Raw genomic sequence first — 115,343 nt, 5'->3', positions numbered from 1 at the left:
TGATTTGGCTAAACAAACCATTCATCAATCCAAAAAAGTTTATCTTTTTGAAGGCTTTATGGATGTGATTGCGGCCTATTCGGCGGATGTCGTCAACGGTGTCGCGTCAATGGGGACGAGTTTGACCACCGAGCAGTTGAACCTATTGGCACAACAAGCGCAGGAATTAGTGGTGTGTTATGATGGGGATCAACCCGGGATTGAAGCGATGAAACGGGCGATTAACCTATTGCAACAGCATACGACACTTGAATTGAGCGTCGTCGTCTTACCAGGCGGCGTCGATCCGGATGAGTACGTCCGTCAATATGGTGGTCCGCAATTTAAGGAAACCTTGCAAAATGGAACGGAAACGCCCATTGCGTTTGAATTGCGTTACTTGAAACAAGGGTTAAACCTCGATAACGAGAAGGACCAGCTTGATTACGTACAACAAGCATTAGAAGTTGTGGCGCGTGTTGAGTCGCCTTTAGCAATCGAAGTTTACTTGAAACAGGTCGAAGCCGATAGCGGGATTACGCTGGATACATTGAAGCGGCAGTTACAAACGGTGCGGGTTAAACATGCCACGCAAGTCCCCATCAATCAGGTGGGACAACCGGAAGCACCGCCATACTTTAATGATTTTCAGGCGCCACCGCTACCGCCAGAAGAAATGGCTGGGGCTTTTGGCGATCCACGGACGATTGCGCCCAAGCGACAACCTAAACGGTTAACGCGGATTGAGCATGCTGAGCAAGAAATTTTGCACATGCTGATTCATAACGAAGATGTGCGTTTACAACTCGAAAATAATGCAGACTTTAGCTTTGTGCACACCCCGTATCAACTCTTATATGAGTTATGGCGGTCCTTCATCGCAGAAGGGCAACCGGCTGATATAGCGGGTTTCACGAGTTATATTCCAGATGACTTGCAGGAACTAGTCGTTCAGATTGATCTTCTTGATTTACCTGAAGAGGCTAATCAAGAAGCGTTGAACGATTGTTTGGCGGTCATCGGGCAAAATTCGATTCAGGAACGTTTAAAAGAAGCAAAAATCGCCTTAAAAGAGGCAACTAAATTAGGCAATCATAGTGAGGAACTACGGTTAACTAATGAAGTGATACAACTTGTTTCGCAAATGAAATGAGATATTAACTAGGAGGTTTCTGAATGGCTGACAATAAAAAAGCTGATACGAAGAAATTAGACACTGCGGTTAAGGCCTTAATTAAGGAATACAAACCCAAAAAAGAAATCACCAATGATGAATTAGTGGCAAAAATCGTTAAACCATTTGCACTTGAAGCAGATGAAATCAACGAATTAATGCAACAAGTGGAAGATCACGGGATTGGGATCGTCGATGAAGACGGGAATCCAAGTGCTGCCACATTAAAAAAAGAAAAAGTTTCTGCTAAAGAATTAAAAGATATGTCTGCACCAACTGGGATCAAAATCAATGATCCTGTTCAGATGTATCTTAAGGAAATCGGACGTGTTTCTCTTTTAAATGCGCAACAAGAAGTTGACTTGGCCTTGAGAATCGAACAAGGTGATCAAGAAGCTAAACAACGTCTTGCCGAAGCTAACTTACGTTTGGTGGTCTCAATCGCTAAACGGTACGTCGGCCGTGGCATGCAATTCTTGGATTTAATCCAAGAAGGGAACATGGGCTTAATGAAGGCTGTTGAAAAATTTGATCATCGTAAAGGGTTCAAGTTCTCAACTTACGCCACATGGTGGATTCGTCAAGCGATTACGCGTGCGATTGCCGATCAAGCTCGGACAATTCGGATTCCAGTTCACATGGTTGAAACGGTTAACAAGTTAATCCGGATTCAACGTCAATTACTCCAAGATTTAGGGCGCGAACCAACGCCTGAAGAAATTGGGGCTGAAATGGATATGAACACGGATAAAGTTCGTGAAATCTTGAAGATTGCTCAAGAACCAGTTTCCCTTGAAACCCCAATCGGTGAAGAGGACGACTCACACTTAGGCGATTTTATCGAAGATCAAGATGCAACTAGTCCTGAAGAACATGCTTCTTATGAATTGTTGAAAGAACAATTAGAAAGTGTCCTAGACACCTTAACAGATCGTGAAGAAAACGTCTTACGTTTACGTTTCGGTCTTGATGATGGTCGGACACGGACGTTAGAAGAAGTGGGTAAAGTATTCGGTGTAACCCGCGAACGGATTCGTCAAATCGAAGCCAAAGCATTGCGGAAACTACGCCACCCATCGCGTTCAAAACAATTAAAAGATTTCTTAGAATAAATTCAAAAAACGGTCATCTAAAAAGATGGCCGTTTTTAATTTGGACAATACTTCAAATAATAAATCTTATGTCAACTAGATGTATCTTTCAACACTAAAGACACTGATAGAGCGTTTGCTAAAGATTGAAAATGCCCCATAACCCAAAGCCAATCATCATGAGTGCCATTAAGCCCCCTGAGTACAGGGCAATTGGCATGAAGTACGAAACGTTGCGATTGGCCTCTGTTTTTAAATACTTGAAAGTATTTAAAGTTGCGTAAACCTGATAGAGACCGAGCATTAAAAGGACAACACTTAAGAAGATAGACATAGGACAACCTCCAAATCATTATTTAAAACGCTTTCTTTTATTTAACTAGAGTATAGAACGGCGAGGATGATTATGCAACCTTTAACGACAATCAATATTCATAATGAGACGATTGTTTGATGCGAGCTTAGTCTGCTTTGACGCTCAAAATTTGGTATACTAACTGTAACAATCAAAGTTTCTAGAATGGAGTTTTATTTTTGTCACCAATTAATTTATCGAAACGTTTAGCTGCAGTTGCGCAGTTCGTCCCACAAGATAGCATCGTTGCTGATATCGGCTCAGATCATGCTTATTTACCAATCTGGCTCACAGAGCAAAAACGATTAAAGGGGGCCATCGCGGGTGAAGTGGTTGCTGGACCTTTTGAATCAACCCAAACACATGTGATCCAATGGCACTTAGAGGACCAAATTCAAGTCCGGTTAGGTGATGGTGTCGAAGTGCTTAACCCCGAAGAAGACCAAGTCACCTGTATTGTGATTGCGGGGATGGGTGGTCTATTGATTACTGAAATATTGGAACGTGGCTTAGCACATCTAAACGGGCACGAACGATTAGTCCTACAACCTAATATTATGGAACCCACCGTCCGGGAATGGTTAATGAAGCACCACTACGCCATTGTAGAAGAAGCAATCGTTGCTGAAGACGGTCATATTTACGAAGTCATCGTTGGTGAACCAAGAACTGAGACTGTTGAACTCGACGAAGCTGACTTAGTATTCGGCCCAGTTTTACGACGCTGTCAACCGGCAGATTTCCAATTGAAATGGTCAACTTTATTAAATAAGAAACGTCATTTATTGGTGCAACTTCAAGGTGCTCAGGTCACGCCAACTGAAAAAATTGCTACAGTGCAACATGAAATTCAATTAATTGAGGAGGTTCAAACATGGGACAATTAATCGCGAGTGACTTGATTGCGGCGATTGAAGAGTATGCGCCATTAGCGCTTAGAGAGGGTAATGATCCAACAGGTTTTCAAATTGGTCGCCGTGATAAGGTGGTTAAGAAAGTACTCGTCACATTAGATGTTCGGCCGGAAGTGGTCCAAGAAGCGATTGATAACGAGATCGATTTTATTTTTGCCCACCACCCAGTGATGTTCCGACCTGCACGCAATCTTGATCTAAGTGATCCGCAAAATAAGATGTACGCTGATATACTGACGCATGATATGACGGTCTATGCAGCCCATACCAATCTCGATAAGGCGCAAGGTGGGATGAATGATTGGTTGGCAGCAGCGTTAGCACTTAAAAATGTGCAACCGTTCAACGTGACTGATTATGAAGCATTAATGAAATTGGCTGTTTTCGTACCTGAAACACATGCGGATGTGGTACGCCAAGCGTTAGGGCAAGCTGGTGCCGGTGAATTAGGAAACTATCAAAACTGCAGTTTTAGCGCTGAAGGCACCGGTCGTTTTGAACCGCAAGCTGCGGCTGATCCGTTTATTGGACAAGCGGGTCAGGCAGAAGCGGTTGCTGAAGTTAAAATAGAGGTTATTTTACCAGCAGCTAAAAAGAACCGCGTGTTAAAAGCGATGCTTGCTGTACATCCTTACGAAGAACCAGCGTATGATTTAATCCCATTGGCTAATCAACAACAACCTATCGGGATCGGGCGCATTGGTCAAGTTGATCAACCAATGACAGTCCGGGACTACGCCCAATTTGTTTGCGAAACGTTTGATTTAACCGGTCTCCGCTTGATTTCAAATGAACCTGATAAATTAGTTGAAACAGTTGCAGTAGTTGGCGGTGATGGTGGTAAGTTCTTCCCCGCTGCTCTGCAAGCCAAGGCTGATTTGTATATTACTGGTGACGTTTATTATCATACGGGTCATGACATGTTAGCGGCCGGATTATCCGTTATCGATCCTGGTCATCATATTGAAAGCATTGTGAAGACTAAGATGACTGCGTTATTTGAAGAATGGCGTCAAATAAACGATTGGCAAGTTACTTTTATTAAATCTCAGCAAAAAACTGATCCGTTTACATTTATTTTTAATGCGAAGTAGGTTAGAATAGAATTAGTATTAAATAATATCTAGGAGGCTTCACCATGGCTAAATATGAAAAATTAATTCCGCGTTTTCTAGAATATATCACAACAGAAACTCGTTCAGACGAAAATGCGACGACGATTCCATCAACACAAACACAAGTGGTTTTCTTACACAAATTGATGGATGACTTGAAAGAAATCGGCTTAAGCGACGTTAAGTATAACGAAAAAAACGGCTATGTTACAGCGTTATTACCAAGTAATATCGATAAAAAAGTGCCAACAATGGGCTTTTTATCTCACGTTGATACAGCAGATTTCAATGCCAAGGGTGTTAATCCCCAAACAATTGAAAATTATGATGGCGAATCAATTATCAAATTAGACGAAGCTGGTCAATTTGTTTTAGATCCTAAAGAATTCCCTAACATGAAAAACTATAAGGGCCAAACATTAATTACAACAGACGGCTCAACATTATTAGGTTCAGATGATAAATCTGGGGTTGCTGAAATTATCACAGCGATGGATTACTTCATCCAACATCCTGAAATCAAACATGGCGACATCAAGATTGGTTTAGGACCAGATGAAGAAATCGGCACAGGTGCTGATCGCTTCGACGCTGAAGATTTTGCAACAGACTTCGCTTATACAATGGATGGCGGCCCAATTGGTCAACTTGAATATGAAACATTTAATGCAGCTGCAATGAAAGTTGATATTCAAGGTAAAAACGTGCATCCTAGTGAAGCTAAAGACATCATGATTAACGCTTTACAAGTTGCTGTTGATTTCCAAGATGCTTTCCCACGCGATGAAGTACCTGAAAAAACAGATGGCCGTCAAGGTTTCTATCACTTATTGAGCTTAGACGGTACTGTTGATGAAGCACACATGGCCTATATCATCCGTGATTTTGATCGCGATGGTTTAGAAACACGTAAAGCATTTGCTGCTAAAGTGGCTGAAGACATGAATGCTAAATACGGTGAAGGTCGCGTTAAAGCAACCATTAAAGATCAATATTACAACATGGCAGAAGTCTTAAAAGATCATATGGATGTTGTTGATTTGGCTAAGGACGCTATGGAAGCAATCGATATCAAACCATTAATCGAACCCGTTCGTGGTGGGACAGATGGTTCTAAGATTTCATTCATGGGAATTCCAACACCAAATATCTTTGCCGGTGCTGAAAATATGCATGGTCGCTACGAATTCGTTTCAGTTCAAACGATGGAAAAAGCGGTCGATACAATGATTAAGATGAACGAATTAAACGTTGAAAGAAACTAAAGATATAAAAAAGAGTCCAACAATTCAATTTGTTGGGCTCTTTTTATGCTTAATTTAAGCTTGATTAGTTGTCAGTAAACCTTTTAGTTGCTCAATTGGTAGTTGGCCGGGCGCGCTAGGTGTTTCGAGATAGCCAAAACTGATAACTGAGCCAAATTGACCGCCAAAGATTCGCGAGGCGACACCAAATTCAGACATTGCCATTGTCGTCAATGGTTTATCGAATTGATGCGTAAAACTTTGAGTGGCTGCTAACAAGCGGGTTGTATCTGCTGGTGATTGGGCCGTCGTCGCTAATTTCAAGAGGTCCGCATCAGGGTCGGCTTGCATGGCTAATAATTGCGTGCGCAAGGTATCATTATCCGGTGTTTGAACGGTATCATGATGACTCAAAAGCACTTGGTAATGCTGTTGATGGGCTAATTCAACCAATTGATGACGTTGCTCGGCTGCTAGTGACCACTCTAAATCGATTGCTTGACCAATATGGGCTTTGATCAAGGGAGCGTAGTAGGTGAGGTAGTCTTGAGCTGATGCTAAGCCACCATCGTTAGTGGTTCTAACCGTTAAAATTAAGGGCAAATCAAGCGCGGCTATTTTTTCAGCAGCGGTCAATAGTTGTGCAGGAGCTTGCCAATAATCAAGGCGCCATTCGAGAATATCGATGGCGTCTTTTTTTTGATTGATGAGGATTAGTTCGTGCAAACAGTCGTCCAAATGGCGTGGCATTAGGGAAACTGCCGTTTGGGTTTGACCGGTAGTAAACTCGAGGTGCATTTCAAAAACTCACTTTCTTAAAGAGATTGATCGATATGGTTGACGAGATATTGTCCGTCAACCTGTTTGAATTCCCAGATTTCGCTGAAACGTTCGATATAAGTTGCTTCACGGCGTTTTTCATTATCTTCGTCTGATGAGCGGTCATTAGTGAAATAATCGCGCATTTGGGCCGTTACAAGGACTTTACGGACGTTTGGATTGTCCGATAGGATCAGTTCCTCTGAGATGATGGTCAGACTTTCCAGCTGATTATGTTTATGTTGGCGTTGATAACGATTTAAAATACGTTGTTGCTGCCGTTGGAAATGAGGGGTCATGAGCGGTGCGACCAAACTAAGATCATTGGTGGTCCAAGCAGCTTCGATTTGGTAAAAGCATTCTTCAAAACGTTCGCGGGTTGCATCGTCAATCGTGACGGTTCGTGATAGAGCCCGTTCGTGACGCCGCGCTAGCCAGTCGCGTTTCTTGCGGATAATCATTAAGAAGGCTGATATGATAAAAAAGATTGCAAAAACGAGGTTGTTGAGAAAACTACGGGGCCCGTAGTAACCCCGGCGACCGTAATAATTGTTCGTTGTTCTGTCGGTGGTCGTACTTGTGCTGCCTCCAAACGAACCACTAGAGGTTGAACCACCGCCACCACCTGAAGCCCCACCGGCTCTTGCATAGGTAGCAGTTGGCGCTAGACAAATGAGACTTAATAATAAAATGAAACCAATGATTAATTTTTTCATATTCGACCTCGCTATTAAATAACATTAGTCACTATTTTAGAGGAATTAATGGGATTAGGCAATTTAAAGATTAGTAACGTTTAATCTTAACATTAAAAAAAGAGCCGGGATTTTATCCCAACTCCTTTTTGTGATCGTTTAAACTTTTAACGATGAGCAATATCGATTTCTGCCAACCAAGTTAGCGCAAGCGGGAGCCACTGGGCAACCGGTTCATTAACGTCTTGTGGTTTACCGGGACGCTGGGTTACTTTATTGGCCAATGCCAAACCGTGAACACCATCACTGAATAAGTGATACTCAGTTGTGATGTTTAACCGATTTAGTTCAGTGACGTACAGTAATGAATTGATGGCTGGTACGAGTTCATCAGTTGCCGTTTGCCATACGAAACACGGTTTGGCCCATTTTGTTAATGTGTCCTGTGCGTGCCAGAGACGTTGATCAGTTGTAATCCGCTCTTTTTCACTTTCTTCTTTAGGAAAACCAGCGTCTAAATCAATGACAGGATAGCTCAAAATAACTGCGGCATGGTGGCCACGATAACTGTCGAGTTAATATTGTGTGTTCAGTTCAGGGTTAGTAGCGATACCGTTAAAAGTAGCCACTAGATGCCCACCAGCTGAGAAACCAACGAGTACGATTCGTTCGGGATCAACCTTTTGCACTTCTGATTGATCTGTAATCCACTCGATCGTTTTAGCGAGCTGTTGGAGTGCTGTAGGATAAACCATTTGGTTTGGTTCGATGAGTTGATAAGGTAAGACAACTGCATGGCAGCCTTCAGCTAATGCCTTTAAGACAATTGGTTCTGTTTCACGCTGTGAATGGTAGCGAAAACCACCTCCTGGGCAGATAATCACGACCGGTTGATAGCGAGTGTTGTTAAAATCTTGATTGGAATCTAGCCAGTAGGCTGTAACTTGAAAGTCCTGGTGATTCGTTGTGAGCGTTTGATTCATAATTTGCATAGATAGACAGCCTTTCCGTCTGAATAAGCGAAGCGCTTTCAGTTGATGTTTTTATTTTACTTTAAATAAATAACACCTGTCAATACAATCGGGGAAATATATTTCAGGCTATGAACAATACGAGTGCTTTTAAAAACGACTTTAAAAAGCCGATTATTTAAAGTATGATAGTTGCTAGAGGAAAAATGCAATGATATCAGGTTATACAGCACTTTATGGCTTGATTGCGCACCCAGCGCAACATAGCTTATCACCCTTTATTCACAATACTGGTTTTCACCAAATTCAAATGGATGCGCGCTATGCCGTCTTCGATAGTCAGGCAACACCGGCAGCAATCGCCAGCGCAATTAAGGCGCTAGGTATTCGGGGCGTTAATCTATCGATGCCTTATAAGCAATCACTTGTCCCGCTAGTGGACGACTTAACGCCAACGGCTAAATTAGTGGGGGCCATTAATACCATTAAAAATGAGGCTGGCCATTTAACAGCAACCAATACGGATGGTGATGGTTTTTGGCGTGCCTTACAAAAAGCACATCCCCAACGCAGATATCGTTCTGTCGTTATTCTAGGTGCTGGTGGGGCGGCACTAGCGGTAATTGAGGCTGCCGTGCGGTATGGTGTGCAGCAGATGACCGTTTTTAAACGTGCTAATGCGACTTATGATTCAGTCATTCAACGATTGGCTCAAATTAGCGTTGCTAGTGGTCTACAGATTACTGTTGAACCGTACGATGACCAGTTAGCATTGGCAACTGCCTTGCAAAATGCTGATTGTTTAATTAATGCAACCAATATTGGCATGGCCGCAACGCCGGGTAATCCCTTACCAATTAACTTACTGCAATATTTGCCCGAAGATAGCCTTGTCGCAGATCTAATTTACGCACCGCGAGAGACTGCGTTTTTAAAAGCAGCTCAAAAAGCGCATTTAAAAACGCAAAATGGCCTGGGCATGCTGATTGAACAAGCGGCCTTGAGTTTTGAATTCTGGACCAACGAATCAATGGCGACAACGCCAATTTACCAACATCTAAATGGAGGCAATGATGCATCATGATTATTCAATTTAAAGCAACAACGAGCAAATCACTCATCCAAGATTTTTGTGAACGACAACGCCAAGCTGGTGTCGTGGTTTACCAATCAGCACAACACGTCGCATTAATTGGACTTAAGGAAGTGACATTAACTGCTGCAGAACAAGCAGGCGTCGATTCAATGACAACTGATGAACCAAGTTATGTTTTAAGTAGTCGATTATTCCAACCTGAAAATACAATCATTCAATTACCACACAGTACAATTGGTGGCGAGCAGTTTACGATGATGGCCGGGCCATGTTCGGTAGAATCAGCTGAGCATATTTTAGCGATGGCTAAAGTGGCCAAGGAAGGGGGCGCAACTTTACTGCGTGGTGGCGCCTATAAGCCACGGACTTCACCTTACTCATTCCAAGGAATGGGTGAAGCTGGGCTCAAAGCACTCCGCCAAGCAGCCGATGCAACAGGCATGGATGTCATTACGGAGGTCATGGATGAAACGCATGTGGCCCTAATTGCACAATACACAGATGTCTTCCAAATTGGGGCTCGGAATATGCAAAACTTTTCATTGTTAAAGGCCGTTGGGCAGACGAACATTCCGGTTGCTTTAAAACGTGGTCTAGCCGCTACAGTTGATGATCTATTAAATGCTGCTGAGTATATTGCAGCCAACGGTAATCGCCAAATCATGCTCTTAGAACGCGGAATTCGGACTTTTGATAATCAATATACCCGCAATACGTTTGATTTAAACGCGGTTCCTGTCCTTCAAAAATTATCACACTACCCAGTGATCGTTGATCCAAGTCATGCGACGGGGGAATGGGACTTGGTGACACCGATGGCTAGAGCCGGCGTAGCAACTGGTGCCAGCGGGATGATGGTGGAGATTCATGACCATCCTGAAGTCGCCTTTTCCGATGGGCCACAAGCGTTGAAACCCGCGACTTATTTAGAAATGTGTCGTCAGATCTGGGCGATTGATCAATTGATGCGGTCGTGGTAAAAATGCCAACTATTTCGGTTAATTTAACGACGCAAGAATATCAAATTAAAATTGAAAATGGCTTAGCGACTTCAATCGGGCGCGAAGTTCAACAGGTGTGGTCTGCACGTAAAATTGCATTGGTCACAGATACGATTGTCGGCCCTTTGTATCAAGCACAAGTTGCTGCGCAATTAACGCAAGCTGGTTTTCAGGTCACTGTCCTTACCGTCCCGGCAGGCGAATCCGCTAAGTCTCTCGAACAAGCGATGAGCCTCTATGAGGCATTGGTGACGGCCAACTTTAATCGCAGTGATGGTCTGATTGCTCTCGGTGGCGGCGTTGTTGGGGATTTAACGGGTTTTGTTGCCTCAACTTATATGCGGGGTTTACCGTTTATTCAAATTCCCACTTCCTTATTAGCGCAAGTGGATAGCAGCGTTGGCGGTAAAACGGCTGTTGATTTACCAGCGGGAAAAAATTTAGTCGGGACTTTTTATCAACCTGAGCTCGTTTTAATTGATCCGCAAATGCTCGAGACGCTACCACAACGGCAATTAGTCACTGGTTACGCTGAAGTGATCAAAGTAGCGGCCTTAGTCGGTGCCGATTTTTGGAACCTCGTTCAACAAATCGAATCGCCGACTGCAATTTTGGATAAAGCCCCAGAGCTGATTGCGCGCAGCATTGCCTATAAGGCGCAGATTGTGATGGCGGATGTTCAAGAAAGTGGGCAACGGCGGTTGTTGAATTTCGGTCATACAATTGGCCATGCTGTTGAGTCTTTGGCAGACGGTGAGTTAACGCATGGCGAAGCGGTTAGTATCGGGTTAATGGCGATTAGTCGCCTTTTCGAACAACCGACTCAAATTACGGCACAACTGCAAACTGTTCTTGAACGGGTTGGCTTACCGGTCACGCACCCGTTATTACAATCACCCGCATTATTTGAGAAAATTGCGCATGACAAGAAGAATCAAGGCGCTCTGATTAACATTGTTTATTTAAAAGCGATCGGACAGCCAACTATTTTACAACTACCATTAACGCAATTTAGTACCCAATTAAAAATGAAACGGCGCTCGTTTTAGAAAATACTGGTAACCTGCAGGCAGATACTTTACAATTAGACTAGATTGAAACTGATTTACAGGGGTTGATTCACTAGATGCAGTTAATTTTAATTGGGTTTATGGGTTCTGGTAAAACAACCATTGCACGTAAAGTCGCACATCATTTCAAGAGCGAATGGATTGATTTGGACAAATACATCATGCGGGAACAGCAGATGACGATTAACGAAATTTTTGCCATTAAAGGCCAATCTGCGTTTCGGCAGATGGAATTTGAAGCACTTGCAAAATTGGTTCAAGAAGATGTCGTCATTGCGACCGGTGGTGGTGTGGTTGATGACGCACAGACGCGCTATCTACTGGAACAAAGTGGCATCCCCATCTTTTACTTAAATGGGAGTTATGAGGCGCACTGGCGCCGCGTTTCGCGTAATGATCGCCGACCACTGGTCAATCAACTTGGTCATGATGGTTTACGGGAGTTATATCACGAACGACGCCCTAAATATTATCGTTTGGCAGACTACACGATTTTCTTTCAACATAAAACACCAAACATGATGTTGACGGAAATTGAAGGACAACTGCCGCGCATTCAAAAAAACTGGCTAAGCGACATGCTTAGTCAGTTTTTTTAATATTAAAAAAAGCATATCATTGGCTTTTTGAGACCGGTTACTTGTATGATAGAGTTAGAAAGAGGAGGGATGCCCATGACTTTTAAATTACCAGCATTACCGTATGAGTATGTTGCTTTAGATCCCTATATCGACTCCGAAACAATGCATCTTCATCATGATAAGCATCATAAGACTTATGTGACGAAGTTAAACGCAGCCTTGGCAAAACACCCCGACTTAGCTAGCAAATCCTTACACGACTTGCTAACACACATTAATGATCTTCCTGAGTCATTACAGACACCGATTCGCAATAACGCAGGGGGTCACGCTAATCATAGCTTTTTCTGGCGAATTTTGACTGAAAATGCCCCACTGATGCCAACAGGTGAATTATTAGAAAAAATTGAAGCACGTTTTGGCACCTTTAAAGATTTTCAAGCTGAATTCAATAATGCCGCACTAGGTGTTTTTGGTTCCGGTTGGGCATGGTTAGTCGTTGATCACGACGGTGAATTGCAAATCATGACCACCCCTAACCAAGATTCACCAATCATGAGTGGTAATCGCCCATTGATCGGTCTCGATGTTTGGGAACATGCATATTACTTGAAATACCAGAATAATCGCATTGACTATATCGAGAATTTCTGGAAAATAATTAATTGGCCGCTTGTGGCGGAATTAATCTAAGCAGCGGCCAATAGATGACAACAACCGGAGTGGTTTCGTGCGTTTCCGCTGGGCTGTTGTCATTTTTTGTGTCACGATTTAAATTGTTTAAAGAGGCGCTACTATGCTTATCAAGATAGTAGCGCCTTTTACATAATGACTATTATGCTTTACAAACTAGTTGATTTGAATTACACTACTAATATGTTAAACAAACTAGTTAGGAGGTTAATATGGTACAAACAATATCAAGTCAAATGCTGAAAGGAATTTTACAAGGAATCATGCTAATGATTCTTGATAAAGGACCAGAATATGGCTACGGTTTAAGCAAAAAAATGAATCATTATGGCCTTGAAAACGTACCTAAAGGGACTATTTATCCATTACTTACGACCATCGAAAAACGGGGGTTGCTAGTCAGCAAAATTAAAAAGTCGGATGAAGGGCCAGATAGAAAATACTATTTTATTACGGCAGAAGGGCAGATTGCTAAAAAGGAATTTATTAATGAGTGGGGCCAGTTACAAACTACGGTTCTTAAATTAATCGAAGAGGAGTCGCAAATATGACAAAGATTAAGGCGTTAATTCAAAAGAATAACCAACTAAGGTTAGCGTTAAATACTGAAAATAGACAGTTTTATAATGATTTATTACTATACATGCGATGTCAATCAATTACACGAAACGAAGAAATAGTTGAAAAACAATTATTAGTAATTCTTGAAGATATTTTGGACGCGCAACAAGATCACATTAGTGCTGAAACTTATTTTGGAAAAAATGTCAAAACGATTGCTGACGAATTGATGGTGGAGATACCACGTAATTTTTTGGGGATGATGCGTTTTTTATTATTGGGAATGGGAGCATACATAATTGCATTTTCATTACCTAGTTTGCTAAGTCATGATGCCTATTTTGATATCGGGACAATCTTATTAGCTGCAAGTTATTTTGTTGTACTAATCGGGTTACTTTTTAGAAATATAGGCAATACTATTTACACAGCTAAAATAAACTATACAAAGCGGATTATGCGCTGGTCGATTTGGACAGTAGGTTTTGCTGGTGGTATTCTAATTTCGATATTAGTTAAAACACCGCTGCAAATAAAATTTTCTGGATGGTTAGTGCTTAGCGCGCTAACGATTTTAGTGATAGCATATCTATTACTAAAAAATAGACAGCAAAATCATCATTAATCTGATTATCGGCCAATAAAAAAATTCGTCCAGTTGGACGAATTTTTTCGTTAGAGATTACTATCCGTTGTAAAGTTCAATGGTGAGAGGTTTGCACTGTCCGTAATGAGCTTAACAGTGAGGCGTTCCATTTCGTGTTGCGCAAGTTGGGCTGCTTTAGCAGAACCTTTGGTCATCAACATCGTTCGTTGGTGCGCATCGGTTTCAGCTGCAACAAGCTTGTCAGTAGCAACGATATTTTGCACCATCAAACTGTTGATGTGTTTTTGTGTTTGTTCTAAGTCTTTAGCGAATTTAGCGTAGTGGGCATCGACTAGAATACCAGCTAATTTATAGGTCCAATAGATGGAATCCTTTGAATAATCTTTTGTACCTTTTTGGTAGTTAACTGGGACATCATCAGCACCGGCGTAAAATGGCACGTAGACGCTCTGTGCAGTCACACCCATCGCTAACCAGTGGATACCGCTGACATCAACAGGGCGGTTAGGACGCATTTGAAGAATGTGTGACTCTTGTGTTTTCGCTAAACTAATTGGGCGGAAAGCATGTTTTTCTTGTGGTGTGCCGTGACCAATTGGATCGTAGACGGTCCCTTCATAGTGCGAGCCTAAAATCTGAGCGACATCTTCGACTTGAATAGGTGCATCAGGTTGGCGTAAGAAGGGCAGGTTAAAGTCTTGTGGTTGTTGTTCAACAGACGGTGTTAAAAGCTTTTGACCGTACCAAACACGTGGTGTGTTGTAAACGAGGTCGCTTTGATCTTGTGTCCCAAAGATGTTGCGGAAATTAAACGGTGTGCCAGCTTGCCAGAGGTGGTTATCACGGGCAAAGTTTTGAAGCCCCTCAGAAGTCATAAAGGCCTCTGGTTGATCAAAATCAACTTCTTGAATGGCCAGTTGGTTGGCCACGACAGCGTAACTGTCATCAGGAATTCGTTGCGCGACCCAGTGATGACCACTACCAATTTCTAGGTACCAAACTTCATCAACGTCTGAAAAAAGAATACCGTTACTTTCGGTTGTGCCGTATTCACTGACAATCGCGCCTAAACGAGCAACCCCTTCGCGGGCAGTTTTCACGTATGGTAAAACAACAGTGATCATTGCTTCTTCAGCAATGCCGTTATCGATGTAGGGATCGAAGCCGAGTACGCGACTATTGCTATACGCACTTTCGGTCCCACTCATAGCCACGCCGTATTCATTGATACCATCTTCTTCGAATAAGCCGTATTCATCGGTCCATTCTGGGGTTGCGGTATATTTAGCGGCTTCTAGTGGTAGATCAAGCGTAAAGCCGGTGTCTTTTGAAACAAAGTGAGGTGCTTTCGTTAATTGTTGGTGGGGATGAATCACCATGTGTTTAGGCCAAGCAGCTTGGCTATCTTCGTTTCGTGCGATTAAGGTCGAGCCATCTGCGCTCGCTTTTTTACCGACCAGAACACTGGTACAGGCGGTTAATTGACGATAAAGGGGTTCACTCATAATAATGCCTCCAAATAAATTCGATATTAATGCTCATTATACAATCTTTTAGGGGAAAACACAGCAATTACCGTTGCCCAATTGCGCTAAAACAGGCATAATAATAGTATTCGAAAAAAGGAGGCTATTATTATGCCATTAGTACACATCGATCTTATTGCTGGTCGTAGTCAAGCACAATTAAAACAACTTTGTGCTGACGTGACAGAAGCAATCTCAAAAAATACAGGGGCACCTGCAGAACACGTGCATGTTGTCTTAAATGAAATGCAACCAGACCGTTACTCAGTAGGCGGCGTTTTAAAAAGCGACGAAAAATAGAGTGTAACTCGAGCTGGTTAGGCTTTGAGGATTAACAGTAAAATTGGGAATTATGGTGGGTTCGCCATGATTCCCAATTTTGCAGTTGACCGGAAAAGGCTGCTCGAGGAGCACGTTTCATCCATTTAAAAAGCGATTCGACAATTCAGTCGGATCGCTTTTTGATTAGTCCATCTTAAAATATTGACGTAAATAATTCGCTACACCGTCTTGTGCGTTGGTTAGTGGGGTAATATCATCCGCGATTGCCTTAACTGGTGCAATTGCATTTTGCATCGCGACCCCGGTACCGGCATAGGCCAACATGTCTAAGTCATTACTTTCATCACCAAAGGCGATAATGTCGGCTTGGTCAATTTGGTAATGATTTGCTAAGCGTTCAAGACCAGTTGCCTTTTGAATACCGTGGTGCACGATTTCTAAGACGCTTGCTGGGCCACCCCACGTATTAACGGAAACTTGGGGGAATTGGCGTAAAATTTCAGCTCGCAAAGCAGCTTGGTCCTCGCGTTCGACGAAGACTGTTACAGCTGCTGGATCTTGTTGAAGTGATTTACGCGTTAGAATTTCATCTGATTTGAGCGTTGCGGGGAAAAACGAAAAAGTATTGCTGTAAGCTTGATCAGCTAAAAACATTGTTTTCCCTTCAGCGGCAATCATCTGAATTTTAAAACGTTCTTTTAATTGGAAGAGACTAAAAACGACGTCCTTATTAATGGTGTATTGATATTCGTCGGACCAATTTTGCCCAGGAATATGCATGAGGGCGCCGTTAAAATTGACCATCGGTGACGTGAGCCCTAATTGATGGTAGAAAGGTTCACTCAAGCGATTAGGCCGACCAGTCACAATACTGACAATATGGCCAGCTGATTGTAGTTGGGTGAGTGTTTCTTGTGTTTTAAGTGAAATTTTGGCTTCTGGATTTAAAGTCGTGCCATCCAGGTCTAAGGCGATTAATTTTTGGTTCATCATAGGGCCTCCTTTAAAGGGTACTTAAGCTATCATTCTAGGGATAAACGATTCAATTGTCAATTAACCTGTATTGTATCTAAAGCGGTTAAACAGTATAATAAAGCTATTGAAATAGCGTAGGAGGCAGTCAGATGGCAGATGAAGAAATGAACACGCAACAAGACGATTCAGCAATCGAAGATTTAAAGGAACGGATTTTAGCAGCGCTAGAAACCGTGATTGATCCTGAATTGGGGATTGATATTGTTAATCTAGGACTTGTCTACGGCCTTAACCTAGATGAAAAGGGCCTATGTACAATCGATATGACGTTGACGACGATGGGCTGTCCTTTAACAGATGTCTTAACGGATTCAATTCATCAAGCACTTGCAAAAGTCCCAGAGGTTAAAGATGTGAACGTTAATCTTGTTTGGTATCCAGCCTGGGACACCAGTAAGATGTCACGGTATGCACGAATTGCCTTAGGGATTCGTTAATCCTATTCGTATGAACCGCCTCCTTTCACCTGAGTGAGGAGGCTTTTTATGTTATTTAGTCTAAGAAATGAGTGGAATAATGACCCAAGAAACCTATTTGGCACAGTTAAAGCAAAGTGCAGTCTTTTTCAAAAACGTACCGCAACTAACAGCGCAATTTCAAGCGATCAAAGCAAGTTTAGCACGTCTACAACAAAAACAGTTACCACAGCACAATCTCCCAGTACTCGGGATTGACGAATCACTCTATCTAACGTTATTATTGGCAGCAGAGCAGGGTCAATTCAAGGCGGTCTCTTCACAGCGATTACAAGCGCAAATTAAAAAGACGGATCATTTACTCCGCAATTATCGGCAATATTTGCAAAATCAATTCGGCATGTGGGCTTATATTAGTCAGGATTTGACGGATAGTATCGTCCAACAGTTTCCCGATTGGCGCTTTTTGGAAATTATGGCTGGTAATGGCTACCTGAGTGCCGGTTTAAGGGCGGCAGGTGCCGAATCGGTCATTTGTACGGATAGTTTGGCCTGGACGAGCGAAAACCAGACAGGGCGGCAATTATTGACGCAGGTGGCACCTCTCGATGCACAGGCGGCGCTCAAACAATATGGTGATCAAGTGGATGCCGTATTGATGTCGTGGTCGCCCAACGGTGTGCCGATTGATTTAGCCGTTTTAAACCAATTACGGCAATTAGAAAACGGGCCCGTCCTTTTATGCTTGGGTGAGCGCTACGGTGCCACAAATAGTACTGAATTCTGGGATGCCGCTCATTTCCATAATGATCAACGTTTATCGCGGGTTAATCGCTATTTACGCCCGTTTGATTTAATGCGTGATCGGTTTTACTGGATTCAATAACGTATCAAGGAGGAATCAGCGTTTGCGTTTAAAAAAATTAGTGCTTGATGTTCTATTTGTCGGGGTGGTCGTCTTAGGCCTCCTCGTCATCAGTCAGCGAGCTAAATCGATGTACAGTGAACGACTTAATCATAATAGTTTATCGCAAAAGGCGGTTATCTTTAAGACGAAGAGTCACCAATCGATTCAATCAACGATCCAAGCGATTGACAAGACCAAACTCAATAATTTCCAAGTGCAATTCAATGTCAATAATCATTTATCCTATGTTTATGCTAAAGGTAAGCAAGCTAATGTGCCGCTCAAGGACGGTCGTTTCTTCTCAAATTATGATTTTAAATCACGAATTCCGGTGGTGGTCGTCGGACAATCCCGGGTCAACGAACTCTATCAACCAGCTAGCCAGGCTTATTATCAGACTAAGAATCGTTACTTGTCAGTAATTGGGGTTGTGGGTACCAATCAGACAACTTCGCTTGACCAACACGTCTTTATTTCGGCTTCACCAGAGTTCGTCTTGAACAACCGCTCGCTAAACCAGGTAACGGTGTTAGTCGATGATCAACAAATCGGGGCGCATCTTAAAGAATATCAAAAGATCTTTAAGACCAAATCAATCTCCAATTTAACGCCTAAGAACACGCCGATTATTGGGGTCAACTGGTTGCGAGAAAATGGGACGGCAGCGATCATCCTGGTCTTGCTAATCATAGTTGCTGGGGTGCTTAGTCATTTATTTGCGCAATTGGTCAATGGCTATCACGCTCAAAAGAATTTGACCGCTAGCCTTTACCGTAAATATAGTATGGGACAAACGCAGATTTTTGCAGCACATCTCTTAAGCATGACACTGATCGGTTTTATTATCGGTAGTTGGTTCTTCTACTTAACACACTTGGGTATTATTTTCGGTGGGTTAGTGGTAGTTGATCTGGTTTTAATTGCTTATTTCTACTTTAGAATGACGCGCATTAAATCAGCGCACTAAAAAAGCAAGTTAGTTGCTAGACAACTGACTTGCTTTTTTTTGTATTTAAAGTGATAAATGTCGTTCGTTTAAATAATGTCGTAAATTAGGGCTTAAGATCATGGGTGCTGATTGAAGTGCTGTTAGGTTTCTTGCACCCAACATCGCCATGATTGACTGGATTTGAGCTTGCCAAGCCAATAATTGTTCAGCAGTTTCAGTAGGCCCCGTTTTGATCAGCATGTGTAAAATCTGACCTGAAATCCCAACAGCAGAAGCGCCAAGACGTAATGCTTTGACGATATCAAGCGGGTTACGAATCCCACCAGACGCCAAAATTGTTAATTCATTTTGGAAGGCTTGTGATTCGAAGAGTGATTCAACCGTTGATTGCCCCCAATCACTGAGGTAGTCGTAGGCTTTATCTCGGCGGCGTTCATTTTCAATTGTGACGAAGTTGGTGCCACCTTTACCGGAAACATCAATATTGGTAACGCCGACACTTTGCAATTTAGCAATTGTTTCGGCGCTCATCCCAAAACCAACTTCCTTAACGATCACAGGGACGTCTAAGTTGGCGACGATTTCGCCAATCTGATCGAGCCAGTAGAATTCACGATCACCTTCTGGCATCACGACTTCTTGCGCTGTATTGACGTGGATTTCAAGGGCATTGGCTTGGGTCATCGCTACCGCTTTTTGCGCAACCGATAGGTCATTACCAGCACCGATATTAGCGAGGATGAAGCCAGCCGGGTTAAATTCGCGAATCACACTAAACGTATCAACGAGTGTCGGATCTTTAATCGCCACGGACTGTGAACCGGTGGCCATTGGTAAGCCAGCAATCTGTGCCACTTGTGCTAATTGGGCATTTAACTTTTTAGTTTGTTGGCTCCCGCCAGTCATCCCATTAATGTAGAAGGGACTTTGCCAAGTGGTCCCAGCAAATTGCGTACTAATATCGACATCGGCAATTGCTAGTTCGGGTAAACTTTGATGGATAAAACGAAGCCCGTCAAAATCGTTTTGACGATCATCTTGATGAAATTTTTCTGCTAAAAAGACATGTTCATCTTTACGATGCGATTGGATAGATTGTTTTGGTCTCACCATGTTAGTCAACTCCTAATCTACAAGGTGAACGGCAAGGTTTAACCGTTCGATTTGATTATCACGCCATTTTTCAAAGAGTGACGTTGTATCAATTGCACGATCAATAATCACAATCCCGCAATCACCACCGCCAGCACCAGATGTTTTAGCAGCGCCACCGGCTTCTTCGGCGAGGGCGCCCATTTTCTGGAGTACAGGGGTTTCAATTGCGACGTGACTAAAATCGGCTAGTTCTTGTAATAATGCGCGATTGTGGCGCAATTCAGCTTGGATTTGTTGTAAATTGTTAGTTCGGAATCCTGCAACCATGTCTTCTAGGCAGGCTTTGCTAGCCTTTAAGAAGTTTTGATAGTCAGCTTGGCGTTCTGTTTTTGCCAGTGCGATTTTATCAACCAAATGAGAAGTTGAAGCGGGGGAACCCGTCCAACCAATCAAGAGTGATAATTCAGCAGGTGGTGTCAATAACTCGATTGATAATGACGGCCAAGGAATCGCCAATAATTCGTTCAACGTCATCGTTGGTCTAGTCTCTGCCAACCATTGCTTGTCAAAAGAGCGATAGGCAATCCAACCACCATAAACGCTGGCTGCAATATCCCCTAAAGAACCGTTACCTTGCACATCAAGATGGGCAATCGCGGCGAGTTTATAGAGTTGGTCGTTAGTTAGTTCGAGTTCATAAAAAGCACAGAGCGCTTTGACTGTCGCTACAGTGACAGCTGCCGAACTACCAAGACCATATTTCTTACCATCGGCCGAGTCTAAGTCACTGTTAACCCGTAGATGATAGATACTTAATTTCTTACCCGCTTGGCGGGCATATTGTTCCGTTAATTTAATGGCGGATAAAATATAATGAAAGGGATTATCACGGTTATCAAAAACCATTTCATCACCTTGTCGTTGCCAATATAAAGAATTTTCTTGGTATTGTTTTGAAACAATACTGCCATATTCTTGACTCTCTTCAATTGATACCGTTACAAATTGATTCAAAGCCACAATAATAGCCGGAAAACCAGTTTCTACTACTGCGTATTCGCCAGCAATATACAGCTTCCCGGGTGCTTTAGCCGTTATCAAACCATCAGAACCTTTCACATTTAACTTATTCATTATGCTCACAGATAGGTCACGCCCGGTCCTGGTTTTGCAACCAATAATTGCTCAGCTGTAAAGTAGGGCGCAAGAGCTGCCAAGATCTGTGGCGTTTCGCGACTCGTACAAATCACTTTCACGTTTGGACCTGCATCCATAGTATAATAGCAAGAAACCCCTTGTTGGCGCAAGCGCTCAACGACTTCTATTGCTTGGAGGGTTTCAGGTTCGAAATAGGTGAAAGGTGGGACGGCACTAAGCGTGGTTGCATGCATCTGCATCGCACTCTTTTCAGCGAGTTGTCCCACTAAATTTATATCTTTCTTAACGATTGCGTCCTTCATCTTAGGTAAGTCCGCTTGGGCCGTTTCGACCCAACTGGGATAATAAGGTGAGGTTGCTACAACGCTTGCCATACCGGCTCGACTGGCAACCCGTTTTTGACGATCGTTTAAAACAATCGCAATCATTTGAATATCCCAATCGATTTCTTCTTGAACGGGAATCGCGTATGAATCTTGATCATTCGTGCCCCGTTGCCATTCGACAAACCCGCCATAAATTGAACGCGTCGCAGAGCCTGAACCCCGACGTGCAAGTCTAGATAAGTCACGTCGGTTTAAATCCAAACCAGCCGCACGACTACCAGCTGCCGCTAAAGCAGCATAGCCAGAAGCTGAAGAAGCTAATCCAGCGGCATTTGGCACGTGATTAGTGGTTTCAACACTAGCAAAAGCTGACCGACCTGCTTGTTGGCGAATCAGGTCTAAAAACTGACTCATTTTAGTTTGTGTTTGTTCGTCGGCTTCTTGACCATTAAAAATAATCTGATCACGCGTCAATGTTTCTGAAAACGTGACAGTCGTATCTGTATAAAAATGATCTAACGTCAATGATAAACTGCTATTTTGCGGAATAATCAAGTTGGCGTCTTTTTTTCCCCAATATTTAATGAGCGCAATATTAGTGTGCGCTCTCGCTGTGGCTGATTGTCCCATAGTGATAACTCCCAATTGTTGTTTAATTAGTGTGTAGTGCGTGTAACGGTTGAATCCAAGTCTTAATTGCGCCGGCTTGGCGTAATTGTTGTGCAAGCTGTTCAGCATTCGTTTGTGTTTTAGCCAGTGCAATAATGCAACCGCCACGTCCGCCACCGGTCAATTTAGTCCCCAAGCTACCGGCTTGATTGGCAGTTTCGATTAAAGCATCGATACGTGAATTGCTGACCCCTAAGGCTCGTAAATCATCTTGCGCTAAGCTAAGATTCTGGCCCAGTGCTGTCAACTGATTTTGCGCGATATTGGTTGCGACGGCTTGACTCAATTCACCAATGTGGGTAATAAGTGGTTGCGTACGCTCAGGATTGGACATCATTTGATTTTGAACGCTTTTAACGGCGGGACCAGTTTGCCCCTTTTGACCACTATCAGCAATCACCAAGTAACCTTGGAGGTCGATGGGTAATGGCTGTAGTGGTTGGCTCTTAACAAACCAAAGTGGGGTCGTTGCACCCGTCGTGGCTGCATCAATGCCACTTGGATTACCGTGAATCATATTTTCTGAAAGTGCTGCTAGCTTAAGTAAGTCACGTTGGTTTAATTCTTGATGATAAAAAGTAAAGAGGGCGCGAATAATCGCAATGGCAGTCGCTGCAGAAGAGCCCATCCCACGTTCGGCTGGCAATTCACTTTCAATTGTCAGTTTAAATGCGGTTTGTTGATCGTCTAATTGTTGCCAGAGCTGTTCGATTAGTCGGCGAATGCCTTGCATCTGACCAATGGCTTGGCTTAAAGGGCCACTGTAATAGGGGCTATTAATCAAGGGTTCGTTTAGTGTCGGTTGTGCCGTCACGCGAACAGTTGTCTGCACTGCAAAAATAGGGAGCGCAATCGCGGGTTGCCCGTACACGACAGCGTGCTCTCCAATCAAAATAATCTTAGCGTGACTGTTTCCCACACTCGTTTGCATCGTATCACCCTTAATCATCAATTTCTGAACTTAATCATACTGTTACTACTATACTGCAATTTAAAAGTGACTGCCACAAACAGTCTATAAATAGTGAAAACTATTTGAATAGTAGTCAGTAATGATTGACCTCGAAGCTATCATTTTACCAGAACGATGCTTTAAATAGCCATCTTAATTGTTAACTTTAAAGATTTTTATAGGTTGTTGTCACAATAAATCACAGCATAAAATAGGGTTGTTTTATGGTAAAATTAGCCCAAAGGAGTGGTAATAATGAGCTTAAAATTTATTCTAGGAACCGCAAGTTATGATCACCACCAAGCGCTCGTCACTAACTTGAAGGCTACTTTTCAAGAAAAACCGCAAGAACGCTATTTCTATTTAGTGCCGAACCATATTAAATTCGAATCAGAAGTTTCTATTTTAGAAGCACTTAAGTCAGATGAAAATGATTACGTCGCCGCTTCTCAAATTCAAGTTTTTTCATTGACGCGATTAGCGTGGTATTTTATGAAAAATACGCCGTATTACCAAATTCCGCGTATCTCGACGGCCGGTTTAAATATGTTGGTTTTTCGGTTATTGCAGGAACATCAAGAACAACTGCAATTATTCCGTGGTGAGGTCAGACATACCGGCTTTGTGGCCCAATTAACAAAACAATTACTTGAACTTAAGATTGGTTGTATCACACCGGCAGATTTAACTGCGATGGCTGAAAATCTCGGTGATCAACAAGTCGAACTCGCAAAAAAACTACATGACCTAACCATTATTGCGACCGCTTTTGAAGCAGCCATGCAAAAACGATTTATTGAAAACACAGCCCTAATCGATGCTTTGACCCTCTTTTTGCAGCAACAAACGCTAACAGATTGTCATTTCTATGTGGAAGACTTTGCACAATTTACAGCGCAAGAACAAGCATTATTAACCACTTTGATGCAACAATCAGAGGTACAAATCGGACTTATCTTAGACAGAGCTTACCCTAATCAACAACCCGATGGTTTGAATTTTTTCTTTCAAGCCGGTCGGACCTACTATAATTTATATCAACAAGCACGCCTGAATCACGTACCAGTCATGATGGACCAGATGGCAGACAGTCAGCGCTTAACACCAGCTTTGGCAGCACTTGATCAATTCTGGGTTAGTTCTGAAAGCCCAGGTAATCGAAAACTAAGCCCAGTGCCGGTTACTGATCATTTACATGTTGTAGCGGCTGAAAATCGTTATGCTGAACTACGCTATGTCGCCCGTGAAATCCGGCGCCTAGTGCAAACTGGCCATTATCGCTACCGGGATTTCTTAATCTTGACGCGTCACTTAGCACCATATCAAACAATGATTGCGCCGATTTTAACGGAATACGAGATTCCGTATTTCTGTGATTTACCACAAACAATGGCGGCTCATCCCTTAGTATCACTATTGGAGAAGTTATTGGACGTTAATCTCCATTTTTACCGTTACGAAGACGTCATGGCATTATTAAAAACCGAATTGTTGATTCCTAAGGGCATGTCGATTGCCGATTTTAGAGCCGATTTAGATCTCTGCGAAAACTTGATTCTGAAAAATGGCTACGAAGGCAAGGATTGGTTAAATGATTTGGATTGGCAATTCTATCGTTTCGGTTCTTACCAAGAAGGCACGCGGACGACCCAGGATGAAGCCTTAACGGAACGCATCAACGGGATTCGGCGCTACGTACAAGCGACTTTACCGCCATTTTATCGTGCACTGAAAGCAGCCAAAACTGGTCGGCAAGTGGCCCAAGTGCTCTATCAATTTTTAATTGAGCATGGTGTTGATCGGCAATTATTGAATTGGCGGGATCAAGCATTAGCTGCTAATCAAGTGGCTCAAGCTGGTCAACCAGAACAAACATGGTCGACCTTTATGCAAATGCTCGATGAATACGTCACCTTGTTAGGGGATGTGTCATTTGAAGAAGATAATACTGAGCAACTAAACGAATTCAAACAGCTTCTTTCAGCCGGTTTTGCGGCAGCCCAATATGCGCAAATTCCCTCAACCCTTGATCAAGTTGTCCTCTCTGAATCGGGGATGGTTCAGACGAAGAAACGCCAGATTACCTTTATGACTGGTTCGACCGATCAAGTCATGCCAGATCAGATTGAGAATACGGCGTTATTAACCGATCAAGATCGCCAACGCTTATTGGATAATGAGGGCCAAGCTACGCCGTTATTAAACGAGTCTAGCGTCGGCAAAATGAATGCTGAACCGTACTTGAACTACCTCGCTTTTTTAAGTAGTCAAACAACGGTTTATTTTACGTACCCACTAGGAAATGGCGAGGGAACAGCCTTCAAAATTTCTCCCTACGTTGAACGTATTAGAAATCATTTTGATTTAACAATCCAAAAAATTGCGGCCGAACAATCATTACAAAGCACAGAGACACCTCAAGGTTCATGGCGCAGCTTGTTAAGTGATCTCATTCAAGTGAGTCGACAAGCCCAAGAAAATCAGACGTTAATTCCAGAACAGTGGTTAACGACGTATCGACTCTTGCAACAAGCACCGCAAAGTCAGTTCTTAACAACGCAATTATTCCAAAGTCTCAATTACCGCAATGAACCAGAGCGCCTGACACCTGAAATCGTGACTGGTTTATACGGCAATGAAATTCATACGTCGATTTCAAAACTAGAAGAGTTCTATCAAAATCAGTACGCTTATTTCTTGAAATACGGTTTAAAATTACAAGAACGTCCTGTTTTTGAATTAACACCGGCTAACACGGGGAACTTTTACCACGAAGTGATGGATCGCTTTATTAAACTGATTCAAGGCCAACAAATTGCCCTGCCAGAATTGGATGATCAGCAAATTGATAAGCTTGTCAGTGAAGTCTTGGCTAAAACCTATGAACAACCCGAGTTTAAGATTTTGAACAAGACGGCGCGCATGGGCTATATTCGCCAACAATTGACGCAAACTGTCAAACGCGTCAGCTTAGCACTTCGTAATCAGAGCCTCTCAACCAACTTACGGCCGTTAGCGACCGAAGTCTTATTTGGTCAAGTTGGCGCAGAAAAAGGACTTCAAGGGTTAAACTTCATGTTAGATGATCACCGCGAAGTAAAGGTCCGGGGAAAGATTGACCGGATCGACCAATTGACCATCAATAACCAACCCTACTTAGGAATTGTTGATTATAAATCTAGTCAGCACAGTTTTAATTTCCGGGATGCTTACTATGGTTTGGCCTTACAGATGTTGACCTATCTCGAAACGGTCTTGCAAGATCAACAGGCCATTTTACCAGCAAATAGTGCGGTGAAACCTGCCGGTGCCTTTTACTTACATCTGAAGAACCCGACATTGACGCTCAAACAATTAACCAAGAAAAAAATGGGTCAACTCCAAAAAGGCGAGTTCGATCAAATGTTATTAGATCAATTTAAATACAACGGGCTCATCGTCAATGATGAGGAATTACTCGAAAATCTCGATACAACGCTTGTCAACGGCCAATCGCCACTCTTTGCCTTCAGTAAGTTAAAGAGCGGTAAGTTTAGCTCTAAACAACTCGTCACACTTGATCAACTTGATTTATTGATGGCACATAACGAAGACTTAATCAAAGAAGCGGGCCAGGCGATTTTCGCTGGGGACACAGCATTGAATCCGATTATGCGTCCGGATCGAACGAATGCCCTAACGTTGTCACCATTTAAGTCGATTTTCCAATTCGATGCGATGTTACCTGAAAATAATTATCGTCAACTAGAAGCATTAGACGAAAAAGCAGTCCTCGAACGCTTAATGAGTAAAAAAGGAGATGGCAATCTTGAGTAACCCCCAATTTACACCTTCACAGCAAGCCGCTGTCGATCATGATGGCCACGATATTTTAGTATCCGCATCAGCTGGTTCAGGGAAGACATCCGTTCTTGTTGCGCGGGTCATCCAAAAAATCCTAAACGGGACCGATGTCGATACCTTACTTGTTGTGACGTTTACGGAAGCCGCTGCTACTGAAATGCGCCAACGGATTCAAGTAGCACTCCGCGACGCCAGTGAGAAAGCAACAGAACCAGCCGTTAAGCAACGCTTACGGCAACAATTAAGTCTCGTGCCTACCGCACAAATTAGTACACTGCATGCCTTTTGTTTAAAAGTCATTAAACAATTTTATTATGTCATTGATCGTGATCCCGTATTCCGCTTATTGAGTGATACCGCAGAACGACTCCTATTAGCGGATCAAGTATGGCAACGGGTGAGAGAGGCCTTCTATAATCACGAATATGTCAAAGAAAATGAGCAAGATACATTATTCTACGAATTAGCCCAAAATTTCTCGAATGATCGTAACGATGACGGCCTGACCGACATTGTTTTTGAGTTGCTCGATTTTGCAAACGCCAATCCAAACCCGGTTAAATGGTTAAATAACCTTCCCAAAAGTTATGCCGTTGACGAAGCTGGTTTGACGGCCAGTGATTATTTCCAAAAAAAATATTACCGATTTTACAGCAAACCATCACCGAATGTTTGGAAGCCTTACAAGAAGCTGAACAGCTCAGTCAAACGAGCGAAAATCTAATGATCTATGCCCCTCAAATTGCAACTACGCAAGCAGCCTTAACACAAATTAACGCAGATGCAAAAACGTTGAATTGGCAAGCATGGCGCCAACAACTAACAGATGCACAGCTGGGGCCTGCTAAACGGACTAAGAAATTAGAACCCGACGAACAAATTAATAAGGACCGGTTGAAAGCCGATTTAGATGACGTCAAAAAGAAAATTCAGACGTTACTGGACACCTATTTTGTGTTTGATGAAGCAACCACCGCTAATATTCAACGTCAAGCTGGCCAATTGGTTCAAAAATTGGTGAGCGTCACGTTAACTTTTAGAGCAGCCTTTCAAGCCGAAAAAGAACGACGTCATTTATTGGACTTTAGTGATTTAGAACAACTTTGTCTGACAATTTTATCGGCAGAGGATTCGCCGGCAAGGGCCTTTTACCAACAAAAATTTAGCGAAGTGCTAGTTGATGAATATCAAGATACCAATCCGCTCCAAGAAACGATTATCCAAAAGGTCACTTCTGATCATCCACGCAATCTCTTCATGGTCGGGGATGTTAAGCAGTCAATTTATGCTTTCCGATTGGCCGATCCAAGCTTATTTAAGAATAAGTATAACGAATTTGGTGTCACGGAAGCTGAACGTGATAGTGAACGAATCATCTTAGCTGAAAACTTCCGTTCGCGCCGCAATATCGATGACTTTACCAATCTGATTTTTAAACAATTGATGGACGAAAATCTCGGCGAGTTAGACTACGACGAAAATGCGGCCTTACAATATGGTGCTCGTTATTATCCTGACCAGCACCCAACCGCGCCAACCGAACTCTTGCTTTATGAAACTAAGCCGGAAGAGGCAGTTGCCAACCCGCAATTAGATAAGAGTGAGGGCCAAGTCGTGGCGGTCGCTAAACGGATTCAAGCCATGATGACTAATGGGGAACAGATTTGGGATAAGAAACTCGAAAAAATGCGGCCGATTGAATATCGGGACATCGTTTTACTAGCCCCAACCCGTGGTAATAATTTGTTTATCCTGGATTATTTCAAACGCTTCGGTTTACCGGTTGTGATTAAGGATGCGCAAAACTATTTCCAAACGACCGAAGTCCAAATTATGTTAGCTCTACTTCAGGTGATTGATAATCCTAACCAAGATATTCCATTGGTCAGTGTTTTACGCTCACCAATTGTCGGGTTAAACGAAAATGAATTGGCATTAATTCGGATTAACGATAAGACGGATGATTATTATCAAGCGGTCTTTAACTTTATTGACCAATATAACGAGCAGAAAGTCGGGCATTTAGGCCAACAGGTCATGCAGAAGCTGACGCACTTCATGGCTTTATTGACGTCGTTTAGAACAATTGCTCGCCAACAACCGATTGTGGACTTAATTTGGACGATCTACCAAGAAACTGGCTTTTTAGACTATGTCGGTGGGATGCCAGCTGGACGTCAACGTCAAGCTAATTTACACGCGCTTTATGAACGTGCCACGGCGTATGAAGAAAATGGCTTTAAAGGACTCTTCCAATTTATTCAATTTATTGAACGTCTCCAGAAACAAGATAAGGATTTAGCACAACCAACGAGCTTAGAAAATCAGGACGCCATCTCTGTTATGACCATTCACGGGAGTAAGGGGCTTGAATTTCCAGTCGTCTTTTTAATCGATACGAGTCGTCGCTTTAACCAACAGGATTTACAACGCTCATATGTTTTGGATAATCATGGTGGTTTAGGGGTCGTTTATTTAGATAGCCAAAAGCGGTTGAAGGTGCCAACACTGCCAGAGTTAGCGATTACCGCCCAGAAACGAAAAAAATTACGAGCAGAAGAAATGCGAAAACTATACGTTGCTTTGACACGTGCGGAACAACGGTTAATCATCGTTGGCCATTGTGATAACCAGGCCCAATTGATGAAGCAATGGCAAAAAGGGCAAAATAGTACCCAACAAATATTAGATGATGGGGTTCGCAACGATGCCGCAAGTTTACTGGACTGGATAGGTCTTAGCTTAATTCGCCATCCACAAGCTAAAGATTGGACCACTGATTATGAGCCACTACTGGCTTTAAGTGGTGATCAAACCGAATTTAAGTTGATTATGACTAATGAAACCTTACTTGGTGAAATACCAGGTAGTCTGCATAACGATCAGGACTGGGGACAACAACAGCAAAAGGCACTTCAAACAATTGATTTAAACAGTGGGATAGCAACTGCGATTGCTGAGCAATTAACCTTTAAGTATCCCGCTAATGTTGCCACCCAAACGACGGCTTATCAATCTGTTTCGGAAGTCAAACGCCTTTTTGAAGACCCTGATAATACCGGGTTGGGACAATTAGACCTAGCGGCTGAACAACCGCGCCAAGCAAATCGCTACGTAACGGATAGCTTAGCGCAACCACAGTTCTTACAAACCGTTCAACAACCAACGGCAGCAGAAGTAGGGACCGCAACGCATTTGGTCTTGCAAGAAATTGATTTAACGCAACCAGTAACGCTAGCGAGTTTGCAAGCCCTTGTCGATCGACTTGTTTTACAGAATAGTTTAAGCGCCAATGTTGCGGCTAAGATTAATCTTAATCACCTATTAACCTTCTTTGAAAGTGACTTGGGACAGCAATTATTAGCCCATCCAGAAGCGGTTAAGCGGGAAGTGCCATTTTCGTTGTTATTACCAGCAGAAACGATTTTTGAAGGCATTCGTCCCACAGATGACGATCACGTCCTAATCCATGGGATTATGGATGGTTATTTATTGACTGACGACGGTTGTTATTTATTTGATTACAAAACCGACTTTATTGACCCCAGTGATCAAGAAGCGGCGATTGAACGGGTTAAAACCCGCTATGCTGGCCAGATTAACCTCTATAGTGCTGCTTTAAACCAGATTGCCCAAAAGCCAGTGACCCATAAATATCTCTATTTATTGTCAATTGGCGAGTTGGTTGAGATTAACTAGACTGGTTTATCAGCGCCATTCATAGTATGATTAACATTAATTATGAGTAAAGTATTGGTGACAGCATGAACCGAGAGACTATTTATGCCGTTGTTGATTTGGAGACAACGGGAACGAACATTAAAGATGGGGACCGCATCATTCAATTTGGTTGTGCCCTTGTTCAAAACGGCAAAATTATTCAGACCATTTCACAAGATGTGAATCCACTACGCGACGTACCAACTAAAATTCAACATTTGACGCATATTACGGCTGATCAGTTAGAGTTAGCCCCAATCTTTGAAGATTTAGCGCCCACATTAGTTGAAATTTTATCTGGCACTGTTTTTGTGGCCCATAATATTAATTTTGATTTACCTTTCTTAAATGGCGAGTTAACGCGTGTCGGCTTACAACCATTAGATTTAGCAGGAATCGATACGGTTGAATTGGCCCAAATCATCTTGCCCGAGGCGCCTAGCTATCGACTACAGGATTTAACCCAACTATTAGAGATTGAACACGATAATCCCCATCAAGCCGACAGTGACGCGCTTGTAACGGCTAAACTTTTCTTGAAGTTAAGCGCCCGCTTACAGGCTTTGCCATCGGTCACCCTTAACCGCCTGAGCGAACTTGGTGAAGGATTGTTACGGCAAACCGGTGATTTCTTTACCGATACTGCCCAACAGATGCGCGAAAAATCGCAGCCACTCCCCAACGAATTGTTAATTCAAGAGGAGATTGCACTTCGTAAGCCCGCACCAGTTGATTTTGAAATTTATCCAGGTTCAAGTTATGCGGCCCAGTACCCCGTAACTGAAGCAGAAAAAAAGCGTCTTTTAAAACCACATTTGAAATGGCGTAAGGCTCAGGCAACGATGATGGATTTAATCCACGATAATTTCGAGTCTGAAAAGCCGGAACCATTGTTAATTGAAGCAGCAACCGGGTTAGGGAAGACGATTGGCTACTTACTTCCATATAGTTATCGGATGTCACGTGATCATAAGTTAGTGGTTGCGACCTCAACGACGCTATTACAAGAACAAATCCTAACTCAGGCCAAGCCACTACTAGAGCGCTTGGTTGGTCGGCAAATCAATGCGGCGGTTGTCAAAAGTGCGAGTCACTATATTGATTTGCATCGCTTTGAATTATCATTGCGGTTACCGCATAAAAATCGAATGATTCGCTTGTTGCAGATGAAAATTTTAGTTTGGTTAACGCAAACAACGACAGGTGATTTAGATGAGCTCAATTTAACCAGTTACAAAACCCCATTTTTTGTCAGCATTCAACATAGAGGTCTGGCTAGTTTGAACCCCCAAGCACCGTTTTATCATGAAGACTTCCTAAGACGATTGACACACCGGCAGCAACAAGCCGAATTATTGGTGACCAATCATGCTTATTTAGCAAGTCACGCGGATGAACAACAAATTTGGGGACCAAAACCTTACTTGGTCTTAGATGAAGCTCAAAACATGGTGTTTAACGTGCAGACCATTTCACAAGAGACTTGGTCGTTGTCCAGTTGGCAATTTTGGGCCCAAAAAGGACTCCAATATACGACAGGGGCCCAAACCAATAATTTGGTGCGACTATTTCCAGCGGAAACACCGCAGAATCGTTCATTGAAGTTATTGCATAAGACATTGGGTAAGTTGACCCGCACTTTAACACATTTAGAAACTTATCTAACGGAGCAGTTTGAGCCAGATGAACCAACAGATGGACAAACTTTTAGTGAACGGTATTTAAATCCAGACGAAGTCATTCAATTCGTTAATGCTAGTCAGCGTGAGTTTGGCCAGTTAAATCGAGAATTGTTAACGATTCAAGATCATTTCTTGGCGTTACGCTATGCCCTAGAAGATCAGTTGGCACGTTATACCGAATCTGATCTAGCAATTTGGCAATCTTTTGAAAATGAACTCAATCTCTTATTAGCAGATGTTGACCATTATCAACGCTTTGAACAACTATTCATTGCGACGAAACCGCAGGAACGCCATGCGTTAGCGATTCAAATTACACGGCCTAGTCAACCGAGTCAATTACCGCAATTTAAATTACACTGGCAATTGTTATCGGCTGGGCCCCAAATGCAACAAGTATTAAGCCACTTTGAACCTGTTACGTTAACGGGCGCGACGCTAGCGGTTAATGGTCATTTCGACTATCTCAAACGTGAATTTGGTTTTACTGAAGAGCAAGCCTTACAAACTAAGAAGTTAAGAAGTCCATTCCGCTTTAAACAACAAGCCCGTTTTTATATCGCAGAGGATGGCCCAGTTCAAAAAGAACTAACGCCAAGCGATTACCATCAACAGGTAGCAGCGCAAGTGATGACTTTAATTGCCAATAATCCGCATCAAACGCTCATTTTGTTTAATGCCAATCAAACATTAGAACAAGTTTATTACGCATTAGGTCGTGCTGGGTTATCACTCGATCGTGAAGTGTTGGCTCAAGGCATTACCGGCAGTGCCGAAAAAATTACTAAACGGTTCATGTTAGGACACGATTCGGTCTTACTAGCAACTAGTAGTTTTGTCTCAGGGGTTGATTTTCCTGAGGCCGCCCTTGAAATGGTTATTTTGGTTCAATTACCATTTGATGCGCCCAATACATTGCAGACACGTGTCCGTTATGCACAATTATCAGCCCAAGGGATTAATCCGTTTAAGGCTGAAGCACTGCCTAAGGCAACGATCCGGTTGCGGCAGTCATTTGGCCGCTTAATTCGAACGCCAAATGACCGGGGCTTATTCATTTGCTTGGATCCACGGTTGTTGACGACGCAATATGGCCAACAAATGCGCCGTGCTTTACCGTCGAGTCTGCCTCAAAAGGCGGCACCTGTGCAGACAATTAGAGAGCTCAGTGATTTATTTTGGTTAAATTCTGACTAAGTTCTGGGATTTAACCGTAGCAAAACTTGTTTTTTGCTATAATAAAGCTATTCAATGTAGCAAGGAGAGAATGCGCCGTGCGTAAATATAAGAGATGGATATGGGTATTTTTATTAGTAGTCTTGATGGGCACGATGTTTTTCGTCTACCACCAAGCGCGCTCACCCGAAGTCACCGCAGAAGCGAAGGCGACCAAGATTGCTAAGAAATACGCTAAGCTAGAAAATCCAGATGGTTTTTACACGTACCATCGCAATGGCACGTATTACACAGTCAGTGGTCAAGATAAAAATAAAAATGGCATCTATGTATTAATTAACGAAAAAGGCAATCATGTGACCGTTTATCGTCAATCAAAAGGGATGACTAAAAACGAAGCCCTTAAAAAGACGTGGTCCACTAAGAATCCTCAAAAGGTCCTCAATATTAACTTTGGTTTTTATAAGAATAAACCTGTTTGGGAAGTCGTTTATCGCAGCGACAAGGGCCGCCTTTGTTATTTAACGCTTGATTTCAAGACCGGTAATACGACCCAATTAATTGAAAATATCTAGGAGTTTTGCTAATTAGGGCTGTTGTCGTCAGTGTTTTGTTATATAATAATAATTATCAGTTATTTTGAACTGTTTAAGTTAAATTAAGTCAGCATAAGGAGACAGAGTATATGGTTAAAAAAATCAGTATTATTGACGCTAAAGACCATGTCGATGAAGAAGTCAAAATCGGCGTTTGGTTAACCGATAAGCGTTCTAGCGGTAAGATTTCATTCTTACAATTGCGCGATGGTTCAGCCTTTTTCCAAGGGGTTGTTGTTAAGAGCCAAGTAAGTGAAGAAGTCTTCCAATTGGCTAAAGACGTTAAACAAGAATCAAGCATGTGGATTACAGGTGTGATTCATGAAGATACACGTTCACATTTCGGTTACGAAATTGAAGTCTCAAATATTGAATTAATTGGTGACAGTAGTGAATACCCAATTACACCTAAGGAACATGGGATCGAATTCTTATTAGATCACCGTCACTTATGGTTACGTTCAAAACGCCCATTTGCAATCATGAAGATCAGAAATGAAATCATTCGTGCTACTTATGAATTCTTCAACCAAGAAGGCTTCATGAAGATGGACCCACCAATCCTAACGGGTAGTGCACCTGAAGGCACAACTGAATTATTCCACATCGAATATTTCGACAACGATGCTTATTTGACACAAAGTGGTCAATTATACGCAGAAGCTGGGGCAATGGCCTTTGGTAAAGTCTTTACCTTCGGACCTGTTTTCCGTGCTGAAAAATCAAAAACACGTCGTCATTTGACTGAATTCTGGATGATTGAACCAGAAATGGCCTTCATGGAACAAGATGAAAGTCTTGAAGTCCAAGAAAAATACGTGGCTTACCTTGTTCAAAACGTTATCGATCACTGTGCCTATGAATTAAAATTATTAGACCGTGATATTGACCAATTGAAGAAGTACACACAAACACCATACCCACGTATTTCATATGACAAGGCTGTTGAAATGTTACAAGCAGCTGACTTTGATATTAAATGGGGCGATGATTTCGGTGCACCGGATGAAACTTACTTATCTGATCAATTCGAACAACCTGTCTTCATTTTAAACTACCCTAAAGCCATCAAACCTTTCTACATGAAGCCACATCCAACACGTGATGATGTCTACTTATGTGCTGATTTATTAGCACCAGAAGGTTACGGTGAAATTATCGGTGGTAGTGAACGTGAAACTGACTTCGATAAATTAGAAGCTGAAATCAAATCAATGGGCTTAGATATTGAAGAATATCAATGGTACTTAGATTTACGTCGTTACGGTTCAGTGCCACATTCTGGTTTCGGTTTAGGCCTCGAACGCGCAATCACATGGATTTGTGGTATCGATCATTTACGTGAAGCTATTCCATTCCCACGAATGATTAACAGAATTAAACCATAAATTAAATTTTGAAAAAGTATATTTTAAAAGCATGTCGTCAATTATTGACTGACATGCTTTTTTATTTTCTCAAAACCCGTTACAATAGAAGTAATCATTTTTCAAAAAGAAGGCTAGTATATGAACGAATTAACGGCATTTATAGAGGGCGGTCAGCTTAGCGTGTCGCGCTTATTATTACAACACTACCAAACGCTCAGAATGTCTTCTGACGAACTGGTTGTTTATTTACAACTGAGTGATTTTGCCAGTCAAGGGGATACTTTTCCAGACTTAGCGGTGATTGGTGAACGGATGGGATTGGCGCCAACGCAAATTTATGAGTTGATCCACCAATTGCTTAAGAAGAAAATTATCGCGTTAAACTCAACCGTTAATGAACAAGGACAGCCAGTTGATCATTATGATCTAACACCAGCATTATCCAAGCTCAGTGTCCTAGCTGTCCAACAAAATCAGGCAGCATTAAATTCGCAAGAAACGAATCAACGTCTGTCCGTCTTCAACCAAATTGAACAAACCTTTGGGCGACCATTATCACCACTCGAATCCGAAATTATCTCAAATTGGTTGGATTTAGATCATTATTCAGCCGAACTGATTCAGCTCGCAGTCCGCGAAGCAGTCTTAAACCAAGTTTATTCACTTAAATATGTCGATAAAATTTTATTAAATTGGCAAAAACAAAATATCCAAACTAAAGAAGACTTACAAGCCTATCAAAAAGCACATCCACGACGTTAATCTGATAAGGGAGGTAGTTGAACATGTTATCAAAAGCAAAAACCAGATGGGCCATGACGCAACTGTACGACCTTATTCCGGATGCTAAAGGGGCCTTAATTGCGGACAGTCCATTCCAATTACTGATCGCGGTGATGTTAAGTGCGCAGGCGACCGATGTATCAGTCAATAAAGTAACACCACAACTATTTGAACATTTCCCAACACCAGCCAGTTTTGCGGCCGCAGACCTAACCGCAATCGAAGCTGATATCCGTTCAATTGGTTTATATCATAATAAAGCTAAACATATCCGCACTTGTTGTCAGCAGTTAATCACGGATTTTGGTGGTGAAGTCCCGCAAACCCATGCTGAACTCGAGCAATTAGCCGGTGTCGGCCGAAAGACCGCCAATGTTGTCTTAGGCGACGCGTTTAATGTGCCGTCATTTGCCGTTGATACGCATGTTAGTCGGATTGCCAAGCGATTAACAATTAGTGCTGAAAACGCCTCTGTGCGCCAAATTGAAACTGACTTTCAAACAAAGCTTCCCAAAAAAGAATGGGTCCAAGCCCACCACACGTTAATTTTATTTGGTCGCCAAGTCTGTACAGCGCGGAACCCCAAGTGTAATCAGTGTCCGTTATTAAGTATCTGTCCCGCAGGGCAACGAATACTTCAAGAACGCGGTTAACAATATTAGAAATCTTTGGAAAAAAATAGCCTGATTGTCCGAACTCTTAATAGAGTGACAATCAGGCTATTTTTAATTAGTGTGTCGATGTTTGTGTTGATATTGATGGTTGGCTCGTCGACTGACTAGTTGTCGGTGCACTTGACGAACTAGCTGGTGCTTCAGAAGAAGAACTTACTGTTGAAGAAGATTCACTTGGTGTTGATGACACGCTTGAACTTGATTCAACAGAGCTACTACTTTCTGATACACTGCTTTCAGAGGCGGCAACACTTTGACTTGAACTTTGAACTGAAATCGAAGGTGTTTGAGACTCAATCACACTGTGTGTTGAGGAGTAAGAAGAGCTTGTCGAATCCTCCGCAACCGTAGCTGTTGTTCCTTTAACGAAGAGCTCTCTAACACCGGCAATCGTTTTAGCTTGAACTGAACTAGGCATTGTCCAATCCGTATTTGAAACATTTTGTGAAAGGTAAACCATCATTGCGCGGTAAATATAGGCCGCAATGTTTCGTTCCTCCATCGTTAAACCATTTTCGAGTGGCTTGTCGTAACCCGTCCAAACAGTAATGGAGTAGTGCTTCGTGTAACCGGCAAACCAACTATCTTTCGCAAGGTCTGAACTGAGTCCTGATTTGGCTAATTCTTCACTCGAATAATCGGTTGTCCCGGTCTTACCAGCTTGATGTAATCCTGAGATCTGTGCTAACGTCCCAGAACCATTCTTGATGACGTCTTTCATCATATCAGTCATCATATAGGCAGTTGAGTCTTTCATTGCGTCAGAGCCTTCAGAATTGTAATTATGGGTAACACCATCTGCCGTTTCAACTTTATTGATGTAGGTTGGTTTGTAGTAAGTTCCACCATTAGCAAAAGCGCTATAGGCAGCTGATTCTTCTAAGGTAGAAACATTACCACCAATCCCATAGGCAAGGCCGGTATCTTCAGGAATCGTAATCCCTAAGCCTTTAACAAACTTACGTGCACGCGTCATACCGACATCTTCTAATAAGCGAATTGCGGGTACGTTTCGAGAATTAGCTAGCGCATTACGGGCTGTAATTGTACCTAGGTAGCGGTTATCGAAATCGTGCAGTTGAATGTTGGTACCTGGATAAATATAGGCTGTATCTTGTAGTTTTTGAGCCGTTGAATAATTAAGATATTCAATCGCTGGTGCAAAGTCCATCATTGGTTTCATAGAAGACCCATTACTACGTCCGGAAGAGACTGCCCGGTTATAGCCCAATTGGACATCACCAGTTTTGCGACCACCAATCATCGCAACAATCTTACCGTTGTTAGGGTTAGTAATAGTGACGGCTGTTTGCATTTTGTCATCAGGGAATTGAACGGTTGTATCGTCATTAACGGTATTATATAACTTCTTTTGCGCATCCATGTCGATATTCGTATAAACTTTCAAGCCGTCTTTATAAGGATCATAGCCTTTTTTCTTGAGGTCTGTAATAACTTCCTTAACATAGGCATCAGTTGCTTTAGCGTTCGTTGATTCATTGGTTTCAGATTTCTGTGCGACTAAACCAGTGTTAATCGGAACAGCTTTAGCTTCAGTCGCCTCTGCTTCAGAAATCTTATTGTTCCGTTGTAAGGCATCGATTACTAAATCACGACGTGTCTTGGCTTGATCCGGATGTGCATAAGGATCGTAATTAGCAGGGGACTGTGGCATACCAGCAATCAATGCTAATTGTGGGAGACTCAATTGTTTTAACGTCTTATCATAATAGTACTTAGCAGCTGTTTGCATACCATAAACACCATTATTCAAGTAAACCTTATTCATATAATATTCCAAAATTTGATCCTTAGAATATTGTCGTTCAACTTGAACGGCCAACCAAGCTTCTTGTGCTTTACGTTTGAAGGTTTGATCGCTGTTTTTTGTTGAAAAGACCGATAACTTGATTAATTGTTGCGTTAAAGTACTCCCACCCTGTAGGCCTAACGAAGAGTGCCCAGTAATGTTAGCAAAGGCCGCCGATGCGATTCGGACTGGATCAATCCCAAATTTCTCCTTATAAAAGCGTCGATCTTCGATTGAAACCACGGCATCTTTTAACGTTTGTGGGATTTGATCGCTGCTAGCATAAGTCTGATTAGCAGCCCCTAATTGTTTAAAAGCTTTGTTATTGCTGTCATAGAGCACACTTGCATTACCGTTTTGTAATTTCGCTTGTGTAATCTCCGGGGCATCTTTTGCATAATACGCAAATAAGCCAATACCCGCGATGATTAGCGCTAAGAGGGCTAATAACCCCCATTTGATAATACGGCCAAATAGCGACTTAGTACGCTTTTTGGTCGGTTTCTGGTGTCTTGTGACACGTGTGTTACCTGTTTGATTGGCAGACATGTTAATTTAAACTCCTTTGTGGTGGCGTGCGATTAATTGATCGACGGCCTCTAAATAGGGAATACTTGGGTTTAATTGATACTGAATTTCAAACCCATCGGCAACGATCGCCGCTAGTGGAATTGACTTCCGACCACCAGTTGCTTGATTGTCCCATTGTGTAATCAATAAGCTTGCCGGATACACAAATAAACGTTGCAGTGGGACGAACTTCATAATCACAAAACAAACCCCACCTTGTTGTAAGCAAGCTCTAAAATGATCAATTTGATGTTGGTGAAAGTTTTGGAACGGAAATGACGTTTTATTCTTAGTTTCCTTCGCTTCAAAATCCACATAGTGCCCCTGATAGATGCCATTATAATCGGTGGTGGAAGCTTGCTTAAAGTAGGCTTCCTTAATAACAGCTTGACTACGTGCTGGATAATCAACCTTAACGATCTGAATAGGGGTGGGTTTCTTATAGATAACCGCAGCATCACGTAGTCGATAATATTGATTACTATCGTTGATCTCTTCTTCTAATGACATACCGCGTTTACCGTATAAGGTGGTTGGACTAGTATGTCGCCCTTGCTTTTTAGGCTGTTTTGTTTCATGATTTGAGTAGGGCTGTCCGTTTGGATAATGAAAGGCCATCAAGAATCACACTCCTGTGAAACTATTATAGCAATATTCACTCAAATTTAAAATCATTAGGTGGAGGACTGACAATTGAAGCGATTATGGTTAACCGGTTATCGAAGCTATGAACTCGGCGTTTTTGGCGATTCCGATGAGAAACTTAAAGTTATTAAATATTCTTTAAAAAAGCAACTTAATAATTACCTCGATGATGGCTTAGAATGGCTTATCACCGGGGGTCAGATGGGTATTGAGCAGTGGGGGATTCAAGTTGCACAGGAACTTAAAATAGATTATCCTGAATTGAAGGTTGCGATGATGCTACCGTTTAGCGATTTTGGTCAACAGTGGAATGAACAAAATCAGGGCACGTTGATGACGTTAAAAGCCCAGGTCGACTTTTGCGAACCCGTCATTAAAGCCCCGTATTCTGGGCCCCAACAGTTGCGCCAATATCAGCAGTTTATGCTGACGCATACAGATGGTGCATTATTGTACTATGATCGTGAAGCACCTGGTAAACCAGAATACGACGCTAAAGCAATTGAGACCTATCAAGAACAACATGAGTATCCCAATAATCAGGTCGATTTTTTTGAACTGCAAGATTTAGCAAACGAGTTGGCGGAGTTAGAGAATCAAGCTTTTTAGGGCTTTTAATTCTTTAATAACTTTAATAACTTTGCTATAATGGGATTTATGGTATATTTATTATAAATGAGGTGTCAAAATGGATAATCAATTAGAAATCGAATTAAACCCAACTGAAATTTTGAAAAAAGAATTTAAGTCAAAGATGCGCGGCTATGATCCTGAAGAAGTCGACGGTTATTTAGATTTAGTGATTAAAGATTACCAAACTTATCAAGAAAATATCGATCGTTTAACGGCCGATAATACCCGCTTATTTAACAAGGTTGAAGAACTTAATCGTCAACTAAGTGCTTCTGACAGTGTTAAAGAAGTCAAGCCACAACAGGCTTCAGCAGCAACTAACTATGATATTTTGAAACGTTTATCAAATCTTGAACGTCACGTATTTGGTGCTAAGTTAAGTGACCAAAATGGTGCCACTCAAACAAGAGTTCAAAATCATTCACAATTTGATTAGACAAATCGCTTAAGATGTACTATAATAATATACATTGATTAACATTTGTAAATCTTGAGTAATCGCGGTCTACATCAGTAGGCTGAGGAAGGTCCATGCCCGCACAGGCTGAGATGCTTGTAGTGTTCGTGCCTGGCCCAATAAGCCAGGGTACCTTAACGGTAACGGCGGAAAAAGCGCTAAAACTTCGGTCATGCGTTAATATCCTTAAATAGTGCCACAGTGACGGAGCGTTTGGGGAAACCCAAACGATGGAACGAGGTAAACCCCGCGAGCGAGTAACCCAAACTTTGGTAGGGGCGTCTCATTTATGGAAATGAACTAAAAATGAGAGTTCGAAAGAACAGATAGATGATTACTGAAGGAGCTTTCTTCCTGGGGAAGTTCTGGAACAAAACATGGCCTATAGAGGTTTACAAACAGGTGGCTTGGGCTTTTGCCCAAGCTCTTTTTATTTAAAAAATAATTTCCTAAGGGGATCTTTAAAAAATGACTTACCAACTATACGCTACAATGGCAAGTGGTATCGAATCCATTACGGCTAAAGAACTACAGAATTTAGGCTACGAAACGCGTTCAGATAACGGTCGGGTTTATTTCGAAGGTGACTTGGCAGATATCGCCAAGACTAACCTTTGGTTACGCAGTGCCGATCGTGTGAAGATTGCCATCGGTCAATTCGAAGCAAAAACGTTCGATGATCTTTTTGAACAAGTGAAAGCTTTGCCATGGGATCAATATTTACCACTAGACGCTGCCTTTCCAGTAGCTGGTCGTTCTGTGCGTTCAACACTCCATAGTGAACCAGATGTCCAAGCCATCACTAAAAAAGCGATTGTTGATAAGTTAAGTACCGTTTATCACCGTCGGACGCGTTTAGCTGAAACCGGTTCTGTCTATCCGCTAGAGGTCAGCATCTTAAAAGACATGGTGACAATTAGTTTAGATACAACCGGTCCTAGTTTGTTCAAACGTGGTTACCGTCTTGAAAAAGGGGAAGCGCCATTGAAGGAAAACTTCGCGGCCTCATTAATTCTCCTTAGTCGTTGGCAACCAGATATGCCGTTTGTTGATCCAACGACCGGTTCAGGAACAATTGCGATTGAAGCGGCCTTAATTGGTCGTAATATCGCCCCTGGTATGCACCGTAAGTTTGCTTTTGAAGACTTTGACTGGATTGACGCTACTGTTTTAGCTGATGCGAAGGCTGATGCTAAAGCACAAGAAAAACCAGATCAAAAACTTGAAATCTTCGGTTATGATATTGACCAAAATATGGTTGATATCGCTAAGTTGAACGCTAATGAAGCGGGTGTCTTACATGATATTCAGTTTAAACAATTAGCTGTTAAAGATTTTAAAACAGATTTAACGAACGGGGTCATCATTGCTAACCCACCATACGGTAAACGTTTGAGTGATCAAACTCAAGCGCGGGTATTGTATAAAGAAATGGGCGATACTTATCGTTCATTAAAAACTTGGAGTAAATACATTTTAACAAGTGATTTACAATTCCAAGAATCTTTCGGCCAACGCGCAACAAAACGTCGTAAACTTTATAATGGTCGGATTCAGACTGATTTATTCCAATATTGGGGTCGTCCAGTATGGCCACGTGCTGAAAAAGCCGAAAAATAAGAAATTTAAAGCATTTTCCCATTATATCGGGGTAAATGCTTTTTTATTTGCTCAAAATCCATTATAATTAAGATTACTTCAATAATAAGGTGAGGGATCGACTTGACAGTCATATTAGCAGCAGAACCAATTCCTGAACAACACGTAGAAGATTTACGACAACAAGGGTTAACCATTATCAATTTGGATGACGTACAACCCGAACAATTGGCAACCATCGATATTATGTTTGGTTGGAATAAAGTGGTGGGGCCTAAAATTTTAGCAACACCAAATCATCGCTTGAAATGGATTCAAGCAGCTAGCTCTGGTGTTGACTATTTACCATTAGCAACATTGAGTGAACAAGGCATTATCGTTTCAAATGCCAAGGGTATGCACGCTGTTCCGATTGCACAAACTGTGATGAGTTATATTTTATATTTCACTCGCGGTATTCGTCAAAGTTTGAGTTCTCAAGCTAACAAGGAATGGCGCCATCATGAGATTGGGCGCGCAACCGAAACACTTGAGCGCCGAACAATTATGGTCTTTGGTACCGGACAAATCGGTCATCAGATTGCCGTTTACGCTAAAGCGTTGGGGTTAAAAACCATCGGGATTAATCGTCACGGTGAAAAACGCGATGCGTTTGACGAAATTTTAACGGATCAGGATTATCAAACGAAATTAGCTGATGCGGATTTCGTTGTGAACGTGATGCCGTTAACACCGGAAACGGAAAACTTTTTCGATACGGCATTCTTTAACGCAATGGGTGAAGGGCACTACTTTTTCAACCTAGGTCGTGGTGCTTCAATTGATGAGACGGCGCTCATGGCACAATTGAATAATGGCCATCTCGCAGGGGCCGCAATTGATGTTGCGCAAACTGAACCATTGCCAGAAACATCACCACTTTGGACGACAACCAATTTAGTGATCACCCCACATATCTCGGGTTACATTCCAGATATTCACGAACGGCTCTTTAGAATCTTCGAACAGAATTTACCAGTCTTCTTAACGGACGGGCAACTTGCTGTTAACCAAGTTGATTTATCGGCTGGTTACTAAAAAAATAAGACTTAACACTGATATAGTGTTAAGTCTTATTTTTTTGGTTAAATTTTTATAGACCGGGAATTGGTTCCGCTAATAAACAGTTATCCGCTCGATCGTAATAACTGACAACTTTTTGGGTTAAATCACTTCGCCAATAAATAATGCCAGCAGCTGCAGCTAGCTCACAAAATGTTTCAAAAGTAATTTGGCCAGTTTGTGCTTTTTGGACCGCAGCTTTAATTTGAGTGGTATTACTTTTAGGGGTAACTTTTTGTGGCACACCATTCATTTTCAAATCAAGATAACCATCATTATCGTAATAGCGATATTTTCCGGATTCAACAAGGTAATCATATTTAAGGACACCCAGTTTTTTAAAGGCCTGCATTAATTTTGGAAAGTCACCAGCATTCTGTTCAGCGTCGACCGCTTTTTGAATTGCGTTATAATTTAACATCACTAATCTCATTTCTATTTTTTCTTTTTAGCGTACAACAATTACGAATTTTGGACAAGTAAAACCGGCTTTTTTAAATCCGTAATTTGAGACGTTTTAACGACCACTTGTCCGTTAGTTAATCTGAAATGCGCTTAAAATGCGCCTCTCGTAATTAATGTATTTTAAACGTGATTAGACCGGTCTTTGGGACACTTTTAGTATTTATCGGTATGAGCGCACGCTTTTGGTAGAAAGAATGCGCTCGGAATCCCTTTAAATCAACGATAGTTAGGGGTGCAAAATACGACCGCATGGTTTATAATGATATAAGTAAAAAGAATGCGGTCAAAAGGACGGAATTTTAATGCGAAAATCACGAACTAAAAAAGGCAAAAAATTAAACGTACAGCCTTTAAGGACCAAAGACGAGATTGAGGACATGAAAGTTATCTTACGACACTCCCAAATGGGTAGTCGGAATTATTTACTTTTTTTATTAGGCATCAATACCGGTTTACGTTGTTCTGATATTGTCCAATTAAAAGTGAAAGACGTAATCGAAGACAACCCCGTCATCGTCGAACAAAAAACAGGTAAGTGGCGCCAAATTAGTTTAACCAGTTTGCGACCCTACATTAGTTTATATATTCAAAATAATGAACTGACTGGTAACGACTGGTTATTCGGGAGTCGCATCGGTGATAGTCACATTACAGTCAATGGTGTTTATCGTATGTTGACCGAGGCGGGCAAGAAACTCGGCCGCAATGATATTGGCACACATACAATGCGCAAAACTTACGGGTATTGGTTCTATAAACAATTTGGTGATGTGCGATCATTAATGATTGATTTTGGCCATTCAACACAGGAAACGACTTTACATTATATTGGGATTACCCAAGATGAAGTTTTAAGTAAGAAACAACAATTGGCAATCGGCCTTTAAAAAAGGCTTGCCTTAAAGTGAGCTTCAAGGTGTATAGTAGAGATATCAATTATATAAGTTGTAATTGTGTTTAGAAATTTCGCTATATAATAGGAAGAAACACGTTCAAAAAAATTTGGGGAGATGTTTTTATGAAAGCAGCAACTTTTATTGAACCAGGAAAAATGGTGATTACTGAGGCACCTAAACCAACAATCGAAAAGAAGACAGATGCCGTTATTCGGATTATTCGGGCTTGCGTCTGTGGCTCTGATTTATGGTGGTATCGTGGCCTTTCAAAACGCGAATCGGGATCACTAGTCGGACATGAAGCAATCGGTGTTGTTGAATCCGTTGGTGAAGCAGTGACTGATATTAAAGCTGGAGATTTTGTAATTGTCCCATTTACGCATGGTTGCGGACACTGTGCTGCTTGTTTAGCTGGCTTCGATGGTGATTGTACAAACCAAGAAGGCGGTGGCAATGGTGGTTATCAAGGTGAATTCCTCCGTTATACCAATGCTAATTGGGGCTTGGTTAAAATCCCTGGCCAACCAGCTGATTATTCGGACGAGATGTTAAATAACCTCTTAACACTTTCAGACGTTATGGCAACTGGGTATCACGCCGCTGTTTCAGCTGAAGTTAAACCTGGTGATACAGTGGTCGTCATGGGAGATGGTGCAGTTGGTTTATGTGGTGTAATCGGTGCTAAATTATTAGGCGCAAAACGGATTATCGCCATGAGTCGTCATGAAGATCGGCAAAAACTAGCACTAGAATTCGGTGCAACTGATATTGTTGCTGAACGTGGGGACGAAGCTGTTGCAAAAGTGATGGCGCTAACTGACAACGCTGGGGCTAACGCCGTCTTAGAATGTGTAGGGACTGAACAATCCGTTGCAACAGCGGTAGCTGTTGCTGGTGCGGGCGCTGTTATTGGGCGCGTTGGAATTCCGCAAAAGGCAGAAATGAATACCAACGTCTTATTCCGTAAGAACATCGGCCTCCGTGGTGGGATTGCGGCAGTCACAACCCATGATAAAGCACGGTTACTCGACTCTGTTTTAAAGGGCGAAATCAATCCTGGTAAGGTCTTCACGCAACGCTTTACATTGGATCAAATCCAAGCTGCTTATGAAGCAATGGATCAACGCCAAGCTATTAAATCGTTATTAGTGATTAGCGATTAATCAATGGAAGGAATGGTTGCATGATTTTCCGGTTAATTAGTTTAATTTTTGTCATTTTATTACTGCTTAGCTTCTGGATTAAAATTCCATTTTTCAATGATTACCGACCAGTTATGATTCTTATATATGGTCTTACTTACTATTTCGTTGATCGACATCAGCGACTAACACGCTAATATAGCTCAAAAAAGCCGTTCGGATAATTTATCCGGACGGCTTTTTATGTATTTTTAAATGAGTTTAAGTAAATAACCACCTAAGCAACCAAAGATAAGACTTAATAAACTACCAATTAAGTAGTATTCTGCAAAATGATGTTCATTGGCTTCAATGGCGCGAAACCGTGTGAGGGCTTTGATTGCGACGACGACCGCGATACTCGCAACGTTATTGGTATAGCATAATAACAGAATCGCCAAACGTTCTAAGCGACCGATGTGCCGACCCAGTTGTGCTCGGTCTGGTAGTCGTTCCACATTTAAATCTAAGCTTTTTAAAAATAAGCTGATGAAATAATCGGCAAAATATAATGTCGCAATTATCACACTTGCGGCTAATAACCACCGACTAATCGTAGTTGACTGCCAATTAGTCCCTGATAATTCACTAACAATGACAATCACAACTAAATGCAAAACCTGATCTAAAACGTAACTGATTAGAGGGACTTGATTGGGTTTTAAGCGTAATGCACGTTTCAAAATGGGTTGGCAATTCTGCTTAGTGACATCGATTAGCCAATGCGTTAGCACAACGATTATTAAACTAATGCCGAACGTTTCAAGAAAAGGCCAGTTTGCAACACGCAGTAGCGTTCCGATTAACCAGATGCCAACTACCATTGGCACTTGCGTCAACGCGTGCCCCAATAAGGGATACCATTTAACCGCCAATTTCGTTGAGCGTTTGCATCGGGCCATCTGATCGGATTGGATTAAAAAATCCGTCCAGAAATGGGCCAATAGCAAAATCGCAAATAACGTCATGCGTTCACCTCCGTCAAACTCATTAGTTGCGCTCGAACCGTTGTTAACGTCTGCTCAATGAGCGGATAATCCATCTGATTGAGCAACCGACTGATCTTACTAGAAGCGACAGCACGCTCTTTTTGCTGCGTATAATCCACCTGATAAGTCAGATTACCATATGCTTCCCATAAAATTTGAGCCAGCTCATAACGTTTCAAGTTCGGTTGCGCATAAAGTAGAGCAAACGTCTCTTTTCGCAGCTTCGTGTTTAATAGCCGTTCATAAATTAAATAAAAAAGGGCACTAATGCCATTAGCGGTTTCTGCAGCCTGATCAGTGACTAATTGCCACTTAAAAAGAGAGGTTGAAAATGGATAACCGAGGGGTAAAGTTGCGCCTTGCATTAGGCGTTTTGCCTGATCAACCGCAGTTAAGGCATTAACAATTGCCGAACCATTTACGCGATTAACATCCTGATAATCTGCCTTTTCAACTGTAACTAGTTTTCCTAAACCAACGCCAAAATAGAATTCAGGAAGGTCTACTGACCCAAAAAGCGGTTCCCAAAATTGTCTAAAAGCCACACTGCGCAAATAGGCATTACAGAAAATAAATAAATCTGCCAATTGCGCTTGGTCTGCCGCTTGAAAACCACCTAATAACCCATCACCATCTTTTACCATGAAAGGGGTGAGTAAATCCGGGAAACGATCATTCAGTTTTTTCTGCAGGTGCTGTAATAACGTTAAAACTTGCGTTTGATCGGCAAAATTCGTTCGACTACCAACTAAATCGATAAAACAATAAGCAGCTTGCATAATGAACCTCCTTTGGAAAACATTTGATTATAAGTACATAATAGCTAAATATATCCTTAAAATCAAATGTTTAACTGTAAGACTTGCACTTTAACGCGTTAGTGTTATAGTTAACTACATAAGTAACTAACCAATCAACGAAACGAAGGTGTTCCGGATGCTTTTTGAATTTAATAACGATTCACCACTCTATCGGCAGATCGCCGAACAGATTGAAGAGGGCATTTTTACAGGGGTCTTTCCCCCCGGTAGTCAAGTACCATCGACAACTGAAATTTCCAGACAATTCAACATCAATCCAGCCACGGTACTCAAAGGCATGAATCAACTGGTTGCCAGCGGCTTAATCGAAAAGAAAAGAGGACTCGGCATGTTTGTCACACCAAGCGCACCCGCACAAATTACTGAAAAACGGCAATCAGAATTTTTTGAACACTATGTTGCCCAATTCATCACTGAAGCACAACAACTGAACTTATCTAAAAATGATCTGATTGCACTGATCGAAAGGGGCTACGACCATGCCTAACTTACAAACCACACAATTGATTAAACAATTCGGAAACCAAGTCGTCCTCGATGACATCAACTTAACGCTTAAGCCCAATACGATTTACGGATTACTCGGCCGCAACGGGGTGGGTAAGAGTACTTTATTAAGTATTCTGGCCAACCATCAAACCGCATCCCTGGGTGAGATCAAATGGGGCGATACGGTCTTAACCGGTCGCGATCATCCGTTACAAACGATTTACTTGATGTCGGAAATCAATCTCTTCAATAAAGATGATAAATTAAAGACAATTATTAAGAATACCGCCTTACTTCAAGGGTCATTTGATCATGAATTAGCCGAAGAAATGCTGACTGCGTTTGACTTGAGTCCGAAAAAGAAGCTCAATCAACTTTCAACCGGCTACCGGACGATTTTTAAAACAATTGTCGCGCTTTGTGTCCCAGCGGAATATGTTTTTCTAGATGAACCAGTGCTTGGACTGGATGCTAACTACCGTAGTCTCTTATACCGGTACATTTTGCAAGCCTATGAGAGTCGACCACGAACATTTGTCGTTGCGACTCATATCATCGAAGAAATCGCGACCTTAGTCGAACACGTCTTGGTCTTAAATGACACCCAATTAATCGTCGATGATGATTTGGAAAACGTCCTCGCTAAGAGTTACCGTGTCAGCGGTCCCGAAGAACTCGTCCGAAAATACTGTACCGACTTAAATATCTTAGATAGCCAACAAATGGGGACGTTATATACGGTTTATCTTTATGATACGTTACCGACAGAACGGATTATTCCGGATCGTCTAACAATTGAACATATCGATTTACAAGAAACCTTCATTAAATTAACGAACAAAGGAAGTGAAGCACATGTTTAATGCAATGATGCGGTACCGCCTGACCGCCATTTGGAAAACACTGGCGATGGTTGCCGTAGGATTTTTCGGTGGAATGGTTGTCGTTGCCCTTATCTTCATAAAGAAGGGCATTGACTTTGGCAACTTTGGTCTCACAATTGTGACTGGTTTCTTATTCCTGAGCCAAATCACATTGATCGTTCAGTCATTTACAACCACTCGAAAAGCTTTTAATTTTGCCATTTTAAATGGGATTCCGAGAAAAATTAGCTTCCTAACACAATTAGTTAGTCTCTTTAGTAGTCAACTGGTGACGTTTGCAATCTTATATCCAATCGCGATTCATAATCAAATATTTGCCGGTATTAAAATTAACCTGTTAGATCCACACATTACCGTGGCATTTATTCTTGTCGTATGGACTTTCATTGCCCAAGGTCTTGCAATCAGTAGCTTCATTACCTTATTTGAACGCAAAGCCTGGGTTTTCCTATTTGCAGCATGGTTAATTATCGCCACGGTTTATGAACGTTATATCACACCAATCATTACGCGCATGCTTCCAGATTGGACCGATTATTTCTTCGTTAATTTCGAACAAGCGAATGTCGTATCGGCGATTAAAATTACCTTCGATCAGCCAAATTTTTGGATTAGCACCTTGACCAGTATTGTTGCACCACTCATCATCGCTGGCATTTGCCAACACTTCATGCAAACTAGACGGATTACGTTTAGATTAAAAAAATTCGCTCGATAGAAAGAAGTGGCTCACATGCGGCGTTTATTAAAGGTCAGTAGTGAGGTTGTGATTGCTTTAGCAGTCATTCTAGTAACTCAATTAATTGCCGGGTTTAGTTTACCTAGCTGGGCCAGTCATCCCACCTTTAGAATCATTCAAACGGTGTATTCACCAGTGCTATATTTATTAGTCTTTTACGGCTTAATCAACTGGTTAAACCGACACTACTTTCATGAAACAGTTGCTTTATTCACTTGGCGACCAAACCTCAAACCACAATTTTTCATCTGGCCAGTAATTTGGGTTCTGTTGATTGATTTAACATTCTTCTTGGTTGTCCCTGGACGAATTGTTTGGCCAACAATCAATCATCTGAATGTCACATTGAATCTGTTAGCCACTTTACTCTTAGCTGGAATTGCCGCGCCAATTGTCGAAGAATATATTTTCCGCGGCTTGATTAGTCAACGTCTAACTAAGGCATATGGCGCACGGATCGGTTTAATCGGCTCGTCACTACTATTTGGTCTAACCCATCTGCTCAACGGCGTCCTTGATTTCTGGAGTGCCGTTCAACTAATCATCGCTGGTACGCTGGCAGGAGCATTATTCTGGTTGACTTCAAGATGGTATCAAACATTATGGGCCGGTATTGTTTTACATGCTGGCTATAATGTCTTAACATCAGTCATTCCAATCCGTGTTCACACTAGCAATGACTGGCCGATTCAGTACTTACTCAACCAACCCAACCGTTTAATGACAGGTGGGGAATATGGTGCGGATTGCAGCCTAATCACAATGATTACCTTGATAATCATCCTTGGCTACATCTATTTTGCAACACGCAATTCTAGGCGCGCCATGTTTTAAATTTTATTGAATTGCCCTTAGTAATCATTAATCAATTTTGATGTGTATTACTAGGGGCTTTTTTTGTCTAAAATTAGGAGGAAACTGATGCTTAAAATAACCGATATCAATGTTTGGATTAAACACCGCCAAATTATTAACGCTGTTTCACTCGAAGTGCAACCCGGTGCCATCGTCGGCTTAATCGGTCCCAATGGTGCTGGTAAAACAACCATTATGAAAACAATTCTGGGACTGATGCCATTTTCCGGGACAGTCACAATTGATAATCAATCCGTGACCGAAACCAATCATACGGGTTTAAAGTCTGTTGGAGCGTTGATCGAACATCCCGCACTTTATCCGTTTCTAATGGGCTATCAAAATCTCGCGTTATATGCCCAAGATGAAGCGGACCTGCAAGCGATTGTCACCCAACTCGAAATGACACCTTATATCAACCGTAAAGCTAAAGGCTATTCACTCGGGATGAAACAAAAGCTCGGAATTGCACTTGCTTTATTAAATCACCCCCAATTAGTCATCTTGGATGAGCCAATGAATGGCTTAGATATCGACGCAACCATTTTGGTTCGGCAAATCATTCAACAATATGCGCAACAGGGAACGGCCTTTTTAATTGCGAGTCACATTCTCAGTGAACTCGAAAAAGTCGTTACCGATGTGATTATCATTAATAACGGGCAAGTGCGCCTGAACCAACCAATCGCAACGTTTAATCAAGTAACCGCACAACGTTATCGCCTTCAAACCACTGATATGGCGCAAACTCTGACTTTATTAACTGACCATCAAATTCCGTTTGAGCAGGATGCTGGCTATCTAAACATTTCTCAAACGGTGCTCTACACGGCGCAAACCTTGTGCTTCGACCAGCAGATTCAATTCAAAGCATTGATTCCTGAACAAATTAGCTTCGAACAACGAATTGTCCAATTACTCCACGAAAAGGGTGGCGATGAACATGCAAACTAGCTTAAGCCAAGAATGGTATAAATTTCGCCACCAAAAAGGGCCACTAATGGGAATTCTAGCGCTCCTAAGCTTAATGTTCATCATGGCCATTTCAGTTCCCGTTACTCGCACCGCGATCATTACGGGATTCAAGACACCACAGTGGTTGTTGATGATCATCGTTATTATCGGTGCTAATTTTATGATTATGGAAGACCAACACACTACAATCCGAACGCTTTTGTATCGTCACACTTATCGGTGGTCAATTTATCTCGCTAAGTTGTTGATTCTCACTCTCTACACTGGTGTGCTTACCACACTTAGTTTGTTATTCACAGTTCTGCTAAAAACGACTCTTGCCTCACAACTGAGTTGGCAAAGTGAGCGGCTATTCAGTCACTTGGTTGTCGGGATGGCAGGCACATGCTTAGTCGGAATCTTGCTGTTGACAATTATTTTACTACTATCGTGTCTTTTCCCAGTGAATACGGTAGTCATTTGCCTTGGTCTGATTCTAATTTTTACCGGGCAAGGAATTGCCAGTCTCACAATCGGCTCTAGTAGTCCGATATTAGTCAATATCCTGAAGTGGCAACCGTTAAATATGCTCAACTTGATGGCGCAACTACCAGATCCAAGCTATCAAAAAGACACTTATTTAAGTAATTCGCAACTACTCGCGGGGATTATCGGCTATAGTGGCTTTTTCCTAGCAATTGGTTATTGGCGCTTCAAACACAAACGAGTTTAGAAAGGGGCGATTCATATGCAAGCGGCACTATCTCAAGAATATTACAAACTGTTGCACAAAAAATTAACGTGGTTCGCACCTGCGATTATCGTGGGTTTAATGCTCCTGATGCCTATAACCTTCGACGATTCTTATTGGTTGGTGATGGCCAATTTTGGGTCGAGTCAGTGGATTTTACTCGTGTTGATTATCGTTGGTGCGACGCTTTTCTCAATGGAATTTCAGCATCATACCATCTTAACGCTACTTTACAAAACACCAAATCGGCGGACCATTTATTTAGCTAAATTCGTTGTTCTCTTTGGCTACAATATTGCATTGCATCTATTCGCATTAGGGCTCACAATCTTGTTCAACACACTGGCGATTGGGGGGCACGCAAATTGGTTAACACATTATCTGTATCACCAAAGTTTACTCATGAACACCATCATGACCGCCACAATTGATCTCGGGATGTCGCTCATGCTGATTGGATTCTTATTCTTACTGTCCTGTTTGCTGACGAATAACGCCGTGGTCATCACGACGAGTATCACAATCGTATTCATGGGACAGTCACTCTCAAGCATATTACTTCATGAGCACCCACAATTCGGTAGTTGGCTCAAATGGAATCCACTCAATATGTTAAATCTGACGTTCCAATACGCAAATTATCCCGTTTACCACAAGTTGACACAACTAACGACAGGTCAATTATTACTTGGAACCCTTAGTTATGTACTATTCTTTCTATGGCTTGGTAATTGGTGCTTTAAACAACGTCATTTCTAAACACATGGATATATTTATTTTTTGACACAGATTTGCTATACTTATAGCTAATCTACTAATCAGGGAGGTTGTCTTATGTTTTTAGCCCCACTTTTTGAATGTGATGTCCCAACAGTCCACTAATTCCGTGCATTTAACACAAATTGGAGGATTTACACATGACAATCACTAAACAAGCAAACTTAGAGCAAGCACAATTGGTAACCGCAACATTTGGATTTACTAATTCTAAAAAAGATACTGCATTTTGGGACACGACTTTATCACCATTACTCAATGAGATCGAAGCCGATTTAACACTCGAACAAATTCGCGAGTTGCCTAACATCATCGCGACGAAAAAAGCGTACAAAGCAGTCGGTCTTGATGCAGCACGTCATCGGCCATCTTCGGATAGTTTATTACGCCGCGTCGTTAAAGGGCAGGGGCTTTATCAAATTAATGCGTTAGTTGACGTGAATAATTATCTCTCTTTGAAACTACAACTACCGATTGGCAGTTACGATTTGGCCAAAATTGACGGCCCAATCAGTTATCAAGTCGCCGAAGAAGGGGCCGAGTACGCTGGAATTGGTAAGGGCGCGATTAATATCAGTCACTTTCCAACACTAGTCGATCAACATGGTGCGTTTGGCAGTCCAATTTCGGATTCCACACGCGCCATGATTGCCCCTGAAACGACAGAAGCGATGCTTGTTGTTTATGCTTTCGGACAATCATCAGCCCAATTAGCGGCAATTGAACAAGCCGTTAAAACCGTCCTTCAGGCAGCCTTTAACCCAGAAGAAATCACAACTGAAATCATCGCGTAAAAGAAAAAGGGGCTAAGACAAAAGTAAATTTTGTCTCAGCCTCTTTTATTTATCTGAACTTTTATAGTCTAAACGTGTTCTGTCAGCCAACACTTTCCGGTTAACCGAGTTACGGCATACTTTTTTTATTGCGCTAATAATTCTACTAATTCCGTTTTAGGAATGCCTGTAAAGTAAGGTGTTGTGTCAATTGGTTCGAGGGCTGCTGCTAAGTGTTCACGGTCATAAATCGTTCCGGCTAATTTTTCTGCTAAATCATTAGCATCACCTGAACCAAAGAAATCGCCGTAGAATTTAACGTTGGCAATCTTACCATTTTCGATCAATAAGCGAGCATCAATCGTCCCAAAATCAAAGTGTTTCCGCTTTTGAATTGTTGATTTAGGTGACTTGCCATAAACCCAGTCCCAGTTACTATAGAGGTCATTGAAAATCTTGTCGATGGCTTGTTCATCTGCCGCCGTTAATTGATATTCACGATCAGCAATTTCTGGTAAGCTCTTGGCATTAAAAAGGTTCAAGAGTAAGACATCTCTAAATTCTTCAGTCGACATATTTTGATATTCAGGGTTCACGTGGTCTTTTAAATTAGTTACCCGTTGGCGAATGGACTTGATGCCTTTAGAAGCAATCTTATCAGCAGGGACGTTCAACGCTTGTGTGAGGACATCTAGATCGACGTTCCATGAAAGGGTCCCGTGAGAGAACGTTTTGCCATTTTTGGTATACATTGCATTGCCAGAGAATTTCTTACCAGCGACTAACATATCGTTACGGCCAGAGACTTCAGCTGATGTGGCGCCCATTTCGTGAAGTGCATCGACGATTGGTTGCGTAAAGGATTTGAAATCCCCAAATTGTTCTGAATCAGCATCGACAACGAAGCTAAAACAGAGGTTACCGAGATCTTGATAAATGCCACCACCACCAGATAAGCGGCGGGTCACCGTAATGTGATTATCTTCAACGTATTTTTGATTAATTTCTTCATACGTATTTTGATTCCGACCCACAATAATACATGGTTTTTCAATATAGAAAAGCAATAATGGTTCATCAAAGTTCTTTTGATTCATTAAATATTGTTCGGTGGCCAGGTTACGGCGAATATCATTTGACTTCATAACAACGTAATACATCAGCATAAAACCCCTTTCATTTTCACTACTTTCTCATTATACTACAGATTCAAAAAAAGGGACTAACAAAAAGGAAGTTACTAAAAACCCCGGATAATGGTCATTTATCCGGGGTTTCTTAATCATCTACATATTCTAATAGGTCGCCTGGCTGACAGTCAAGCGCTTGGCAAAGACGTTCTAATGTCGAAAAGCGAATCGCTTTTGCCTTTTCCGTCTTTAAGTTTGAAAGGTTGGCAATGGTAATCTCAACTTTTTGTGAAAGTTCAGTGACACTCATCTTTCGTTGGGCCAGAATGACGTCTAAATTAACCCGAATTGGCATTTTAAATCCTCCTTAGACTGTGAGGTCGTTTTCCGTCTGCAATGCAATGGCGCTCTTAAATAGGTCTTCAACAATCTGCATCAGAATGGCCAAAGCAAACGGAATAAAGATGAACGCAATCCCAAGTAATAACAAGCCCGGCGCATCTTCTAGTTGCGTAATCCGATAGAAAAAGGGAAGTGACAATAAACTAGCAAAACTTGCGATTAAGACCGCATTTCTAATCGATGATACATAACGCAATGTTTGTGGCGCAAACACTTGGTGTTGTTCAATCGTATTGAGAATGCGATGCAGCGCATATAAAGCAACCCACACACAAATCGTCACACTATAAGCGGCCAGGGCCAACGTGATAATTTCAAAAGGATAGTCTAATTTAGACGCCGTCACAATCTGGACGGTGACTAAAAAGCTAAAAAGGAAGAAGACTGCGCCGATTCCTAAAAGTGCTAAACGTAAAAGCCATTTTTTTAACATATCAAACACCTCATTGAATGAATTAATAGCTTGATTATAACATTTTAATATCGATAAGCAATTAATTTTTATCGTTTTTCGATAAATTTCAAAATTTGCAACTGTTTAAAAATGTGTTGACTGTTATAATCAGAGGGGTAAACTAATCTATGAAGGATTGACTCATATGAAAATGAGACCATTATTGTTGCCAATCACGTTAGTAATCGTATTGTTAATGCTAACGGCTTGTCAGCAAACTCCAGCAAAAACAACAAGCTCGCGGCACAATTCACAATCAGAAAGTATCAGCCGGCAAAACCAACAGACCTACACCAAAAAAACGGTCCAAACCTATTGGTTGTATTATCGACATAAGACGTTCTTCGTGATTGTGCATCAACCGAATGAGCAGCTGAACACGAAAGATAAGCTCAAAACGTTTTTGAGTCAAACCACTACGCAAACACTAGCACATTCTGCTTATCAGAAGCTAGACGAAGACGGCTTCATTTTCATTGGCGATAATCACTTTAAACCACACAAGCATTTTGGTTATGGGGCAGTCACAGTGGGAATCCCACGCGACTACACACTGTATGACATCGTTGCCACGGCCAATTTAAACGAGCCGTCCTATAATCGCTACAAAATTTATCAAATTCGATGATTGAGGTAAAGTCCATGAAAAATAGCAAATTAGATCTGATATTTCCTATCAGTTTCGTTATTGGTGGTGTCTTAATGCAAATTCAAGACCTCTATTTTAATCCGAACACGATTTGGATCCGCACAATCATAACCGGTATTGGATTAAGTATCATCACCTATCTGATACTAATGGTTAAACGTCAAAAATAAAATCTAATGATCCTTGGAGACCGCTCTTTGAAAAAAACAATATTCCCTCTCATTTTATGCCTATCAATCGTAATAATTTTTATTGTTGGTTGCAATCGTTCAATTGAAACACACACATCACCCAAAATACGGACTAAAAAAGTGACTAGTTTGCCTAAGCATGGAACCATGAAATTAACAACTGCGACTCATTCGGATCAAAAGAAAATCTCCGGTTATATCTATCGTGTCGGCAACGATTATTTAGTCTTAAATTCTGCAAAAGGGTTTATCAAAGATGCCACTGCTATGAAACATTATCTTAAATTCGGTAAAGAGCAGGTTACAAATGCGTATTTTGGCCAGCCAAATGTGTTTGCAATCGCCAAAAAACAGGTGGGCAAGCATGCCCAATTATTTAAACTCGCATATGGGACTGTAATTTACGAAACACTTCCTGAAAATGATCGCGCTGATATCTCTTTTAGTATTATTACGGATAAGAACATTGATGAATTACCCAAAATCAAGATTGATCAAATCGACTACCAAATAATTTAAACAAAAATAGCGCGTCCCACTATCTTATAAGTGCGGCGCGCTATTTTTATTTTAGCAATATTAGTCACGACGTTGGTACGCGATAACTGTCAGTGGCATAAATAGCATAATGATCAGCGCACCACTGATGAGGACCATTGTCGCTGTATTGTTCCAACTGCCAGTATTTAAGAGCGTCCGAATAGCGGTAATTGTTGTGCTGACCGGATTAATCCTAACGACTGGCTGTAAAAAGTGGGGCAGCGTTTTGATGGGGATAAAGGCGTTCGATAAGAACGTTAACACGAGGATAATAATCATCGATAAGCTGCTGATCAGCTCTGCATTTTTGACCATTAACCCCACTAAGGCAAAAATCCAAGAAGTTGACCAGCCGATAAAGACCGCCAGTAGTAATGCCCAAATCAGTGCCCCCAGATTGACGGTGGGGCGCCAACCCATTACCAACGCTGTAAGAATCGCCATTCCGCCAGAAAGCACTAATCGCAAAATATCACCTACTAATTGCCCTGCCAGTGGTGCTATTGGTGAAATCGGTAATGTTTTAAAACGGTCGAAGATACCATTATTAATATCTTCCCGTAATTGTTGGCCAGAACCAGAAGCTGCATTTAAAATACTTTGAACTAAAATACCAGAAACCAGCATCGGTAAGTAGGCGTGGACGCTACCGGCGATGACGCCGCCGAATAGATAGCCAAACAATAGGGTAAAGATAATCGGTTGGATGAGCACATCACTGACGTTATCGGGATTGTGGCGCATTTTTAATAAGTTACGGTGGGTTAAAGTGAGAATATCACGTATAGTATGACGTTTTATTATATTTGTATTCATTATCTGAGCTCCTTAGTTTTTACCAACCGTCATTTTTAGGAAAACATCATCTAACGAAGGTGTCTCAAGTTTTAAATGACTAACTGTAATTTTAGCAATTTGTAATTGATTTAATATTACGATTATCGCTGGAAGAGCGTCGCCACCAAGTGGGCTGACTAATGTCTGTTCACTAACGCTGATTGGTTGTTTTAAAACGTCCTGAACAATCGCGCGTGCTTGAGGTAATTGAGCCAACTCTGTGACGGCTAAAGACAGTTGTAAGCCACCTAATTTTTGCTTTAATTCACTAGGTGTACCATTAGCGATAAGACGCCCGTGATCAATGAGCGCAATGTGATCGGCAAATTGGTCTGCTTCCTCTAAATATTGGGTGGTTAAAAAGACAGTTGATCCTTGGGCCACCAATGCTTGAATTACTTGCCACATTTGAATTCTTGTTCTAGGATCTAAACCGGTAGTCGGTTCATCCAAAAATAAAATCTTCGGACGACCCACTAAACTGACTGCTAAGTCTAAACGGCGTCGCATGCCACCGGAAAAAGTGGCCAACGCTTGATTAGCCGATTGCGTTAAATCAAAAGCCGTCAGTAACTCGTCTGCACGAATCTGGCTGGCTTGACTGCTAAGTCCGTTTAACCGTCCAAATAAACGGAGATTATCACGTGCACTTAAGTCTTGATCAATCGCTGCCGTTTGATTCGTCACGCTAAATTGTTGGCGTGCTTGGCGACTTTGGCTTAGTGTATTAAAGCCATTCAGCGTAATCTGCCCCTCATCAGGGCGTAATAAAGTCGTCATCATTTTTAAAAGGGTCGTTTTGCCAGCGCCATTTGGGCCTAAGAGGCCAAATATTTCGCCTTTTTTTACATTGAAAGAAATATCTTGAACGACTTTCTTTTGACCAAATTTTTTTTGAACATTTCTGACTTCAATGACATTATCCTCACGCATATTAGCGCCTCCTCATATTTAATCAGGTCACCTGATTAAATAACATAGTAAGGCCCCCTTACTAAAATGTCAAGGATTGCTATTTTCAAATTTTAGAATGGTGTATACTGGATGAAAGACAAAGGAGAAGATGACACATGACAAACAGCGTCAAAGCAGAATTAGTTGCTGGTAAATTAGCCGAATATGAACAACTCAGTAAAATCTATGATGATATCGTCAAACAAGCGCGGCCCCATCTGATTGTCGAAGGTCAGGGGAAAATCTTATTGGCACTAGCTGATGAAGATCACTTATCTCAACGAGAACTCGCCACGCGTTTAGGCATGTCACCACAATCTACCAGTGAATTTGTTGCGAAACTTGTTAAACGTGAATTGGTCACTTTGACCAAGTTACCGAGTGATCGGCGGGTTAATTTAGTAAATCTGACCGCTGCTGGTCGCCAGGAAATCGAATCCGCTAGTCGAGAAGTGCCACCATTTGTGAACGCACTTTCTGAAGCAGAACTAGATCAACTCGTACCGTTACTGACAAAAATCACAACAGCGATGTACGCTGATATCGACGCGTCTAATCCCACATTGGGCGTTAAATTCCATAAGTTATTGGCTAGTCGGTACTTAAATCAATTCAAAAAATAAATGGCAATCAAAAAAGCGAGACTCACTAATTTCTTAGTGAAGCTCGCTTTTTTAGTTGGATATACTATTAATCGAAGTCATAATCACTGTCGTTCATTGCTTCAACGTTACCCAGACGGTAACCATTCCCAACTTGTGAGAAGAAATCATGGTTCGCTGTTGATGTTGACATCCCGTTTAAGACAACTGGGTTCACATCTTCGGCTGTATCTGGGAAGAGGGCGCCTTGTCCTAAGTTCATTAGGGCCTTATTGGCGTTATAACGGAGGTAAGTTAAGACTTCTTCCGTCCAGCCAGTGCCATCGTAAACTTCATGAGTGTATTTTTCTTCATTGGCATAAAGATCGTAAAGTAAATCGTACATCCAGTTTTGAAGTTCTTCTTGTTCAGCTTTTGCTAATTCGTTAAAGCCGAGTTGGAATTTATAACCGATGTAAGTGCCATGAACAGATTCATCACGGATAATTAATTTAATGATTTCAGCAACGTTAGCCAATTTGTTGTTCCCTAAGTAATAGAGTGGCGTGTAGAAACCAGAATAGAAGAGGAATGTTTCTAAGAAAACACTGGCAATCTTTTGTTGGAGCGGTGAGCCATTCTGATAGATACTGTTAATCTTATTGGCTTTGTATTGCAGGTATTCGTTAGTATTTGTCCAGTCAAAAATTTCATCAATTTCATTAGGCGTATTTAACGTTGAAAAGATTGATGAATAACTCTTAGCATGCACTGATTCCATAAATTGGATGTTATTCAAAACAGCTTCTTCATGCGGTGTTCTGATATTGGCTTTTAAGCTCGCCATACCATCTTGTGATTGCAACGTATCAAGTAACGTTAAGCCGCCAAAAACATGACCCACAATCCATTTTTCATTGTCTGGTAAACTCCGCCAGTCATCTAAATCATTTGAAAGGGGGATGCGTGTATCTAACCAAAATTGTTCGGTTAGCTTTTCCCAAGTCGCTTTATCGATTTGATCTTCAACTTGATTCCAATTAATTGCATGATAATTTTCTGTCATCGTCTATGAACTCCTTTGAGGTATGTAGACCAGCTGAGGAACGGCTGGGGTTTAATTGGTAGCTTCTTCCGGTTAGCTACGTCTGTCAAATGACCAACAAGTTGGTCATTCACCAGACTAGGCTATACTCAGAAGTTAAGCGCTACAAACGCACTCTAGATTACGCAGCTTTCACATGCGTTTGCGCCGACTTCGTTTTCGTCGTCCGTATATGTGCGGATGTAGTAGATTGATTTAATGCCTTTATGATGCGCGTAGTTTCTGAGAATGTTAAGATCACGGGTCGTCATCTTATCTGTGCGACCGTCTTTCCAGTCATATAAGCCAGCCGGAATTGTTGAACGCATGAAGAGCGTCATACTCATCCCTTGATCAACGTGTTTTTGTGCAGCAGCGTAGATGTCGATTACTTTACGCATATCGATGTCATAGGCTGATTCATAAAAAGGCATCGTTTCATTTGATAGGCCTGGTGCTGGATAGTAAATTGTCCCAATTTTCTTTTCTTGGCGATCTTCAACGCGATTAACGATTGGTTGGAGACTAGCTGAAGTATCGTTAATATATGAAATTGAGCCATTAGGCGCAACAGCGAGTCTGTTTTGGTGATATAACCCATCTTGCATAATCGCTTCTTTCAAAGCGGCCCAGTCTGCTTGAGTCGGGATAAAGACACCGTCGAATAGTCCTTTGACTTTAGCCGTCTTAGGCGCCCATTCAGTATTCAGGTATTGATCAAAGTAACTACCATCAGCATACTTACTGTTTTCAAAGTTGTCAAAAGTAATCCCACGTTCTTTAGCAATCTTGTTTGAGGCAACTAATGTCCAGTAATTCAATAACATAAAGTAATTGCTTGTAAAGTCGATTGATTCTTCTGAACCGTACATCATTTGGTTCTTAGCGAAGTAGGTATGCAAGCCCATGCCGCCTAAGCCGATTGTGTGGGCTAATTGGTTACCATGTGCTACAGAAGGGACAACATCGATATCAGAATGATCAGTCACATAAGTTAATGAACGGACCATCGTTTCAATTGAATGGCCAAAATCAGGAGAGGTCATCATGTTCGGAATATTAGTTGAACCTAAGTTACAGCTAATATCAGTTCCTAAAACGTCATATTCTTGACGATTGTTAATTTGAGAAGGGGTTTGCACCTGCAAGACTTCAGAACAAAGGTTACTCATGATAATTTTACCGTCAATTGGGTTGGCTTTATTAGCCGTATCGATATTCACAATATAAGGGTAACCTGATTCTTGTTGGAGCTTGCTAATTTCATTTTCTAAATCACGGGCTTTAATTTTCGTCTTCTTAATCGCGTCGTTAGCCACTAAGTTGTCATATTCGGCCGTAATATCGATGTATGAGAAAGGTTGTCCGTATTCACGTTCAACACTATATGGGCTGAAGAGATACATATCAGCGTCTTCTTTGACTAATTCATAGTACTTATCTGGCACTGTTAAGCCGAGTGAGAGGGTCTTTAACCGATATTTTTCGTCAGCATTTTCTTTTTTAGCGCCCAAGAAAGCCACGACGTCTGGATGGAAAACGTTCAGATAAACAACACCAGCGCCTTGACGTTGCCCTAATTGGTTGGAATAAGAGAATGAATCCTCTAATAATTTCATAACAGGTAAGACACCACTTGCAGCACCGTCGATGCCTTTGATTGGATCACCAGCACCACGCAAGTTAGACAAGCTAATCCCGACGCCACCACCAATTCGTGATAATTGAAGGGCAGAGTTGATGGTCCGGCCAATTGAATTCATATCGTCGGTTGTTTGTAATAAGAAACATGACACTAATTCACCACGACGAGAACGCCCCGCATTTAAGAAGGTAGGCGTAGCTGGTTGGTAACGTTGATGGATCATTTCATCAGCAACACTCATTGCAAGGGCTTCGTCACCATCCGCAAAATAGAGCGCGTTGGTGAAGACCCGGTCTTTAAAGTCTTCTAAGTAAAAGCCGTTATCATTTGTTTTAAGAGCGTATTGCGCATAAAACTTATAAGCTGCCATGAAAGATTTAAAATGAAAGTCTTGATCGATTAAATATTGATTTAAGCGTTCCATAAAATCGATTGAGTAGGCCTTTAGAAAATCCGCTTCGTAATAGTTTTCAGCCACCATGTAATCTAAGCGATCTTGTAGTGATTTAAAAGTCACCATGTTGGGTTGCACATTTTGTTCTAAAAAGGCTTCTAGTGCTTCTTGATCCTTTTGAAGGGGGATTTGACCGTTAACCGGAATATTGATTTTGTTATTCAATTCATAATAAGTTACGTTTTCAGTTTTAATCTCTTTTAAAGACATTAGCGCACCACTTTCTTAAAAAATTAATAAAATGCCCGATTTTGGGTGTAAAAAAAGTGAAGACCAACTCTTCAAGGAGTTGGTCCCACTCGTAGATGCCTATTTTAAGGACAGCACTTAAACTTAAAAGGCCAATTTTTGTAATTCGGCTGGTCTAAAACCGGAGAAACTTTCAACACCGTCAGCTTCAAGCACAGGAACAGCTTGGAACCCTTTTTCTTTTAAGTAATCAATATATTGGGGTTCATCGTTAATATTATGTTCGCTAAAAGTGATGTTGTGTGTTTCTAAAAAATGCTTTGTCATACGGCATTGGGGACAGCCGTTCTTCGTATATAGTGTAATGTTAGCCATTGTGATTAACTCCTTGTGGAACTTAATTAGTAATTTTAGTATACCGTTTAAAAAAGAATCATGCAATGTTTAAATACCAGATATGGTAGTCAAAAGTAAAACAGCCACTAATTATAGTGGCTGTTCGCGAATGATTCTAAATTCGACTTGTGTAGTGTTCCTATTTTAAAGTTACCATTATCCAGGATAATGTCAATCCCCAATTCGATTGTAAACAATTTGAAACCGACACCGTTTCAGCCGTAGCAACGTTCCTAAAAAATATTAAAATTTCTGACCCACCCTTGAAAAATCGGAGGACATTTTTTTACCGAACGATTTATAAAATTGGCGATAGGAGTCGTGAAAATTTTTGTTTGAAGCGTAACCACGCAGATTGTTGAGCAATCATCTCATCTGTTAATAATACCGCGTTTTTGATATCTTCTAAATAAATCTGCTCGAGTTGCCGTGCTAATTTCGGATCATAAATAAAAGCATTGGCTTCAAAATTCAATTTGAAACTACGAATATCCATATTAGCCGAACCAATCGTACTAATATGACCGTCCATAACCACTGTTTTGGCGTGTAAGAAGCCATCTTGATAAGCGTAAATCTTAACACCGGCTTCATGCAATAACTGACTATAATACTGTGTGGCCCGATAAATGAAAGGATGATCCGGCATGCTAGGGGTCATGATCCGCACATCGACACCAGACATTGCTGCTGTCGTGAGCGCATCGATAATACTATCGTCGGGTACCAAATAAGGGGTTTGAATCCATAATTTTTTCTTAGCTGAACTGATCATCTTCAAATAACCCAACTTGATTTGTTCGTCTAATTTATCAGGCCCGCTCGAAACAATTTGCATCGCTGCCGTGCCGCGGTTGGCTTCCGCTGCAATCGGGAAGTGGCTTTCAGAATAAGTTAAACGAATTGCTTCTTCAACACTGGCATTCCAATCCATCAAAAAGCGTACTTGAAGCGCCAAAACCGCATTCCCGGTAATGCGCATGTGTGTATCACGCCAATTACCGAACTTAGCACTACGGCCGAGATATTGATCACCAACGTTAAAACCGCCGATATACCCAATTGTGCCATCTAAAACGACGATTTTACGGTGATCTCTAAAATTCAAACGAAAATCCGTGATTGAATGTTTCGAACTAAAGAAGGTCCGGGCATGTCCGCCGGCTTCTTCAAGTGGCCGCCACCATTTTTGGGTGGCCCCTTGAGAACCCCAAGCATCGTATAAGACGTTTACTGCGACACCTTCCTGGGCTTTTTGAACCAATAGTGCTTGTAGTTCATTACCGATTTGATCATTGTAAATGGTGTAGTACTCAATATGAATACTCTTAGTCGCTTTTTTAATATCGGCGAACAAGGCAGCGAATTTTTCGGTCCCGTCAGTATATAACGTTACGTGATTATCCTTTAAAACCGGTGCGTTATTAATGTTTAAGAAAAGATTGACCATTTCAGTCGCTTCACTGGACAACACCTTTTTAGGTAATAATTCATTACGCCGATTTTCTTGACGTTGAATATCAACTAAGGCCAAAACCCCATCGTTGATTTGTGACTGACTTTGGAAAATCTTTTTCCGGGATAACCCACGCCCTGTGAAAAGGTACAAAATAAAGCCGACGACAGGCAGTAAGATTAAAACTAGTAGCCACGCCCAAGTCGCCGCAATATCGCGCGGTTGTCGTAAGACCGTGATGACCGCAAAGAGGCCGTTAATTAAAATAATTGCGGAAATAATCTCCGTTAGTAGTATCATATGCAACCAATCCTTCCAGAAACTAATTAAGTGTGTTTATAAACAGTCTACTAAAACGCATTCCGAAACACCATGTTTTTAATAACTATTTTTTTAAGTCTTGTTGTGCGAGGTGGTGTGCCCCTTTATTTTGCCGATCAGGCAACCACTGATGTAGCACGAGGGAATAGGGCTGTTCTAAGGCGATAATCTGATCAACATATTGCTGGTAATGTTTCGCATATTGTTTTTCGAGGCTTTGACAGACAATTTTACTATCAACATTAATTTGAAGCATCGACTCGGTCAAACCAAGCGTAGTAATTTTTTCTAAGCCCAATTGAACCGCCATAAACTCGGCAACATGATTATCCACCGGCGGTAAGGGAATGCTAAATTGATATTGCTGCTTAGCGGTCACAATCAGTATCCCAGCAGCACTGGGGCCAGGATTGCCAAGCGTGGCTGCATCTGTATAAAGTTTAATCATTCGTAAAGTTTCCACCTTTCCACTGACAGAGACCCCTGGTTAATGGTAATATGGACTGCATAAGGAGTGTTTCTATTGCAAACTAACAAACGCCTATTTTACCAGCCAAACTACGCCTATTGCGTTACAATTTGGTCTTGGATTGGATTTATTTATACGCTAGCTTTAATTCTGCAACTTGAACTCATTAATCTTAATTGGCAATCGATTACGGTGGGGATCATCGCGGTTATTTTAACCATTATTAATCTATTCGGTCATCGTCTCGACATCACTGCACAGACGCTAACGCTTAAACGACCATTATTTAAATATAACCGAACAATTCAATTGGCACAAACGACAGCCGTGATTGTTCAAAAATACGGCTTATTAATTAAGACAACTGAGCTTGACTATCAACCAGAGCAATTATTATTATCGGCGAAAGTTAAAGAACAACTAATTACCACATTAGAAGCAAATAATTGGCCAGTTCAAAATGAACAGTAAAAAAATAGAGGACTCGCGCAAAACGCAAAATCGTTTTGGCACGGGTCCTCTTTTTAAATGTCGTTAAGCTTCAATTTTTTGGACGTTGGCCGCTTGTAAGCCGCGGGCGCCTTCTTTGACCTCGAATAAGACTTGATCATCTTTGTCTAGTGTCTTATAGCCGTCAATTTGGATTGCGGTAAAGTGGACGAAAATTTCCTCATCATCTCGGTAATTGATGAAGCCATAACCTTTAGCATTGCTAAACCATTTCACGATTCCTCGTTCCATCACAATCCCTCCTCTAAAGAGTGGTGCGTCAACACACCATTGTCATTATGCCAATTAAGTTGTAGCCCTTAACTGGTCACATTTATATCTTACCACTTTAGTAGGAACGTGTCGAAGATAAAATTTATCAGATTACTATCTGCCAATTCCGTACGAAATCGGCTATACTAGGTACTATCATAAACAAAAGGAGCTGGTCGTTATGTCAGATATTCAAATCGCACAAGCAAATGAAGCTACGGAAATGAAGCCCATCACGGCAATTGCCGAACAAATCGGGTTACAGGTCACCGATATTGAACAATATGGCCCTTACAAAGCAAAACTTAACTTTCAAGCCATCAATCGGTTAAAAGAAAAAGAAGATGGCAAACTCATTTTAGTCACTTCGATTAATCCGACACCAGCCGGAGAAGGTAAGTCAACCGTTACTGTTGGCCTAGGGGATGCTTTACGCCAACTTGACCAATCAGCAGTCATTGCCTTACGTGAACCTTCATTAGGCCCTGTCATGGGGATGAAAGGGGGCGCGACTGGTGGTGGTTACGCCCAAGTTGTGCCAATGGCTGACATTAATTTACATTTTACAGGCGATATGCACGCCTTAACTGCCGCTGTAAATACCCTAGCAGCCTTAATTGATAATCATCTACAACAAGGGAACGTTTTAAATATCGATCCTAGACGGATTATCTGGAAACGCGCACTTGATATTAACGATCGTGCCTTGCGCCAAGTTGTGATTGGTTTAGGTGGACCAGTACAAGGGATGCCAAGACAAGATGGCTTTGATATTACCGTTGCCAGTGAATTAATGGCGATTCTTTGTTTAGCAACCGACATTACCGATCTCAAAAACCGGATTAGTAAAATCGTGATTGGCTATAACTATGATCGCGAACCTGTGACTGTTGGCGACTTAGAAGTCACCGGGGCCATCGCCATGTTATTAAAAGACGCACTCAAACCGAATATGGTCCAAACCTTAGAACACACACCAGCACTCGTGCATGGTGGCCCATTTGCCAATATTGCCCACGGCTGTAATAGTATCCTAGCGACTCAAACAGCCTTGAAATTAGGCGATATCGCCATTACCGAAGCTGGTTTTGGTGCTGATTTAGGCGCTGAAAAATTCCTCGATATCAAGGTACCACAATTAGGTAAAACACCAGATACCATCGTGATTGTAGCGACCATCCGTGCCTTGAAGTATAACGGTGGGGTAGCCTTGGCCGATTTAACCACTGAAAACTTAGATGCCTTGAAAGCTGGTTTCAGTAATCTAGCCAAACATATTGCGAATATGCAACGCTACGGCGTCCCCGTTGTCGTGTCAGTTAATGAATTTACAAGCGATACGGCTGCCGAAGTCCAATTGCTACAAGATCTTTGTCAAGCAATGAATGTCACTGCGGTCCCAACTAGTGTCTGGGCCAATGGTGGTCAAGGCGGGATTGAACTAGCCAAAGCAGTCTTAGAAGCCTTACAACAACCTAAGGCCTTCAAACCATTATATGATCCACAAGCTGACATCAAATCTAAGTTAACAACCGTTGTAACCGAAATTTACGGTGGCCGCGACGTCGTGTTCGAAGGCAAAGCGATCAATCAACTAAAACAAATTGAAAAAAATGGTTGGGCTCACTTACCGGTCTGCATCGCCAAAACACAATATTCATTATCAGATGATCCTAAAGCACTCGGTGCGCCAAGCGACTTTACAATCCACGTCCGTGAATTGATTCCAAAGCTCGGGGCCGGTTTTATCGTCGCAATGACTGGCGCCGTCTTAACGATGCCCGGATTACCTAAGAAACCAGCCGCACTCAATATGGATGTTACTGCAGACGGCCAAATTAGTGGCTTATTCTAACGAGACTGCGCCTAAATTGTACAATCCTGCACCCCACCACGAAAACTGATTGACAAGCGTGCTCTTTTTAAGGACAATGTTAATCAGTATGAATAGGAGGCAACCATGCTACTTTATATTATTTTAGGCCTATTAATCTTGGTGGGTGATCAACTCTTAAAAGGGTGGATTGTCGCCAATGTTAGCTATGGCGCGTTGCACACTGTGATTCCCAACATTCTCGGCCTTACTTACGTCCAAAATGACGGCGCTGCTTGGAGTATGTTGGCTGGTCAGCAATGGTTCTTCTATATTGTTACCATCATCGCAGTAGGTGTTATTGGCTATTTATTTTATACCTCTGAACGATCTGAAAAACTATATCGCATCGGCTTGACGTTAATGTTAGCCGGCGCGTTAGGGAATTTCATAGATCGTTTACATTTAAAATACGTGGTCGATATGTTCCAATTAGAATTTATTAATTTTCCCATCTTTAATGTTGCAGATACCGCCCTCACTTGTGGTGTCATCTGCGTCTTTATTGCCATCTTGTTGAAAGAGAAAGTGACTCATGACTGAAAAAAAAGAATTTACAATTACAACCGAAACCGGCCGGATTGATAAGGTATTAAGCCAATTATTACCTGATTATTCGCGTTCCCAAATCCAACAATGGTTAAAAAAGGACCTCGTTGAAATCAACGGGCAAACTTCTAAAGGTAACCATAAAGTGGTCGCTGACGAAAAGATTAGCGTCACGATTCCGAATCCCGTCTCACTCGATTTAGTACCAGAAGATATTCCTTTAGACATTGTCTATGAAGATGACCAAGTCCTTGTGGTCAATAAGCCACAAGGGATGGTTGTGCATCCTTCACCAGGCCATCCTAATGGGACTTTGGTGAATGCTTTATTAGCACATACACCACTTTCTGAAATCAACGGTGTTTTCCGCCCAGGAATCGTGCATCGAATTGATAAGGATACTTCCGGTTTATTGATGGTCGCTAAGACTAACGAAGCCCACGAATCATTATCAGAACAATTAAAGGCTAAGTCTAATCTCCGTGAATACCTCGCATTAGTGCATGGTAATATCGAAGAAGACGAAGGCACAATCGATGCACCAATTGGTCGTTCAAAACTGGATCGGATGAAACAAGCAATTGTCCCAGACGGTCGCCCAGCGGTCACTCATTTTGAAGTTGTTGAACGCTTTACGGATTATACTTTAATTCGTTGTCGCTTAGAAACGGGCCGGACACATCAAATCCGTGTGCATCTTGCTTATATTAACCGACCAGTAGCCGGCGACCCAACTTATGGTCCTCGGAAGACATTGCCTGGTAAAGGGCAATTCTTACATGCTGCTGTTTTAGGCTTTAAGCACCCAACAACCGGTGAAAACATGCGTTTTGAAGCGCCATTACCAGCCATTTTTGAAAAAACGTTGCAGGAATTACGCGAAAACAATTGACAAACCGTGATTTATCAACTATGATTATCACAACTTAATAGAAACCTTTAATTTCAGTCCCGTGAGGCTGAGAAGGCACGGTGAATTAATCCATTAGATTAGGACTCTAGGACTAGTCTCAAACTGTAACCTCTCAACCAATATCGGTTGAGAGGTTTTTTGTTGGAAGGAGTGTCATGAACATGGTGAAAGAAGTCGTAGATAGCACAACAATGAAACGTGTTTTTACACGGATTACTTACGAGATTATCGAACAAAACAAGGGGATTTCAGACCTTGTCTTTGTCGGCATCAAAACACGGGGCGTTTTTATCGCTGAACGCATCGCTAAACGTTTAGAACAACTCGAAGGCGTTACGGTACCAGTGGGGACACTTGATATTACACTCTACCGTGATGATCAACATGATTTAAATAGTCATAATGAACCCCAACTAAATGGTAATGACATCCCTGTCGATATTACGGACAAACACGTTATCCTCATCGATGATGTCTTATATACTGGCCGGACAATTCGGGCCGCGCTTGATGCCTTAATGGATCTTGGTCGCCCTAAAAAAATCTCACTCGCTGTTTTAGTCGATCGTGGTCACCGCGAACTACCAATTCGACCTGATTTCGTTGGTAAAAACATTCCAACTGCTCTTAACGAACAAATTAAAGTCGCTATGCAAGAAATTGACGAACATGATGGCATTACCATTGAAAAATTGAATTAAAGCTAGAACCGTTTAATTGTCTCCAGAGAGAGCAAAAGGGTTTGCCCGCATAATTGGCGAAGACTGACTAGCATCAGTTCGCCCACTATGCGTCCAAAGGACATACCCGCAGAGTAGGGATGTCCTTTTTTTATCGCCATTATCGCTTAATGATTAATTATCGGAGGTCTTCATATGACAAAATCAACTTACCGCAATCCCGATGCGGTGTTAGACGTAAACGAGCGTCCAACAACCGGGAAATGGATTGGCTTATCCATCCAGCACATGTTCGCCATGTTTGGGTCAACCGTCTTAGTGCCCATCTTGGTCGGCTTAAACCCCGGTATCGCACTCTTTAGTTCCGGGGTCGGCACCCTGATGTACTTATTAATTACTAAAGGAAAGATTCCAGCTTACATGGGCTCGAGTTTCTCATTCATCGTCCCAATGCTCGCTTTAATGAAAACAACTGGTTATCCCGGGATTGCGCAAGGGACAATGGCCGTCGGTGCGGTTTACCTCATCGTTTCTGTCTTAGTAAGTTTAATTGGTTCCGGCTGGATCGACAAAGCCTTGCCACCGATTGTTGTCGGCCCGATTGTCATGGTCATCGGCCTCTCATTAGCCGGTACAGCCGCTAAACAAGCGACAATCAATGCCGCTGGTAACTATGACTTGAAATTCTTCGCAGTCGCTATCTTAACCTTACTAATCACAATCGCCTTTAACATGTATCTCAAAGGCTTCATGAGTTTGATTCCGGTCTTACTCGGGATTGTCTCAGGTTACATCATCGCCGTCTTGTTCGGCATCGTTGATTTCCAACCGGTCTTAAACGCTCCTTGGTTCAAGGTCCCGGATTTCCAAGTGCCATTTGTCACCTATAAACCCGGTCTTTACTGGGGCGCAATCCTCAGTATGGCACCGATTGCGTTTGTTACAATGACGGAACACATGGGCCACATCATGGTCTTAAATAAATTAACGAAACGCAACTTCTTCAAAAATCCTGGTCTTCACCGGACTTTAGCAGGGGACGGAACAGCTTCAATCATCGCCGCTTTTGTTGGGGGCCCTCCTGTCACCAGTTATGGTGAAAACATCGGCGTCTTGGCCATTACTAAAGTTCACAGTGTTTGGGTATTAGGCGGCGCCGCATTTTTTGCCATCATCTTCGGTTTCATCGGTAAACTAAGCGCACTCATCCAAAGCATCCCGGCACCTGTTATCGGCGGGATTAGCTTCTTACTCTTCGGCGTTATCGCCTCAAGTGGGCTCCGGGTCTTAATCGACAACCAAGTCGATTTCGATAAAAAACGGAACTTAATGATTGGCTCATCAATCTTAGTGATTGGGATTGGGAATGCCTACTTACAACTTGGTCAATATCAATTCTCAGGCTTAGCGATTGCAACGGTCTTAGGCATCGCAATGAACCTGATCTTACCACAAAAATCAAAGAGTGAAATCGAATTGGAGGCACAACAAAATGACTAATCAAACGGCGATTGTATCTGTTGAACAACTAACAAATTCATCTGTTTTAAATTTAATTGAACGGGCAGAAGCCTTTAAACAAGGTGCGACTTGCGAATTAACGCGTCCCGTATACGCGATGAACCTCTTTTTTGAAAATAGCACTCGAACCAAAACGAGTTTTGAAATGGCTGAACGCAAACTGGGATTATCAGTAATGTCTTTTGAAGCCGAAACCAGTTCAGTTTCAAAAGGAGAGACACTCAGCGATACCCTTAAGACGGTCCAAGCAATCGGCGTCGATTTTGTCGCTGTTCGTCATCCACAAAACAACTACTACGACGATTTACTCGCCGATCCAGCCTTTCACTTAGCCTTGGCTAACGGTGGGGATGGCAGTGGTCAACATCCATCACAATGTCTACTCGATATGATGACCATTCATGAAGAGTTCGGGCACTTCGACGGTTTGAAAGTCGTTATCTGCGGTGATTTACGCCACTCACGAGTTGCTAAATCTAACATGCAACTTTTAAAACGACTGGGTGCACAACTCTACTTCGCCGGTCCTGAAGAATGGTTTACGGCTGAATTCAACGATTACGGTCAACACGTCGCCCTCGATAGTATCTTAGATCAAGTCGATGTGGTCATGTTACTCAGAATTCAACACGAACGCTTTGATTCAGCCGAAACAATGACCGACGAAGCCTTCCACGTTAAATACGGCCTAACAGCACAAAGGGCCGCCCAATTAAAAGCAAGTACTATCTGGTTACACCCAGCACCAGTTAACCGCGACGTTGAAATCGCCGATGAATTAGTCGAAGCACCCCAATCACGAATTTTTAAGCAGATGCATAACGGGGTCTTCATGCGCATGGCAATGATTGAATACTTATTAAAACAAAAAAATCTCATTAAAGATTAGGGGTCTGCAGTATGTATCGACTTATCCAAAATGGTCAACTATTAATTGACGATCAACTCGTCAAAAGAGACATCGCGATTGATGAAAAAGGACGGATCACTGCGATTGAAGCACAAATTACACCAACTGACGAGCCAGCCGAAACCATTTTTGATGCACAAGGCGCACTTGTAAGTGCCGGATTAATTGATGGACATGTTCATTTCAGAGATCCAGGTTTCACCGATAAAGAAACCCTCCAAACAGGCAGTCGGGCTGCGGCCCACGGGGGTTATACGAGTGTCATTGCAATGCCGAACCTCAACCCAGTGCCTGACAATCTACCCGATTTCAAAACATTAGTTGCTCGTAACCAAACGGAAACAAGCGTCCATACGTATCAATTTGCACCAATCACCGGCGATTTAGTCAATAACGACCTAGTTGATATGCCGGCTTTCAAAGCAGCAGGCGCCGCCGGTTTTACCAATGACGGTCACGGTGTGCAAGATGCTCAAACAATGTACCTCGCCATGCAACAAGCAGCAGCAATTGATGCGCCAATCGTCGCGCACGTTGAAGACATCTCATTAGTCAACGGCGGTGTCATTCACGACGGTGCCGCGGCTAAACGGTTAAACGTTCCTGGCATTCCTAGCGTGAGCGAATCCGCCCAAGTCGCACGTGATATCGAACTTGCTCGTGCAACCGGCGTTCACTATCATATCTGCCACATTTCAACTAAAGAAACAGTGGCGCTTGTCCGCCGCGCTAAAGCAGATGGTGTCAATATCACCTGTGAAGTCACACCACATCATCTTTTACTCGACGATCGTTCAATCATTAGTGACGACGCCATGTTAAAAATGAATCCCCCCCTCAGAACGTTAGCAGATCGTCAAAGCCTCTGGGCAGGTCTGATGGACGGTACAATCGACGTGATTGCGACTGATCACGCACCACATACCGCGGCTGAGAAAAGTCAGTCGTTATTACAAGCACCATTTGGTATAGTAGGGAGTGAAACAGCCTTCAGTTTACTCTATACACACCTGGTCGTTAATGGGCCCTTTAGCTTAGCCCAATTATTAGCTAAAATGACGACCGTTCCGGCACAGGTTTTCAATCTACCAGCAGCCGGTCAACTACGCGTTGGCGACCAAGCCGATATCGCTGTTTTTAACCTGACACAACCCACTACTATTCAAGCAACCGACTTTCAATCTAAGGGTCACAACACGCCATTCATCGGTGAAACGGTACTTGGCGGTACAGAATTGACCCTAGTTGCCGGTCAAGTTGCTTATCAAAGGAGTAAATAGCTTATGAAACGTTATCTCATCTTAGAAGACGGCACCGTCTTTAGCGGTTTTGGCTTCGGTGCACCTACAATCTCAACCGGTGAAATTGTCTTTAATACCGGTATGAGTGGTTATCAAGAAACCATTACGGATCAATCCTACAACGGCCAAATTATTGCTTTTACATACCCATTAATCGGCAATTACGGTGTTAACCGCGATGATTTTGAATCAATCAAACCTACTTGTAAAGGGGTGGTCGTTCATGAAGTCCCACGCTTAGCTAATAACTGGCGGATGAACATGAGCCTTGACGACTTCTTAAAACAAAAGAAAATTCCCGGTATTTGGGGCATTGATACCCGCGCCTTAACGCGTCGCTTACGGGATAAAGGTACTATGAAGGCCAGCATCGTGGATGCCGCTGACGATCATGCCTTTGATCAATTAAAAGCCTTGGTATTACCTAAAAATCAAGTTCAACAAGTATCAACGGCTAAACCATATCCTAGTCCTGCGACCGGTCGCAATATCGTGGTTATCGACTTTGGATTGAAGCACAGTATTTTACGCGAATTATCAAAACGCAACTGTAATTTAACTGTCCTACCTTATAATGCCACCGCTGAAGAGATTCTCAGCCTCGATCCAGACGGCGTCATGTTAACCAATGGCCCTGGGGATCCAGAAGATGTTCCAGAAGCAATCGAAATGATTCGGGGCATTCAAGGGAAGCTACCAATCTTCGGGATTTGTCTTGGCCACCAATTATTCGCACTCGCTAACGGCGCTAAAACATACAAAATGAAGTTTGGTCACCGCGGCTTTAACCATCCCGTTCGCGAAATTGCCACTAACCGGATTGATTTCACGTCACAAAATCACGGTTTCGCCGTTGACGCAGACTCAATCGACCCACAACAACTATTAGTGACTCACGTTGAAATTAACGACCACACTGTCGAAGGACTCCGTCATCGTCAGTACCCAGCATTTTCCGTTCAGTTCCATCCAGACGCAGCACCTGGTCCACACGATGCTGTCCACCTATTTGATGAATTCATCGACATGATTGATGATTTTAATCGCCGCCAAAAATAGAAAAAGGGGATTTAGTGATGCCAAAAAGAACCGATATTCGTAAAATTTTAGTCATTGGCTCCGGTCCAATCGTGATTGGTCAAGCTGCCGAATTTGATTACTCAGGAACCCAAGCCTGTCTTGCACTTAAAGAAGAAGGGTACCAAGTGGTGCTCATCAACTCAAACCCTGCGACGATTATGACTGATAAAACAGTTGCTGACACGGTTTATATCGAACCAATCACACTTGATTTTGTGACACAAATTTTAAGAAAAGAACTACCAGATGCGATCTTACCAACACTTGGGGGTCAAACAGGCTTAAACATGGCCTTAGAACTCGCTAATTGTGGGATTCTTGCTGAACTCGATATCGAATTACTCGGGACAAAATTAAGTGCCATCGATCAAGCTGAAGATCGGGAGTTATTCAAGAACTTGATGAACCAACTCAATGAACCCATCCCTGAATCAGCCATTGCGCACTCATTAGATGATGCACAAGAATTTGTAAAGCAAAACGGCTTCCCCGTAATTATTCGCCCTGCCTTCACACTTGGTGGGACAGGCGGTGGGATTGCCGAAAATGCAGGCCAACTCAAAACAATCGTCAAAAACGGGATTGCATTATCCCCAGTTGGTCAAGTCCTTGTTGAACAAAGTATTGCGGGTTACAAAGAAATCGAATTTGAAGTGATGCGTGATCGCAACGACAACGCCTTAGTCGTCTGCAATATGGAAAACTTCGATCCAGTCGGCATCCATACCGGTGATTCAATCGTCTTTGCCCCAGTTCAAACATTAAGTGACCGCGAAGTGCAAATGCTTCGGGACGCTTCATTAAAAATTATCCGGGCCTTGAAGATTGAAGGGGGCTGTAACGTTCAATTAGCCCTTGATCCTAACAGCGAGCGCTACTTCATTATCGAAGTTAATCCTCGGGTGAGTCGCTCATCAGCCTTAGCCTCAAAAGCAACAGGTTATCCGATTGCTAAGATGGCCGCTAAAATTGCGGTTGGTCTAACACTCGACGAAATCTATAACCCAATTACCGGGACTACTTACGCGCAATTCGAACCGATGTTGGATTACGTTGTTGCCAAGATTCCCCGCTGGCCTTTTGATAAGTTCAATAAGGGTGACCGCCAATTAGGCACTCAAATGAAAGCGACTGGCGAAGTTATGGCGATTGGCCGGAACATCGAAGAATCACTCCTAAAAGCCGTTCGCTCACTTGAAATCGGCACAGCCCACCTTGAATTAGACGGTTTAACCAGCGTCAGCGACAACGATCTGGTCCAACGGATTATTCATCCGCAAGATGACCGCCTTTTCTACCTCGCAGAAGCATTACGTCGCGGGTATCTCATTCAGGAATTAGCTGAATTAACGAAGATCGATTTATTCTTCTTAGATAAAATCAGTCACATCGTTGAACTAGAAGAACAACTCCGTAGTCAAAAAGGCGACGTCGAATTACTCGAAATTGTTAAGAAAAACGGCTTTTCAGACGAAAAGATTGCCAAAACATGGCAAATCACGCCAATCCAAGTGCGCCAAATGCGCCAAGAAAGTGGTATTCAACCCGTCTATAAGATGGTCGATACTTGTGCCGCCGAGTTTGAATCACAAACCCCTTATTACTACGCAACCTACGAACAAGAAAATGAAAGTTTAGTTTCAGCTAAACCATCAATCTTAGTTATCGGTTCCGGCCCCATTCGAATCGGTCAAGGGGTTGAATTCGATTACGCAACCGTCCACTGTGTACAAGCCATTCAAAAGGCCGGTTACGAAGCAATCATCATGAATAGTAATCCAGAGACGGTTTCAACTGATTTTTCAATCTCCAACAAGCTTTACTTTGAACCATTAACACTCGAAGATGTTTTAAACGTCGTCGAACTAGAAAAACCAGAAGGCGTTATCGTTCAATTCGGGGGGCAAACAGCGATTAACTTGGCCGCACCACTTGAAGAAAACGGCGTTAAAATCTTAGGGACGAGCGTTGCCAACTTAGACCGCGCTGAAGACCGTGATTTATTCGACCAATTGATTCAAGAATTGAATATTCCCCAACCAGTCGGTAAAACAGCAACCAACGCACCTGATGCGTTAACGATCGCAACAGAGATTGGTTATCCCGTCTTAATTCGGCCTAGTTTCGTCTTAGGTGGCCGGGCAATGGAAATTGTGCATACGCCAGAAGACTTAACTCACTATATGCAAGAAGCCGTTAAGGTCTCAGACGAACACCCAGTCTTAATCGATCGTTACTTAATGGGTAAAGAATGTGAAGTCGATGCTATCTGTGACGGTCAAGAGGTCTTAATTCCAGGTATCATGGAACATATCGAACGGGCCGGTGTCCATTCAGGCGATTCAATGGCCGTTTATCCACCACAAAACCTCACAGAAGATCAAAAAGCAGCAATTATCGACTACACCACTAAACTTTGTCTTGCACTCGATTGTCATGGTTTGTTGAACATCCAATTCATCATTCAAAATGACGAAGTTTACGTCATCGAAGTCAATCCGCGTGCTAGCCGGACAGTGCCATTCTTAAGTAAAGTTACTCAAATTCCAATGGCACAACTCGCAACCCAATTAATTTTAGGCAGCACCTTAGCTGAATTGAAGAGTCCAACAGGGTTGTTACCAGCAGGCCCACTCATCCACGTGAAAGCACCAGTCTTCTCATTCTCAAAACTAACCCGTGTTGATAGTCTCTTAGGGCCTGAAATGAAATCAACCGGTGAAGTGATGGGGACAGATGTCACGATGCAAAAAGCACTTTATAAAGCCTTTGAAGCTAGTGGCATGCATCTGCCAAGTCACGGCAACGTCTTAATGACAGTCACGAACCAAGATAAGGCCCAAGCACTTGCTTTGGCGAAACGCTTTAGAGAAGTTGGTTACCAAATCATCGCGACCCCGGGAACAACACAACAATTTAAAGCGGCGGGCATTCCAGTTCAACAAGTTGACAAGATCAACGCCACTTCAGGCGACTTACTCGACAAGATTAAAGCCGGCCATATCCAACTGGTCATCAATACAACTGGTTTAAACGAAGCCCCCCAAGTGGCTAAAGATAGTATTGTCATTCGCCAAACCGCTATTGAACACGGCATTCCATTATTAACATCTCTCGATACAACGGATGCCATCTTAACGGTCCTAGAATCACAATCACTCCTCACAAAACCACTCTAAAAGAAGTGCGTTCAAACTGATTATATTCTGAGCATTATTAAAGCGCCAAGGACCGCCTTGGTCTCTTGGCGCTTTTATTACATAAAATTCAAAGGAGTCACGCTTATGTTGCCACTAGAATGGCTGTTAACGATTCAAGACCAAACTGAAATTGCGCCTGGTATTTTCGAACTCCGTTTATCAGGTGACTTAGCCCAAGAAAAGGTGCAACCCGGACAATTCGTCGATGTTAAAATTCCTAGCGATGCGCTCCTGTTGAGACGCCCATTTGGGATTGCCAATGTCGATGCCGCACATAACACCATTACCTTACTTTATCGGACGGTTGGCGAAGGGACCCAAATTCTCAGTGAGTGTTCACAGGGAACTGAATTATCCGTCTTAGGCCCATTAGGCGGACACGGCTATCCAATTGATCAACTTAAGCCTCAGCAAAAAGCTTTAATCATCGGTGGGGGAACCGGCATTCCACCGTTACACGAATTATCCAGACAATTAGTCGCTAAAGGCGTTCAAGTCCAACACGTTTTTGGCTTTGCTAATCAAGAGGCCATCTTTTATCAAGCGGAGTTTGAAAAACTAGGGCCAACCGCCTATGCAACTAATGATGGCTCTTACGGTTACAAAGGTCACGTCGGCTTATTACTCGACGCGCAATTTGCAGATGCCGCCACAACCTACGACGCAATCTATGCCTGTGGGCCTAAAGGCTTGTTAATGGCTGTCGATAATCGCTTCAGTGCACATCCAAACGCTTATATCTCATTAGAAGAACGGATGGCCTGCGGAATTGGTGCTTGTTACGCCTGCGTCACGAAACTAAAAGTCGACCCAACAATCCAGCTAAAAATCTGCGATGACGGACCAGTCTTTAAAACAAACGAGGTGTTAATCTAATGACTAGCGATTTACACGTGTCTTTACCCGGCTTAGAACTGAAGAACCCCATTATGCCAGCATCAGGCTGTTTTGGCTTTGGCCAAGAGTACGGCCGGTATTACGATCTTAATTTACTCGGCGCAATTATCATTAAAGCCGCGACAAAAGAACCCCGCTTAGGGAATGCCACGCCAAGAGTTGCCGAGACACCCAGTGGGATGTTAAACGCAATCGGTTTGCAAAACCCAGGGATTGAAGCCATTATGACTGAAAAGCTACCTTGGTTGGCAGAACGTTACCCAGACCTACCAATTATCGCCAACGTTGCGGGAAATACCGAAGCAGACTATGTCGCTGTCTGTGAACGAATTAGCCAAGCACCGAACGTTCATGCGATTGAATTAAACATCTCTTGCCCCAATGTCGCACACGGCGGCTTAGAGTTCGGAACTTCACCAGAGGCCGCCGCGACTTTAACGAAAGCCTGTGTTGCAGTTAGCCAGGTCCCCGTCTACGTCAAACTCTCACCAAACGTCACCGACATTCGACCGATAGCTAAGGCAGTCGAAGCAGCGGGGGCAGCTGGCTTCTCACTAATCAATACCTTAGTTGGGATGCGTATTGATCCAAAGACCCGGCAACCAATCCTCGCTAATCAAACTGGAGGCCTCTCAGGCCCAGCCATCAAGCCAGTCGCAATCCGCCTAGTTCATCAAGTGCGTTCGATTTCCAACCTCCCGATTATTGGGATGGGCGGAATCGCAACAGCGGGGGATGCACTCGAACTGATGGCAGCTGGTGCTAACGCGATTGCTGTTGGCACGGCTAATTTCAGTGAACCATTTGCTTGTCCCAATATCATCAAGGCGCTCCCTGATGAACTTGCTAAGTACGATTTACATGACTTTAAAACATTCGCCGTTAACCAGGAGGTTCTATAATTAATGACAAATCCCGTAATTATCGCGCTAGACTTTCCCAATTGGCAAAAAACAGACCAATTTCTACAACAATTTCCCAAAGACGAAGCACTATTCGTAAAAATCGGCATGGAACTTTTTTATCAAGAAGGGCCGCAGCTCATTAAAACGCTCAAAGCACGCGGCTATCGGATCTTCCTCGATTTAAAGCTTTACGATATTCCAAATACAGTTCAAAGTGCAATGACGGTTATCGGTCAATTAGGCGTCGATTACACGACGATACACGCAGCTGGTGGGCAAACAATGCTGCAAGCCGGTGCCGCTGGCTTAAAAGCGGGCGCTAAACAAGCCAACGTCAAACCCGCCAAGTTATTAGCCATCACGCAATTAACGTCAACCAATGAGGCTCAAATGCAACAGGAACAACTCGTTTCTGTCAGCCTGCCTGAATCGGTGGCACATTACGCACAACTCGCGCAACAATCCGACTGTGACGGGGTAATCTGTTCTGCACAAGAGATTACCACCATCAAAAGTAAGACCGCTACAGATTTTCTCTGCGTTACACCAGGTATTCGTCCCGCAACGAGCCAAAATAACGACCAAAAACGGGCAGTCACACCACTTGCGGCCGCTCAGATGCATAGTAACGGCATCGTTGTTGGGCGCCCAATTACGCAAGCCAGTGATCCTTATCAAGCTTACCAAGCTATCAAATCAGAATGGGAGTCTTTCAAATGACAACAATTGCCGAACAAGTCGCACAAGCCTTAATCGATATCAAAGCAGTGAGCCTCAGTCCAAATCAACCCTTTACTTGGGCAAGTGGCCTCAAAAGTCCCATTTACTGTGACAACCGCCTCACAATTGGCTACCCTAAGGTCCGCAAGTTAATTGCCAGTCAATTAGCCGCTGCCATCAAAGCCCAATTCCCAGAAGTTGAAGTCATTGGTGGCACTGCAACCGCTGGGATTCCACATGCTGCTTGGATTGCAGCTGAACTTGATCTACCGATGGTTTATATTCGCTCTAAACCAAAGGACCACGGTCAAGGGCGTCAAATCGAAGGACCCTTTACAGCCGGTCAAAAAATGGTCTTAATTGATGATTTAATTTCAACTGGCGGTAGCGTACTGCAAGCTGCTCAAGCTGCACAAAAAGAAGGGGCTGAAATCCTAGGCGTCTTTGGGATTTTCTCATACGAATTGGCTGCTGGTCGCAAGAACTTCGAACAAGCCGGGTTCCCACTGATGACCCTTTCTAACTTTTCAGCATTATTAGCCGTTGAACAAGCTGCCGATAATCTGACACCAGAACAAGCAACATCCTTAAATGAATGGCGCCAAGATCCACAAGCCTGGTCAGACGCACATTAAAAAAAGAGCGTGCCACCAGTCGGATATGCTCTGAGGATTAACCCTGAATAGGATGACTAATAGAACACGTTTAGAAAGTGGCGGAAGTCATATGCCTAAACCAACAAAAAAGCGTTCCGTCAAAATTTAATTTGGCGGAACGCTTTTTAATTAGGCTTGCACTGGTTTATTACGTAACTTTTGAACGAGTGCTTCGTCCGGTGTCGTATAGAGGGTTTGTTGTCCTTCGTAAATGACAAAACCTGGTCTGGCACCGTTTGGTTTCTTAATTTTCTTAACTTGAATGTAATCAACTGGCACAGCAGCTGATAAGCGGGCCTTCGAGAAGTAGGCCGCTAAGTTACCGGCTTCTTGAATCGTTTGTTCAGACGGTGTCGGACTATCAATAATCACATGGGAACCCGGAATATTCTTAACATGCAACCAGATATCGGTTTTATGTGCTTTTTTCAAGGTCAACTGATCATTTTGATAGTTATTCTTCCCGACAAAGATTCGCGTGCCATCTGTCGCATAGAAAACTTCTGGTTCACTAATCTTATAGCGTTTTTGTTTCTTAGCGCCTGTTTTCTTAATCTTAAGATAGCCTTCAGCCTGTAATTCGGCCTTGATATCTTCCAAATCCTTAGGTTCAGCGATCTCAATTTGGGCCATAATTGTGTAGAAATATTGTAATTCAGCTTCTGTCTTAGCCATTTGGTCATTCACATAGGCAATCGAGTTTCTTAGTTTTTGATATTTCGAGAAGTACTTCTGTGCATTTTTGGAAGGACTAATTTGATTGGATAACGTGATTTTAATAGGTTCATTGTTATCGTAAAAATTAGGGAGCGTCACTTCGGTCATGCCCCGTTCAACCTGGCGTAAGTAGGTGGTTAAAATTTCACCTTTGATCCGATAATCATCGGCACTATCGGCTGCTTTAAGCGTTTTTTGTAGTTTTTTAAGTTTCTTTTCATCCTTTTGAATCTCATTACGAATGAAGTGAATGAGGGCCCCACCTTGTTGCTGCACACGGTCGCGCTGAGCCTTATGAAGATAGTATTGGTCTAACAGTTCACTCAGCGTTTCAAAATGGCTCTGCGTCCCTGTTAGGCTCTGATAAGGGAAGGCGGTAAACCATGATTTCTTTTCACCAATTGTTAACGTTGGTTGTGCTTGGTCAAATTGCTTGAAGAAATCAGTCACGACTGCTAAATAGTTATCGTGGTCCATTAAACGGGTTTGCAATTCAAGGGCGCTTTCGCGGCTCATGCCTTGGAATTGTTGTTGTAACCAATGAATTTGTTCATCGGCATCTTCATTATAGTAACTTAACCAATCAAGAGTTCCTAGATCGGTCGTAAAGGCATTTAGACCAGTTGGTGCTGGTGGATTAACGTAGTCGGCCCCCGGCATTAAAAAGCGGAACCGGTTTTGTGAAACCCCAACATGGCGAATTAAATCCAGGATTTTTTGAGTTTCAAGGTTAATCAAGATGACATTACTATGCCGACCCATTAATTCGATAATCAAACATAGCTTTTGCATGTCGCCCAATTCGTTACGGGATTTAAAGGTTAGACGCAAAATTCGGTCACTTTCAACTTGTTCAATCTGTTCTAAAATAGCACCGTCTAAATATTTACGAAGCGTCATCGCAAAATTTGGTGGCGTTGCAGGGTTCGCATAAGGCACCCGCGTTACTTGCACTCGTGCATAAGAAGGGTGTGCAGATAACAAAAGGGGGTATGTTTTACGATTAGCCCGGATGGTTAAGATTACCTCATTGGCATAAGGCTGTTGGATTTTAGTAATTTTACCGTCGGCAAGCGTTGTATTGAGCTCGTTGACAACGGCGTGAGTCATTAAACCGTCAAAGGTCATTATTGGTCACACTTTCTATAATAGAATTATCTTACTTATTGTAACTGTTTTGGCACAGAACCTCAAAGAAATTAACGCATCTGCTAACTAACTGCAGGTGTTTAAAATTTACATAATTAGCTAAACCGTTATCATCGCCGTTATAACGATAAACTAAAGGGAGAGGGCCTATACAACTTTTTGAAAAAAGCGATTAATAGGGGAATTAGCCCGTCATTTATGATATAGTTATTACCGAATAATAAAAAAGTAGGTGTCAACATGAAAATTGCTGTAGTCACTGATAGTACTGCTTATCTCACAGAACAGCAAGTGAAAGACCATCATCTCTACGTTGTTCCGATCCCAGTAATTCTCGATGGACAAGTGTACGATGAAGGCGTCGACATTACATCTGAAGAGTTCTATCAAAAATTAAAAACAGCCGAAACATTTCCAAGCACCTCACAGCCTCCACTAGGCGAGATGTTAAAATTATACGAAGATCTAGGCAACGAAGGCTACGATGCCGTCATCAGTATCCACCTTGCCAGCACGATCTCCGGATTTGTGACAACTTTGAAAAATGCGGCCAGCACCATCGATAATATCCAAGTCGTGCCTTACGATTCTGGGATTACCGTGATGTTAATGGGCTATCTAGCAATGGAAGCAGCCAGAATGGCGCGCGATCCAGAAGTCACTGTTGAACAAATTACGGCCCGTCTTGATGACTTAAGAAGCACAATTGATGAATGCTTCATCGTCAACGACTTACAAAACTTAGTCCGTGGTGGCCGTCTATCAAATGCCTCTGCCTTTATCGGTAGCATGTTAAAGATTAAGCCATTATTAACATTTGATGACGAAACCAACAAGATTACAGCTTTTGAAAAGGTGCGTTCATTGAAGAAGGCCTACGCCCGCGCTGAACAAATCTTCGAAGAAACACAAGAACGTGTTGACTACCCATTACGGGCATTGATTATCCATGCCAACGATGAAGCGGCAGCACTATCATGGCGTGATAAACTCCGTGAAAAACATCCTGATTTACCGATTGATATCAGCTATTTTGGCCCAGTTATCGGTGCCCACTTAGGTGAAAAGGCAATTGCCCTAGCTTGGATTAAGGATTTCACGAAAGAATAATATTAAATAATGCTTTTAAAAAAAAATGGTTTACTAGCAATTAAGTTTAGTCTGTAAACCATTTTTTAGTTATATAATCATGTAAGCGGTTAGCCAATTTCGACTAATTTTGTACCAATGAGTTTATAAATAACAGATTTAACAGCTACTTTTTGCACAATAGCCAACGACGATTCGCTGAGGTCAAATTCATTGACGCTGGCAGGCGCATTAATATTGGCCATTTCATCGTTAAAAAGGGCCACAAATTGGTCATAAGCTTCACCGGCACTAGTATTATCTAGGGCTTGTTGAATGCCTTTTTTGCAGACGTCTAGCGGGAAAACAAGCTTCATAATGCTGACAATAATCAATTCAGCTAGATGATCGCGGTTATAGCGTTTCTTAATTGGCCGTTCAATAATGGCCATCTTAACGTAACTGTTAATCATCGTTTTCGTAATCTTAACGTGCAAGAGTGGCTCTAGTTGCTTATTGACTTCATTAATCACTTGATCCATATATAACTCTAGATCCGGAAAATCTCCCCATTGCGGCAGGCGCAGGGCTTGAAAGTCACTAAGCCACTGCTTAAATTCTTGAGATTGCATTTCGATACTCCTTAACGACCGACTTGTTTGTTCTTTTATTATGCCATAGCGTTAATCATTTGTCACGTACGTAGAATGTAATTCTATTTTTAGTTGACTTATATTCTATATCAATCTATAATACTCGACAAATAGAGAAAAAAGAGGCGATCATTTGCATATGATGACTAATAAACGACAACAAATTATCTACGAAGTTTGGAATGCCATTACACACGGTGTGGGCTTCTTCGGTAGCCTAGCATTGGTAATCCTCCTGATTGTTAAGAGTGTTCAAAAATCGCTATCCCCAGTTGCGATTGCTAGTTTAATCGTTTACGGTGCCACATTACTAGCGCTGTATCTCGCATCAACGTTATTCCACTGTTTAGCCTTTACGAAGGCCAAACGAGTTTTTCAAATATTCGATCATAGTAATATTTTCTTGTTAATCGCTGGCACCTATACACCATACTGTTTGATTTTTATCGGGCATACGGCGGGCATTAGTCTATTGATTGCGATTTGGACACTTGCAATTGCGGGCATTTTAACACATATTTTTAGCCACGGTCGCTACCAACGTCTAGAAACCAGCATTTACGTTATTATGGGCTGGTTATGCTTATTGGCAGGCAAGACGTTATACACTAACTTATCACCCTCAGGTTTTTGGTTGCTCGTCAGTGGTGGCGTCGTCTTCACAGTTGGCGCCTTAATCTACAGTTTTCCTAAAATTCCTGGATTACATTTGATTTGGCACTTTTTCGTAATGCTTGGAACGACATTAATGTTCTTTTCAATTTATCTGAACATCTAAATTATTGACTCAAAGGAGTATCACTCACATGACAATTAAAATAGTAACCGATTCATCAATTCAATTAACTACAGCAGAACAAGAACGGTATGATATCCATATTGTGCCTTTAACGATTCAACAAGGTGCTGAATCCTTCGTTGACGGTCAAACAATTACCCGTGCCGAATTTTTAAGCCGCTTGCAAAGTGCAACGACTGAGTTTCCAACAACGAGCCAACCAACAGTCGGCAGTTTCGTTGAACTATACGACCAATTGGGGGCTGATGGCAGTACAATCTTATCAATCCACTGCACAGGGTTACTCAGCGGGACTATCGAAGGGGCGCATACAGCGGCCCAACAATCAACAAGTGACGTCCACGTCATTGATAGTAAAGAAATTGACCGTGGCCTGGCTTATCAAGTTGTCGCAGCCGCTCAAGATGTTGAAGCGGGGAAGACACTCACTGAAATCATTGCCCATCTTAATGAGGTTCGTAGCAAGACAGAAACCTACGTCTTTTTAGACTCACTAGATGCACTCCAACGCGGCGGACGTATTAGCCGGATGGCGGGGCTCTTAACAAAACTGATTAAACTCAAGGTGATTGTCCGCTTAACAGATACGGAATTAGAAGTGATTGCTAAGGGACGGGGGCTAAAGACCTTCACCAAAGAAATCAATAATATTCGCGAACACTTGGCCACTCAAGATGTTGCTGAAATTGGCATTTCACACGTCGGCATCACTGACGAACTATCCGCCAAAATCCAAGCAACGCTAGAACAAACCCAACCCCACGTCCCTTATACAGTCGCTTTAACGAGTCCCGTTATTATGAGTCACGTTGGTCTGGGGGCCTTCGGGGTTTTTTACCTTACGAAATAGTATCACCAAAGAACGTCTTCATGAGACGTTCTTTTTTTGCGTTTAAAATTGCGTAAAATCTAGTTGCGTTATTCAGAGTCATCATCTATAATAGAATGAACGTTCTAATAAGAGGAGATTATCAGATGCGCACGAAAGAATTTGAAACAACAGCCGTCTTAGACAAAGCAATGCTCGTTTTTTGGCGCCAGGGATATGAACAAACGTCGATGCAAAACCTAGTCGACGAAATGGGCATCCATCGTCGTAGTATTTATGATACGTTTGGTGATAAGCACCAGCTATTTATCGCAGTCTTAGCGCATTATCACGATCAAATCACCGCGACATTTAATCAAATCATCAATGATTATAGCGACCTTAGTAGTCGTTTGACAGCCATTTTTGAGGCGTTCATTAACCACCCGGCACAACAACCAGACGGCTGTTTAGTCGTTAATACGGCAACCGCGTTATCAACGTTAGAAGAAGATATCCAACAACTTATTAAACGCTATTTACAGCAGGAACAAGCAATGCTGCAGCGATTACTGATTGAAGGGCAAGCTGAGTTGCAGCCTCCTATTAAGAGCGAGCTATTAGCCGCAACACTTCAAAATGCATTGGTTGGCATTCGTGTCATGGCTAAAGTAAATCCAGATTCAGAGGCGCTAATCGTAACAGCACACCAAACACTTCAAATACTCCCATGGAAAGAGGCACTTTAAAATGAAAGCAGCTCAAATTACAAAATATAGTAAAGATCTCAATGTGACCGTGAAAGAAATTGCCACCCCTAAGCCCCAAGCTAACGAAGTACTCATCAAAGTTAGCTATGCCGCAGTCAATCCGTTAGATTTAATGAATATTCACGGCAGTGTTAAGTTGATTCAAGACTATTCGATGCCATTAACCCTTGGCAATGAAGTCGTTGGTGAAATTACCGCTATCGGTTCTAACGTAACGCCTTTTAAACCGGGTGACCTAGTTTACACACGTCTACCACTTGCTAAGATTGGTGGTTTTGCAGAATACGTTGCGGTCGATGCCAATGCTATCTGGTATACACCTACCAATTTATCAGCTAAAGAGGCCGTTGCTGTCCCCTTGACCGGTTTAACCGCTTATCAAGGCCTCACGGAAGAATTAGCTGTTGAAGCAGGGAAGACGATTTTCATTCCTGGTGGTTCTGGCAGTTTTGGTCAATTAGCCGTGCCAGTCGCTAAATCTTTAGGCTTAACAGTCATTGTCTCAGGGAACGCTGCAGCACGTGAGCATATTCTAGAATTAGGTGCTGACCAATACCTTGATTACCGGACAACCGATTATTGGCAGGTATTAAACGATGTCGATTACGTTATCGATACTCGTGGGGCTCAAGATATCGAACGTGAACTTTCAATTATGAAACCCGGTGGCCGTTTATTAAGTTTGGTGGCAGGTCCTAATAAGCATTTTGCTATCACGCACCAATTACCTGCCTGGAAACGACTTTTATTTGGTTTAGTCGGTAAGAAGTGGGATAAACTCGCTAGTAAAGCTCAAGTTAACTACCGCTTCATCTTTGTGCGTTCGGATGGCCAACAACTTAAAAAAGTCACTGAATTAGTTGAAAAACATCACATTACACCAGCTATCGATCCACACGATTTTGATCTTGATCACGTTCAAGATGCACTGGAATTAGTTGCTAATGGTAAATTAGCCGGTAAAGTTGTAATTCGACTAACTGACTAAAGTAAATCTAAAAAGCCCAGATATTGGTATTTAACCAGTATCTGGGCTTTTTTTAAATGGCCTGTGCTAAATTCTAAAGTACTGTTTGGTGCCATTTTTAGCTAGTTCAAATAACCAAGCAGTTCAATTAAATTTAATCTAGTTTTCAACATAAAAATAATCGATTACGGTGATTAAAGACGGTGTGGGGGACCTATTAAATAAAAAAATATTCTAGTTTACATAATATATATTATAGGAAGTATGTATTTATTTTAAAAGAGTGGCTGATTTTGACTTATTAATCTGTATTTAAGTCCTTAATTTAGCAAATTCTTTTAGCAACGTTTTAAAATGCTTTAACTAAAACATCAACCGTTTAAAAAACTCAACTACGATTAACAAATCTCAATGCTAAATTACTGATCTGATCGCAAATTAAAACCACTGCCTAATCATTAATAATCAATAACCACATGAAATTCGTTAAATAACTTAGGATTGATTTATGCAGCTGTAAAATCCATAATTTTGAGGCTCAAATTGATAATCATTAACCATAATCCGAGTTTAATAAAACGCTAATTTGATGCTCAAATCGGCCTAATCATGCTATAAACACTGTTATATCAACGTTTCATTAAGATGAAAGACCGTTAAACAGGCATTTTATTCGTTTTTAAATGGCTGCTGCAGATGGTCTGAAAACAGATTTCTAGGGTTAGTGGTCAAAATTTGCCAAACAAGTGTTGTTAAAATTATGGTTTTAACAACACTTGTAGTATTCTCGCCGCTTTTTTGTTAAAATAACTATAATTCTCTATTAAGGTGGTTTCAATCATGGACCAACAACGTTATCTCGAACTATGTGAACAACGCTTGGCGGATCTTCCCGATTACGTCCGTAAATTTTATATTAATCGGCAAGCCAATGCATACTCCTCTGCAACGCTCTATCAATATCTCCAAGAATACGTCCGCTTCTTCTCCTGGTTAATTGACGAACAAATCGTTACTGTTCAAACGACTAAGGATATCCCTCTTGTTGCGCTTGATAAGATGAAATTAGAAGATATCGAACTCTATAAGATCTTTTTAATGAATAAACGAAAAGCAAATAATCACAAGCTCTCCTTTCAGGCTGTTAATCGCTCTATCAACGCTTTGAATGCGCTCTGGTACTTCCTGACGATTGAAGCCGAACAAGCCGATGGTGAGCCTTATTTCTACCGCAACGTCATGAAAAAAGTCAAACTGCTCAAATCATCCGAGACAATGGCCACTCGTTCCCGCCATATCGGTCAAAAGTTGCTCACCGGTGATAAAAAACACGACTTCATTGCCTTTATGCAAGTCGACTATCCCAGTGCGCTATCTAATCGCCAACTCGCTTCTTATACGCAGAATTGTGAACGGGATATTGCGATTTGCGTATTGGCACTCACTACCGGCATTCGTCTTTCCGAACTCGCCCAAGCTAACGTTTCTGATTTAAACCTTGAACAACTAACAATTACGGTTATTCGCAAAGGCGGTCAACAAGATACCGTGCCGATCGCACCTTGGGGTTTACCTTATCTGCAAGATTACGTTCAAATCCGGCAACAACGCTATTTAGCCGCTAACGAACGGGCCTTATTTGTCACAAAGTATCGCGGTCAAGCGAAGCGAATCAGTAACTATGCCATTGAAAAACTGGTAGCTAAGTACTCTGAAGCTTTTGGCGTTCGACTAACGCCGCATAAATTCCGTCATACACTCGCAACCGATCTGATGTCAGCGACCCACAGCGAAACGATCGTAGCGACCCAATTGGGCCAAACCACCACGCAGGCCACCCATTTGTATACGCACGTGGTTGATGACGAACAGCGCTCGGCAATGGATAAGCTCGAATGAAGCTTGATTGCTTGACATCTTTGTTGTATCCGGTATACTGAAAACGTTCTTAAAATTTAAATATTAACCATCGCAAAGGGGAGCCATTGGCTGAGAGTGATTAGATGATCAGACCCTTCGAACCTGTTTGTTAAGACAAGCGTAGGAATTGTGATGGAGTTGAGACTTTAACTCCTTTTTTGTGTTGGTTAACCAAGAAAAGGGGTTATTTTTATGCAACATCAACGGTTATTGATTCAAATTGAAGGGGCCATTATCGCGGCATTTGCGATGGCTCTGGAATATATTCCGCATACTGTAGGGCCATCAGCGATTGAGGTTTCCTTTGGGATTATCCCCATTATTATCTATAGTCTCCGTCGCGGCGCCGCGGCTGGGATGGTTTCGGGTTTAATCTGGGGCCTTTTAGACCTCGTCTTACGAGGCCTCGGCAACGGGAGCGTTCTCAATGTTTGGCAAGGATTACTTGAATTTACGATTGCCTTCATGGTCGTTGGCCTAGCTGGCGTTTTACAAAAACCAGTTCAAGCAAGTATCCAACAAAATACCAAAGTAAAAACGATTGCGCTCCTTTGGTCCGCAGCTTTCATTGGTACTTTCGCCAAATACTTCTGCCACTTCTTAGCTGGGGCCATCTACTGGGGCTCATACGCGCCTAAAGGAATGAATGCTTGGCTCTATTCATTAACTGTGAATGGCGGTAGTTTCGTTGCCGGCTTCATCTTAAATGGTATCGTCTTTGGGATTTTATTAGCGATGATTCCGAAACTATACCTCCCAAAAGATATGTTTTTAAAAGTGCAATCTGAAGAATAGTTAACAATACAAAAAAGAGGCCCTCAGCGGCCTCTTTTTTTAATGGTCATTTCTAGCACGTAATGCGTATAAAATCGAAACTGTGTCGACAACTTCTTGGAATAAGGCCCCAATTAAAGCTGGCACGACACCGGTACTGGCAATCAACATCAATCCGATACAGATGAAGATCCCAATCAAAACGGACTGGCGCGCCACCCGCATTGTATCCCGTGCAATCGTGATGGCGCCACTAACCCGACTCAAATCATCCTTTAAAATGACGACATCTGCGGATTCGCTCGCTGCTGTGGCACCGTGAGCACCCATCGCAATTCCGACATCGGCACTCGCTAAGGATGGTGCGTCGTTAACACCATCGCCAACCATGATTATCGGCCGCTGCTCCGGCGTGACATTATTGATGAGTCGAATCTTATCGGCAGGCAAACACCCAGCGTGAACTTCATCAATGCCAACTTGAGCCGCAATCTCTTTAGCGGTTGTCGCCTGATCCCCTGTGAGCATCATTAAGCGCTGTAAACCGAGCTGATGGAGCGTTGACATCGTTTGAGGCGCTTCCTGGCGAAGATGGTCGATAAATGTGATATAGCCCGCATAACGCCCGTCAATGCCAATGTAGACAGTTGTCTGTGTCTGGGATTGTTTAGCTTGGTCAGGCGCCACAAATTCAAATTTACCGACTTGAACCGTCTGTCCAGATGCTAATTGGGCAGTCACACCAGCACCTGTCATTTCTTTTAAACTAATAATTTCTAATAATTGCGCTGCTGGGACGACTTGTAGTAAGGAACGAGCCAGAATATGGGCCGAAGCCTGTTCAGCACTGGCTGCTAAACGACATAACTCCGATGGTTCAATATCAATCATCGGTACAACTTGATCCACGGTTAATTGGCCATTCGTAATCGTGCCTGTTTTATCAAAAGCAGCTGATTTGGCCAACGCCAATTTTTCAATTGTCGTCCCCGTTTTGACGATAATCCCATTCCGGCTGGCACGACTCATACCTGAGATAAGCGCAATCGGTGCCGCGAGAATCAACGGGCATGGCGACGCGACCACCAAGACCTCGGCAAAGCGCACAGGGTCTTTTGAGAGCCACCATGCCACCCCTGCAATCAAATACGCCACTAATGTAAATGGTACGGCATAGCGATCCGCTAAACGAACAAAATGGGCAGGTTGTGCTGCTGAGCTTTCAACCAGTTTAACAATTGCTTGATACTGACTGTTAATAGCTAATTGATCGACCACCATCGTGATTGATGTCTCACCATTTACTGACCCTGACATAATTGGCTCATTGATTGTTCTTTCAACTGGGCGTGATTCACCGGTTAGAGACGATTCATCAAACAGCGATGACCCCTCAATGATATGACCGTCAACCGGAACCAGTTCTCCTGGCTTCACAACAACTTGATCATTGACTTGGAGTTCGTCGACAGCAACATCGACAAGTCCGTCACCACGCATTAAATGCGCGACCTGGGGCGAGTTGTCCAATAATGATTTTAATTCCCGCCCTGCTTTATGCGCGGCGTAATCTTCCAGGGAATCGCCGCCTGTTAACATTACGAGGACCATCAAGGCAGCCCAATATTCACCAACAGCGAGTGTTGCAATGATCGCCGTAATGGCTAGTAAATCAACACCATATCGACCTGATTTTAAAGTGCGAATCATCTCAATCAGCATCGATAACGCGACTAACCCCCCAGCTAGACTAACTAATACTTGGGCCCACAGTGGTTGTTGACATAAAAAGGCTAATATTAATGCGGTAATCCCAACCACAATTGTGAGCACTAATTTCAACGTATGTTTCATCATTATCGGCCTCCTTGTGAATTCCATTACATTATAACATGTTCATTGTCATATTAGAATTATTATCATCTGTAAAAAAGACACAAAAAAACCCATCATATTATTGATGGGTCTCATTTACAGAAAGTTGTGCCATAATAGCTGTCCGAATGGATGTCATTGCTACTATTAATGTTGTCATCCGCTTAATTACAGGCGATGTCTTTTTTTGGTTAGCCAACGCTTTTTCGGTTTTATGGATGATTGACTCAATCGGTGCCTGTGCCCTGACCAATGCTTCAGCAGTTATATCTGTGCGCCCATTCAATAAATCACGACCAACTTCCAATGCGTGAATTCTATTTTTTAATAAAGTAAATTGGGCGGACCCTTCTCCAAATTTTAGCTGGCTCTTTTGACAATTTCGAATTGTCGCTTCAATCACTTGAATTGCCTTTGTTACTTCCTCAGTCATCTGTTGCTCCTAACAAAAAAATAAAGCCCCGCAGGACTTTATCTTCTTAATTGCTATTAAAATGCTGCTGTTAATTGTGGGACAACTTGTTTCTTACGTGACACAACACCGGCTAATTGCGCACGATGGTTGTTTAAGGTCACATCAAAAGCCTTTTCGAAGGCTTCAGCTGGTTCGCCGATAACAAGCGCTTCTGAGTTACTGTTTAAGATGTCAGTAACCAAAAGTACGAATAAGTCGTAACCGTTAGCTTTGTTGTCTGCTTCGATAGCAGCTTCAAAAGCAGCTTGGCGTTTGAAGACCGCTTCGATATCAACTGTGTTAACTTGATCGATACGAACTTTTTTACCAGCCATATCGAATGTTTTAGCATCAGCTTCAATTAATTCAGCTTCGCTCTTATCATCTAAGTTAGTACCAGCTTTTAACATTTCAAGACCATATGATTCAAAATCAACATCTGCAATTTCTGCTAATGTCTTGATAGCAATCCGATCTTTTTCAGTTGTTGTTGGTGATTTCATCAACAATGTATCTGAAATGATGGCACTCATCATTAAACCAGCTAATTGTGCAGGGATTTCAATTTTATTTTCGTTGAACATTGATAAAAGAATTGTGCTGGTACAGCCAACTGGTTCAGCACGGTAGAATAATGGGCTTACTGTTTCAAAGTTAGCGATCCGATGATGATCAACAACATCAGTTACTGTTAAATCTTTGATATCAGCAACACTTTGTTGTGCTTCGTTGTGGTCAACTAGCATAACACTTTGCACTTCACTACCGGCTTCTTTAATCACACGTGGTGTGCTTGCAGCAAAGTGACGTAATGCATAACTTGTTTCTTCATTTGGTTCGCCTAAAGCAACAGCTTCGACATCCTTGCCAAGTTGTTGTTGTAGATAAGCAAACGCCATTGCCGCAACAATTGCGTCTGTATCTGGGTTTTGGTGACCGAAAACTAATTCTTTACTCATATTTATACAGACCCTTCTTTTCAAAATTACATTATCGATTATACCAGAGAAATTAGATAATTTTACGATTTTGTTCCTTAATTCGCGTTAAATAGTCTTTTTCTTCTAGATAAAGGTTAAATTCTCGGAAGAAACTGTCAATCCGAGGAATATCTTCCTTTTCTTTACGGAATACAAAGGCCAATTCAAATTGAATTGCTGGATCAAATTGCACCGCGTTCGATTCAATACCAACATTATGGGCATCGTAAAAACTCTTAGGCAATGCAGTGCTTAACCCAGTTGCTTCAGCAAACCGTAAAATTTCAAATGGTGATGTAAATTGGGCTGCACTGACTGGCCGATCTACCATTTGATTCTTATAAGCTTCACTGATGAATTGGTTGAGATAGTATTCATCGGGGTATGTTACCCATTTTTCAGTTAATGTATCCTCAAAATGAATCTTCTTGCGTTTCTTCAATAATGGATTATTACTCAAGAAAACAAGGCTTTCATCCGCAATCTTCTTGGAACGGTAAGGCTTCCAATTTTTGATACTGTCATCTGGCAAATACATGATTGCAAGATCAATTTTATTATTTTCGAGACGGTCCCAAATTTCCTTACGTGTCAATAAATGAACACTGACTTCGATATTGGGGAATTGTTGGTAATACTTGATTAAGAAACTTTGAATAACACTGAGTTCCATCGATGCTAGAATCCCAATATTAATTTTACCACGGCTAGCGCTAGTTGCACTTTGGATTTCATCCGTTGCCGTATTTAATAAATCGTAAATTTGATGAGTGGCATCTAACATTGTCCGACCGGCATCAGAAATGTGTAATTTCTTACCGACAGAATAAAAAAGTGGTGCCCCAACTGTGCGTTCCAATTTCTTAATTTGTTGCGTTAATGCAGGTTGTGTAATCCCTAATAGCTGAGCGGCCTGCGTATAGTTCATCGTTTCCGCTAATTGCAAAAAATAAGTTAACGTTTTAGAAGAAAATATATTCTCTTGTCTCGTCTTCATGCTCAATCCTCATTTCTTTGGGTTATCCCTTATCATTATAATAATAAAAAAATAAAAAAAGAGCAACCTTTTTCGGCGCTCTTTCTTATTATTCACTTAAAAATTTCTAATGCTACCGCTTTATACAATTTATTTTGAATAATCAGCTGTATGCAAAAGCCGTTCTGCATTAACAACCCGATCATGAGTTGGTGGCTCGATGCCTTCAAGTGGGTACTTAATCCCCATTTTCTCATATTTGACAATCCCCATTGTATGATATGGCAACACCTCAACCCGGTCAACATTATTCAATGTCTTAATGTAATCGCCAAGTCGTTCTAAGTAACAATCATAATCAGTCCGTTCAGGAATTAAGACGTGACGAATCCACATATGATGACCATGATTAGACATATATTCGATCATTTCTAAAATATGTTTATTTGAAAAACCAGTTAACTTCTTATGACCTTCTGGATCGATATGTTTAATATCAACCATCGATAGATCCGTATATTTCATCAATTCTTTAAACTTACTGAAAAATGGCTCCTTATACGTGAAAGGTTGCCCACACGTATCAAGACACGTATTAATGCCCTGTGCTTTGCATTTTTTAAATAAATCAATTAAGAAATCAATTTGAATCAGTGATTCACCACCGCTACAAGTGATGCCACCTTCCTTACCCCAGAAAGCTTTGTACGGTAATGCTTTTGCAATTAATTCGTCAGCAGTATACGGTTCACCACTACCAATATTCCAAGTATCGGGATTATGACAGAATTCGCACCGCATGCGACACCCTTGTAAAAAGGCCACAAAACGAATACCAGGGCCATCTACGGATCCAAAAGATTCGATTGAATGGACATAGCCAATTGGTGCTTCTGTGGTTTCTTCTGGTACGACTGTTTCTGCGGTTTCCGTTGATAAACGGGTTGTAAATTTAATTGCCATTTCTTCCACCTCTTATAAAAGACACTCTTCCTAGCAAAACTGCTAAATCAAAATTAGCAGCTTTACAAGAAAGCGGATAGGGTCAGCTATCCGCTGCCTCGTTTATTCTTATGAATGACTACATTTCATCGAAGAATGTTCTTGAAATAACATCATCTTGTTGTTCCTTAGTTAAATCTGCGAAGTAGACACAGTAACCAGAAACACGAACTGTTAATGTTGGGTATTCTTCAGGATGTTGTTGTGCATCCATTAATGTTTGTTTGTTGAAGACGTTGATGTTCAAATGCATACCGTGGTTAACCATGTAACCGTCGACCATGTTAACTAAGGCATCTTTACGTGCATTGTCATCATGACCTAAAGTATTAGGTGTGACACCAAATGTATTTGAAATCCCGTCAGTTGCATAACGATAAGGAATCTTAGCTGTTGAAAGTAATGATGCTAAAGCACCGTTCTTTTCAGCACCGTATGCTGGGTTAGCACCAGGTGAGAATGGTTCGCCGGCTTGACGGCCATTAGGTGTTGTCCCTGTATTCTTACCATAAACAACGTTTGATGTGATTGTTAAAACAGATGTTGATAGTTTTGAGCCACGATATAAGTGATGTGTGTTCATCTTGTTGTAGAAAGTCTTAACTAACCATTTAGCGATATCATCAGCACGATCATCATTATTACCATAACGTGGGTAGTCAGGATTTTGTGCTTCAAAATCGACTGCCATACCGTCTTCGTCACGAATAATTTTAACTTGACCATATTTAATAGCTGAAATTGAATCAACCGCATGTGATAAACCAGAGATACCAGTAGCAAATGTCCGGTCTAAGCGACTATTCTTCAATGCTAATTGTGCTGATTCATAGTAATACTTGTCATGCATGTAGTGGATTGTGTTTAAAGCATTAACGTAAACGTCTGCTAACCAATCTAACATCTTATCGTATTTACCCATGAATTCTTTGTAATCGATGATTTCACTTGTGATTGGTTGGTAAGCTGGCCCAACTTGTGCTTTACCTAATTCATCAATCCCACCGTTAATTGCGTAAAGGATTGTCTTAGCCAAGTTAGCGCGAGCACCAAAGTATTGAACGCCATCTGCGATTGGTTGTGCAGAAACACAACAAGCAATCCCATAATAGTCGCTACCCCATTCGTTGCGCATCAAGTCATCATTTTCATATTGAATTGTTGAACTCTTGATTGACACTTCAGTTGCATAACGCTTGAAACCTTCTGGTAAGCGATCTGACCAAAGTAACGTGATATTAGGTTCTGGTGCAGCACCCATGTTTTCCAATGTCTTCAAGACACGGAAGGCAGTCTTAGTAACATGGTGACGACCATCCATACCAATCCCACACATTGATAATGTTGCCCAGATTGGATCACCTGAGAACAATGAGTTGTAGTCTTCTGTCCGAATGAAACGCACCATCCGTAATTTCATGACAAAATGATCAACCATTTCTTGTGCTTCAGCTTCTGTGATCAAGCCGCGATCTAAATCACGTTGGATAAAGATATCCATTGTTGTATCAATCCGGCCAACTGACATCGCAGCCCCGTTTTGAGTCTTGATAGCTGCTAAGTAACCGAAGTAGATCCATTGAACGGCTTCTTGTGCGTTCTTAGCGGGTCTTGAAATATCAAAACCATAGCTAGCAGCCATTTTCTTCATGTCTTGTAAGGCACGATATTGTTCATTAATTTCTTCGCGAAGTTGAATAACTGAATCTGTCATTTCACCGTCGCCAACACCGTTAAAGTCACGTACTTTTTCTTCTGCTAAGCGGTCAATCCCATAGACAGCAATCCGAGGTAAATCAGGGATAATCCGGCCACGTGCATAAGCATCAGGAAGACCTGTAATAATCTTGTAGTGACGTGCTTTACGCATATCTGGTGTATAAGCATCGAAAACCCCTTGGTTATGAGTTTTACGATATTCGCTAAAGATTTTGTGTTGTTCTGGATCTGTCTTAAAGCCATAAGCTTCTAAGGCATCTTCAGCCATCCGAATCCCACCAAATGGCATGAATGCCCGTTTGAGTGGTGCGTCAGTTTGTAAACCAACGATTTTTTCAAGATCCTTATTTAAATAACCAGGGCCGTGTGATGTGACAGTTGCAGGATTGTCGTTATCAGCATCTAAAACACCGCCTGCTTCACGTTCTTTTTTCTTAAGTGCCATTAATTGGTCGTTTAAAGTGGTTGTCGCTTCAGTAGGACCAGCTAAGAAACTTTCATCACCATCATAGGCTGTGAAGTTTTGTTGGATGAAATCGCGAATATCAATTTCATCTTGCCAATCACCCTTATTAAAACCGTCCCAATAATCGGCTAAATTGATTTTTTCAGTTTTTACCATGTGGATTGCCTCCATTTATTTAAAATTCAGTCATACAGTTTTTACACATTTAGTATAACACGTCACAAGGTTTTTGCAAACCCTTTCTTTTTAAAAACATTTACCAACTGTCACACGCCTTAAAACACTGCTATGTAAGTGTCAGCACTTCATTTTATAACAAGTTGTCCGTTCAATTTAGATTGTGCAAAACCTTTTAAGTGTTATGGTACAGATGCCGAATTTTCGCTTCTTTTATATAACAGAAAAGGACACTAATTAGGTTAATTAGTGTCCTTTTGATTAATCTTTATGGTTTGAAATTGGTTCGCTGGATTGTGCTAAAACAAATACCGGTTGACCAACTTCTTCAACATCCATGACGAAGCTCCCGTTTGAATAACGGTCACCTGTTGCATGCGCTTGTGGTTCAATTGTTAATAATGCCTGTTCGGTTTTCACTAATAATGTGATCTTAGGTGCGACTCTAATCATAGCTGCCACCCGATGCGGATCACGTTTTAGTTCACGTAGGATTAAGACCCCACGCCGAGCACGGCTTGTTAAGCCAATTTCGCTTAAGAACATGCGTTTAAAGGCCCCACGTTGCGTGATAATTGCCACAGCAGCGTGTTTTTCGGTTGGATCAAAGAGCGTAAAGTTAGCGACGTGATCGCCATCTTTAAGGTCCATCAGTTTCACACCCCCGGCTTTGGCACCAGAGACTGATACTTCGTTCAAGGCAAAACTGAGCCCGTAACCGTTATAACTAGCGCTAAAGACGGCCTGTTGTTGGGCATCTGTTTCAGAGACCCAATAAACATTCGTCACGTTCGCACCAGCATGCAGTTTGATAAAGTCTTGGGCTTTTGAACGATAAGTTCGACTTGGCAATAAGTCTTGGAAAGCTGTTTGCTTAATATAACCATCTGTCGTCCCAATGACAAAATAACCATTTTGCTCGTTTGGTGTAAAGCTAAAGGCCGCAATAATCGCTTCATCAGCTGCTAAGCCAATTGATTGCGAAATATGTTCGCCCATTTCTTTCCACTTCAAATCGGCAATTTCATGCACTGGTCGTTGAATCAGATGACCAGAGTTGGTAAATAACATCAATTGATCGAGTGTCTGCATTGGCTTTTGTAAGATGGCAAAATCGCCTTCTTTCAGACCACCGTCAGCTCCTTCTGAGGCTTGATAAGAACGGAGGCTACTCCGTTTAAGGTAGCCATCATGACTAACCGCAACCATGACAGTTTCATCAATCACAGTCACACTCGTATCAATCTCAAGGGTTTCAATTTCGGCTTCAATTTCTGTCTTCCGATCGTTCCGGTAAGCTTTAACCACCGATTTTAATTCAGACTTAATGACCCGTGCAAGTTCTTTAGGATTTCCCAAAATAGCTTGGTAGCCTTCAACAGCTGTTTTTAATTCAGCAGCTTCGGCTTCCAAGGCAGTCACATCGGTATTCGTTAAACGATACAATTGCAAGGAAACAATTGCTTCGGCTTGTGCTTCAGTAAAATCATACTGTGCCACCAAATTCGTCTTAGCGTCTTTTTTATTCTTACTTGCCCGAATCGTACTGATTACTTGGTCAAGAATCGATAAGGCTTTAACAAGACCAGCAACAATATGCAAACGATCTTGTGCTTTTTGTAAGCTGTATTGTGTCCGCCGCGTAACGACTTCTTCTTGATGTTTCAAGTACGCGTGCAAAATTTCAAGTAAGCCAACTTGTTTAGGTTGCATATCAGAGATAGCAACCATATTGAAATTATACGTAATTTGTAAATCAGTATTCTTGAAGAGGTAGTTTAAAATCCCTTGGCTATCAGCTTGTTTTTTCAATTCGATGACCACTGACAAGCCCATCCGATCACTTTCATCACGGACTTCAGAAATACCGTCAACCTTCTTCAAGACCCGTAATTCATCAATCTTTTTGACCATTTGGGCCTTATTGACTTCATATGGAATCTCGCTGACGACGATTTGTTCCCGATTACCGCGTAATTGTTGAATGCTAGTTTTAGCCCGCACAACAACGCGACCACGGCCCGTTTCGTAAGCCTTCTTAATCCCGTCAAGGCCTTGTAGAATCCCCCCAGTCGGGAAATCCGGGCCTTTAACAAAGGTCATCATTTTTTCTAGCGTTGCGTCTGGATGATCGATTAAATAAACTAACCCATCTGTGACTTCACCTAAGTTATGGGGTGGAATCTCGGTTGCATAACCAGCCGAAATACCAGTTGCCCCGTTGACCAAGAGGTTCGGGAAGCGGGCTGGTAAAACAGTTGGTTCTTCAGCCGTATCATCAAAGTTCAGGACAAAATCAACCGTCTTTTTATCGATGTCTTTTAGCATCTCACTGGCAATTTTGCTGAGTCGGGCTTCCGTATAACGCATAGCAGCTGGTGGATCACCATCCATCGAACCGTTATTCCCATGCATTTCAATTAATGGTTCCCGTAATTTCCAGTCTTGGCTTAGGCGGACCATTGCTTCATAAATCGAGCTATCACCATGCGGATGAAAATTACCCATGACGTTCCCGACAGACTTCGCTGATTTACGGAATCCTTTGTCATAAGTATTGCCATCAATTGCCATTGCGTACAAAATTCGCCGTTGAACGGGTTTTAAACCATCCCGAATGTCCGGTAATGCCCGTTCCTGAATGATGTATTTGGAATACCGGCCAAAGCGGTCGCCCATGACTTCTTCAAGGGTTAACTCTTGAATTTTTTGTGCTTCATCAGCCAAATTAATCACTCACTTTTCTAATCGTCTAATTATTCTACTGCGTTATCGTCGGAGACTGGCGTTGCTGTTTGCCCCGTTGTCTCTAAAATGCTGCCTTCTTCAGCGAGCGTGAATTTCACATTTTCTTCAATCCACTTCCGCCGCGGTTCAACTTTATCACCCATCAAGGTTGTCACCCGGCGTTCTGCCAAAGCAGCATCGTCAATCCGAACACGAATTAAGGTCCGACTTGATGGATCCATCGTTGTATCCCAGAGTTGATCGGCATTCATTTCACCCAACCCTTTAAACCGTTGTTGGCTATAACCCTTACCCATATCCTTAGCGACAACTTTTAATTCATCGTCCGTCCAAGCATAGGCAATCTTCGTTTTAGCACCGGCGCCTTTTTGAAGCTTGTACAAAGGTGGTAAGGCGATATACACTTTACCGGCTTCGATTAATGGTCGCATGTAACGATAGAAGAAGGTTAAGAGTAAGATTTGAATATGAGCGCCATCGGTATCCGCATCGGTCATGATAATAATCTTATCGTAATTGCTATCTTCAATTTTGAATTCAGCGCCGACACCGGCCCCGATTGTATAGATCATCGTATTAATTTCTTCGTTTTTTAGAATTTCTTGTAATTTTGCCTTTTGGGTATTCAATACTTTCCCACGTAATGGCAAGATTGCTTGGAACTTCCGATCACGGCCTTGTTTAGCTGAACCACCAGCGGAATCCCCTTCGACCAAGTACAATTCATTTTTGGCCGCGTTCTTAGATTGTGCAGGTGTCAACTTACCAGAGAGTAAGCCGTCTGATTTTTTCTTTTTCTTACCGTTTCGGCTTTGTTCACGCGCTTTACGGGCTGCCTCACGGGCTTCACGGGCCTTGAGTGACTTTCTAACCAATGCTTGGGCGAATTCCCCATTCTCTAGTAAAAAGAAGCTCATTTGCTCATAAACGAGGTTGTCGACCGCGGTTCTAGCCTGTGGTGAGCCTAACTTACCTTTGGTCTGACCTTCAAATTGTAGTAGTTCTTCTGGGATCCGTACAGATAAGACGGCACTGAGTCCTTCACGAACATCTGAGCCTTCCATGTTCTTATCCCGTTCTTTTAGCAAATTAACCTTGCGCGCATAATCGTTAAACGCCTTAGTTAACCCAGCCTTCATCCCGGCTTCATGCGTACCACCATCACCAGTCCGCACGTTATTAACAAATGACATGATGTTTTCGGAATAGCCGTCATTGTATTGACCAGCGAATTCAACTTCGATGTCTTCTTTGGTGCCTTCAAAATAGAGTTTATTGCCAATCGTGTCTTTATCCTCGTTTAGATAATCAACGAATGATTGAATCCCCTCTGGATAATGAAAGACATCTTCCTTAGCAGGATCAGCACGTAAGTCCGTTAACGTAATCTTAACGTCTTTTAATAAAAAGGCTGATTCCCGTAACCGTTCTGCTAACGTATTGTAATTATACGTTGTGACTTGGAAAATTGATGCATCCGGTTTAAAAGTAATCAGTGTCCCGTTAGGTTCGTTAGCTTTACCAACCTTTTTTAAAGTGCCGACTGGATGGCCGCCGTTTTCAAAGCGTTCTTCATAGGCAACGCCGTCTCGAACAACCCGGACGGTTAACCATTCAGATAACGCATTAACGACACTGGCCCCAACACCATGTAATCCCCCAGATGTTTTGTAACTATTCTGGGTGAACTTACCACCAGCATGGAGGACCGTTAAGATGACTTCAATCGTTGGAATGCCTGATTGATGCATCCCAGTTGGCATTCCCCGTCCATGATCACGAACACTAATACTATTGTCCGCACCGATTGTGACGTTAATTTCTGCACCAAAACCTGCTAGTGCTTCATCGACTGCATTGTCGACAATTTCGTATACTAAATGATGTAACCCACGCCCATCGGTTGAGCCAATATACATGCCAGGCCGTTTTCGAACTGCTTCCAAGCCCTCTAAGACTTGAATCGAATTATCATTATAATCTTGTTTTTGATTTGGCATTCAACAATGACTCCTTTGTCTAAAAATGAACAGATAAGTTATATTATCAACAAATTTGAACGATTTTACAATCCCTAAATTTAATTTAACCACTTATCCAAATGTATGTTCGTATTTATCTATTCTAACATACAATATTCCTTTTCCCTTGTCAAAATGCTAGAATAGATTAATCAAATGTTGTGAATAGGAGTTCTGACAATGAAATTAAGTCTTATTTTTATCTTGGCCTACCTGATTGGCTCGTTTCCCTCAGGCGTCATTATCGGTCGGGTCTTTTGTCATAAAGATCCCCGTGATGCTGGCAGTCATAATATTGGAACAACCAATTCTTACCGGGTATTAGGCCCAATCGCTGGGACGGCCGTTTTGTTCCTCGATATTTTAAAAGGTACTTTAGCAGCCAGTCTACCGATAATTTTTCACATCCCTAATCATTCATTGGTCTTAGTCGTTGGTTTAGCCGCGGTTGTTGGCCATGCCTACTCTATCTTTTTACGCTTTACAGGGGGCAAAGCCGTCGCAACTAGCGCTGGGATCTTACTGGCCTACAATCCGCTTTTCTTCGTGATTGCTAGTACCATTTTCATTAGTGTCATTTTAATCACAAGTATGGTCAGCATGGCCAGCATTATCGGTCCTTTACTGATTGCCATCTTGTCATTTTACACACACGACTGGTTACTCGGTACGATTGCGACGTTAGTCCTAATCTTTTTAACCTACCGCCATCGCGAGAATATCGGTCGCATTAAAAATGGTACGGAAAACCTAGTCCCATTCGGGTTATATTACCGCTATAAACAAAAAAACGCCAATAAAGGCGTTTTTTTGTGCGATCATTTAAAGATCGATTAATTGTTCTCGGTCATTATAAAATGAATGATAGGCTAAGTAGCAGGCAATGACTGAACCAAGACTCGTCGCCGATAATAGCATGAATGTTACTAATATTTGGTACATGATGGCTTTAACCGGATCAACGCCGGCAAAGATTAACCCCGACATCATCCCTGGGAGACTGACCAGACCGACCGTCTTGGCTGAATCGATAGTCGGTGACATCCCCGTCTTGATACTCTCTCTCACAATTGCAATTGAGGCTTGTTTCAAGCTAGCGCCGAGTGCTAAGCGTTCTAACACAGCTTGGCGTTGATCCTTAAATTGCGTCAACATACTCCGATAACTTAGGCCGATGGCGACCATCGAGTTAGAGGCAATCATCCCCGTAATTGGGATAATCTGTGAGGGCACGAATTTAATTGCACCGGACAGGACTAATAACCCGAGCGTGACACCCGTACTCGTTAAAATGGCGATTAATGAAATGCTAAACGCGTGTCGTAACGTACTAGCGCGTTTACGCGCATTAGCCGCCGCGTTAAAGATAATGATCAACATCATCGCTAGCGTTATCCAGACATGGTTAATTTGAAAAATAAATTTCAATAAATAACCCACGATAATCAATTGGACAATCGCCCGCCCGACACTGATTAGCATATCCTTTTCGAGACCAATTTTTTCGTGGAAACTAATGATTAAAGCGACAAAGACTAACGAAACAGCAAAAGTTAGTGATAACCCGTTAACGGCTAGATTCATCTGCATGTACCAAACAACCAGCCACAATTTGAAGCTGACGCCCTTTCCGTTGTTGTTCTTGTGTATCATGGGTAATCGATAAAACCGTAATCCCATCTTCTTGATTCAATTGCGTAATCAACCCATTAACCTGCGCTTTAGTCTGTTCATCTAGTCCAGTCGTAATTTCATCCAGTAGCAGGATCTCCGGTTTAAACATTAGGTTGCGAATTAAAGCAATCCGTTGTTTTTCACCGCCTGAGAGCGTCGTAATCTTCTTAGTCAACGGCATGTCGGCTAATCCCACTCGGGCTAATTGCGTCTTAACTAACGTCTCATCCACCGGTAATTCGCGAATTTCAAACGGGAATACTAGATTATCACCAACTGACTCCCCAAATAACGTTGGTTGTTGGAAACAATAAGACACGCGTTGCCGATATTGCGTCGGTTTAAAATCGGTAATCGACTGACCTGCCAACAAGATCTCCCCACTCGTTGGTGTCAATAAATCGGCTAATAGCCGCAGTAACGTACTCTTACCACTCCCAGATGGCCCCACAATCGTATTGTAAGACCCTTGTTCAATCGCGATGTTAATATCGCTCAGTATTGATTGGCCATCAACGCTATAATTAAGGCCTTTCGTCTCTAACTGAAGCATGATACCCTCCCTTAAATCTGTCATTATTTCTAGTATACGCGACTTTTTAATTTTTAGGGTAAACGATGATTGATAAGTAGCGCGAGTAACGCTTATACTAGCAATAGGGACTCTTAATTGAATATCGCCAATTAAGCTACCACAAACTTAAGAAAAGAGATGGTTACAATGTTAAACAGCTTTCCCCAAGTCATGACAATCGCCGGTTCCGACTCTGATGGTAGTGCTGGCGCCCAAGCTGATTTAAATACCTTCTTCGCACGCGGTGTTTATGGCATGAGTGTCCTAACCGCCTGTGTCGCTGGTAACTCATTTGGGATTCACGCGAGCCAAGCGCTAACCCCCGAGTTTATCAACGCCGAATTTGAAGCAATCGCCGCAGACTTTAAGGTCCGAGCTTGCAAGACAGGGATGCTCACCGATAGTGAGACAATTATGACAGTTGCCAAGCAGCTCAAGCAACACGATTTTGGCCCCTTGGTCTTGGATCCCGTCATTATTACAAAACACGGCGCACTATTGCTTGCTGATGAAGCCTACCAGACGCTAAAAACCGAATTGATTCCAATGGCGACCGTTTTAACGCCGAATTTCTATGAAGCTCAAAAATTAACCGGTATTACCTTAAATGAACCGGCCGATTTCCAAGCTGCTGCTGAAAAGCTACTGGCAATGGGTGCTAAGAATGTGATGATCAAAGGCCACCACGCTGCCGGTCAATCAATCGTTACGGATTACGTTCGACTAGCTGATGGTCAAGAATTCTGGTTATCAGAACCCTATATCGAAACGACCCACATTAACGGTACGGGCGATTCACTTTCTTCATGTATCTGTGCTGAAATCGCTAAGGGACATTCGATTGAAGACGCCATTAAAACGGCTAAAAAATTCGTGCACGCCGCTATTGCTAATCCAATCGACGTCGGCCACAAATATGGTCCCATCAATCATCACGCGCAATAAAGTTTAATATTTTTCCGTATCAACCGCATATAACGGCTGATACGGTTGCCCTAAAACTTAACCAGCAACACGATTATCAATCGTAGCCACTTTTCTTAAATCAGTGCGTACAGGCCACTTAAGGCGATAAGAATAGCAAAAGACCCGTCAAACGTTACTTAAAACGTCTGACGGGTCTTTTTTTAGTGTTCTGCTTCTTCAATATCGGCGTTAATTGCCTTCAAATCGAAATCACTGTTTAAAAAGTCAGTATCTTGACTTGGAAAATGTTGCTCAAACGTCTCAAATGGTTGCACGGTTAATTGGGCGTCTTCAATCACATAATCTAAGACGTGGCCCCCAAAATCGTGCGCCGTGTTTAAGAAGTGCACGTGATAACCCGCAACTGCGGCCCCTTGATAGAGCGTTGGTGCGTAGTAACCAACTAACGTGCCAGTCACACCATCTTGCTCAAACTCGGGCTGCACGCGCGTTGCATCCGTCAAATTGGGATAGGGTTCTTGTTGGGCCTCAACGGCACGCGTATGCATCTTCTTAAAGCGACCGGTTACCTTAACGGCAAAGAAGAGGTTCTTCAATGGCTGTTGTGCTAAAATCTGCGCTTCAAGTTCCGCCTTAGTCACTGTTCCGAGTGTTTGGCTCGGTAGCTCAGGTGCTTGGAAATGAACTGTCGCAAAGGGCACCATGTCAGTAGGCGCAAGTTGATTAACCCGGCCTTCACCAGTCACTTGGTAGGCTTGACCATCCAAGATAATCATTTCACCTGCTAAGCCATGCGCCGTGCCGATGCCAAAATCACCATGGGTTAATAAATCGGCAACCGACAAAGTCCCGGTAAATAAACCGGGTACCAATAGTGCCAATGTACCGTGTTGATAAACGCGTTGATAATCAAATGTCATTTTGTACTTCCTCCTTCACACCAATCAAAAAGACTAAACGAGTTGATCTGGTAATAAGGCTTGACCAAGTAGCTTATTATCACTGTAATCGACTGGAATATCGACAATGACTGGGCCTTCAGTTGCAAAAGCTTGGTCTAGGACTTTACCTAGATCGGCTGCTTTTTCAACACGTAAGCCAGTAGCGCCGAAGCTTTCAGCATATTTGACGAAATCAACTGGGCCAAATTGAACGGCTGCTGATTCGCCATATTTCATTTCTTCTTGGAACTTAACCATGTCATAGTAACCATCATTCCAGATGATATGCACGATATTTAAGTTCAAACGAACGGCTGTTTCTAAATCTTGGCTTGAGAATAAGAAGCCACCATCACCGGAAACTGAGACGATTTGCGTATTAGGACGGACTAAAGCAGCACTAATGGCCCATGGTAAAGCGACGCCTAATGTTTGCATCCCGTTACTAAAGAGTAAATGACGGGGTTCGTAACTTCTAAAGTGGCGTGCCATCCAGATATAATGACTCCCGACATCGACCGTGACTGTCATTTCATCAGTCACGCGTTCTTGCAACTCAGACACAATATTCAATGGATGATTAAGTGTCTTATCGGCTGACATTTCAGGTGCTGTATCCCGTTGGTGTAATTCTGCGTGGAGTTCTTTGAGGTAGTCACGAACATCATCGGCTAATTGATAGCCCTTCATGTATGGTAATAAGAAATCGAGCGTTTGTGCGATATCCCCAACTAATTCCTTTTCAGGTTGGAAATTATGATCGATTTCGGCACGCATATCATCGATGACCATGATGTGCGCATCACTTTCGGCATTCCAGTTACGCGGTTCGTATTCAATTGGATCATAGCCAATCGCAATTACCAGATCACTGCGTTTTAAGATCCGATCGCCTGGTTGATTACGGAATAAGCCTACACGACCGTAAAAATCAGTTTCTAATTCACGTGAGACAACCCCAGCGGCTTGGAAAGTTTCAACGACTGGAATATGTGTTTCGGCAATTAGATTCCGAATAGCAGCTGTTACTTCTGGTGAAGATGCTCGCATCCCAACTAATAACACAGGGAGTTTCGCTTCTTTAATCCGTTGGGCTAGTAAGGTTGTTTCAACCGGACTAGCAGGGCCTAATTTAGGTGCGATTAGGGGTTTAATTACCTTAGATTGGACCTTGGCGTCCGTCACATCTTGAGGAACACTGACAAAACTGGCCCCTTGTTTAGCTGATTCAGCTTCTTGATAAGCATTGGCAATCACTTCTGATAAATTTTCAGGTTCTTGCACTTCTGCACTGAACTTAGTAATTGGTGCAAAGAGCGCTGCATTACGCATACTTTGATGGGTTAAACGGAGCAAATCAGCCCGTTTCACTTGCCCGGCAATTGCTAAGACAGGATCACCTTCAGCAGTGGCAGTCACAACACCTGTCGCTAGGTTACTAGCACCAGGCCCAGATGTCGCCATTACAACGCCTGGCTTACCGGTAATTCGGCCGATACCAGCTGCCATAAACGCCGCATTTTGTTCATGACGCGCTAAAATTAATTGCGGTGTTTTAGGGTTAACGGGATGTTCTAGTCGTTCAAACACCCGGTCAATCTTGGCACCAGGAATACCAAAAACGTATTCTACTTCATGATTTACTAAGCTATCGATAATTGCATCTGCACCGTAGTACTCTTTTTTATCAGTCATGATTTCCCTCACTTATTGTTTAATAATTATTATCTTAGCATGCAATCTATTTAAAAACTAGCAGGTTTGCTTCGTGTAATACCGAGCAAAAAAGCGCTTCTCTACGAGAAACGCCTTATATTAACTATTTAACTGTAATTTCATAGCTCGCATTAAATTCTTCATTAGGTGCTAATTGATTGACACCAAATTTTTCTGAAAGTTCACCAGAAGCATCGACATCATCAGCAATTCCCCACCAAGGTTCAAGGCAAACCAATTCGCCTTCCGTTGGATAAGGTGACCAAACACCGATAAATGGGGCCCCTGAGACTTTCAAGCTGATCGCATGGTCCGTTTTTTCAGAACGAATACTAAATTTATTTTCTTGACCCTTTAATTCGTAAATTAAAGCATCTTCTTTAAAAAGTGGGTGATTGATATCAGTTGCCACATCCGTTGGTGCCAATGTGCGTTCATTCAAATTGATGAATGCGCCTTGCAATGGAATCTTAACCCGTGATTTTTGTGGTCGGTAGTCTAAGAAATAGTCTTCAAATTGGGTATCGTCCGTTAATGGCACTTTAAAACCGGGATGCCCCCCAACAGAGAAGTACATTGGGCCAGATTGCGCTGTATTTTTAACATCATAGCCCACTTTTAGGTGTGTGTCGTTTACTTGGTAAGAAACGCGTAGTTCAAATTCAAATGGATAAATTTTTAAACTTTCTTCATCTGATTTCAATAAGAATGTCACAGCCGTATCAGTTTGGCTTTCTACTTCAAATTGACGGTCACGGGCAAAGCCGTGTTGGCCCATTGGGTAAGTTTTACCTTGATACGTATATTGATCATTCTTAGAACGCCCAACAAACGGGAATAAAACGGGTGCGTGACGACCCCAAACTTTGGGATCCGCTTGCCAGAGGTATTCTAACCCTGAAACGGCCCCTTTAACGCTCTGTAATTCCGCACCTTGTGGACTAAGTGTTACTGTTAAAAATTCATTTGCAATTTGGATCATTTTTAAAACCACCTTTAGAAATTTATAGAATAAAGCGGGTTAAATCTTTATCGGCTACAATCTTACCAATTTTATCATTAACATATTGTTCAGTGATGGTGATATCACCCATCTGCATATCTGGTCCTTCAAAGAGAATGTCTTCCAACAATTTCTCCAAGATGGTTGCCAAGCGCCGCGCACCAATGTTTTCAGTATCGTGGTTCACTTGGAAGGCAATCGCAGCAATTCTGCCAATGGCTTCCATCGTAAAGGTGACGTGAACGCCATCTGCCCCGATTAAAGCCATATATTGCTTAACAAGCGCATTATTCGGTTCCGTTAAGATCCGGACAAAGTCGGCTTCAGTTAAGTCTTCTAATTCAACTCGAATTGGGAAACGGCCTTGTAATTCCGCAATCAAATCACTTGGTTTAGATTCCGCAAAGGCACCAGAACCGATGAAGAGGATATGGTCCGTCTTAAGCATCCCGTATTTCGTATTAACTTGTGAGCCTTCAACGATTGGTAAAATATCGCGTTGAACCCCTTCACGTGAGACTTCACCAGATTGTTTTTTGCCACCAGCAGCAATCTTATCAATTTCATCGATAAAGATAATCCCGGTATTTTCAGCTCTTTGAAGGGCATCATGATAAATATCGGCATGGTTAACTAACTTATCAGATTCTTCTTGAATGAAGATTTCACGTGCTTCCTTAACGGTAACGGTTCTGACCATCTTCTTTTTAGGCATGATCGATCCTAATGTATCGTTCAAGTCAATTCCCATTTGGCCCATCATATCATTCATTGGTGCGGCCTTTTTGGGTTCGTCAACTTGAATTTCGATTTCACGATCGTCCAAGAGTCCCTTATCAAGTTGTTCCTTAACAGATAGGCGTTGATCACGTACTTCATCGGTTACTTCTTCAGTTTCAGCTTGGTTTAAGCCAGCTAGTGTTTCACCATTTTGAAGAGCAGTGAACATTGACATTAAGTCGTTCATGCTATTGTTATTCTTACGTTGTTCCTTCTTGATACCAGGGACTAATAATTTTACTAAGCGTTTGTCCGCTTGACGGGCCGCTTTCCCGCGCACATTCTTGAATTGTTCTGATTCTTCCATGTGAACAGCAACATCCGCTAAGTCTCTGACCATTGATTCAACGTCACGACCAACATAACCAACTTCTGTAAATTTAGTTGCTTCAACCTTGATTAAAGGGGCATCAACGACTTTCGCTAAGCGACGTGCGATCTCTGTCTTACCGACCCCGGTTGGTCCGATCATCAATAAGTTTTTAGGTGTAATTTCTTGTTGCATCTTAGTGCTTAATTGCATCCGACGGTAACGGTTATATAACGCAACCGCTACGGCCTTTTTAGCTTTATCTTGGCCAATTACAAACTTGTCTAATTCAGCGACAATTGATTTGGGTGTCTTATTCATCAAATCCATCTGGGCCACCTCCTAAAATGATTCCACAATCACGTTGTGGTTCGTATAAACATCGATGCCACCAGCGATATTCACGCCAGTTTCAACGATTTGTTCTGCTGTTAATTCGGGCTTACCTTCTAAAATCAAGGCTGTTGCAGCTGCTTGGGCAAAATTACCACCTGAACCAACCGCAATCACTTGATCACCTGATTCAGCAAGTGTATCAGGGGTAATGACTTCACCGTTACCTGAGATCAAAAGAATATCTGTTTCGTTAATGGCAATCAACATTGCTTCTAATTTTTGAAGCGTTGGATCTTTACGCCAGTCCTGTGCCAAGGCAACAGCGGCGTGTTGTAAATCACCTGAGTATTTTTCTAATTTTTGTTCAAACCATTCTTGTAACGTAAACGCATCTGCAACGCCACCGGCAAAACCAATTGCGACTTTATTGCCGTAAATCCGGCGAATTTTTTTCGCTGAATCTTTTGTGACGAATTTTTCGCCCATTGTTACTTGTCCGTCGCCAGCAATTGCTGTCCGACCATTATGTTTTACTGCACAAATTGTTGTCATTTGATTTGCTCCTTTAAATAGCGTTAATCACATTTTAGCAGTCTTTAAGACTGTGTGCTAATTCTATCGCTCTTTTTTATTAAAAAAATCGTTCTTTAGTCCTAGTTTTTAGCCCGTGGGAAGAACTGCCTGTAATCCTTTTGTAAATGGGCCGTCGTCACGTGGGTGTAAATCTGGGTCGTCGATAAACTACTGTGGCCTAATAACTCCTGAACCGTTCGCAAATCCGCCCCGTGGTCTAATAAGTGGGTCGCAAAGGTATGCCGAATCATGTGGGGATGAATGCCACTGGTTAAACTGGTCTTTTTAACCACTTGATCCAATGCGTATTCAATTCCCCGACTGGTAATCGGATTTCCTAAATGGTTGACGAAAACCACATCATGTTCTTGCTGGCGTTTGGCCATCAATTGCACCCGACCATCGTCTAAATAATCCTGCAAAGCCTTAGTCGCGTGATTGCCAAAAGGCACGTAACGATCCTTATTCCCTTTACCATGTACCAAAATAACCCGTAAACCAAAATCAATCTGGCCAATCGTGAGTTGGGCACACTCGCTAACCCGCATCCCTGTTGCATATAATAACTCAAGAATGGCGCGATTACGTTGGGTTAGCGGTTCTTGCCCCACAATCGCGGCAAATAACGTATCCATTTCTTTTTCATAGAAAAAACGGGGTAACTTATGGCGTTGTTTCTTGAGTTGGACCGTTTCAAACGGATCAGTCTGTAAAAATTCGTTGCGTACCAAGTAGCGATAAAACGACCGCAAACTTGAAATCCGGCGCGCAATCGTTTCGCCACTATATTTTTTTTGATCCATTTCATTCAAATAAGTTTGTACTTCAAGGGTGCCGACCTGTTTAAAGGAGGTCAGGCCCCCATTAGCGGCCAAAAAATCGACAAACGCTTTAATATCGGCTTGATAGGCCTTTTGCGTTTCTGGTGAATAGTGTCGATCAACAATTAAGTATTGTAAAAACAAATTAATCCAATCTTGTTCAAGCGCCAAAAAAATCCCTCCAAGCTTGGTTAATAATACTTTACCACAAGCTTAGCGGGATTTAAAAGGTGTTTACCTAGAGTGTTTCTTTAAATGTGTCAATACTTGCTAACGCACGGTCTGCAAGTGCTTGATTCCGTTCTTTTTTATCGCGAATTCGTTGTTTTAAAGGTTCGAAAATTCCGAAGTTCGCATTCATTGGTTGGAAATGTTTGGCACTGGTATGCGTAATGTAATGTGCCATTGAACCCATTGCCGTTGTTGCTGGGAAAGTAACTGGTTCTGTGTCTAATGCTAAACGAGCAGCATTAATCCCAGCCACTAAGCCAGAAGCAGCACTTTCAACATACCCTTCGACACCTGTCATTTGACCGGCGAAGAATAAATCAGAACGTTGTTTTGATTGGTAAGTTGGTAATAGCACGTCTGGTGATTTCATGAAGGTATTACGATGCATAACACCGTAACGAACAAATTCAGCATTTTCTAAACCTGGAATCATCCGGAAAACGCGTTTTTGTTCGCCCCACTTCAAATGAGTTTGGAACCCAACAATGTTATAAAGACTTGCAGCGGCATTATCCTGACGTAATTGAACAACAGCATAAGGTTGTTCACCGGTCTTGGGATTTTCAAGCCCAACTGGTTTTAAAGGTCCGAATAACATTGTTTTGATACCGCGTTTTGCCATGACTTCAATTGGCATACAACCGTCGAAGAATTTTTCATCTTCAAAGTCGTGCATTTCAGCAACTTCTGCTGAAATCAAGGCCTTATAAAAGGCTTCGAATTCCGCTTCAGTCATTGGGCAATTCAAGTAAGCTGCTTCACCCTTGTCATACCGTGACTTAAGGTAAACTTTATCAAAATCGATACTGTTTTTATCCAGGATTGGTGCAGCGGCGTCGTAGAAATACAAACCTTCACTACCGTTTAACGCACTGATTTCTTCTGCTAGACCAGGTGACGTTAATGGACCAGTAGCAACTACTGTAGGGCCTTCTGGGAAAGCGGTCAATTCTTCGTGATGTACGGTTACCCGTTCATGATTAGCGAGTTTGTCGGTGACCGTTTGTGAAAATGGTGTCCGATCAACAGCTAACGCACCACCAGCGGGAACGGCATTTTCGTCCGCTGCAGCGATAATAATTGAATCTAAACGGCGCATCTCTTCTTTAATCAAACCAGCCGCATTCGTGACTTGATTTGCCCGTAGTGAATTGGTACAAACTAATTCCGCAAATTGTTCC

Annotated in this window: 110 protein-coding genes, 1 other RNA gene and 1 riboswitch (2 of these 112 cut by a window edge); of the genes, 65 read left to right on the top strand and 46 right to left on the bottom strand. The window is 42.2% G+C overall.

Annotation, left to right across the window (positions count from 1 at the left end):
• A protein-coding gene (gene dnaG / locus LEUCM_RS07765; protein WP_025015803.1) for a DNA primase crosses the window boundary here: on the top strand, positions 1-1,132 show its 3' portion. 752 nt of this gene lie to the left of the window's left edge; only the last 1,132 of its 1,884 coding nucleotides appear in the window; the start codon falls outside the window, past its left edge; the stop codon is at positions 1,130-1,132.
• A gap of 23 nt (positions 1,133-1,155) precedes the next feature.
• The gene (rpoD, locus tag LEUCM_RS07760; RefSeq protein WP_025015802.1) at positions 1,156-2,265 is read left to right on the top strand and encodes an RNA polymerase sigma factor RpoD; all 1,110 of its coding nucleotides are present in this window, start codon (positions 1,156-1,158) and stop codon (positions 2,263-2,265) included.
• A gap of 118 nt (positions 2,266-2,383) precedes the next feature.
• Here the strand turns inward: rpoD and LEUCM_RS07755 are convergent, their stop codons facing one another.
• Complete coding sequence (locus LEUCM_RS07755) at positions 2,384-2,578, bottom strand: hypothetical protein (RefSeq protein ID WP_016265050.1); 195 nt, start codon at positions 2,576-2,578, stop codon at positions 2,384-2,386.
• 200 nt (positions 2,579-2,778) lie between these two features.
• Here LEUCM_RS07755 and LEUCM_RS07750 point away from each other — a divergent pair, with 200 nt between their 5' ends.
• The 3 genes from LEUCM_RS07750 to pepT are packed head-to-tail and all read left to right on the top strand — an operon-like array spanning position 2,779 to position 5,893.
• Positions 2,779-3,486 (top strand): tRNA (adenine(22)-N(1))-methyltransferase, encoded by a 708-nt coding sequence (locus LEUCM_RS07750; protein WP_025015801.1) that lies wholly within the window; start codon positions 2,779-2,781, stop codon positions 3,484-3,486.
• Complete coding sequence (locus LEUCM_RS07745; protein WP_016265052.1) at positions 3,474-4,607, top strand: Nif3-like dinuclear metal center hexameric protein; 1,134 nt, start codon at positions 3,474-3,476, stop codon at positions 4,605-4,607. Before LEUCM_RS07750 ends, LEUCM_RS07745 begins: the two co-directional genes overlap by 13 nt.
• A gap of 44 nt (positions 4,608-4,651) precedes the next feature.
• The gene (gene pepT / locus LEUCM_RS07740; protein ID WP_025015800.1) at positions 4,652-5,893 is read left to right on the top strand and encodes a peptidase T; all 1,242 of its coding nucleotides are present in this window, start codon (positions 4,652-4,654) and stop codon (positions 5,891-5,893) included.
• 54 nt (positions 5,894-5,947) lie between these two features.
• On the opposite strand, the gene aroD is transcribed toward pepT, so the two are convergent.
• The 4 genes from aroD to LEUCM_RS10020 form a co-directional block, all read right to left on the bottom strand.
• Positions 5,948-6,670: a type I 3-dehydroquinate dehydratase gene (aroD, locus tag LEUCM_RS07735; protein WP_025015799.1), complete on the bottom strand. Its 723-nt coding sequence runs from the start codon at positions 6,668-6,670 to the stop codon at positions 5,948-5,950.
• A 17-nt stretch (positions 6,671-6,687) separates the two neighbouring features.
• On the bottom strand, positions 6,688-7,407 hold the full coding sequence (locus tag LEUCM_RS07730; protein WP_016265054.1) for a Tim44 domain-containing protein: 720 nt from the start codon (positions 7,405-7,407) through the stop codon (positions 6,688-6,690).
• A gap of 146 nt (positions 7,408-7,553) precedes the next feature.
• Positions 7,554-7,925, bottom strand: coding sequence for an alpha/beta hydrolase family protein (locus tag LEUCM_RS10025; RefSeq protein WP_016265055.1), 372 nt, complete (start codon positions 7,923-7,925; stop codon positions 7,554-7,556).
• Between the two features lie 36 nt (positions 7,926-7,961).
• Positions 7,962-8,378 (bottom strand): alpha/beta hydrolase, encoded by a 417-nt coding sequence (locus tag LEUCM_RS10020; RefSeq protein ID WP_016265056.1) that lies wholly within the window; start codon positions 8,376-8,378, stop codon positions 7,962-7,964.
• A gap of 190 nt (positions 8,379-8,568) precedes the next feature.
• On the opposite strand from LEUCM_RS10020, the gene aroE reads away from it, so the two are divergent.
• The 7 genes from aroE to LEUCM_RS07690 all read left to right on the top strand — a co-directional run bounded on the left by aroE (position 8,569) and on the right by LEUCM_RS07690 (position 13,984).
• Entirely contained in the window at positions 8,569-9,441 is an 873-nt protein-coding gene (gene aroE / locus LEUCM_RS07720) for a shikimate dehydrogenase (RefSeq protein WP_016265057.1), read from the top strand.
• Positions 9,438-10,433 carry a 3-deoxy-7-phosphoheptulonate synthase gene (gene aroF / locus LEUCM_RS07715; protein ID WP_016265058.1) on the top strand — a complete coding sequence of 332 codons (996 nt, stop codon included), beginning with the start codon at positions 9,438-9,440 and terminating at the stop codon, positions 10,431-10,433. Before aroE ends, aroF begins: the two co-directional genes overlap by 4 nt.
• A 2-nt stretch (positions 10,434-10,435) precedes the next feature.
• On the top strand, positions 10,436-11,503 hold the full coding sequence (gene aroB, locus LEUCM_RS07710; RefSeq protein WP_016265059.1) for a 3-dehydroquinate synthase: 1,068 nt from the start codon (positions 10,436-10,438) through the stop codon (positions 11,501-11,503).
• A 77-nt stretch (positions 11,504-11,580) separates the two neighbouring features.
• On the top strand, positions 11,581-12,123 hold the full coding sequence (locus LEUCM_RS07705; RefSeq protein ID WP_025015798.1) for a shikimate kinase: 543 nt from the start codon (positions 11,581-11,583) through the stop codon (positions 12,121-12,123).
• A gap of 75 nt (positions 12,124-12,198) precedes the next feature.
• Entirely contained in the window at positions 12,199-12,798 is a 600-nt protein-coding gene (locus LEUCM_RS07700) for a superoxide dismutase (RefSeq protein WP_016265060.1), read from the top strand.
• Between the two features lie 212 nt (positions 12,799-13,010).
• A complete protein-coding gene (locus LEUCM_RS07695; RefSeq protein WP_016265061.1) occupies positions 13,011-13,349 on the top strand; it encodes a PadR family transcriptional regulator in 339 nt (112 codons plus the stop codon).
• Positions 13,346-13,984, top strand: coding sequence for a hypothetical protein (locus LEUCM_RS07690; RefSeq protein ID WP_016265062.1), 639 nt, complete (start codon positions 13,346-13,348; stop codon positions 13,982-13,984). The genes LEUCM_RS07695 and LEUCM_RS07690 overlap by 4 nt, the downstream gene beginning before the upstream one ends.
• A 50-nt stretch (positions 13,985-14,034) precedes the next feature.
• Here the strand turns inward: LEUCM_RS07690 and LEUCM_RS07685 are convergent, their stop codons facing one another.
• Positions 14,035-15,471: a C69 family dipeptidase gene (locus tag LEUCM_RS07685; protein ID WP_016265063.1), complete on the bottom strand. Its 1,437-nt coding sequence runs from the start codon at positions 15,469-15,471 to the stop codon at positions 14,035-14,037.
• 132 nt (positions 15,472-15,603) lie between these two features.
• Between LEUCM_RS07685 and thmT the strand changes: the two genes are divergently transcribed.
• Positions 15,604-15,792 (top strand): 2-hydroxymuconate tautomerase, encoded by a 189-nt coding sequence (gene thmT, locus LEUCM_RS07680; RefSeq protein WP_011374600.1) that lies wholly within the window; start codon positions 15,604-15,606, stop codon positions 15,790-15,792.
• A gap of 165 nt (positions 15,793-15,957) precedes the next feature.
• On the opposite strand, the gene LEUCM_RS07675 is transcribed toward thmT, so the two are convergent.
• Positions 15,958-16,764, bottom strand: a complete 807-nt coding sequence (locus LEUCM_RS07675; protein ID WP_025015797.1) for a Cof-type HAD-IIB family hydrolase — start codon at positions 16,762-16,764, stop codon at positions 15,958-15,960.
• A gap of 134 nt (positions 16,765-16,898) precedes the next feature.
• On the opposite strand from LEUCM_RS07675, the gene LEUCM_RS07670 reads away from it, so the two are divergent.
• The 3 genes from LEUCM_RS07670 to LEUCM_RS07660 all read left to right on the top strand — a co-directional run bounded on the left by LEUCM_RS07670 (position 16,899) and on the right by LEUCM_RS07660 (position 19,099).
• Positions 16,899-17,246, top strand: coding sequence for a metal-sulfur cluster assembly factor (locus LEUCM_RS07670; RefSeq protein ID WP_011374602.1), 348 nt, complete (start codon positions 16,899-16,901; stop codon positions 17,244-17,246).
• Positions 17,247-17,325: 79 nt separating this feature from the next.
• Positions 17,326-18,111: a hypothetical protein gene (locus tag LEUCM_RS07665; RefSeq protein ID WP_016265065.1), complete on the top strand. Its 786-nt coding sequence runs from the start codon at positions 17,326-17,328 to the stop codon at positions 18,109-18,111.
• Positions 18,112-18,133: 22 nt separating this feature from the next.
• A complete protein-coding gene (locus tag LEUCM_RS07660) occupies positions 18,134-19,099 on the top strand; it encodes an ABC transporter permease (protein WP_016265066.1) in 966 nt (321 codons plus the stop codon).
• Between the two features lie 45 nt (positions 19,100-19,144).
• On the opposite strand, the gene fni is transcribed toward LEUCM_RS07660, so the two are convergent.
• Genes fni through mvk form a run of 4 tightly spaced genes read right to left on the bottom strand, consistent with a single transcriptional unit; the run spans position 19,145 to position 23,260 of the window.
• The gene (gene fni / locus LEUCM_RS07655; RefSeq protein WP_016265067.1) at positions 19,145-20,194 is read right to left on the bottom strand and encodes a type 2 isopentenyl-diphosphate Delta-isomerase; all 1,050 of its coding nucleotides are present in this window, start codon (positions 20,192-20,194) and stop codon (positions 19,145-19,147) included.
• Positions 20,195-20,206: 12 nt separating this feature from the next.
• Positions 20,207-21,277, bottom strand: coding sequence for a phosphomevalonate kinase (locus LEUCM_RS07650; protein ID WP_025015794.1), 1,071 nt, complete (start codon positions 21,275-21,277; stop codon positions 20,207-20,209).
• Between the two features lie 38 nt (positions 21,278-21,315).
• A complete protein-coding gene (mvaD, locus tag LEUCM_RS07645) occupies positions 21,316-22,290 on the bottom strand; it encodes a diphosphomevalonate decarboxylase (RefSeq protein ID WP_016265069.1) in 975 nt (324 codons plus the stop codon).
• A gap of 22 nt (positions 22,291-22,312) precedes the next feature.
• Positions 22,313-23,260, bottom strand: a complete 948-nt coding sequence (mvk, locus tag LEUCM_RS07640; RefSeq protein ID WP_025015793.1) for a mevalonate kinase — start codon at positions 23,258-23,260, stop codon at positions 22,313-22,315.
• Positions 23,261-23,536: 276 nt separating this feature from the next.
• Between mvk and LEUCM_RS07635 the strand changes: the two genes are divergently transcribed.
• The 8 genes from LEUCM_RS07635 (at position 23,537) to nth (ending at position 37,104) form a co-directional block, all read left to right on the top strand.
• Positions 23,537-27,097: a PD-(D/E)XK nuclease family protein gene (locus tag LEUCM_RS07635; RefSeq protein ID WP_056936408.1), complete on the top strand. Its 3,561-nt coding sequence runs from the start codon at positions 23,537-23,539 to the stop codon at positions 27,095-27,097.
• Positions 27,090-27,848: a UvrD-helicase domain-containing protein gene (locus LEUCM_RS10015; protein ID WP_035146927.1), complete on the top strand. Its 759-nt coding sequence runs from the start codon at positions 27,090-27,092 to the stop codon at positions 27,846-27,848. Before LEUCM_RS07635 ends, LEUCM_RS10015 begins: the two co-directional genes overlap by 8 nt.
• A complete protein-coding gene (addA, locus tag LEUCM_RS07630; protein WP_258421054.1) occupies positions 27,797-30,823 on the top strand; it encodes a helicase-exonuclease AddAB subunit AddA in 3,027 nt (1,008 codons plus the stop codon). The genes LEUCM_RS10015 and addA overlap by 52 nt, the downstream gene beginning before the upstream one ends.
• Before the next feature lie 65 nt (positions 30,824-30,888).
• Positions 30,889-33,723 (top strand): helicase C-terminal domain-containing protein, encoded by a 2,835-nt coding sequence (gene dinG / locus LEUCM_RS07625; protein WP_016265073.1) that lies wholly within the window; start codon positions 30,889-30,891, stop codon positions 33,721-33,723.
• A gap of 77 nt (positions 33,724-33,800) precedes the next feature.
• Positions 33,801-34,277: a cell wall elongation regulator TseB-like domain-containing protein gene (locus LEUCM_RS07620; protein WP_011374615.1), complete on the top strand. Its 477-nt coding sequence runs from the start codon at positions 33,801-33,803 to the stop codon at positions 34,275-34,277.
• Positions 34,278-34,387: 110 nt separating this feature from the next.
• Positions 34,388-35,686 carry an asparagine--tRNA ligase gene (gene asnS, locus LEUCM_RS07615; protein ID WP_011374616.1) on the top strand — a complete coding sequence of 433 codons (1,299 nt, stop codon included), beginning with the start codon at positions 34,388-34,390 and terminating at the stop codon, positions 35,684-35,686.
• A gap of 120 nt (positions 35,687-35,806) precedes the next feature.
• Complete coding sequence (locus LEUCM_RS07610) at positions 35,807-36,430, top strand: DnaD domain protein (protein WP_016265075.1); 624 nt, start codon at positions 35,807-35,809, stop codon at positions 36,428-36,430.
• Positions 36,431-36,453: 23 nt separating this feature from the next.
• A complete protein-coding gene (nth, locus tag LEUCM_RS07605; RefSeq protein ID WP_016265076.1) occupies positions 36,454-37,104 on the top strand; it encodes an endonuclease III in 651 nt (216 codons plus the stop codon).
• A 76-nt stretch (positions 37,105-37,180) separates the two neighbouring features.
• On the opposite strand, the gene LEUCM_RS07600 is transcribed toward nth, so the two are convergent.
• Together LEUCM_RS07600 and recU are read right to left on the bottom strand one after the other, a co-directional pair.
• A complete protein-coding gene (locus LEUCM_RS07600; protein WP_016265077.1) occupies positions 37,181-39,484 on the bottom strand; it encodes a PBP1A family penicillin-binding protein in 2,304 nt (767 codons plus the stop codon).
• A gap of 6 nt (positions 39,485-39,490) precedes the next feature.
• The gene (recU, locus tag LEUCM_RS07595) at positions 39,491-40,123 is read right to left on the bottom strand and encodes a Holliday junction resolvase RecU (RefSeq protein WP_011374620.1); all 633 of its coding nucleotides are present in this window, start codon (positions 40,121-40,123) and stop codon (positions 39,491-39,493) included.
• Between the two features lie 75 nt (positions 40,124-40,198).
• Here recU and LEUCM_RS07590 point away from each other — a divergent pair, with 75 nt between their 5' ends.
• The 5 genes from LEUCM_RS07590 (at position 40,199) to LEUCM_RS07570 (ending at position 43,916) form a co-directional block, all read left to right on the top strand.
• Complete coding sequence (locus LEUCM_RS07590; protein WP_016265078.1) at positions 40,199-40,759, top strand: SLOG family protein; 561 nt, start codon at positions 40,199-40,201, stop codon at positions 40,757-40,759.
• 79 nt (positions 40,760-40,838) lie between these two features.
• Positions 40,839-41,219, top strand: a complete 381-nt coding sequence (gene gpsB / locus LEUCM_RS07585) for a cell division regulator GpsB (protein ID WP_016265079.1) — start codon at positions 40,839-40,841, stop codon at positions 41,217-41,219.
• 50 nt (positions 41,220-41,269) lie between these two features.
• An RNA gene (gene rnpB / locus LEUCM_RS07580) (RNase P RNA component class B) lies at positions 41,270-41,630 on the top strand.
• A 78-nt stretch (positions 41,631-41,708) separates the two neighbouring features.
• Positions 41,709-42,860: a THUMP domain-containing class I SAM-dependent RNA methyltransferase gene (locus tag LEUCM_RS07575; protein WP_025015790.1), complete on the top strand. Its 1,152-nt coding sequence runs from the start codon at positions 41,709-41,711 to the stop codon at positions 42,858-42,860.
• A 102-nt stretch (positions 42,861-42,962) separates the two neighbouring features.
• Positions 42,963-43,916: a phosphoglycerate dehydrogenase gene (locus LEUCM_RS07570; protein WP_016265081.1), complete on the top strand. Its 954-nt coding sequence runs from the start codon at positions 42,963-42,965 to the stop codon at positions 43,914-43,916.
• Between the two features lie 55 nt (positions 43,917-43,971).
• On the opposite strand, the gene LEUCM_RS07565 is transcribed toward LEUCM_RS07570, so the two are convergent.
• Positions 43,972-44,361: a DUF1398 domain-containing protein gene (locus tag LEUCM_RS07565; protein ID WP_016265082.1), complete on the bottom strand. Its 390-nt coding sequence runs from the start codon at positions 44,359-44,361 to the stop codon at positions 43,972-43,974.
• Between the two features lie 346 nt (positions 44,362-44,707).
• Here LEUCM_RS07565 and LEUCM_RS07560 point away from each other — a divergent pair, with 346 nt between their 5' ends.
• Both LEUCM_RS07560 and LEUCM_RS07555 read left to right on the top strand, forming a co-directional pair.
• Positions 44,708-45,292 (top strand): tyrosine-type recombinase/integrase, encoded by a 585-nt coding sequence (locus LEUCM_RS07560; protein ID WP_025015789.1) that lies wholly within the window; start codon positions 44,708-44,710, stop codon positions 45,290-45,292.
• A 131-nt stretch (positions 45,293-45,423) separates the two neighbouring features.
• The gene (locus LEUCM_RS07555; RefSeq protein WP_016265084.1) at positions 45,424-46,464 is read left to right on the top strand and encodes a zinc-binding dehydrogenase; all 1,041 of its coding nucleotides are present in this window, start codon (positions 45,424-45,426) and stop codon (positions 46,462-46,464) included.
• A 230-nt stretch (positions 46,465-46,694) separates the two neighbouring features.
• Here the strand turns inward: LEUCM_RS07555 and LEUCM_RS07550 are convergent, their stop codons facing one another.
• Together LEUCM_RS07550 and LEUCM_RS07545 are read right to left on the bottom strand one after the other, a co-directional pair.
• Positions 46,695-47,450 (bottom strand): DUF3307 domain-containing protein, encoded by a 756-nt coding sequence (locus tag LEUCM_RS07550; RefSeq protein ID WP_016265085.1) that lies wholly within the window; start codon positions 47,448-47,450, stop codon positions 46,695-46,697.
• Positions 47,447-48,250, bottom strand: a complete 804-nt coding sequence (locus LEUCM_RS07545) for a hypothetical protein (RefSeq protein WP_016265086.1) — start codon at positions 48,248-48,250, stop codon at positions 47,447-47,449. Before LEUCM_RS07545 ends, LEUCM_RS07550 begins: the two co-directional genes overlap by 4 nt.
• A gap of 157 nt (positions 48,251-48,407) precedes the next feature.
• Here LEUCM_RS07545 and LEUCM_RS07540 point away from each other — a divergent pair, with 157 nt between their 5' ends.
• The 8 genes from LEUCM_RS07540 (at position 48,408) to LEUCM_RS07505 (ending at position 54,535) form a co-directional block, all read left to right on the top strand.
• Positions 48,408-48,779 carry a GntR family transcriptional regulator gene (locus LEUCM_RS07540; RefSeq protein WP_016265087.1) on the top strand — a complete coding sequence of 124 codons (372 nt, stop codon included), beginning with the start codon at positions 48,408-48,410 and terminating at the stop codon, positions 48,777-48,779.
• Entirely contained in the window at positions 48,772-49,644 is an 873-nt protein-coding gene (locus tag LEUCM_RS07535) for an ATP-binding cassette domain-containing protein (protein ID WP_016265088.1), read from the top strand. Before LEUCM_RS07540 ends, LEUCM_RS07535 begins: the two co-directional genes overlap by 8 nt.
• Positions 49,637-50,383 carry a hypothetical protein gene (locus LEUCM_RS07530; RefSeq protein WP_016265089.1) on the top strand — a complete coding sequence of 249 codons (747 nt, stop codon included), beginning with the start codon at positions 49,637-49,639 and terminating at the stop codon, positions 50,381-50,383. The genes LEUCM_RS07535 and LEUCM_RS07530 overlap by 8 nt, the downstream gene beginning before the upstream one ends.
• Before the next feature lie 15 nt (positions 50,384-50,398).
• Positions 50,399-51,238: a CPBP family intramembrane glutamic endopeptidase gene (locus LEUCM_RS07525; protein WP_025015788.1), complete on the top strand. Its 840-nt coding sequence runs from the start codon at positions 50,399-50,401 to the stop codon at positions 51,236-51,238.
• An 87-nt stretch (positions 51,239-51,325) separates the two neighbouring features.
• Entirely contained in the window at positions 51,326-52,213 is an 888-nt protein-coding gene (locus LEUCM_RS07520; protein ID WP_025015787.1) for an ABC transporter ATP-binding protein, read from the top strand.
• Positions 52,203-52,946, top strand: a complete 744-nt coding sequence (locus LEUCM_RS07515; protein WP_025015786.1) for an ABC transporter permease — start codon at positions 52,203-52,205, stop codon at positions 52,944-52,946. The genes LEUCM_RS07520 and LEUCM_RS07515 overlap by 11 nt, the downstream gene beginning before the upstream one ends.
• A gap of 15 nt (positions 52,947-52,961) precedes the next feature.
• Complete coding sequence (locus LEUCM_RS07510) at positions 52,962-53,723, top strand: ABC transporter permease (protein ID WP_016265093.1); 762 nt, start codon at positions 52,962-52,964, stop codon at positions 53,721-53,723.
• A gap of 158 nt (positions 53,724-53,881) precedes the next feature.
• A complete protein-coding gene (locus tag LEUCM_RS07505; RefSeq protein WP_016265094.1) occupies positions 53,882-54,535 on the top strand; it encodes a B3/B4 domain-containing protein in 654 nt (217 codons plus the stop codon).
• 125 nt (positions 54,536-54,660) lie between these two features.
• Here the strand turns inward: LEUCM_RS07505 and lplA are convergent, their stop codons facing one another.
• From lplA to LEUCM_RS07490, 3 genes are all read right to left on the bottom strand, one after another.
• A complete protein-coding gene (gene lplA / locus LEUCM_RS07500; RefSeq protein ID WP_016265095.1) occupies positions 54,661-55,674 on the bottom strand; it encodes a lipoate--protein ligase in 1,014 nt (337 codons plus the stop codon).
• A gap of 118 nt (positions 55,675-55,792) precedes the next feature.
• Entirely contained in the window at positions 55,793-55,999 is a 207-nt protein-coding gene (locus LEUCM_RS07495) for a helix-turn-helix domain-containing protein (RefSeq protein WP_016265096.1), read from the bottom strand.
• Positions 56,000-56,011: 12 nt separating this feature from the next.
• A complete protein-coding gene (locus LEUCM_RS07490) occupies positions 56,012-56,479 on the bottom strand; it encodes a DUF2975 domain-containing protein (protein ID WP_016265097.1) in 468 nt (155 codons plus the stop codon).
• Positions 56,480-56,645: 166 nt separating this feature from the next.
• Here LEUCM_RS07490 and LEUCM_RS07485 point away from each other — a divergent pair, with 166 nt between their 5' ends.
• Together LEUCM_RS07485 and LEUCM_RS07480 are read left to right on the top strand one after the other, a co-directional pair.
• Entirely contained in the window at positions 56,646-57,128 is a 483-nt protein-coding gene (locus LEUCM_RS07485) for a hypothetical protein (protein ID WP_016265098.1), read from the top strand.
• Positions 57,129-57,346: 218 nt separating this feature from the next.
• Positions 57,347-57,859 (top strand): hypothetical protein, encoded by a 513-nt coding sequence (locus tag LEUCM_RS07480; RefSeq protein ID WP_129584164.1) that lies wholly within the window; start codon positions 57,347-57,349, stop codon positions 57,857-57,859.
• A 60-nt stretch (positions 57,860-57,919) separates the two neighbouring features.
• Here LEUCM_RS07480 and LEUCM_RS07475 read toward each other — a convergent pair whose 3' ends face one another.
• Together LEUCM_RS07475 and LEUCM_RS07470 are read right to left on the bottom strand one after the other, a co-directional pair.
• Complete coding sequence (locus tag LEUCM_RS07475; RefSeq protein ID WP_016265100.1) at positions 57,920-58,696, bottom strand: ABC transporter permease; 777 nt, start codon at positions 58,694-58,696, stop codon at positions 57,920-57,922.
• Between the two features lie 12 nt (positions 58,697-58,708).
• Positions 58,709-59,650 carry a daunorubicin resistance protein DrrA family ABC transporter ATP-binding protein gene (locus LEUCM_RS07470; protein WP_016265101.1) on the bottom strand — a complete coding sequence of 314 codons (942 nt, stop codon included), beginning with the start codon at positions 59,648-59,650 and terminating at the stop codon, positions 58,709-58,711.
• A gap of 137 nt (positions 59,651-59,787) precedes the next feature.
• Between LEUCM_RS07470 and LEUCM_RS07465 the strand changes: the two genes are divergently transcribed.
• On the top strand, positions 59,788-60,294 hold the full coding sequence (locus tag LEUCM_RS07465) for a MarR family winged helix-turn-helix transcriptional regulator (RefSeq protein WP_016265102.1): 507 nt from the start codon (positions 59,788-59,790) through the stop codon (positions 60,292-60,294).
• A gap of 67 nt (positions 60,295-60,361) precedes the next feature.
• Here the strand turns inward: LEUCM_RS07465 and nrdF are convergent, their stop codons facing one another.
• From nrdF to LEUCM_RS07440, 5 genes are all read right to left on the bottom strand, one after another.
• Complete coding sequence (gene nrdF / locus LEUCM_RS07460) at positions 60,362-61,318, bottom strand: class 1b ribonucleoside-diphosphate reductase subunit beta (protein WP_011374642.1); 957 nt, start codon at positions 61,316-61,318, stop codon at positions 60,362-60,364.
• 155 nt (positions 61,319-61,473) lie between these two features.
• Positions 61,474-63,645 (bottom strand): class 1b ribonucleoside-diphosphate reductase subunit alpha, encoded by a 2,172-nt coding sequence (gene nrdE, locus LEUCM_RS07455; protein ID WP_016265103.1) that lies wholly within the window; start codon positions 63,643-63,645, stop codon positions 61,474-61,476.
• Between the two features lie 123 nt (positions 63,646-63,768).
• A complete protein-coding gene (nrdH, locus tag LEUCM_RS07450) occupies positions 63,769-63,999 on the bottom strand; it encodes a glutaredoxin-like protein NrdH (protein WP_011374644.1) in 231 nt (76 codons plus the stop codon).
• Positions 64,000-64,318: 319 nt separating this feature from the next.
• Positions 64,319-65,776, bottom strand: coding sequence for a cardiolipin synthase (gene cls / locus LEUCM_RS07445; protein ID WP_016265104.1), 1,458 nt, complete (start codon positions 65,774-65,776; stop codon positions 64,319-64,321).
• 85 nt (positions 65,777-65,861) lie between these two features.
• Positions 65,862-66,245: a ribonuclease HI family protein gene (locus LEUCM_RS07440; RefSeq protein WP_025015784.1), complete on the bottom strand. Its 384-nt coding sequence runs from the start codon at positions 66,243-66,245 to the stop codon at positions 65,862-65,864.
• Between the two features lie 75 nt (positions 66,246-66,320).
• Between LEUCM_RS07440 and LEUCM_RS07435 the strand changes: the two genes are divergently transcribed.
• Positions 66,321-66,737: an EbsA family protein gene (locus LEUCM_RS07435; protein WP_016265106.1), complete on the top strand. Its 417-nt coding sequence runs from the start codon at positions 66,321-66,323 to the stop codon at positions 66,735-66,737.
• A 63-nt stretch (positions 66,738-66,800) separates the two neighbouring features.
• On the opposite strand, the gene LEUCM_RS07430 is transcribed toward LEUCM_RS07435, so the two are convergent.
• Positions 66,801-67,007 (bottom strand): cold shock domain-containing protein, encoded by a 207-nt coding sequence (locus LEUCM_RS07430; RefSeq protein ID WP_011374648.1) that lies wholly within the window; start codon positions 67,005-67,007, stop codon positions 66,801-66,803.
• A gap of 202 nt (positions 67,008-67,209) precedes the next feature.
• On the opposite strand from LEUCM_RS07430, the gene LEUCM_RS07425 reads away from it, so the two are divergent.
• From LEUCM_RS07425 to pyrE, 13 genes are all read left to right on the top strand, one after another.
• Entirely contained in the window at positions 67,210-68,883 is a 1,674-nt protein-coding gene (locus tag LEUCM_RS07425) for a formate--tetrahydrofolate ligase (protein ID WP_016265107.1), read from the top strand.
• Between the two features lie 105 nt (positions 68,884-68,988).
• Complete coding sequence (gene lspA / locus LEUCM_RS07420; RefSeq protein WP_011374650.1) at positions 68,989-69,444, top strand: signal peptidase II; 456 nt, start codon at positions 68,989-68,991, stop codon at positions 69,442-69,444.
• Positions 69,437-70,342, top strand: coding sequence for an RluA family pseudouridine synthase (locus tag LEUCM_RS07415; protein WP_016265108.1), 906 nt, complete (start codon positions 69,437-69,439; stop codon positions 70,340-70,342). The genes lspA and LEUCM_RS07415 overlap by 8 nt, the downstream gene beginning before the upstream one ends.
• 182 nt (positions 70,343-70,524) lie before the next feature.
• Positions 70,525-71,064, top strand: coding sequence for a bifunctional pyr operon transcriptional regulator/uracil phosphoribosyltransferase PyrR (gene pyrR, locus LEUCM_RS07410; RefSeq protein ID WP_011374652.1), 540 nt, complete (start codon positions 70,525-70,527; stop codon positions 71,062-71,064).
• A 174-nt stretch (positions 71,065-71,238) separates the two neighbouring features.
• On the top strand, positions 71,239-72,543 hold the full coding sequence (locus LEUCM_RS07405; protein WP_011374653.1) for a uracil-xanthine permease family protein: 1,305 nt from the start codon (positions 71,239-71,241) through the stop codon (positions 72,541-72,543).
• On the top strand, positions 72,536-73,453 hold the full coding sequence (locus LEUCM_RS07400; protein ID WP_016265109.1) for an aspartate carbamoyltransferase catalytic subunit: 918 nt from the start codon (positions 72,536-72,538) through the stop codon (positions 73,451-73,453). The genes LEUCM_RS07405 and LEUCM_RS07400 overlap by 8 nt, the downstream gene beginning before the upstream one ends.
• 11 nt (positions 73,454-73,464) lie before the next feature.
• Positions 73,465-74,754 carry a dihydroorotase gene (gene pyrC, locus LEUCM_RS07395; protein ID WP_016265110.1) on the top strand — a complete coding sequence of 430 codons (1,290 nt, stop codon included), beginning with the start codon at positions 73,465-73,467 and terminating at the stop codon, positions 74,752-74,754.
• Positions 74,755-74,757: 3 nt separating this feature from the next.
• Positions 74,758-75,834, top strand: coding sequence for a carbamoyl phosphate synthase small subunit (locus LEUCM_RS07390; protein WP_011374656.1), 1,077 nt, complete (start codon positions 74,758-74,760; stop codon positions 75,832-75,834).
• A gap of 17 nt (positions 75,835-75,851) precedes the next feature.
• Positions 75,852-79,034 carry a carbamoyl-phosphate synthase large subunit gene (carB, locus tag LEUCM_RS07385; protein WP_025015783.1) on the top strand — a complete coding sequence of 1,061 codons (3,183 nt, stop codon included), beginning with the start codon at positions 75,852-75,854 and terminating at the stop codon, positions 79,032-79,034.
• Positions 79,035-79,139: 105 nt separating this feature from the next.
• The gene (locus LEUCM_RS07380) at positions 79,140-79,931 is read left to right on the top strand and encodes a dihydroorotate dehydrogenase electron transfer subunit (RefSeq protein WP_016265112.1); all 792 of its coding nucleotides are present in this window, start codon (positions 79,140-79,142) and stop codon (positions 79,929-79,931) included.
• Entirely contained in the window at positions 79,931-80,854 is a 924-nt protein-coding gene (locus tag LEUCM_RS07375; protein ID WP_016265113.1) for a dihydroorotate dehydrogenase, read from the top strand. The genes LEUCM_RS07380 and LEUCM_RS07375 overlap by 1 nt, the downstream gene beginning before the upstream one ends.
• A gap of 3 nt (positions 80,855-80,857) precedes the next feature.
• Positions 80,858-81,577: an orotidine-5'-phosphate decarboxylase gene (pyrF, locus tag LEUCM_RS07370; RefSeq protein ID WP_016265114.1), complete on the top strand. Its 720-nt coding sequence runs from the start codon at positions 80,858-80,860 to the stop codon at positions 81,575-81,577.
• The gene (gene pyrE / locus LEUCM_RS07365; RefSeq protein ID WP_011374661.1) at positions 81,574-82,212 is read left to right on the top strand and encodes an orotate phosphoribosyltransferase; all 639 of its coding nucleotides are present in this window, start codon (positions 81,574-81,576) and stop codon (positions 82,210-82,212) included. The genes pyrF and pyrE overlap by 4 nt, the downstream gene beginning before the upstream one ends.
• Positions 82,213-82,362: 150 nt before the next feature.
• Here the strand turns inward: pyrE and LEUCM_RS07360 are convergent, their stop codons facing one another.
• Entirely contained in the window at positions 82,363-84,078 is a 1,716-nt protein-coding gene (locus LEUCM_RS07360) for an NFACT RNA binding domain-containing protein (RefSeq protein WP_016265115.1), read from the bottom strand.
• A 261-nt stretch (positions 84,079-84,339) separates the two neighbouring features.
• Here LEUCM_RS07360 and fakB (LEUCM_RS07355) point away from each other — a divergent pair, with 261 nt between their 5' ends.
• Positions 84,340-85,209, top strand: a complete 870-nt coding sequence (gene fakB / locus LEUCM_RS07355) for a DegV family protein (RefSeq protein ID WP_016265116.1) — start codon at positions 84,340-84,342, stop codon at positions 85,207-85,209.
• Between the two features lie 89 nt (positions 85,210-85,298).
• Here the strand turns inward: fakB (LEUCM_RS07355) and LEUCM_RS07350 are convergent, their stop codons facing one another.
• Positions 85,299-85,799 carry a DUF1836 domain-containing protein gene (locus LEUCM_RS07350; protein ID WP_025015782.1) on the bottom strand — a complete coding sequence of 167 codons (501 nt, stop codon included), beginning with the start codon at positions 85,797-85,799 and terminating at the stop codon, positions 85,299-85,301.
• Between the two features lie 160 nt (positions 85,800-85,959).
• On the opposite strand from LEUCM_RS07350, the gene trhA reads away from it, so the two are divergent.
• From trhA to thiT, 6 genes are all read left to right on the top strand, one after another.
• Positions 85,960-86,598, top strand: a complete 639-nt coding sequence (trhA, locus tag LEUCM_RS07345; RefSeq protein WP_016265118.1) for a PAQR family membrane homeostasis protein TrhA — start codon at positions 85,960-85,962, stop codon at positions 86,596-86,598.
• A 28-nt stretch (positions 86,599-86,626) separates the two neighbouring features.
• Positions 86,627-87,469: a DegV family protein gene (gene fakB / locus LEUCM_RS07340; RefSeq protein ID WP_011374666.1), complete on the top strand. Its 843-nt coding sequence runs from the start codon at positions 86,627-86,629 to the stop codon at positions 87,467-87,469.
• A gap of 125 nt (positions 87,470-87,594) precedes the next feature.
• Entirely contained in the window at positions 87,595-88,176 is a 582-nt protein-coding gene (locus LEUCM_RS07335; RefSeq protein WP_011374667.1) for a TetR/AcrR family transcriptional regulator, read from the top strand.
• A 1-nt stretch (position 88,177) separates the two neighbouring features.
• The gene (locus tag LEUCM_RS07330; RefSeq protein WP_025015781.1) at positions 88,178-89,185 is read left to right on the top strand and encodes an NADP-dependent oxidoreductase; all 1,008 of its coding nucleotides are present in this window, start codon (positions 88,178-88,180) and stop codon (positions 89,183-89,185) included.
• An 819-nt stretch (positions 89,186-90,004) separates the two neighbouring features.
• A complete protein-coding gene (gene xerS / locus LEUCM_RS07325) occupies positions 90,005-91,063 on the top strand; it encodes a tyrosine recombinase XerS (protein ID WP_025015780.1) in 1,059 nt (352 codons plus the stop codon).
• Positions 91,064-91,129: 66 nt separating this feature from the next.
• Positions 91,130-91,228, top strand: a riboswitch (TPP riboswitch).
• A gap of 48 nt (positions 91,229-91,276) precedes the next feature.
• Positions 91,277-91,879 (top strand): energy-coupled thiamine transporter ThiT, encoded by a 603-nt coding sequence (gene thiT / locus LEUCM_RS07320; protein ID WP_025015779.1) that lies wholly within the window; start codon positions 91,277-91,279, stop codon positions 91,877-91,879.
• A 39-nt stretch (positions 91,880-91,918) separates the two neighbouring features.
• Here the strand turns inward: thiT and LEUCM_RS07315 are convergent, their stop codons facing one another.
• From LEUCM_RS07315 to parE, 8 genes are all read right to left on the bottom strand, one after another.
• Positions 91,919-93,712 carry a heavy metal translocating P-type ATPase gene (locus LEUCM_RS07315; protein WP_025015778.1) on the bottom strand — a complete coding sequence of 598 codons (1,794 nt, stop codon included), beginning with the start codon at positions 93,710-93,712 and terminating at the stop codon, positions 91,919-91,921.
• Positions 93,713-93,812: 100 nt separating this feature from the next.
• Positions 93,813-94,166: a hypothetical protein gene (locus tag LEUCM_RS07310; protein ID WP_025015777.1), complete on the bottom strand. Its 354-nt coding sequence runs from the start codon at positions 94,164-94,166 to the stop codon at positions 93,813-93,815.
• Positions 94,167-94,222: 56 nt separating this feature from the next.
• Positions 94,223-95,146, bottom strand: coding sequence for a manganese-dependent inorganic pyrophosphatase (locus LEUCM_RS07305; RefSeq protein ID WP_011374673.1), 924 nt, complete (start codon positions 95,144-95,146; stop codon positions 94,223-94,225).
• Positions 95,147-95,198: 52 nt separating this feature from the next.
• Positions 95,199-96,164 (bottom strand): LysR family transcriptional regulator, encoded by a 966-nt coding sequence (locus tag LEUCM_RS07300; RefSeq protein ID WP_016265126.1) that lies wholly within the window; start codon positions 96,162-96,164, stop codon positions 95,199-95,201.
• Positions 96,165-96,293: 129 nt separating this feature from the next.
• Positions 96,294-97,106 carry a pyruvate formate-lyase-activating protein gene (gene pflA, locus LEUCM_RS07295; RefSeq protein ID WP_016265127.1) on the bottom strand — a complete coding sequence of 271 codons (813 nt, stop codon included), beginning with the start codon at positions 97,104-97,106 and terminating at the stop codon, positions 96,294-96,296.
• Between the two features lie 118 nt (positions 97,107-97,224).
• Positions 97,225-99,486 carry a formate C-acetyltransferase gene (gene pflB, locus LEUCM_RS07290; protein WP_016265128.1) on the bottom strand — a complete coding sequence of 754 codons (2,262 nt, stop codon included), beginning with the start codon at positions 99,484-99,486 and terminating at the stop codon, positions 97,225-97,227.
• Positions 99,487-99,768: 282 nt separating this feature from the next.
• Positions 99,769-102,234 (bottom strand): DNA topoisomerase IV subunit A, encoded by a 2,466-nt coding sequence (gene parC, locus LEUCM_RS07285; RefSeq protein ID WP_016265129.1) that lies wholly within the window; start codon positions 102,232-102,234, stop codon positions 99,769-99,771.
• 29 nt (positions 102,235-102,263) lie between these two features.
• On the bottom strand, positions 102,264-104,255 hold the full coding sequence (parE, locus tag LEUCM_RS07280) for a DNA topoisomerase IV subunit B (protein ID WP_016265130.1): 1,992 nt from the start codon (positions 104,253-104,255) through the stop codon (positions 102,264-102,266).
• 201 nt (positions 104,256-104,456) lie between these two features.
• On the opposite strand from parE, the gene plsY reads away from it, so the two are divergent.
• A complete protein-coding gene (gene plsY, locus LEUCM_RS07275) occupies positions 104,457-105,113 on the top strand; it encodes a glycerol-3-phosphate 1-O-acyltransferase PlsY (protein ID WP_096695398.1) in 657 nt (218 codons plus the stop codon).
• On the opposite strand, the gene LEUCM_RS07270 is transcribed toward plsY, so the two are convergent.
• Together LEUCM_RS07270 and LEUCM_RS07265 are read right to left on the bottom strand one after the other, a co-directional pair.
• The gene (locus tag LEUCM_RS07270) at positions 105,099-105,860 is read right to left on the bottom strand and encodes an ABC transporter permease (protein WP_016265132.1); all 762 of its coding nucleotides are present in this window, start codon (positions 105,858-105,860) and stop codon (positions 105,099-105,101) included. The genes plsY and LEUCM_RS07270 overlap by 15 nt on opposite strands.
• Positions 105,844-106,503: an ABC transporter ATP-binding protein gene (locus LEUCM_RS07265; protein ID WP_016265133.1), complete on the bottom strand. Its 660-nt coding sequence runs from the start codon at positions 106,501-106,503 to the stop codon at positions 105,844-105,846. The genes LEUCM_RS07270 and LEUCM_RS07265 overlap by 17 nt, the downstream gene beginning before the upstream one ends.
• 168 nt (positions 106,504-106,671) lie before the next feature.
• Here LEUCM_RS07265 and thiD point away from each other — a divergent pair, with 168 nt between their 5' ends.
• A complete protein-coding gene (gene thiD / locus LEUCM_RS07260) occupies positions 106,672-107,469 on the top strand; it encodes a bifunctional hydroxymethylpyrimidine kinase/phosphomethylpyrimidine kinase (protein ID WP_016265134.1) in 798 nt (265 codons plus the stop codon).
• A gap of 182 nt (positions 107,470-107,651) precedes the next feature.
• Here the strand turns inward: thiD and budA are convergent, their stop codons facing one another.
• The 7 genes from budA to trmFO form a co-directional block, all read right to left on the bottom strand.
• Positions 107,652-108,371: an acetolactate decarboxylase gene (gene budA / locus LEUCM_RS07255; protein WP_016265135.1), complete on the bottom strand. Its 720-nt coding sequence runs from the start codon at positions 108,369-108,371 to the stop codon at positions 107,652-107,654.
• A gap of 33 nt (positions 108,372-108,404) precedes the next feature.
• The gene (alsS, locus tag LEUCM_RS07250) at positions 108,405-110,087 is read right to left on the bottom strand and encodes an acetolactate synthase AlsS (RefSeq protein ID WP_016265136.1); all 1,683 of its coding nucleotides are present in this window, start codon (positions 110,085-110,087) and stop codon (positions 108,405-108,407) included.
• Between the two features lie 124 nt (positions 110,088-110,211).
• Positions 110,212-111,090: an aldose 1-epimerase family protein gene (locus LEUCM_RS07245; RefSeq protein ID WP_016265137.1), complete on the bottom strand. Its 879-nt coding sequence runs from the start codon at positions 111,088-111,090 to the stop codon at positions 110,212-110,214.
• 22 nt (positions 111,091-111,112) lie between these two features.
• Positions 111,113-112,531 (bottom strand): ATP-dependent protease ATPase subunit HslU, encoded by a 1,419-nt coding sequence (gene hslU, locus LEUCM_RS07240; RefSeq protein WP_016265138.1) that lies wholly within the window; start codon positions 112,529-112,531, stop codon positions 111,113-111,115.
• Positions 112,532-112,543: 12 nt separating this feature from the next.
• Positions 112,544-113,089: an ATP-dependent protease subunit HslV gene (gene hslV, locus LEUCM_RS07235; protein ID WP_016265139.1), complete on the bottom strand. Its 546-nt coding sequence runs from the start codon at positions 113,087-113,089 to the stop codon at positions 112,544-112,546.
• A gap of 101 nt (positions 113,090-113,190) precedes the next feature.
• Positions 113,191-114,102 carry a tyrosine recombinase XerC gene (xerC, locus tag LEUCM_RS07230; RefSeq protein WP_025015774.1) on the bottom strand — a complete coding sequence of 304 codons (912 nt, stop codon included), beginning with the start codon at positions 114,100-114,102 and terminating at the stop codon, positions 113,191-113,193.
• 67 nt (positions 114,103-114,169) lie between these two features.
• A protein-coding gene (gene trmFO, locus LEUCM_RS07225) for an FADH(2)-oxidizing methylenetetrahydrofolate--tRNA-(uracil(54)-C(5))-methyltransferase TrmFO (protein ID WP_016265141.1) crosses the window boundary here: on the bottom strand, positions 114,170-115,343 show its 3' portion. Its footprint extends 137 nt past the window's final position; the window shows 1,174 of its 1,311 coding nt (coding positions 138-1,311); its start codon lies off the right edge, out of view; the stop codon is at positions 114,170-114,172.

Source organism: Latilactobacillus sakei subsp. sakei DSM 20017 = JCM 1157, assembly GCF_002370355.1.
GTDB lineage: Bacteria > Bacillota > Bacilli > Lactobacillales > Lactobacillaceae > Latilactobacillus > Latilactobacillus sakei.
The sequence above is the reverse complement of the archived record's forward strand: the minus strand, read 5'-3'. Positions and strand labels throughout refer to the sequence as shown.

Bases quoted from the DNA above. Each gene is read 5' to 3' on its own strand.
- LEUCM_RS07685 (WP_016265063.1), bottom strand. From the start codon at position 15,471: ATGAGTGAACCCCTTTATCGTCAATTAACCGCCTGTACCAGTGTTCTG.
- LEUCM_RS07360 (WP_016265115.1), bottom strand. From the start codon at position 84,078: ATGACCTTTGACGGTTTAATGACTCACGCCGTTGTCAACGAGCTCAAT.
- nrdE (WP_016265103.1), bottom strand. From the start codon at position 63,645: ATGTCTTTAAAAGAGATTAAAACTGAAAACGTAACTTATTATGAATTG.
- LEUCM_RS07390 (WP_011374656.1), top strand. From the start codon at position 74,758: ATGAAACGTTATCTCATCTTAGAAGACGGCACCGTCTTTAGCGGTTTT.
- xerS (WP_025015780.1), top strand. From the start codon at position 90,005: ATGGACCAACAACGTTATCTCGAACTATGTGAACAACGCTTGGCGGAT.
- LEUCM_RS07675 (WP_025015797.1), bottom strand. From the start codon at position 16,764: ATGAACCAAAAATTAATCGCCTTAGACCTGGATGGCACGACTTTAAAT.
- LEUCM_RS07245 (WP_016265137.1), bottom strand. From the start codon at position 111,090: ATGATCCAAATTGCAAATGAATTTTTAACAGTAACACTTAGTCCACAA.
- LEUCM_RS07575 (WP_025015790.1), top strand. From the start codon at position 41,709: ATGACTTACCAACTATACGCTACAATGGCAAGTGGTATCGAATCCATT.
- LEUCM_RS07300 (WP_016265126.1), bottom strand. From the start codon at position 96,164: ATGAAGACGAGACAAGAGAATATATTTTCTTCTAAAACGTTAACTTAT.
- LEUCM_RS07690 (WP_016265062.1), top strand. From the start codon at position 13,346: ATGACAAAGATTAAGGCGTTAATTCAAAAGAATAACCAACTAAGGTTA.
- LEUCM_RS07415 (WP_016265108.1), top strand. From the start codon at position 69,437: ATGACTGAAAAAAAAGAATTTACAATTACAACCGAAACCGGCCGGATT.
- LEUCM_RS07535 (WP_016265088.1), top strand. From the start codon at position 48,772: ATGCCTAACTTACAAACCACACAATTGATTAAACAATTCGGAAACCAA.
- parE (WP_016265130.1), bottom strand. From the start codon at position 104,255: ATGCCAAATCAAAAACAAGATTATAATGATAATTCGATTCAAGTCTTA.
- mvaD (WP_016265069.1), bottom strand. From the start codon at position 22,290: ATGGGACAATCAGCCACAGCGAGAGCGCACACTAATATTGCGCTCATT.
- LEUCM_RS07730 (WP_016265054.1), bottom strand. From the start codon at position 7,407: ATGAAAAAATTAATCATTGGTTTCATTTTATTATTAAGTCTCATTTGT.
- LEUCM_RS07405 (WP_011374653.1), top strand. From the start codon at position 71,239: ATGACAAAATCAACTTACCGCAATCCCGATGCGGTGTTAGACGTAAAC.
- pyrC (WP_016265110.1), top strand. From the start codon at position 73,465: ATGTATCGACTTATCCAAAATGGTCAACTATTAATTGACGATCAACTC.
- thiD (WP_016265134.1), top strand. From the start codon at position 106,672: ATGTTAAACAGCTTTCCCCAAGTCATGACAATCGCCGGTTCCGACTCT.
- LEUCM_RS07270 (WP_016265132.1), bottom strand. From the start codon at position 105,860: ATGAATCTAGCCGTTAACGGGTTATCACTAACTTTTGCTGTTTCGTTA.
- LEUCM_RS07700 (WP_016265060.1), top strand. From the start codon at position 12,199: ATGACTTTTAAATTACCAGCATTACCGTATGAGTATGTTGCTTTAGAT.
- lplA (WP_016265095.1), bottom strand. From the start codon at position 55,674: ATGTATTACGTTGTTATGAAGTCAAATGATATTCGCCGTAACCTGGCC.
- fni (WP_016265067.1), bottom strand. From the start codon at position 20,194: ATGGTGAGACCAAAACAATCTATCCAATCGCATCGTAAAGATGAACAT.
- aroB (WP_016265059.1), top strand. From the start codon at position 10,436: ATGCCAACTATTTCGGTTAATTTAACGACGCAAGAATATCAAATTAAA.
- LEUCM_RS07430 (WP_011374648.1), bottom strand. From the start codon at position 67,007: ATGGAACGAGGAATCGTGAAATGGTTTAGCAATGCTAAAGGTTATGGC.
- fakB (WP_016265116.1), top strand. From the start codon at position 84,340: ATGAAAATTGCTGTAGTCACTGATAGTACTGCTTATCTCACAGAACAG.
- LEUCM_RS07600 (WP_016265077.1), bottom strand. From the start codon at position 39,484: ATGTCTGCCAATCAAACAGGTAACACACGTGTCACAAGACACCAGAAA.
- recU (WP_011374620.1), bottom strand. From the start codon at position 40,123: ATGGCCTTTCATTATCCAAACGGACAGCCCTACTCAAATCATGAAACA.
- alsS (WP_016265136.1), bottom strand. From the start codon at position 110,087: ATGACTGATAAAAAAGAGTACTACGGTGCAGATGCAATTATCGATAGC.
- LEUCM_RS07565 (WP_016265082.1), bottom strand. From the start codon at position 44,361: ATGTTAAATTATAACGCAATTCAAAAAGCGGTCGACGCTGAACAGAAT.
- LEUCM_RS07670 (WP_011374602.1), top strand. From the start codon at position 16,899: ATGGCAGATGAAGAAATGAACACGCAACAAGACGATTCAGCAATCGAA.
- asnS (WP_011374616.1), top strand. From the start codon at position 34,388: ATGGTTAAAAAAATCAGTATTATTGACGCTAAAGACCATGTCGATGAA.
- LEUCM_RS07540 (WP_016265087.1), top strand. From the start codon at position 48,408: ATGCTTTTTGAATTTAATAACGATTCACCACTCTATCGGCAGATCGCC.
- cls (WP_016265104.1), bottom strand. From the start codon at position 65,776: ATGATACTACTAACGGAGATTATTTCCGCAATTATTTTAATTAACGGC.
- LEUCM_RS07425 (WP_016265107.1), top strand. From the start codon at position 67,210: ATGTCAGATATTCAAATCGCACAAGCAAATGAAGCTACGGAAATGAAG.
- LEUCM_RS07400 (WP_016265109.1), top strand. From the start codon at position 72,536: ATGACTAATCAAACGGCGATTGTATCTGTTGAACAACTAACAAATTCA.
- LEUCM_RS07440 (WP_025015784.1), bottom strand. From the start codon at position 66,245: ATGATTAAACTTTATACAGATGCAGCCACGCTTGGCAATCCTGGCCCC.
- LEUCM_RS07555 (WP_016265084.1), top strand. From the start codon at position 45,424: ATGAAAGCAGCAACTTTTATTGAACCAGGAAAAATGGTGATTACTGAG.
- LEUCM_RS07530 (WP_016265089.1), top strand. From the start codon at position 49,637: ATGTTTAATGCAATGATGCGGTACCGCCTGACCGCCATTTGGAAAACA.
- pepT (WP_025015800.1), top strand. From the start codon at position 4,652: ATGGCTAAATATGAAAAATTAATTCCGCGTTTTCTAGAATATATCACA.
- LEUCM_RS07695 (WP_016265061.1), top strand. From the start codon at position 13,011: ATGGTACAAACAATATCAAGTCAAATGCTGAAAGGAATTTTACAAGGA.
- LEUCM_RS07335 (WP_011374667.1), top strand. From the start codon at position 87,595: ATGCGCACGAAAGAATTTGAAACAACAGCCGTCTTAGACAAAGCAATG.
- LEUCM_RS07665 (WP_016265065.1), top strand. From the start codon at position 17,326: ATGACCCAAGAAACCTATTTGGCACAGTTAAAGCAAAGTGCAGTCTTT.
- mvk (WP_025015793.1), bottom strand. From the start codon at position 23,260: ATGCAAACGAGTGTGGGAAACAGTCACGCTAAGATTATTTTGATTGGA.
- pyrR (WP_011374652.1), top strand. From the start codon at position 70,525: ATGGTGAAAGAAGTCGTAGATAGCACAACAATGAAACGTGTTTTTACA.
- LEUCM_RS07305 (WP_011374673.1), bottom strand. From the start codon at position 95,146: ATGAGTAAAGAATTAGTTTTCGGTCACCAAAACCCAGATACAGACGCA.
- LEUCM_RS07265 (WP_016265133.1), bottom strand. From the start codon at position 106,503: ATGCTTCAGTTAGAGACGAAAGGCCTTAATTATAGCGTTGATGGCCAA.
- LEUCM_RS07525 (WP_025015788.1), top strand. From the start codon at position 50,399: ATGCGGCGTTTATTAAAGGTCAGTAGTGAGGTTGTGATTGCTTTAGCA.
- LEUCM_RS07475 (WP_016265100.1), bottom strand. From the start codon at position 58,696: ATGAATACAAATATAATAAAACGTCATACTATACGTGATATTCTCACT.
- gpsB (WP_016265079.1), top strand. From the start codon at position 40,839: ATGGATAATCAATTAGAAATCGAATTAAACCCAACTGAAATTTTGAAA.
- hslU (WP_016265138.1), bottom strand. From the start codon at position 112,531: ATGGATTTGATGAATAAGACACCCAAATCAATTGTCGCTGAATTAGAC.
- LEUCM_RS07470 (WP_016265101.1), bottom strand. From the start codon at position 59,650: ATGCGTGAGGATAATGTCATTGAAGTCAGAAATGTTCAAAAAAAATTT.
- LEUCM_RS07380 (WP_016265112.1), top strand. From the start codon at position 79,140: ATGTTGCCACTAGAATGGCTGTTAACGATTCAAGACCAAACTGAAATT.
- LEUCM_RS07485 (WP_016265098.1), top strand. From the start codon at position 56,646: ATGAAAATGAGACCATTATTGTTGCCAATCACGTTAGTAATCGTATTG.
- pflA (WP_016265127.1), bottom strand. From the start codon at position 97,106: ATGGCAATTAAATTTACAACCCGTTTATCAACGGAAACCGCAGAAACA.
- LEUCM_RS10020 (WP_016265056.1), bottom strand. From the start codon at position 8,378: ATGCAAATTATGAATCAAACGCTCACAACGAATCACCAGGACTTTCAA.
- thmT (WP_011374600.1), top strand. From the start codon at position 15,604: ATGCCATTAGTACACATCGATCTTATTGCTGGTCGTAGTCAAGCACAA.
- trhA (WP_016265118.1), top strand. From the start codon at position 85,960: ATGATGACTAATAAACGACAACAAATTATCTACGAAGTTTGGAATGCC.
- nrdF (WP_011374642.1), bottom strand. From the start codon at position 61,318: ATGACAGAAAATTATCATGCAATTAATTGGAATCAAGTTGAAGATCAA.
- budA (WP_016265135.1), bottom strand. From the start codon at position 108,371: ATGACATTTGATTATCAACGCGTTTATCAACACGGTACATTGGCACTA.
- thiT (WP_025015779.1), top strand. From the start codon at position 91,277: ATGCAACATCAACGGTTATTGATTCAAATTGAAGGGGCCATTATCGCG.
- fakB (WP_011374666.1), top strand. From the start codon at position 86,627: ATGACAATTAAAATAGTAACCGATTCATCAATTCAATTAACTACAGCA.
- LEUCM_RS07560 (WP_025015789.1), top strand. From the start codon at position 44,708: ATGCGAAAATCACGAACTAAAAAAGGCAAAAAATTAAACGTACAGCCT.
- pyrE (WP_011374661.1), top strand. From the start codon at position 81,574: ATGACAACAATTGCCGAACAAGTCGCACAAGCCTTAATCGATATCAAA.
- aroE (WP_016265057.1), top strand. From the start codon at position 8,569: ATGATATCAGGTTATACAGCACTTTATGGCTTGATTGCGCACCCAGCG.
- aroF (WP_016265058.1), top strand. From the start codon at position 9,438: ATGATTATTCAATTTAAAGCAACAACGAGCAAATCACTCATCCAAGAT.
- pyrF (WP_016265114.1), top strand. From the start codon at position 80,858: ATGACAAATCCCGTAATTATCGCGCTAGACTTTCCCAATTGGCAAAAA.
- carB (WP_025015783.1), top strand. From the start codon at position 75,852: ATGCCAAAAAGAACCGATATTCGTAAAATTTTAGTCATTGGCTCCGGT.
- hslV (WP_016265139.1), bottom strand. From the start codon at position 113,089: ATGACAACAATTTGTGCAGTAAAACATAATGGTCGGACAGCAATTGCT.
- aroD (WP_025015799.1), bottom strand. From the start codon at position 6,670: ATGCACCTCGAGTTTACTACCGGTCAAACCCAAACGGCAGTTTCCCTA.
- LEUCM_RS07635 (WP_056936408.1), top strand. From the start codon at position 23,537: ATGAGCTTAAAATTTATTCTAGGAACCGCAAGTTATGATCACCACCAA.
- LEUCM_RS07510 (WP_016265093.1), top strand. From the start codon at position 52,962: ATGCAAGCGGCACTATCTCAAGAATATTACAAACTGTTGCACAAAAAA.
- LEUCM_RS07515 (WP_025015786.1), top strand. From the start codon at position 52,203: ATGCAAACTAGCTTAAGCCAAGAATGGTATAAATTTCGCCACCAAAAA.
- LEUCM_RS07520 (WP_025015787.1), top strand. From the start codon at position 51,326: ATGCTTAAAATAACCGATATCAATGTTTGGATTAAACACCGCCAAATT.
- nth (WP_016265076.1), top strand. From the start codon at position 36,454: ATGTTATCAAAAGCAAAAACCAGATGGGCCATGACGCAACTGTACGAC.
- LEUCM_RS07350 (WP_025015782.1), bottom strand. From the start codon at position 85,799: ATGCAATCTCAAGAATTTAAGCAGTGGCTTAGTGACTTTCAAGCCCTG.
- dinG (WP_016265073.1), top strand. From the start codon at position 30,889: ATGAACCGAGAGACTATTTATGCCGTTGTTGATTTGGAGACAACGGGA.
- LEUCM_RS07550 (WP_016265085.1), bottom strand. From the start codon at position 47,450: ATGACGTTATTTGCGATTTTGCTATTGGCCCATTTCTGGACGGATTTT.
- lspA (WP_011374650.1), top strand. From the start codon at position 68,989: ATGCTACTTTATATTATTTTAGGCCTATTAATCTTGGTGGGTGATCAA.
- LEUCM_RS07745 (WP_016265052.1), top strand. From the start codon at position 3,474: ATGGGACAATTAATCGCGAGTGACTTGATTGCGGCGATTGAAGAGTAT.
- nrdH (WP_011374644.1), bottom strand. From the start codon at position 63,999: ATGGCTAACATTACACTATATACGAAGAACGGCTGTCCCCAATGCCGT.
- LEUCM_RS07610 (WP_016265075.1), top strand. From the start codon at position 35,807: ATGAACGAATTAACGGCATTTATAGAGGGCGGTCAGCTTAGCGTGTCG.
- LEUCM_RS07315 (WP_025015778.1), bottom strand. From the start codon at position 93,712: ATGAAACATACGTTGAAATTAGTGCTCACAATTGTGGTTGGGATTACC.
- LEUCM_RS07505 (WP_016265094.1), top strand. From the start codon at position 53,882: ATGACAATCACTAAACAAGCAAACTTAGAGCAAGCACAATTGGTAACC.
- LEUCM_RS07310 (WP_025015777.1), bottom strand. From the start codon at position 94,166: ATGACTGAGGAAGTAACAAAGGCAATTCAAGTGATTGAAGCGACAATT.
- LEUCM_RS07545 (WP_016265086.1), bottom strand. From the start codon at position 48,250: ATGCAAGCTGCTTATTGTTTTATCGATTTAGTTGGTAGTCGAACGAAT.
- LEUCM_RS07755 (WP_016265050.1), bottom strand. From the start codon at position 2,578: ATGTCTATCTTCTTAAGTGTTGTCCTTTTAATGCTCGGTCTCTATCAG.
- LEUCM_RS07330 (WP_025015781.1), top strand. From the start codon at position 88,178: ATGAAAGCAGCTCAAATTACAAAATATAGTAAAGATCTCAATGTGACC.
- LEUCM_RS07495 (WP_016265096.1), bottom strand. From the start codon at position 55,999: ATGCCAATTCGGGTTAATTTAGACGTCATTCTGGCCCAACGAAAGATG.
- LEUCM_RS07490 (WP_016265097.1), bottom strand. From the start codon at position 56,479: ATGTTAAAAAAATGGCTTTTACGTTTAGCACTTTTAGGAATCGGCGCA.
- plsY (WP_096695398.1), top strand. From the start codon at position 104,457: ATGAAATTAAGTCTTATTTTTATCTTGGCCTACCTGATTGGCTCGTTT.
- LEUCM_RS07705 (WP_025015798.1), top strand. From the start codon at position 11,581: ATGCAGTTAATTTTAATTGGGTTTATGGGTTCTGGTAAAACAACCATT.
- rpoD (WP_025015802.1), top strand. From the start codon at position 1,156: ATGGCTGACAATAAAAAAGCTGATACGAAGAAATTAGACACTGCGGTT.
- LEUCM_RS07375 (WP_016265113.1), top strand. From the start codon at position 79,931: ATGACTAGCGATTTACACGTGTCTTTACCCGGCTTAGAACTGAAGAAC.
- LEUCM_RS07465 (WP_016265102.1), top strand. From the start codon at position 59,788: ATGACAAACAGCGTCAAAGCAGAATTAGTTGCTGGTAAATTAGCCGAA.
- pflB (WP_016265128.1), bottom strand. From the start codon at position 99,486: ATGGTAAAAACTGAAAAAATCAATTTAGCCGATTATTGGGACGGTTTT.